Origin of the sequence: Chromobacterium sp. (assembly GCF_041912965.1) — a bacterium.
In the GTDB taxonomy this organism is placed as follows: Bacteria; Pseudomonadota; Gammaproteobacteria; order Burkholderiales; family Chromobacteriaceae; genus Chromobacterium; species Chromobacterium aquaticum.
The window spans coordinates 110,300-193,134 of sequence record NZ_JAYSGF010000002.1 but is presented as its reverse complement, the minus strand read 5'-3'; the positions used below and the strand labels follow the sequence as shown (position 1 = coordinate 193,134).

The following is an 82,835-nucleotide window of genomic DNA, read 5'->3' as shown; positions in this document are numbered from 1 at the left end:
GGGCGTCCGGCGCGTGGCGCAACCGCGATACCTGCGCGCGGCTGTGCTACCGGCAGGCGGGGTTCAGCAATATGGCGCTGGCGCGCCAGGCCTTGGTGGGCGCGCCGGAGCCGGGGAGCTGGGTGTCGAGCAAGGGCGCGCGGCGTTGAAAACCGGCGGCTAGCCTTCCGCCAGCGCCGCCATCACCTTGGCCGACAAGGCCTGCGGCTGGGCGGTGACGCGCAGCAGGTGGCGCACCGCCGGGTGCGGCGGCCGGTGCACGGCGATGCCGTCGGACAGCAGTTGCCGGTGGATGGCCTCGCTGCTGGCGGCGTCGCGGTAGGCGATGCAGACGAAGTTGGTGTGCGAGGGCATCACCACCAGGTCGCGCGCGCGCAGCGCGTCGGCCAGCTTGTCGCGCAGGTGGATGGTGGCGGCGATCAACTGCCGCGAGTAGTCCGGATCGTCCATCACCGTCTGCGCCGCCAGCTGGGCGAAGCTGGACAGCGCGAATTGCGGGCGGATCTGGTCCGCCTTGGCGACGATGTCCGGCGGCGCGATGGCGTAGCCCACGCGCAGGCCGGCCAGCGCATAGGCCTTGGACAGCGTGCGCAGCCTCAGGGTGTTGGGCAGCGCGCCGCGCGGCGGCGCGTCTTGCGCGTCCACGCAGAAATCGACATAGGCCTCGTCCAGGATCAGCAGGGTGGTGGAGGGCAGCATTTCGCGCAGCGACAGCAGCTCGTCCGCGCCCCAGTAATGACCGGTGGGATTGTCCGGATTGGCCAGGTAGAGCACGGCGGCGCGTTCGGCGCGCGCCACTTCGGCCAGGCGCGGCAGATCGGTTTGTAGCCGGTCGCCCTGCTGCTGATAGGGCACTTCCAGGATGCGCGCGCCCACGCCTTCGGCGAAGTAGCGGAAGGTGGGGTAGGTGCCGGCGGTGCAGACCACGGCGTCGCCGACATTACAGGACAGGCGCAGCGCCAGCAGGATCAGGCTGTCGGCGCCGGTGTCGAACAGCACTTGGCCGGCGTCCACGCCATTGTGGGCCGCCGCGCGCTGGCGCAGGCCGTGGGCGTAGGGGTCGGGATAGAGCCTGGCCAGTTCGGCCATCGCTTCGCCAAACTGCGCCGCCAGCGGCGAGGCCGGTTTGGCCATGCTTTCGTTGGAGCCGATGCGCGCGCCGATGCGATGCCCCAATGCCGCTTCCAGTTTGGCGATGCCGGGGAAGGGATTGATGATGGTGTGGTGTTCCAGGTGGCGGGCGAAGTGGGGCATCGGTAACTCCTTGTCTGCTATAGGTGCGGCCGGCGCGGTATTCGCCGGTTCAGCCGCTGTGACTCCAAACGAGTGTAAAGGATTCAAACGCCGCGCAGAAAACCGCGCGGGAATAAGGTTATGCTTAAAGCATTTTCTGTGCCAGCCTTGCTTGCAAGGCCGGCCAGAGCCGCTTGGGGCGGGTTCAATAGCTTATCGCCGGCGCTTAGCGAGCGGCGGAGGCGGCCTGCTTGCCGGCGGCCGGCGCCGACGCGTCCGATTTGACCGGCGCTTGGACCGCGGGTTTGGCCGCCGGCGCGGCGGCGGGCTTGGGCAGATAGAGCGGGCCTTTGAAGCCGCAGGCGGTCAGGAGCAGGGTCAGGCTTGCACAAGCCAGCAGGGTGCGCATACGGATGGATTCCAATGTGGCAAAATCTCGATACTAGCAAAGCCGGCACGCATCGTGTGACTCCGGCGCGTCGAGCCCACCCCTAAATTTAGGAATAGCGCAATGAACGAATCCGAATTCCTGCAACAGACCGACGCCATTTTCGCGTGCATCGAAACCGCGATCGACGATAACGATCTCGATGTGGACTACCTGATTTCGGGCAATGTACTGGACCTCGAGTTCAGCGACGGCGCCAAGATCATCATCAACCGTCATACCGCCAATCAGGAGTTGTGGATCGCGGCCAAGAGCGGCGGCTACCATTTCGCCTTCCAGAACGGCCAGTGGATCGCCGCGCGCGACGGCGCCGAATTCTTCGCCACGCTCAGCGCCGCCATTGCCGCCGCCTGCGGTGAAACCATAGGCTTTGGCGAGTGAGCCATCTGGTCTGGCTGGGCTTGGGCGGGCTGGCGGTGTCGGCCTTCACCTCGGCCACCATCCTGCCGGGCAATTCCGAACTGGCGCTGTCCGCCTTTCTGTACAAATGGCCGGAGTGGTTGTGGCCGGCCTTGCTGGTGGCCACGGTGGCCAATACCGCCGGCAGCATCACCAGCTTGTGGCTGGGGCGGCTGGCGCCGCGCAAGGAGTTGCCGCCGCGGCTGGCCGGCTGGTTTCAGCGTTTCGGCCCGGCGGTGCTGGTCTTGTCCTGGCTGCCGGTGATAGGCGACGCCATTCCCTTGGCCGCCGGCTGGCTGCGTCTGCCGTGGTGGTCCAGCATTCTGTGGCTGACGCTGGGCAAGGCGGCGCGTTATCTGGCCTTGGCCTGGGGCGTGTTGCTGCTGTCGAGTTGAGCCGGTAATAACAACGGAAATGAAAAAGGACATGCGCGAGCATGTCCTTTTTTGGTGAGCGGAGCGGAATCAGCAGCCCTGTTTCAGCGCCAGTTCCAGGCTCTTGTTGTAATGCTGGGCCGCTTGCTCTTCCTTGCCGGTGGCTTCGAACAGCCGCGCCAGCTCGGCGTGGGCGCACAGCGTCGGCGAGATCGAGGCGCTGGCTTCCAGATAGCTTTGCGCCTTGCCCCACAGTTGCTGGCATAGCGCCAGCCGGCCCAGCGCCATCAGCAGCCAGTGGTCGCGCGGGCGTTTCTTCAGCCAGTTTTCCGCGGTTTTCAGCAGTTCCAGGCGCTTGTCCTCGCTCAGGTGCTCGGCCAGCTTGCCCAGCTCGCGCGACAGTTCCGGGGTGTCGTGGTCGTCGTTGGCCAGCGCGCCGGCCAGCAGGGTGGCGGCGTAGTCGTAGTCTTGCAGCACGATCAGCCGCGCCACCACTTGGTCCACCAGCTGCGGGTTGCTGCGCTCGGCTTCCGGGATACGGCGCAGCCAGTCGCGGATTTCCTGGCCGCCCAGCAGGGTGACCAGTTGTTGCTGGTAGGCGGCCAGACGGTAGCGGCGCGCCTGTTCCGGCTCCAGCGCGTCGGCCTTGAGCAGTTTTTCGGTCAGCGCCAGCACTGCTTCCGGCTGTTTCTGCAGCAGGCGCACTTTCAGTTCCAGCCGCAGCGCGTTGGTCAGATTGGGCGACAGCGCGCGCACGCGTTCGATGGCGGCCAGCGCGCCCAGCGGGTCCTTGGCTTCCAGTTTCAGCTCGGCGTCCAGCATGTGGCGCGCCAGTTGCAGCCGCGGCGGCATCGCTTCCAGCTGCGCCAGGTAGCCGTCGCGCTTTTCCAGGTCGCCGGCGGCGCCGGCGGAGCGGGCGGCGATCAAGAGCGCCAGCGCCTTGTTTTCCAGCGAGTATTCATTGTCCAGCGATTTGCTGGCTTCGCGCTCGGCTTTCTGGAAGCGGCCCTCGAAGTAGGAGATGCCGGCTTCGCGCAGCGCATGGCGTGCGGCCTTGAGCTTTTTCTGGCGCTGGAAGCGGCGCACTTCCTCGGGCAGGTTGGCGGCCACCGCCACCATGCGCAGCACCAGGTGCACCACGAAGATCAGCACGATCACCGACACGATCAGCAGATTGAACGACACTTCCATCCGGTACGGCGGCAGGAACAGGATGGCGTAGCCGGTGTTGACGGTGGCGGCCAGGCCGACCAGCACCGCGAGGGCAAACAGCCCGGTAATCCACAAGGCGAATTTCACGGTTTATTCTCCTGCCGCGCCTTGGGCGTCGCGCACGGCCTTCAGGCTGGCGTTCATGTCCGGCAGGGTCACGTCCAGCGGCGCGCTTTCCAGCTCGCCCAGCGTGCCCAGCCATTGGGTGACCGGCGGCGCGTCGCGGTCGAAGTAGCGCTGCACATAGCTGCGCGCGGCGACGATGTCGGCGCTGAAGGTCTTGCCGTCGCGCTGGATCAGCGCCAGGCGCGCGTCCAGCAGGCGCATCTTCAGGTTTTCACGCAGGAAGAAGGCTTGCTCCGGCGACAGCAGCAGCGCTTCCGGCTTGTCCATGCGGCGGATGTGGATCAGTTCGCCCAGGCTCTTGCTGACATCGGCCAGCAGCCGTTCCCACAGCGGCGCGCTGGCCGGCGTGGCGGCCTTGGTCTGCGTTTTCTGGTCGGCCAGGCGGTGAGCGTCCACCGCCAGCGGCAGGCTGTCGGCGGACAGCATCAGCCGGTCCAGCTTGACGGTGAGGCCCACGCTGTCCAGATAGGGCAGGGCCTTGAGTTTTTCCAGATCGGTGGCCACCGATTTTTTCACCGCGATCAGCTGCGGGCGGTCGAATTTGGCCAGGCGCGCGTCCACCATTTCCAGCGCGGACACGGCGGCCGGCACATTGCCGGCCAATTGCAGTTGCTGGCTGGCGATGGCCAGGGTGTGCTCGACCTCGGACAGCAGCCAGTCGGTGCGGTTCTTGGTCAGTTCCTGGTACATGCCGTTCAGCGTCGCGTACTGGCCGGCGGATTCGTTGACGCGGGCTTCCATCAGCGCCAGGCGGCCTTCGGTGGCGCGGTTGGCGCTGATGGCCTGTTCGGTCATCGCGCGCAGTTCCTTGGCGGACCCGCTGCCTTCGGCCAGCCGGCGCGCCAGTTCCTGGCGGGCGGCGGTCAGCTCTTGCTGCGAGCTGTAGTACTGCCAGCCGGACACGCCCAGCGCGGCAATGGCGATCAACAAGGCCGGACTCAGCGACTTCTTGGACTCGGGTTTGGCGGTTTCGGTGATCTGGGATTCGCTCATGGGTGACGACAGAACCATTCTTTAAGGCCGGCGACCAGCGCGCTGTCTTCGGCCCGGGTTGTCATGATGCGTGTCGCGCCTTGCGCGGCGAGGCGGTCGGCCACGCGCGCATGCGGCACGCAATATAGCAGGCATTGTAACGTCCTGATTCGACTGGAGCCAGCGAGACGGAACAATTGCTCTACGATTTCGCCGGATGTGACGATGATGGCGTCCGGCGGCGCGCGGTCGAAAGCCGGCCAATCCGGCGCGCCGTCGCGCCTGAGGTAGATCTCGGCGAAGTCCACCGCCGCGCCGCGCGCGGTCAGTTGTTGGGCCAGCAGCGGTCTGCCGCCGACGCCGCGCACGATCAGCACGCGCTGGCCACGCATATCGGCCAGTTCCGGCAGCGCCAGCAGCGCTTCGCTGTCGCTGCCCTCGGCGGGGTGCAGCACCGTCCGGCCGCTGAGCGCGGCCAGTTTGGTGGCGCTGGCGCGGCCGACGCAGATCAGCCGCTTGGCGGCGAGGTCCAGCGCTTGCAGCGCCGGCCAGGCCTGGTCTATGGCGCTGGGGCTGACGAAGACCAGGCAATCCGCCGCCGCCGCCTGTTGCGGCAGCGCCGCCAGCGCGTCCGGCCGCGTTTCGATCTCCATCAGCGGCAGATGGCCGGCGTCGAAGCCGGCGGCGGCGAGCAGGCGCAGCAACTCGGCGCTTTGCGCCAGCGGGCGGGCGACCAGGACGCGCGGCATCGCGGTCTCAGCGCGGGTCGGCCAGCACCGCTTCGATCAGCGGGCCGGCGCCGTCGTCCAGCAGCTTCTTGGCCACGGCGCGGCCCAGCGCGTCGGCGTAGTCGGCCGGAGCGCTGGCGCTGGCGGTCAGCATCACCGAGCCGTCCGGGCTGGCGACGAAGCCGCCCAGCGCCAGCGTGCCCTCGTTCAGGGTGGCGAAGGCGCCCAGCGGCACTTGGCAGCTGCCGCCCAGTTCGCGCGCCAGCGCGCGCTCGGCGCTGACACAGGCGTGGGTGGCGGCGTGGTTCAGCGGCGCGAGCAGCTGCATCAGGTCGGCGCGGTCGGCGCGGATCTCGATGCCCAGCGCGCCCTGACCGGCGGCCGGCAGGCTTTCCGACGGCGGCAGTTCCTTGCGGATGCGATCGGCGAGGCCCAGGCGCTTGAGGCCGGCGGCGGCCAGGATGATGGCGTCGTATTCGCCGTCGTCCAGCTTGCGCAGCCGGGTTTGCACATTGCCGCGCAGCGGCTTGACCACCAGCCGCGGATAGCGGGCGCGGATCTGCGATTCGCGGCGCAGGCTGGAGGTGCCCACCACCGCGCCGTCCGGCAGTTCCGACAGGTCGGCGTAGCGGGCGGACACCAGCGCGTCGCGCGGGTCTTCGCGTTCGCAGATCGCCGCCAGCGCGAAGCCTTCCGGCAGCACCATCGGCACGTCCTTGATCGAATGCACCGCCAGATCGGCGCGGCCTTCGGCCAGCGCCACTTCCAGCTCTTTGACGAACAGGCCTTTGCCGCCGATCTTGGACAGGGTTTTGTCCAGGATCTGGTCGCCCTGGGTGGTCATGCCCAGGATGTCCACGCTGAGGTGGGGATAGAGCGCTTGCAGCCGGGCCTGGATGTGTTCGGCCTGCCACATGGCCAGCCGGCTTTCGCGGCTGGCGATGACGATTTTGTCCATGAAAACCGGTTTCCGATCGGGCTATGTGCTTGGATGGCGGGCATTCTAGCATGCCGGCCCGGCGCGCAGCGCCGCCGTATCGTCCAGGCGGCGGCGTAAAGCTTGATGTTGCGCAATGCGCAGTCAGGTCAATATCTAACTGGTTAAATGACAGTAGTGTTGCCACTACAGCGGCAAGCCTGCTTATGATGTTTTGCATGCGAAACGAATCGTCTGAAGCCAGCGACCGCGCTGACTTGAGCCGATTCAAAACTAGGAGCGGCCACGGCCGCTCGTCATCATCAAGGGATACCGAATGAGCGATTTAGACAAGGACTTGCCGCTGCGCGCCGATCTGGCGCGCCTGGACCGCGCGCTGGCCGAGGTGTTGAGCGAACAGGCCGGCCCCGAGGTCTACGCCGAGGTGCGCGCCATCGCCGGCCGCAGCGCCGAGGAACGCAGCCAGCCCTTGGCGGCTGAGTTGAGCCCGGCGGCGGCGATGGCGCTGGTGCGCGCCTGCGGCCTGTACGCCCAGCTGTTCAATATCGCCGAGGATCTGCACCATGTGCGCCGCCGCCGCGCCCACCGCCAGGCCGGCTCCGCGCCGCAGCAGGGCAGCCTGTCGCGCGCGCTGGGCAAGCTGAAGGCGGACGGCGTCAGCATCGCCATGCTGGCCGACACCCTGCGCGACGCCTATGTCGGCGCCATCCTCACCGCCCACCCCACCGAGGTGCAGCGCCAGAGCGTGCTGGACGGCCACCGCGCGGTGCGCCGTTTCCTGGGCAAGCTGGCGGCGGCGGATCTGACGCCGGAAGAGGAGGAGGAACTGGAGGCCAAGCTCAAGCGCGTGATCGTCGCGCTGTGGCAGACCTCGGAAATCCGCCACTTCAAGCTGGCGGTCAAGGACGAGATCGAAAACGGCGTCGCCTATCATCCGCTGACCTTCTTCCAGGCCTTGCCGGCGCTGTACCAACGTCTGGACCGGCAGATCGAGGCCACCTGGGGCCAGACGACGCCGCTGCCGTCCTTCATCCGCGTCGGCAGCTGGATAGGCGGCGACCGCGACGGCAACCCCAATGTCGACGCCGTGGTGTTGCGCCACGCGGTGACGCGCCAGGCGCAAGTGGCGTTCGAGCATTATCTGTACGAGCTGGCGGCGCTGTACCGCGAGCTGTCGCTGTCGCAGCGCCTGGTCGGCGTCAGCCCGGCGCTGGCCAAGTTGGCGGCGCTGACGCCGGACCAGGAGGAGAGCCGCCGCGAGGAGCCGTACCGGCGCGCGCTGGCGGCGATGGAGGCGCGGGTGCTGGCCACCGGCCTGCAACTGGGCGTGAGCCTGAGCGGGCGCTGGCCGGCGGGCCGGCCCTATGCCGACCAGGCTGAATTCCAGGCCGATCTCGCGGTGCTGGACGCCTCGCTGCGCGAGCACGGCAGCGCGACGCTGGCCGACGGCCGGCTGGCGGAATTGATCCGCGCGGTGGATGTGTTCGGCTTCTTCCTGATGCCGCTGGACCTGCGCCAGTTCGCCGGCAGCCACGAGGCGGTGGTGGGCGAGCTGTTCGCCCGCGCCGGGCTGGAGGAGTTCGCGGCGCTGGACGAGGCGGCGCGCAGCCGGGTGCTGCTGCGCGAGCTGGCCACGCCGCGGCTGCTGTATTCGCCCTATCTGGACTACAGCGCCGAAACCGAGAAGGAGCTGGCGATCTTCCGCGAGGCGGCCTTGATCCAGCGTCAGTTCGGCGCCGACGCCATCGGCCAGAGCATCATCTCCAATTGCGCCCAGGTCAGCGACATCCTGGCGCTGGCGCTGCTGCTGAAGGAGGCCGGCATGATCCGGCTGGTGGACGGACAGCCGCGCGCCAGCGTCAATCTGGTGCCGTTGTTCGAAACCATTTCCGATCTGGAGCGCAGCGCCCAGGTGATGACGGCGCTGTTCGCGCTGCCGTGGTACCAGCAGTTGCTGGATAGCCGCGGTCGCATGCAGGAAGTGATGCTGGGCTATTCCGACAGCAATAAGGACGGCGGTTATCTGACCAGCCAATGGCAGCTTTACCAGGCGGAAAAGCGGCTGGTGCGCTGTTTCGCCGACGGCCGGGTCAAGCTGCGGCTGTTCCACGGCCGCGGCGGCTCGGTGGGTCGCGGCGGCGGTCCGTCGTTCGAGGCCATCATGGCGCAGCCGGCCGGCAGCGTGGCCGGCCGCATCCGCATCACCGAGCAGGGCGAGGTGATCGCGTCCAAGTATTCGGACCCGGCCATCGGCGGCCGCAACCTGGAGGCCCTGGTGGCGGCGACGCTGGAGGCCAGCCTCAGTGGCTGCGCCAGCTGCGAGACCGACGAGACCGTGTTCGACGAGTTGTCGGACGCCGCCTTCCGCGCCTATCGCGAACTGGTGGAAGCGCCGGGCTTCATGCAGTACTTCCTGGAGGCGACGCCGATCAACGCCATCGCCAAGCTCAATATCGGCAGCCGGCCGGCCTCGCGCAAGAGCCTGGCCTCGATCAAGGATTTACGCGCCATTCCCTGGGTGTTCTCCTGGTCGCAATCACGGGTGATGCTGCCCGGCTGGTTCGGCGTCGGCTCGGCGGTGCGCGCCTTCATCGAGCGCCACGGCGAAGCCGGCCGCGCGCGCCTGCAAAGCCTGTATCGCAGCTCGCCGTTCTTCCAGGTGGTGTTGTCCAATATGGAACAGGTGCTGGCCAAGGCGGATCTGGGCATCGCCCGCCGCTTCGCCGGCCTGGTGGAGGACCGCGCGCTGGCCGAGGCGCTGTTCGGCCGCATCCAGGCCGAGTGGCAGGCGACGCTGGACGCTTTCTACGCCATCACCGGCCAGAGCGCGCTGTTGGAGAAGAACCCGACGCTGCACCGCAGCCTGGAAACGCGGCTGCCGTATCTGGACGCGCTGGGCCTGTTGCAGGCCGAGTTGCTGAGCCGGCTGCGCCGTCAGCCGGACGACGCCGAGGCCTTGTACGCTATCCATCTGACCATCAACGGCACTTCGGCCGGCTTGCGCAACAGCGGCTGAGGCCAGGCGCGGCGGCGGCACAGGCCCGTCGCCGCGCAGCGTGCCGTTCTAGTTTTCCTCGCCCAACAACAGCCGTTGCAGGGCGTCCAGCGCCGGCTGGCGCAGTCCGCGGCGGCGGATCAGCGTGGTCTGGGCTTGGCCCAGGTCCGCCGGTAGCGGATGGGTGGACACCTGGGCCGCCATCAGCGGCATGCTGTCGAGCAGGCTTTGCGGCAGCAGCGCCAGCCCCATGCCGCTGGCGACGCAGCTGAGCATGGCGTGGTAGGAACCCAGCTCCACCAGGCGGCGCGGCTGCACGCCCTGGCGCTGCATCCAGGCTTCCAGCCGCTGGCGGTAGGCGCAGCCGTGGCCGAAGGTCAGCAGCGTGGTCTCGCCCAATAGGCGCAGCGACAGCTCGCGCTGGCCGGCGGCGGCCACCAGCACGATGGTTTCCTCGAACACCAGCGCCTCGTCCAGGCGTTCGTCGCCGGCCGGGCCGCTGATCAGCGCCGCGTCCAGCCGGCCTTCCAGCACCGCGCGCCGCAAGTCGTTGGACACGCCGGCTTGCAGCTCCAGCTGCACCGCCGGGTAGCGGCGGTGGTAGCCGGCCAGCACCGGCGCCAGCCGCGAGGCGGCGGTGCTTTCCATCGCGCCCAGTCGCAAGCTGCCGGCCGGCTCCGCGCTGGCCACCGCCTGGCGCGCTTCCTCGGCCAGGCTCAGCAGCCGCTCGGCGTAGTCGCCCAGCCGGCGGCCGGCCTCGGTGGGGATCAGCTTCTTGCCTTCGCGCAGGAACAGCGGCACGCCCAGTTTGTCTTCCAGCTGCCGCAGCCGGGTAGTGACATTGGATTGCACCCGGTGCAGCCGGGCGGCGGCGCGCGTCACGCCGTCTTCCTGCAGCACGGCCTGGAATATGCGCAGTTCGTCCAATTCCATCGTTCTCTCCAAGAGATTATCTGAATCATAATAATTCATTTTTTGGAATGACGCGCGCGGGCTAGCATGCAAGCATTCCCATTCCCGGAGCGTGAACATGTCCACCCTTTCCCTGCGCCAGGGCTATCTGGCCGCCTTCGGCGCCGTCGCCATCTGGACCGGCTTCAACCTGGTGTCGCGCCTCGCCGCCAAGAGCGCGCTGGCCGGCACCGACATGCTGGCGCTGCGCGTCGGCGTCGCCGCGCTGATCCTGCTGCTGTGCGGCGGCCTGCCGCGCGGCGCCTTGCGCGATGCCCGGCTGTGGCTGCTGACCCTGCTGGGCGGCCTGGGCGTCAGCCTGTTCGCCTACAGCGGCTTCAAATACGCGCCGGCGGCGCATGGCGGCCTGCTATTGCCGGGCATGCAGCCCTTTCTGGTGGCCTTGTTCGCCTGGCTGTTGGCCGGGGAGCGCTTGCAGCGCCACAAACTGCCCGGTTACGCCTTGATAGGCGCCGGACTGGCCTTGAGCGCGCTGCCCCTGTTCAGCGGCGCCGGCGGCGATAGCTGGAAGGGCGATCTGCTGCTATTGCTGGCTTCGGTGAGCTGGGCGGCTTTCGGCGTGCTGGCGCGGCGCTGGGCCTATCCGGCCTGGCCGCTGACGCGGGCGATCACCATCATGGCGGCGCTGATTTATCTGCCGATCTATCTGCTGTGGCTGCCCAAGCATCTGGCGGCGGCGTCCTGGCCGACGCTGCTGTTCCAGGCCGCCTATCAGGGCGGCGCGGCGGCCATCGTGGCGATGGTGCTGTATCTGCGCGCGATCGCGGTGTTGGGCGCGGTGCGGGTGGGGATGTTGTTCGCCCTGATTCCGGTCTTGGCCGGCTTGCTGGCGGTGCCCTTGCTGCACGAGGCGCTGACCGGCTATCTGGCCGCCGGCCTGGCGTGCGTCAGCCTGGGCGCGTGGCTGGCGGCGCGCCAGCCGGCCGCCGTTGCGGCGGCGGTGCCGGCGGCGTGCGGCGCGCGCTGAGAACCTGTTCAAAGTCTGCTGCGCTTCGTGAAGCCTTGCACGGTGAGTACAAGCTCAAAATGCTCATGTACCACTTGTACATTCCGCTTTTTCGCTCGTTTTCGCCTTGTCTCGCCCTTGCTCGCGAGACTTTGAACAGGCTCTGAGAACCTGTTCAAGGTCTCGCTGAAGCGCAGCAGGCATGGAACAGCTTCTGCGATCCAGTCAGGGCGCGGGGATTTCCAGCACTTGCCAGCCCTCTTTGCGGGCTTGCAGGAAGTTCATCACCGAATCCACGGTCACGGTCTGGATGCGGTCGGCGTAGCGCATCTCGTTGGGGTGGTCGTCGAAGGCGACATTGGCCTTGAACATGCGGCCGCCCAGCCGCGTCAGCGGCCCCAGCTTGAGTTCCGACGGCGCGTAGCCGTTGAGCTTCAGCCACATCTGCGCCTGTTCGCGGTTGGCGATGCGCGCTTCCCGACTGGCCGAGGCCGCCAGCGTTTCCAGCACCCAGGTGTTGGAGTTTTCGTAGCGGGTGGCGAAGGGGTAGGCCAGCAGGCTGTATTGCGGGGTGTGCAGTTCGCGCAGCCGCGGCGGCGCCTGCAGCCGTTCGCGCAGGCGCGCGGCCAGCGCCGGCGGCGGCAGCAGCGCCACCGACTCGAAGGAATACATATCGTCGAGGAAGAAATTGCCCAGGCCCTCGTACCACAGGTCGGAGCTGGCGCTGCCGCAGTCGTTGAGCAGGTGGGCGACGCGCCAGCGGCCTTCCAGCTGGCGGTAGGCGATGCCGACATGGGTGTAGCGCAGCTTGAAGCGCGACAGGTCCTGGCCGACGCGGCCTATCACCGCGACGTCGCCGCCGCTGGCGTCCAGCTTTTGCCGCAGTTGTTCGGCGGCGGCCATCGCCTTGCCGAAGGTGGCCGGGGTGATGGTTTGTTCCTCGCAGCTGCGGCCGGCCTGGGCGGCTTGCGGCAGCAGCAGGCAGAGCGCCAGGCCAAGGCCGGCGAGGCGGGCGGGCAGAGCGTCAGGACGGGACACGGTTATGCTCCAGCAGGGCCTCGCCCAGCTTGTTGGGGATGAAGGCCAGCACTTTGCCGGAGGTGACCAGCATGGTGCCGCTGGCCACCGCGGTGACTTGCACCGAGGCGCCGACCGCGGCGCCGGTGGCTTTCAGCGCCTTGCCGGACAATTCCACCACCAGCTTGGCGCCGCCTTGCACCGCGTCCAGCGACATCTTGACGGTGTCGCCGGCGCCCTGGGCCAGGCCGGTGATCACATAGGCACTGCCGGTGACCGCCAGCACCGGGGCCAGCAGCGACTCGCCCTTGCCCTGGGCGCTGCCGGCCACGCTGATCGCCGGCGCGGCGACGATGGACAGGGTGCCGACGGAGATTTTCTCGGAGGCGGTGTCGGTCTGGGACAGGCCGGCCCAGGCGGGCAGCGCGGACAGCAGCAGGCTGGACAGCAGGAGGACTTTGAGCATGGATAATCCGGAATCAGGGAAATGACGCCAGCTTGCCCATTTTATGACGAAAGGGCAATGCTCAGCCTTGGCGCAATAGTGCCAACAGCGCCGCGCCGTCCAGCCGCGCGCTGAGATCGCCGCCGTCCAGCAGGCTGTCGGCCAGCTCGCGCTTGCTGGCGTGCAGCGCCACGATCTTTTCTTCTATGGTGTGTTGGGCCACCAGCCGGTATACCGTCACCGGCCGCTGCTGGCCCATGCGGTAGGCGCGGTCGCTGGCCTGGTCTTCCACCGCCGGGTTCCACCACGGGTCGAGGTGGATCACGTAGTCGGCGGCGGTCAGATTGAGGCCGGTGCCGCCGGCTTTCAGGCTGATCAGGAACACCTCGCCGTCGCCGGCCTGGAAGGCGTCCATGCGCGCCTTGCGTTGCGCGCCGGGCACCGCGCCGTCCAGATACTGGTAGCGTATGCCTTGCTGGTCCAGCCAGCGGCGGACGATGGCGAGGTGGTCGACGAACTGGCTGAACACCAGCGCCTTGTGGCCGTTGTCCAGCAGTTCCAGCATCAGTTCGCGGAACAGCGTCTGCTTGGCGGAGGGCAATGCGCTGTCCGGCTGGGTCAGCGTCGGGTGGCAGCAGAAGCGGCGCAGCCGGGTCAGTTCGGCCAGCACTTGCATCGCGCCGCCCTCGGCCTCGCCCGGCTGGCCCAGCTTGTCCAGCGCCTGCTGGCGCATCGCCTCGTAGACTTCCATTTCCGCCTCGCTCAGCGGGATGGCGCGGGTGATGTCGGTGCGCGGCGGCAGTTCGGTCAGCACCTGTTGCTTTGTGCGGCGCAGCAGATAGGGGCGGATCAGCGCTTTCAGCGCGTCGCGGGCGTCCTCGTCGCCGTCGGCGATGGGCTGGGCGAAGCGCTGCTGGAATTTGTCTTCGTTGCCCAGCAGGCCGGGCGCGACGAAGCGGAACAGGCTCCACAATTCGCCCAGATGGTTTTCCACCGGGGTGCCGCTGGCGGCCAGGCGGAAATCGGCGTAGAGCGCGTGGGCGGCCTGGGCGCGCTGGCTGGCGGCGTTCTTGATCGCCTGCGCTTCGTCCAGCACCACGCTGGCCCAGCGCACCTCGGCGAAGGCGTCGGCGTCGCGTTGCAGCAGGCCGTAGCTGGCCACCACCAGATCGCCGGGGCCGGCGCTGTCCAGCCGGCGTTGTTGCTGGTAGGGCCGCAGCCGCAGACTGGGCGCGAAGCGGGCGGCCTCGGCCAGCCAGTTCAGCGCCACCGAGGTGGGCGCCACCACCAGCTGCGGGCCGAGCGCGGCGCGGCTGAGCAAGAGCGCCAGCGTCTGCACGGTTTTGCCCAGGCCCATATCGTCGGCCAGGCAGGCGCCGGCGCCCCAGTGGGCCAGCCGCGCCAGCCAGTTGTAGCCTTGCTGCTGGTAAGGCCGCAGCGTGGCGCGCAGGGTGTCCGGCACCACGGGTTCGAAGCTTTGCAGCGATTGCAGCCGCCGCCATTGTTCATTCCAGCCGGCGTCGCCGTCGAAGGCGCCGGCCTCGGCCGCCAGTTCGCCCAGCCGCGGCGCGGCCAGCGGGCTCAGGCGCAGGCCGCCGGGCGCGGCGTGGTCGGCCAGCAGCGTCAGTTGGCGCAGGCGGGCGGCGAGGGAGTCGGACAGCGCCAGCCAATCGCCGTCGGACAGGCGCAGATAGCGGCCGGATTGGCCGGCCAGCGCTTCCAGCAAATGACGTAGCGCCAGGATGTTGCCATCGTCCAGCCCCAGTTCGCCGTCCACTTCCAGCCAGCCGCCCTTGCGCTTGGCGCTCAGTTTCAGCTGCGGCAGGCCGACGCCGGCGCGGATGCGCTGGCGCTGGCCGGACGGCCATTCGCATTGCAGGATGTCCGCGTCCAGCGTCTGCAGTTCGGCCAGCAGGTCCAAGGCCGCCTGCTGGCCGTCCACCACCCATTCGTCGCCGTCGCGGCGCGCGGCGGCCAGCGTCGGGCAGGCGGCGTGGACCTGGCGCTGACGGGCGCGTTCGGCGGCGAGGTCGCGCTTGAGCTGCAGCGCGACGCCGTCCACGCTCACCACCAGGCCGGGCGCGCCGCGACCGGGCGCGTACAGCGCGCTGGCCGGGTGCGGGCGCACTTTCAGCTGCAGCCGCAAGCCGGCCTCGTCCAGCCGCAGCAGCGCGCGCAAGGTGACGTCGGCCGGCTGGCTGGGCAGGCTGTCGTCGAAGCTGGCGCTGACATCGTGCAAGGGCAGTTCCGGCGCGATGTCGCGGATGGCGTCCAGCACTTTCTTGCGGGCGTGCCAGGGCAGGCTCAGGCTGTGGCCGAGCAGGGCTGCGATCTGGCGCACTTCCTCGTCCAGCCGGTAGACCGCGAGCCGGTCCGGCGCCAGCTTGCGCCACAGCACGCCGGCGCAGGCGGCGATGCCGGGAGGGCTTAGCCGCAGGGAGATCTGTTCGCCCTGGCGCTCCAGTTCCAGCGCCACTTGGCCGGCTTCCACCCGCAGCGGCTGTTCCGGCGCGTCGGCCCAGCACAGCGCCGGGTGGCCGACCAGCAGCGGCAGCGCGGCTAGCGCGTCCAGCGCCGCGTGGCCGTCGGCGGCGATATCGGCCTGCAAGGCGGCTAGCGCGCGCAGGATCAGCCGGTCCTGGCCGCTGAGCCAGTCCAGTTGCTCTTGTTCCGCCAGCAGCCTGGCCAGCGGCAGGCGCCGGCCGCGGCCATGGCCGTCGGGACCTCGCGTTTGCGCGAAGGCTTGCAGTTCGACGCCGGAGGCTTCGACGCGCAGCCGCCAGGCCAGGCGGGTGACAGGGATGTGCATGCGGGAAGGTGCCGCCGCGTGGAAGCGGCGGCGTTCAGGCTTAGACGCGGCTCAGCGCGCGGGCGGCGGCGGCCAGGGTCTGCTCGATGAGGTCGTCGCTGTGGGCGCTGGAGACGAAGCCGGCTTCGTAGGCGGATGGCGCCAGGTAGACGCCCTCGTCCAGCATCGCGTGGAAGAAGCGCTTGAAGCGTTCGATGTCGCAGCGGGTGGCTTCGGCGTAGGACTTGGGCGCGTGCTCGCTGAAGTAGAAGCCGAACATGCCGCCCACGCTGTCGCTGCTCATGGTCACGCCGGCCGCGCGCGCGGCGTCGGCCAGGCCCTGGGCCAGGCGCGCGGTGCGGCGGCCCAGCTCTGCGTGGAAGCCCGGCTGCTGGATCAGCTTGAGGGTGGCGAGGCCGGCGGCCACCGACAGCGGATTGCCGGACAGGGTGCCGGCCTGGTAGACGTTGCCCAGCGGCGCGATGCAGGCCATGATGTCGGCGCGGCCGCCAAAGGCCGCCAGCGGCATGCCGCCGCCCACCACCTTGCCCAGCGTGGTCAGGTCCGGCTTGATGCCGTGCAGGCCCTGGGCGCAGTTCAGCGCCACGCGGAAGCCGGTCATCACTTCGTCGTAGATCAGCACCGCGCCGTGTTGCTCGGTCAGGCTGCGCAGCGCCTGGACGAACTCGGCCGAGGGCTGGATCAAGTTCATATTGCCGGCGATCGGTTCCAGGATCACGCAGGCGATCTGGTCGCCGATTTCGCGGAAGGTCTTGTCCAGCTGTTCGACGTCGTTGTACTGCAGCACCAGGGTGTGCTTGGTGCAGTCGGCCGGCACGCCGCCGGAGGACGGGTTGCCGAAGGTGAGCAGGCCGGAGCCGGCCTTGACCAGCAGGCTGTCGGAGTGGCCGTGGTAGCAGCCTTCGAATTTGACGATGAGGTCGCGGCCGGTGAAACCGCGCGCCAGGCGGATCGCCGACATGGTGGCCTCGGTGCCGGAGGAGACCAGGCGCACTTGCTCGACCGAGGGCAGCAGCTTGCGGATTTCCTCGGCGATCAGCACTTCGCCCTCGGTGGGCGCGCCGAAGGACAGGCCGCCAACGGCCGCTTCCTGCACCGCGCGCACCACGTCCGGGTGGGCATGGCCGACGATGGCCGGGCCCCAGGAGCCTACGTAGTCCAGATACTGTTTGTCGTCGGCGTCCCAGAAGTAGGCGCCTTCGGCGCGCTTGACGAAGCGCGGCGTGCCGCCGACCTGGCCGAAGGCGCGCACCGGCGAGTTGACGCCGCCGGGGATGGATTTCTTGCCACGTTCAAACAGTTCCAGATTGCGGGACATGTGCGTTTCCTTGTCGGGCGGCCGCGGCCGCGGGTGTGTTCGGATTGGGCGCGGGGGCTGGACCCGCCATTGGCCGCTATTTTAACCGAGGCTGGCGTGGGTGGGCTATGAGTGATATATGCTTTTGACCATGTCATTTTCGATAGAGAACGCGTCATGAAAAAAGCCGTATTTTTCTTATTGGATGAGTACGCCGAGTGGGAAAGCGCTTTTCTGGCCAGCCGGCTGGCGATGAGCAAGCAGTGGTCGGTGGCCACGGCCTCCTTGGAGCGGGGCGCGTGCAAATCCATGGGCGGTTTTACAACGGTTGTTGACTACTCTCTGATGGATATTCCCGGCGATACCGCGCTGTTGGTTTTAGTCGGCGGCAACGGCTGGGGCCTGGAGAGCCCTGAGTTGAGGGATAGGGTTGCCGCTTGCTTGGCAACAGGGGTTGTCGTGGCGGCAATCTGCGGGGCGGTGGATTTTTTGGCGCGGAATGGCTTGTTGAATGATTATCGCCACACCGGCAATGCCCAGCATTTGTGGGCGGAATATCCGGAATATCGCCATCACGCGGGCTTTATCGCAGCGCAAACGGTGCGGGATAGAAACCTGATCACGGCGAATGGAACCGCGGCCATGGAGTTTTCGGAAAGCGTATTAAAATCTGTGCACGCGGGTGATGCGGCGGGAATAGAGATGGAGCATAGGCTATTCAGAATGGGCTACCATGATTACGTCCTGCAATATGGCAACCCATTCGCATAGCCTTGATCCGAACCCTTGCTAATCTATGGCGTCAGGCCGGCAAGACTACCAGCGGCTATAAGGGTTCTTGGATAGATAGGCGTTGGTGTAGCGGCCGTCCTCGGTGACTTCCGCGCCTATCCATTCCGGCTTGTCGAAGGGGGTGCTTTCATCCGGCAGTTCGATTTCTGCCAAGACCAGGCCGGCGTTTTCGCCGAAGAATTCGTCGACTTCCCAGATGAAGCCTCCATGCTCGATGCGGTGGCGCAGCTTGTCCACCACCATCGGGCACATCGCTCCCATGATGGTTTGCGCGTCGGCCAGCGGCACCGGGTATTCGAACTCGTGGCGGCTGACGCTGCTGATATTGCTTTTCAGCGTCAGCCAGGCTTGGTCGCCGACCACGCGCACGCGCACGGTGCGCTCCTTTTCCACCGATAGATAACCCTGGCGGTATTGCACGCCGGGGGCCAGGCCGCGCCAGGCGTCGCCGATGACGACGAAGCGGCGTTCGATTTCCACTGCCATTTCTTGCTCCTGAGAGCCTGTTCAATGCCGACACGTGGCGGCGATTGAACCGGTTCTAATGGGCGATCTGTTCGCCCTTGGGTTTGCCGCAGGCTTCCGCGCGCGGCGAAATCTGCAGATACAGCGATAAGCTGCTGTGTTGGGACACCACGCCGCTGGCTTGGCCGTAAGGCGTGGCGCGCTGCGGCCAGCTGCCCACCAGTTCCGGCTGCGCGCCGATCAGGGTCTGGGCGCTGATCATGCGCTTGCCATCCTGGTCGCTCCAGCTGGCGCTGGCGCTCAGCAGCGGCTTGGCCTGGGCGCGCACCGCGGCGACGTTGCCGCCGATGCTGAGCAGGGCGTCGCCCACTTCGCGCTGGCCGGAGAAGGCGCCCTTGGCGTCCACGCACATCGGCAGCCGCAGCAGCTCCGCGCCGTCGCGGCGCAGCGTGGCCACCACTTCCGGCGGCAGCGCCGGCTTGGGCGGCAGCGGGGTGGCGGCCCAGGCGGGCAGACAGCCCAGCCACAATGCAATCCATTTGCGCATGCGATCCATCTCCTCAGAACGGTTTGACCACCACCAGAATCACCACCGCCAGCAATACCAGCACCGGCAGTTCGTTGAACACGCGGAACCAGGTATGGCTGCGGCGGTTGGTTTTGGCGGCGAAGTCGCGGTAGAGCTTGCCGCAGCAGCCGTGGTAGCCGACCAAGAGCAGCACCAGGGTCAGCTTGGCGTGCAGCCAGCCGCCGCCGATGCCGAAGCCCAGCCACAGACCAAGACCGGTGGCCAGCGCCAGCGCGGCCAGCGGGGTCATGAAGCGGTAGAGCTTGCGCGCCATCAGCAGCAGGCGCTGGTATTCGGCGTCCTGTTCCGCCAGCGCCAGGTTCACGTAGAGGCGCGGCAGGTAGAACAGCCCGGCGAACCAGGACACCACGAAGAAGATGTGGAAGGCTTTCAGGTAAAGGTAGCTCACGATGTCCTTGTCGTTGCGGAGGGTCTGTCCATGGGTGTCGGCGCCGCGCGGCACCGGGCCTGGCCGGCGGTGTTCACGCCGACGCCTCGTAGCGTTGCCTGAGCGCCTTGGGCAGCTTGGCCAGCACCAGGCGCCGCGCGTCGGCGAGGCCGACGTGCAGCTGTTCCAGGCTCAGCGCCTCCAGCGACGACACTTCTATCCAGCGCGCCCGCGCCAGATACGGCGCCGGCCGCACGCCGGGCAGGCCGCTGAGGACGAGAAAATCGTCGGCGGCCACCTTGTACATCACCGTGTCGTCGTGGAACAGCGCGAACATCTTGCTTTCCAGGCTGAGCACGCGCCGGGTTTCCCACTTGATGTCGAACTGGGCGCCCGGCAAGGCGCGGGCCTGGGCAAGCAGCGCGTCCACGTCCTCTTTGCTCAAGCCCATGCTCAGCCTTTCTTCGCCGCCTGGTACAGCGGCATCACTTGCGGGATGCGCTGCTGCAGGTCGCGGATGCGGGTGGGGCCGGATGGATGGGTGGACAGGAATTCCACGCCGCCGCCATTGCCGGCCGCCTGCATCTTGTTCCACACATTGACCGCGGCGTTGGGGTCGTAGCCGGCGCGCGCCATCAGTTCCAGGCCCATGATGTCGGCCTCGGATTCCATGGTGCGGCTATTGGGCTTGGACAGCGCCACATCGGTGACCATGGCGGCCATGTCCATCTGGTTCTGCTTGAGACCGGCCACCGCGCCCACCAGCGACAGGCCGACTTGCTGGGCGTAAGCCTGGCTCATGCCCTCGCGCGAGTGTTCGCGCAGCGCGTGCGAGATTTCATGGCCGATGACGGCGGCCAGTTCGGCGTCGCTCAGCTTGAGCTTGGTGATCAGGCCGGAGTAGACCATGATCTTGCCGCCGGCCATCGCATAGGCATTGGGTTCGTCATTGCGCATCACATTGACTTCCCAGCGCCATTTGGCGGCGTCGGGACGGAATACCGGCGCCTGGGCGATCAGGCGCTGGGATATCCGGCGCACCCGCGCCGTCATCGCCGCGTCGGTATTGAGCTGGCCGCCGGCGCGCGCCTTGCCCAGCTGCTGGGCATAGGATTTGGCCGACATCTGCTCCACTTCCTGGCTGGACAGCAGCATGGTCTGACCGCGGCTGACGCCGACGGCGCCGCCCTGGGTGGTGTTGACCTGGGCACAGCCGGCCAGGGTGGTTGCGGCCAGCAGGGCGGCCAGGGTGTGACTCCAGAAACTTTTCATTGCGGTATGGCCTCGTGGCCGCTTGTCGGCGGCGCGGCGGAGCATCCCGGCGGGCGTTGGCGCCGGCTCAGATTTCCACCATTTCGAAATCGTCCTTGCGCGCGTCGCAATCGGGGCAAGTCCAGTTGGGGGGGATGTCTTCCCACTTGGTGCCCGGCGGGATACCATCTTCCGGACGGCCGGCTTCCTCATCGTAGATAAAGCCGCAGATCAGACACATCCAAGTACGCATCGCATCACCTTGTGATCGAGTAAAACAGTTATTCTAAGAGTGGCCCGCGACACTGACAATGCGCGCGCCGCGATGGCGCGCGGCCAGACGCCGGCCGCTCCGACCTTATACAGAACGAAGAGGTTTCAGTCTTGACCATTCAGCCCACTCCTCCCGTGGTCCTTACCCTGGCGGGCTCGGATCCCTCCGGCGGCGCAGGCATTCAGGCCGACATTCTGACGCTGGCCAGCCTGGGATGCCATCCTTTGTCGGTGATTACCGCGATCACGGTGCAGGATACCGTCGGCATCAATGACTTTATGGTGCTGGACGCGGATTGGGTCAATGACCAGGCGCGTTTTCTGATGGAAGACATTCCGGTCACCGCGTTCAAGATAGGCATGCTGGGCAGCGTGGAGAATGTGGCGGTGGTGGCGCAGCTGATCGCCGATTATCCCGATATCCCGGTGGTGTTGGACCCGGTGCTGGCCAGCGGCGGCGGGCATGAGCTGGCCGACGAGGATTTGATCGCGGCGATGCGCGACATGCTGATTCCGCAGGTGTCCATCCTGACGCCCAATAGCATAGAAGCGCGGCGCATCGCCAGCAACGATGCCGACGAGGACGAGGACCTGACGCTGGAGCAATGCGCGCAGCGCATCCTGGCGCTGGGCTGCCCGCATCTGCTGATCACCGGCACCCATGAAAACACCAAGGAAGTGGTCAACCAGCTGTACGGCCCTGGCGGCCTGGTGCGCTCCGACGCCTGGGAGCGCTTGCCCGGTAGTTATCACGGCTCCGGCTGCACGCTGGCCTCGGCGATCGCCGGCATGCTGGCCACCGGCCTGTTGCTGCCGGAGGCGGTGCGCGAGGCGCAGGAGTACACCTATCAATCCCTGATCAACGGTTTCCGTCCCGGCATGGGCCAGTTCCTGCCCGACCGCATGTTCTGGGCGCGCGGCGATGAGGACGAAGACGATGCCGCCCAGGCTTGAGGGCTTGTACGCGGTCACGCCGGACACCGTGGACAGCGTGAGCTTGCTGAGCCAGGTGGCGGCGGTGGCGCCGCACATCGACATTTTGCAATACCGCAACAAGAGCGAGGACGCGGCGCTGCGGCTGGAACAGGCGCGGGCGCTGGCCGATCTGTGCCGGCGTCATGGCGTGCTCTTCATCGTCAACGACGATGTGGAGCTGGCGGCGCAGGCGGGCGCCGATGGCGTGCACTTGGGGCGCGATGACGCGGCGCTGAGCGCGGCGCGGCGGCGGCTGGGCGCGGCGGCGGTGATTGGCGCTTCTTGTTACGACAGCCTGGAGCGGGCGCGGCGCGCGGTGGCAGCCGGCGCCAGCTATATCGCCTTCGGCGCGGTGTTTCCATCCGCCACCAAGCCGCAAGCGGCGCAGGCGCCGCTGAGCCTGTTCGCCGCCGCGCGGGCGCTGGGCGCGCCCATGGTGGCGATAGGCGGCATAGACGCCGGCAATGCCGGCCAGGTGTTGCGGGCGGGGGCGGATGCGCTGGCGGTGATCGGCGGCCTGTTCGCCCGGCCCGATCCCGCCGCCGCCGCGCGCGAGCTGGCCGAGGCTTGCCGCCGGGCCGGCCGCTGAAAACAAAACCGCCGCGCTGGGCGCGGCGGTTGGCGGAGGGAAGGCTCAGCCTGGCGCTGGGCGCGAACTGCCGGCTATCAAGGCCCTGCTCACTTCCCCTGGCTTGATGATGCCGTGTTCCACGCTGTAGGCCAGCAGCTCCAGCAGATAGTCGTGGCGGAAAATCAAGGACCCTTCCCATTCACTGCCCTGTTCGCCCTGGATGGCGGGCAGGGTGATGATCACGCGCTCGCCGTCTATCGTGTCCAGCGCGAACGCTTCCACGTTTCTGGCGATGCCGGATAAGGATCTGGCGGAAGGCTTGCCATAATTCAAGGCGCGTATGCTCATTGCTGACTCCTGTCGCATCGTGGTTTCTCTTTGGCCCGCGTTGATCTTGAAATGGCCCCGCGCTTGCCGCGGACGCCGGCTTGGCGCCGTTGGCCGCTGCGCGGAGGCCTGATACCTCGTCGCGTTTTCTGACCGCGCCAATCTGTTGTCGGCGTCGGTGTTGGGTGCAGCTGAAGTTTTGATTTAGACCCGCTAACAAAACCCCTGATCCTGCGTTGCGCCTCCTTGTCGTGCTACGGGTACTGCCTGCGTCGGCGCGCCTTGGCTCAGGTTCTCAGCGAGGTGTTGTTAGCGGCTCTTAGTCGCTGTCGGGCGCCGCGCGTGCATGGCGGCATGTCGGCGGGGGATGGCAGTCCGTCCGCGCGGCAGGCTGTCCCGCGCGGGCGTTGCCCGCGCAGCCTACCGCTTCAGGCTCAGAGCATAGTCTTTTTATGCTTTTTGAGTAACTCCAGGAAAATGGAGAATCGCCGGGAAGGCGTCATAGCTGCTTGGAACCGATCAGGCGGCTGAACAGCGAGGCCGGCATTTTGCGATGCATGCCGGCGGCGATCAGCGCGTCGCAGAGCTCGGCGCGGCGTTGCGACGGCAGGCCCAACTTTTCACAGATATAGTTCTTGCTCTTGATGATGGAGTCCGCCACCCGGGTTTTGGGCTTGGGCCGGTATTTATTCATGAAATCGGCGATTTGCTTGAAATCCCAATTCAATAGCAGCAGGAAACTCACTTCCTGTTCGTATTCGGTCAGTTCCACGTCTTGCAGTTTGAATTTGCCGTGCACCTGTTCAATGCTGCAGCCGGAGCCGAACTCCAGAATGTAATTGGGCATCAGGCTGATGAAGTTGGCGACTTCGATTTCATGGGCGTAATAGACGGTGCCGAGGATGGCGCGCGTAGGTTCGTGCCGGAGCAGATGCTTGGAAAACACCCGTGCCTTGAGACCGTCGCCGTATTCATGCACGTTGAGGATGGATGCCTTGGCGTTGGGGTCGCCGCCGCGCATCAGCGCCAGGTCTTCCTGCACATAGCAATCGGCGAACTGGGCGGTGCCTTCGCAGGGCATTTCCTTGTCCAGGCGGTCGATGACATCGGCGCCGCGCGCGAGCGCCACGATCCTGGCGTAGGCGTCGCTGGCCACCAGATGGCGCGAGTTGACGTCCTTGGCGCCGACTATCATGTCGGTTTGACCGGAGAGCTGGAAGATGGACTCGCGGAACTTCGACACAAATTCGCTTTGCTCCTCGGAGAAATGTTCGGGGGATACGAGTTGGTAGTCCATAGGTGCCGCCAGAGGGTAGTGGTTTGTCATGTCGGTGCTGGGCACTTATAGGTTTTTTGTTCCGATAATGTCAATGCGAAGGGCTGTTTGGAATTGATTAACTGTACTAAAGGATGGAGCCGGCAAAATGGGCGAGGGATTGGCGACTTAGCCGATAGGCTATAGGCTTCGCATCTTTTTGTTTATTTGGCGCGCGAATTTTTTCGCTCGATAGTACTGTTTAATTTAGGAATGTAATGAACGTAATTGATTGGAAATCGGAGCTGGACCAAGGTATATACGACGGCAGTGTCGGCATCAAGATTGTTAAATTGGCCGGCGACGCCGGTTTTAGCACTTATTTGACCGAAATCGCGCCCGGCGTGGCGATCAACGGTCATTACCATTGTCATGGCGACGAGCACTACCACATCGTCAGCGGCAGCGGTGAGATGAGACTGGTGGATGTGGCCACCGGCGCGGCGCGCGAGCACGCGGTGGCGGAGCAGTGTTCCTTCGTGGTGCCGGCCAACACCCAGCACCAGCTCAGCAATACCGGCGCCGCGCCGCTGGTGTTGATGTTCAGCTGTCCGGCCAGCCATCTGGCGGACGACCGCCATTTTCTGTAGCGGCCGGCGCGTCGAAACGGAACAGTTCGGCCGGGGTGTCGTGGGTGATTTGCCGGCGGCGCCCGGCGTCCGGCAGCCACTGCTCCAATAGTTCCAGCGTGCGAGCGTAGCGGATGGAGCCGAATTGGGTGTGCGGCCAATCGCTGCCCCACAGCATGCGCTCCGGGCCCAGCGCGCCGTCGAGCAGCGGCAGCGCGGCGCGGGCGATGTCCTCGCCGCGGCCGGCCAGGCCGTTGCGGTAGGCGGCGGAGATCTTGACCCAGATGCGGCCGCTGGCGGCGCCGGCGTCCAGCAAGTAGCGGAAGCCGGGGTCGTCGACGCCCAGCGCCGGGTGGGGGCGGCCGAAGTGGTCGATGACCACCTTGACTCCGGCGTCCAGCAGCGGCGGCAGCAGCAAGGGCCAATCCTGCGCCGGACGGTGCACTTCCACCTGCCAGCCCAGCCTGGTGGCGCGCGCCAGGCAGCGGCGCCACGCGCGCGACCTCAGGTCCGGCAACGGTCGGCCGAACAGATTCAGCCGCAGGCCGACCACGCCGGCGGCGTCCATGTCGCGCATCGTCGCCAGCGGACAGTCCGGCGCGATCACCGCGATGCCGCGCAGGCGGCCGGCGCCGCGGCGCAGGCCTTGCAGCAGATAGCCGTTGTCACAGCCCAGGAAGCTGGGCTGCACCAGCACGCCGCCACGAATGCCGAATTGGTCCAGTTGCGACAGATAGGCCGGCAGCGTGGCGTCGCGGTAGGGCTTGTAGCGCAGCGGGGCGGTGCCGACCAGCCGGCGCAGGAAGATGTGGGCGTGCCCGTCTATCATCGGCCGGGCATCAGCCGCAGGCCTGACAGGCGGTCGCGCCGCGATCCAGCGCCGCGTCGATGTCGGCGGCGTCCAGCACCTGGTGCTTGATGCTGTGGGTGAGCAGGGCCAGCAGATAGTCGCGCCGGAAAATCGGCGAGCCTTCCCATTCGCTGCCCTGCGTGCCCAGGATGATGGGCGAGGTGATGATGACCCGTTCGCCTTCTATGGTGTCCAGCGCGAACTCTTCGTCGCTGATGCGGTTGGCGATGTCGTTTAGTGGCATAGATGTCTCACAATGACGGTGAAAGTGCGCGACGCTCGGCTCAGGCCGACGCTTGGGCGTCGCGGGCGCGCGGCTCGCGCGAATCGACGGGCTCGTCTTGCAGCGGTTTGCCCTTGGTTTCCGGCAGGCAGAACACCGCCAGCGCCACGATGGAGTAGGCCAGCGCCGCGCTGACGCCGATGGAGGCGCCCAGCGTCCAGCCGTCGCTCAGATAGCCGACCAGCAGCGGGAAGCCGGCGGACAGGATGCGACCGAAGTTGTAGCAGAAGCCCACGCCCGCGCCGCGCATGCCGCTGGGGTAGAGTTCATTGAACAGCGCGCCCAGGCTGGACGGAATGCCGGCGGAGAAAAAACCCAGCGGGAAGCCCAGGACCAGCATCAGTTGATTGCTCAGCGGCGCGAACACATAGATCAGCACCGTGGCTACGCAGCAGATCGAGAACAACAGCAGGTTGAGGCGGCGGCCGATGCGGTCGAGCAGATAGGCACTGGCCATGCAGCCGCACCAGAAGGCGACGATGATCACCGCCAGGTAGCCGCTGGTGCCGAGGATGGACAGGTGGCGCTCGGTCTTGAGGAACATCGGCAGCCAGGTCATCAGCGCGGCGTAGCCGCCGTGCGCGCCGACGCCGATCAGGGAGCCGATCAAGGTCATGCGCAGCACGCTGGGCTTGAAGATGTCCAGCAGCGGCACCGCGGGCGCCGCCTGGCGCTCGCGGCGCGGCGGCTCGGGGATGTGGCGGCGGATATAGATGATGAAGAAGGCCGGCAGGATGCCGATGGCGAACATCACGCGCCAGGCGATTTCCGCCGGAAACAGCAGGAAGATCGCCGAATACAGCAGCACCGACGCGCCCCAGCCCACCGCCCAGGCGCTTTGCACCGAGGCCATCGCCTTGCCGCGGTGTTCCGGCCGGATGATTTCCGCCATCAGCACCGCGCCGGCCGCCCATTCGCCGCCGAAGCCGAAGCCCTGCAAGGCCTTGAGCACCAGCAATTGCTCATAGCTCTGGGCGAAACCGGACAGCAGGGTGAACAGCGAGAACCAGATGATGGTGATCTGCAGCGCCAGCACCCGGCCGATGCGGTCCGACACCGCGCCCATGATCCAGCCGCCCAGCGCCGAGGCAACCAGGGTGACGCTGCCTATCAGGCCGGCCTCGGCCTTGCTCAGGCTGAAGGCGGCGATCAGCGCAGGGATCGCCAGGCTGAACATCTGCACGTCCAGCGCGTCCAGCGCCCAGCCGCCGAAACAGCCCCAGAAGGTCTTGCGCTCGCCCTGCGATACCTGCTTATACCAATGCAACATGGTGCTGCCCTTTATGGTTTTTGCTTGTTGTCGATGCGCGGCGCGCGCCACTGCCATGGCGCGCGCGGCGTGGAATCAGCGGATGTCCGCCTGGTAACGGAATTTGTCGGCGCGGCCGCGCACGCTGCGCCATTCCAGCGGGCTGCCGTCATAGGCCTTGGCCAGGCGTTCCAGCACGATGGCCGGGGTGCCGGGCGTCAGTTGCAGCAGTTCGGCGTACGGCGCGGCGATGGCTTCGGCGGTCAACGATTCACGCGCCGAGGCCACCACTTGGTGACAGCAATCCTCGTACAGCGGATAGAGCAGGTCGCCGAAGCTGGGCAGCGGAATGGCCAGCAGCGCCTGGAAGCGCGTCGCCGGTAGCCAGATCGATTCCGCCAGCAGCGGTTCGCGGTCCAGGTAGCGCAGCCGGGTCAGGTGGATGGCCTGGCCGCCGGACGGCAACTGCAGGCTGTCGGCGATGGCGGGCGGCGGCGTCAGCTGTTCGCGGTGCAGAATCCTGGCTTCGGGGATGCGGTATTTGCCATCGGCGTCGTGGAAGCGGAAAAAGCGCAGCAGCGAGGACTGGAAATTGGCCGGCTTGATGAAGGTGCCCTTGCCCTGACGGCGTTCCACCATCTCGTCGGCCACCAATTGGTCCACCGCCTTGCGGATGGTGCCGATGGAGGTGTGGAAGCGCCCGACCAGCTCGGCCTCGGTGGGAATCGCCTCGCCGGGTTTCCAGACTCGGTTGGCGATGTCGCGCGCCAGCGCGTCGCGGACTTGCTGGTACAGGGGCAGACGCAGATCCGCCTGACGCATGTCAGTCATATGGTCATATATATGAATTAAAGCAATGGGCGCAACGATGACAAATAAGTGTGCAATGAACAAGAGCTAAAACGTTTTATCAGGGTAAATCTGTCCTAAAGGACTGTGTTTTTGGCATGGAAGCAACGCCTTGGCTTGCGAGGCCGTCGGGCGGGCATGGAGATGGAGAGGCGGAGGAAGCGCCGTACCTGGAAAGGCGGCTGGTAGAGGACGTGGCTCTGGAGATCGGCCTGAACGCGTGGCACGGCGCGTTCCCGGCCGTGGGCCAGCCATGTCTTTACGGCATGGCTGGCCGGCGAAGCAGGATCGTGAGCGAGTGGCAGACTTTTAGAAGCTGTTCAAAATCTCGCGAGCAAGAGCGAGACAGGGCGAAAACCGCTTCGAAATGCTCATGTACCACCTGTACATTCCGCTTTCTCAACGGTTTTCAACGCCGTATCGCCGAAGCACAGCAGACTATGAACAGGTTCTTAGAGGGCTGCGGCGAGACGCGAGCCTTGATCTATCGCCCGCTTGGCGTCCAGCTCCGCCGCCACGTCGGCGCCGCCGATCAGATGCACCGGCTTGCCGGCGGCCTGCAACGGCGCTTGCAGCTCGCGCAGCGGGTCCTGGCCGGCGCAGATGATCACATTGTCCACCGGCAGCAGTTGGGTTTCGCCCTTCACCGTGATGTGCAGGCCGGCGTCGTCTATCTTGTCGTAGCTGACGCCGGACAGCATGCGCACCTGTTTCATCTGCAGGCTGGCGCGATGGATCCAGCCGGTGGTCTTGCCCAGGCCTTCGCCCACTTTGCTGGTCTTGCGCTGCAGCAGGTAAACCTCGCGCGGGCTGGGATGCGGCCGCGGGCCTTGCGGACTGAGGCCGCCCGGATGCTCCACCGTCATGTCCACGCCCCATTCGCGCATGAAGGCGGCGGTGTCCAGCGAGCTGGACTTGCCTTCGTGGGTCAGGAATTCCGCGGTGTCGAAGCCGATGCCGCCGGCGCCGATGATGGCGACGCGCTTGCCCACCGGTTTGCCGTGCTTGAGCACGTCCAGGTAGTTGAGCACCTTGGGATGATCGACGCCGGGAATCTGCGGGGTGCGCGGCGCGATGCCGGTGGCCAGCACCACTTCGTCGAAGCCGGCCAGGTCCGCCGCCGCCACGCGGGTGTTCAGCTTCAGTTCCACCCCGCTCAGTTCCAGCTTGCGCTTGAAATAGCGCAGGGTTTCGTAGAACTCTTCCTTGCCGGGGATGCGCTTGGCCACATTGAACTGGCCGCCGATTTCCGCCGCGGCGTCGAACAGCGTCACCTGATGGCCGCGTTCCGCCGCCACCGTGGCGCAGGCCAGGCCGGCCGGGCCGGCGCCGACGATGGCCAGCTTCTTGGCCTGGGCGGCTTGTCCGTAGTTCAGTTCGGTTTCGCGGCAGGCGCGCGGGTTGACCAGGCAGCTGGTCAGCTTGCCCTGGAAGATGTGGTCCAGACAGGCCTGGTTGCAGCCGATACAGGTGTTGATCTCGTCGCCGCGGCCGGCGGCGGCCTTGTTGACGAAGTCTGGATCGGCCAGGAAGGGGCGCGCCATCGACACCATGTCGGCGCAGCCGTCGGCCAGAATCTCCTCGGCCACTTCCGGAGTGTTGATGCGGTTGGTGGTGATCAGCGGAATCTTCACCTTGCCCATCAGCTTCTTGGTGACCCAGGCGAAGCCGCCGCGCGGCACCATGGTGGCGATGGTGGGCACCCGCGCCTCGTGCCAGCCTATGCCGGTGTTGATCAGGGTGGCGCCGGCTTTTTCGATCTCGCCGGCCAGATGGGCCACCTCGTCCCAGGAGCTGCCGTCCTGCACCAGGTCCAGCATGGACAGCCGGTAAATGATGATGAAGTCACTGCCCACCGCGGCGCGCACCGCTTTCACGGTTTCGATGGCGAAGCGGATGCGGTTTTCGAAGCTGCCGCCCCAATCGTCGTCGCGCTTATTGGTGGCGCGGGCGATGAATTGATTGATCAGATAACCTTCCGAGCCCATCACTTCCACGCCGTCGTAGCCGGCCTGCTGTGCCAGCCGCGCGCAGCGGGCGAAGTCGGCGATGGTTTGCCACACATCGGCATCGGACAGCTCGCGCGGTTTGTAGAAGTTGATCGGCGCGATCAGCGGCGAGGCGGACACGCATTTTTCCTGGAAGCTGTAGCGGCCGGAGTGCAGGATTTGCAAGGCGATCTTGCCGCCGGCGGCATGCACCGCGTCGGTGACCAGCTTGTGGTGCGGCACCTCGGCCTCGTCGGCCAGCATGGAGGCGCCCTCGGCGACACAGCCTTCCGGGTTGGGGCCCACGCCGCCGGTGACGATCAGACCCACGCCGCCGCGGGCGCGCTCCGCGTAAAAGGCCGCCATTTTCTCGAAGCCTTGCGGCGCTTCTTCCAGGCCGGTATGCATCGAGCCCATCAGCACGCGGTTCTTCAGCGTGGTGAAGCCCAGGTCCAGCGGGGCCAGCAGGTGCGGGTATGCCGTCATGTTTTCGTCCTCGTGTTGGTTTCTCGCGTAGCTCATTGTGGTCGCGGCGCGCATGCGGCGCCAGCGCGGCGGGCAAGTGTTTGATTGACTTGGTTTGCCTGTGTTGGCGTTGAAGATACTTACTGGTAAGTAAGGTGTCAATCGGCCTTGTGATCCAGCCAGCCGCTGACGATGACGGATATGAAAAAAGCCACCGCGAAGGGTGGCTTTGGTTTCCAGGCCCGGGGGGCTTAGAAGTTGTATTTCAGCGAGTAGATGACGGCGTTCTCGTTGCCGGCCACGCCCAGCTTGTTGACGGCGTAGCGGTATTGCAGACCAGCGGTCATGGACTTGATCGGGGTCCACCACAGGCCGATGGCGCCGTTCTGGCCGGTGCGGCGCTGAGTCGTGCCGGTCGGGCTGGCCAGGGTGGTGTATTCCTTGGCGCGGTCGAACTCGGTTTCGTGCCACTGGGTCACCGAGAACGGCTGACCGAAGGCGGTGAAGTCGAAACCGGCGACATAACCGGCCATATAGCCGTTCATATTGGCGCCGACGCCTTGGGATTTCAGTTCCTGATGCACGCCCAGGAAGGGCTTGAACCAGACTTTGCCGAAGCTCAGGTCGGTGCCCAGGCCCAGCACGCGGTTCTGGTCAAAGAAATCGTTGCCGCGGGTGTCGTAAACGTGGGTGTACAGCTTGACCGGCACGCCGCCCACTTCCGCCAGGTTGAAACGCGCAACTACTTTGGTGGTGTAACGACGATCGCCCGCCGGGATGTCCTTGTCGTTGCGGTTCCAGTTCTCCAGGTCGAAGAAGCCGTAAACATCGCCCCAGGAACGGCCGATGCCGCCTTCGGCTTCCAGGTACTGGAAGTTGCGCTTGGCGGCGAACGGGCCGGCTTGCGTGCGATCCAGGGTGCTCGGCGACCAGTTCAGCTGGTTGAAGCTGACATTGCCGAAGGAGTAATCACCGGCTTGCGCCACGGTACAGCCGCCCACCAGAGCCAGGGCCAACAGCAGATTGCGAGTTTTCATTGTTTCACCAGATTATTGTGCGTGTAGCGTGTAGTGCGCGCGGACAGACCTGTCGGCGCGGGCGCAGACTAGCTCAGAAATATTCGTTTGCAAAGTATTTACAATCGGCCTGTCGCATTTTTGTCATTTTATGTAAATGCGATGTATTTTGAGCTGTAGATATTTGGTGTGAAACATTAAATGTTGCGGAACTACAACTTTTTGCTACAAAAATGCGCGTCCGGCCAGCCATAACGCCGCAAATCCACCTTGCCGGTCGCGCTCAATTCCACGCCGTCTTCTTCCAGCAGCAGACGCTGCCAGTCGGCCTGCTCGCTGCCCGGGCGCGAGATGCGGCCGCCAGCGCCCAGCACCCGAAACCAGGGCACGCTGACGCCGTCCGGCAAATGGCTGAGCAGGCGGCCGACGTGGCGGGAATGGCGCGGATAGCCGGCCTGTTCCGCCAAGGCGCCGTAGGTGGTGACCCGGCCGGGCGGCAGCGCCAGCAATAGCGCGATCACCTTGCGTTCGAATTCGGGCGGCATCGCGGCTCAGCGGTAGCGCGGGTTGGCGACGTAGGGATTGCTGCGTTTTTCCTCGCCTATGGTGGTCAAGGGGCCGTGGCCCGGCACCACCGTGGTGTCGTCCGGCAGCAGGAACAGCTTTTGCTGGATCGCGTCTATCAGCTGCTGGTGATTGCCCATGGGGAAATCGGTGCGGCCGATCGAGCCCTGGAACAGCACGTCGCCGGCGATCAGCAGCCGCGCGCCGGCGCTGTGGAACACCACATGGCCCGGGGTATGGCCGGGGCAGTGAATCACGTTCAGCGTTTCCTCGCCCACGCTGACGCTGTCGCCTTCCTCCAGCCAACGATCCGGCGTCAGCGCCTCGCTACGCGGAAAGCCGAACATATGGCCTTGTTGCGGCAACTGGTCCAGCCAGAAGCTTTCCGCGCGCTGCGGGCCTTCAATCTTGACGCCCAGTTGCTCCGCCAGCCGCGCGGCGCCGCCGGCGTGGTCGATATGGCCGTGGGTCAGCAGCAGTTTTTCCACCGTCAGGTTCTGGCGGGACACCCAATCGGCGATGCGTTCGATGTCGCCGCCGGCGTCCACCACCGCGGCGCGGCGGGTGGCGTCGCACCACAGGATGGAACAGTTCTGGGCAAACGGCGTGACCGGGATCACGTGGAAATGCAGGGACATGGCGCGCTCGATTCAATGGGGATGGCCGGATTGTGGCATGAGTCGGCGCCGATGAGGAGAGGCCGGCCCGGAGCTTAGAACCTGTTTACGATCTGCTGCGCGTCGGCGGAATAGTTAGACAAGGGCGTTGAAACCCGCTTCGAAATGCTCATGTACCACGAGTACATTCCGCTTTCTTAGCGGTTTTCGCCTTGTCTCGCTCTTGCTCGCGAGACTTTGAACAGGCTCTTACAGCTTGAACTTGCCGATCAGCGTATCCAGCTCCTCGCCCAGGCGCGCCAGCAAGGTGGTGGCCTGCTGCGCCTGGCTGATGGATTCGTCGGTTTGCAACAGCATGCCGTGGATGTTTTCGATGTGGCGGGCGATTTCCTGGCTGGCGCTGGATTGCTCCGAGGTGGAAGCGGCGATGTCGCCCACCGATTCCACCACCTGCTGCGCATGGCCGCTGATCTGCTGGATGGACTGCGCGGAGTCCTCGGCCAGCTTCACGCCCTGGTCCACCTGGCGCAAAGCGCCGTCCATGCTGTCGGCCGCCTTGCTGGTGTCCTGCTGCATGGTCTGGATCACGCCGGAGATTTCCAGCGTGGCCTGGGCGGTGCGTTCGGCCAGCTTGCGCACTTCGTCCGCCACCACCGCGAAGCCGCGGCCCATCTCGCCGGCGCGCGCCGCTTCTATCGCCGCGTTCAAGGCCAAGAGATTGGTCTGGTCGGCGATGTCACGGATCACCGACACGATGCCGCTGATCTGGGTAGAGCGCTGCTGCATGCCGCCCAGCACCTCGGCCAGTTCGCGCACCGTCTGCGAAATGCGGCCGATCTCGCGCACGGTGGCGTCGACATTGGCCGAGGCCTGGCTGGACAGCGTGTCCGCCTCGCGCGCGCGCTGTTCCGCCACCCGCGCCGATTCCGCGATATGACTGACGCTGACCGACAACTGTTCCACGCTGGCGGCGGTGGCGTTGGCGGCCTCGGACTGGCGCGCCGAACTGCCGCGGATCTGATCCACGTCGCCGGACAGCTGGCGCACCGAACCCAGCACGTCGCCGGCGTGGCGGCGCACGTCCAGCATCATCGCGCGCAGCGAGCCGGTGAAGGTGTTGAAGGCGCCGGCGGCCAGGCCGATCTCGTCGCGGCTTGAGATGGGCAGCGCCCGGGTCAGATCACCGCTGCCCGAGGCCAGCTCGCTCATCGCCGACTGCAGGCGGCCCAGCGGACGCAGCAGGCGGCTGAGCGTGGCGCCCAGCAGCAGCAGGATCAAGGCCAGGATGCCCAGGCTGATCAAGGCCGATTGCCAACTGGCGGCGCGTACCGGCGCGAACGCCTCGCTCAGCGGAATGGAAATGCGCACCGCCCATGGCATGCCGGCCTCGCCCACGGTGACGGGCATGATGAAGTGACGGAAGCCGTCGTCGCTATCGTATTCCGCCGGCTGGCCGTTCTTGATCGCCGCCTTGGCCGCAGCCGGCAGAGTGGCGTCGGCCTTGCCGTTCAGCGCCGGGTCGCGGCCGGCCAATTGCATGCCGCTATTGGAATACAAGCTCATGAAGCCGCGCTGGTAGGGCTGGACCTTGGCGGCCAGCTCCTGCAGATGGCCCAGCGCGATATCGCAGCCGGCCACGCCCAGCGCCTTGCCGTTGACCAGCAGCGGAAAGGAAATGGTGCCCATCAGGATCTTGATGTCGGGATCGACATAGGGTTCGGTCAGCATAGGCTTGCCGGTCTTGCGCGGCTCGGTGTAGTAGGCGCTGTCGTCGACGCCTTCGGCGCCCCACACCACGTCGACCTTGCCGCTCTTGCGATACCAATACACCCCGCTGCGGCCGGTCTTGTCGTTGTGCTCCTTGCCGGCCAGCTCCGCGTCGCGGCCGTCCAGCGCATTGGGCTCCCAGATCGCCCAATAGCCGACCGCGTCCGGATTATTGGGCAACTGGCCCTTGACGATGTCGGACAGTAAGGCGCGGGCGTTGGGCGGAAGATTGTTCTTCACCGCCACCGCGGATTCCGCCACCACCTGGGCCGAATCGTAGGTCTTGCCCAGCAGCCGCTGCACCTGGCCGGCCTCGCTTTCCGCCAGCAACTTGGCATTGTCCAGCACCGCTTGCTCGGCGTTCTGATAACCGGCATAGATATTGACGCCGGCCAGCACGCAAAAACCGATCAGGATCAACAGGCCGGAACCGGCCAGAATCTTGCCCTTGATGGTGGTGATCATGGTTTTCCCCATCGCTTCATGTATGTTCTTCCCCGGTGGCGCCATCGGGAGCGGACGCCGGCTGCCGGGCCGATTATTATGGTTCTGGCCCGCCGGCGGCGCTGATCTCCGATGACATCCGCCATTTGTATTAAATAGCTTAAAAAGGGTAAAGGGAAATTTTGCAAACGATGGGAGGCGTCCTCAAGGACAAGGAGATGTCGATGCAAGAGCAGACCCGTCCGCAGGAGGCGGACGGCAAGGCGGACGCGGCGCGGCGGATGGTCCTGGCGCGGCTGGCGCGCGTGGAGGCGGAGCACGGCGTGCGCATTCTTTACGCGGCCGAAGGCGGCAGCCGCAGCTGGGGTTATGCGGCGCCGGACAGCGATTACGATGTGCGTTTCGTCTATCTGCACCCGGCGCCATGGTACGAGTTTGGCGGCCAGCGCGATGTGATCGAGCTGCCGTTGGCCGACGGCCTGGACATCAGCGGCTGGGAACTGCGCAAGGCCTTGCGGCTGACCCTGGGCGGCAACGCCGCGCTGCTGGAATGGCTGGCCTCGCCGCAGGTCTACCGCCAGCATGCGGCGGCCTGCGAGCTATTGCGTGGCCTGACGGCGGCTCATTTCGCCGGCGAGGCGGCCTACTGGCATTATCTGGCGGTGGCGCGCAAGAATTACCGCGGCCGCAAGCTGGAGCAACAACTGCGGCTGAAAAAATACCTGTACGTGCTGCGGCCCTTGTTGGCGGCGCAATGGGTGAAGGCGCGGCGCAGCCCGCCGCCGTTGGCGCTGGAGGAACTGGCAGCTCAGACTCTGGGCGACGCCGGTCTGCGCGCGGAGCTGGCCGGCCTGCTGGCCTTGAAGGCCGCCGGCGGCGCGCCGGAGTACGGCCCGGCCACGCCCGGGCTGCAGGATTACATCGATAATGCGATGCAGGCCTACGAAGCGGCGGCGCGACCACGCCGCCACAGCGACTGGACGCGGGCGGACGCCTTGCTGGAGCAAGTGCGTTTGGCTTGCGGCGCTTGAATCGGCGGCAAAGACCGTGAGGTGGTGGGCCGTGTCTGACGGCGCCACCCTCCCGACAAAAGGGAGGGGGCGCGTAGCGATACCGGCGCTGGCCCGTCAGCGATTGCGCAGGCGGATGCGGCGGAAGTGCGCCTCCAGACTGATCCGCTGGCCTAGCGCCAGATAGAGCTGATGTTGGCTATCGACATGGCGGTAGACCCGGACCCGGTCCGCGCCCAACAGCATCATGATTTCCAGATAGTTGAAGAAGCCCATCCACTGGCCGCGTCCGTCGCGGTCATCAAAGTCGATGTCGCGCGCGACGCGACTGAGCAAGCCCTTGCCAACGTATTCGCGGTTGTCCTTCAGCCATTGCAATAGGTGGGCCGCGCATTCGCGGCCATAGGCGCTATCGGCGGGATAGTCCTTGCTGGGCGCGGGCATGTGCCAGTAATGCGCATAGGTGCGGCCGGGGCAAAGGCGGACAAAGGGGAGCAGGGCTTCTTGGCGTGCCAGCGAGTTCAGTTTGTAGCGGCGGCGCGGGGGAAAGGTTTGAGCGTGATGCATGGTGTTTCTCCTGCTGTGACACAAGATAAACCACCTGCCGGGGAAGGCTGAGGTATTGGGCAGGCGCGTGGCAGGATTGGCGTACCGAGCTATGAAACCGGCGAGTGCATAGCACTCTCCCACCACACGCCTGCCAAGTTGGCAGAGCCATGGGTGTACTGCTTGCATAATTTCATAGCAACGGGACGCCAATCCCGTGTGCCGCATGTGGGCGGCAACGTGAGGATTGTTGCCGACCGGGTGCGGAGGGTCAAGGCATGGAGGCAAGGCTTGCGCCACATGCGGCGGTGTCCGCGAAATTGTCCTTGTAATTCAACTGTTTCCCTAACCGGCTTTAAAAGCCCCACGACGGGCGATGCGGCATCATGTCGCTATGACCCGAATATCCGACATCTCCTCCTTGCACTGGCAGCCGGCCTTGCAGGCCCGCGATCAGGCATCCCCCGCTGACATCGTCGAGAACCTCGACGACATCCATCAGGCCATGCGCATCATCCTGGGCACGCCCAAGGGCAGCGATCCGCTGCGGCCGGAGTTTGGCAGCGATTTGTTCCGTTACCTGGACTACCCGGTGGACCGCGCCCGGCCGCACGTGGTGCGCGAGGCGGTGGAGGCGATCAGCCATCCGCTATACGGCGAGCCGCGGGTGACCGTGGCGCGGGTGCTCTACAGCGTGGGCGGCAACGGCGACGCCAGGCTCACCGTGCAGTGGCGGCTGGCCGACGGCGTGATCCGTGAAACCGAGCTGCGGCTATGAGCGGCGCCGTGGCGAAGGCGGGCGGGGTGGCGCCCAATATCCTGGCCAATGACCCGCGCTTCGGCCATCTGGCACAGCTCACTACCCGGCTGGGCGACGCCGATCTGAGCACGCTGCTGGTTTATCTGGTGGACCAGGTGGACGCCGGCTGGCTGCCGGCGCTGGCGGAGCAGTTCCATGTCGCCGGCGACGAGGGCTGGCGCCTGAGCCAGGGCGCGCGCCAGCAACGCGAGCTGATCAAGCAGTCCATCCATCTGCATCGCAGCAAGGGCACGCGCTGGTCCTTGCAGCAGGTGTTGGCCACGCTGGCCTTGTCCGGCCAGATCAGCGAATGGTTCGAATACGCCGGCAAGCCCTATCACTTCAAGATCCACATCGACCTGGCCGCGCGCGGCATAGCCGCCGCCACGCTGACGGCGCTGGAGGCGATGATCAACGAATACAAGAACGCCCGTTCGGTGCTGGAGCTGCTGGCGCTGGTATTGAGCAACCGCAGCGCCGTGCCGGTGCTGGCGCTGGCCACCCAGGGCGGCGAATTGGCCACGGTCTACCCGTTCCAGCTCGAATCGTTGCAACAGCGCGCCAGCTTGAACGCGGCGCTGGCGCACGCCAGCGTCGAGATGGTCACGCTTTATCCCGCAGCATGAGATCCCTAGAACCCTTCCCAGGAGCAATCGATGGCCAATGAGTTTTTCACGCTTCTCACCGCCAGCGGCAAGGCCAAGCTGGCGGCGGCGCAAGCCAACGGCGCGCCGCTGCAGATCAGTCAGATGGCGGTGGGCGACGGCGACAACGGCGGGTATTACACGCCCAGCGAGAGCCAGACCGCGCTCAAGCATGAAACCTGGCGCGGCGCGCTCAACCACTTGGCGGTGGACCCGAATAATCCCAACTGGGTGGTGGCGGAAGCGGTGCTGCCGGATACGGTGGGCGGCTTTTACATCCGCGAGGTGGGCTTGTTCGATAGCCGCGGCGATCTGATCGCCATCGGCAAATTTCCGGAGAGCTACAAGCCGCTGCTGGCGGCCGGCGCCAATAAGCAGCTCTATGTGCGCATGATTCTGGAGGTGTCCAATACCGCGGCGGTAACGCTGCTGGTGGATCCCAGCGTGGTGCTGGCCACGCGCTCCGCAGTGGAGCAGCGCATCGCCGAGGAGTTGGCGAAGCGGGATGCCAAGCCGCGCGACTTCCATCCTCTACAAGGCTTTCCGACGCAAGCTTATCGTCGCAATGTGCTGATCAACGGCGGTTTTGACGTCTGGCAGCGCGGCGCCAGTCAGACTGTCGGCGGTTATGGCTCGGTGGACCGTTGGCTTCTGGATTTGGGTGGCGGCCCGCTTGGCGGCGCGACTTTGTCGCGAATGGCGGCCAGTATCGCCGAGACCGAAACCTTGGGGGCGACGACGAGCTTCATGCGTCTGACGCTGAGCAAGCCGCCGGCCAGCAAGGTCAACGAGTACTGCCAGGTATGCCAGCCGGTGGAAAACCTGCGGCGTTTCACCGGCAAGCGGATGACGCTGAGCTTCTGGGCCAAGGCGGATCAGCCGCGCAAGATGGTGGCCTATGTTGAACAGTGGCTGAAACGACCGCCAGCCGCATCCGACAAGATCAGAGCGCTGGAGGCGGTTCCAGTGGAGCTGACCAGCCGCTGGCAACGCTTTGTCTTCTCTTTCTCCTCGCCCAGCCTACAGGGGCGCGAACCGGGGAACGAGGCTTCTCTGGCTGTTTTTCTTGGGGTGTCGTACAGCGATGCCTACCCAGCCTTGAATGCGATTACCGGCGCGCAAACCGGCACTTTCGATATTGCTCAGGTGCAGTTGGAGGAGAGCCCAGTGGCGACGCCGTTTGAGTATCGCAGCTTTGGCGAAGAACTGACTTTGTGTCAGCGGTATTTTGAGAAAAGCTATCCGCTAAATGACTTCCCCGCTAAAAACTATGGAGCCGATTCCGCTTTCGCACCGGCTATCTTCAGCAAGATGTTTCATTTGAATGTCGGCACTTCTGGTGATAAGCAAATTAATATGACCATTCCGTTTATGGTAGAGAAACGGATTGAGCCGGCTATTGTGATTTATGACGGTTTGGGTGCGGTTGATAGAATGGCTACGAGTAATGGAAATGGCGTGATTCCCGCAGCTAAGAGCAGTTCTACCAAGTTTGTAAATATGATTCCCCCTACTGGCTCAAGTATTACTTGGGTTGCATGTCACTGGGTGGCGGATGCTGAGATTTAATGAATCTATAGGGGGAGTGAAGGTGAATGCCATGTATCGTTTAACCAAGCAGCCGGATGGAGTGATTCGAGTTGTCGATGGGGCGTATATCCCTAAAGGGCACCGCTGGTGGGATGAATATGAACTCTGGTTGCAGCAAGGTAATCAACCGGAGCCGCAGTTTGTGCTAGGGGAGTTACAAGAACAACTACTGCGAGATATCGATATCGCCACTGATGTCGCGCGCAATGAGGCTTTGGGCAGCGAGCTGCGCCTGGCCGAATACCAACGCGCCGCCGCCGAGGCGCAGGCGTTCAAGGATGCCGGCTACAAGGGCGAGGCACCGCCGATGGTGCGCTCCTGGGCCGAGGCCAAGGGCTGGGACGGCCAGCGGGCGGCGGACAGCATCCTGGCCAAGGCTGCGGCCTGCGAGCAGGCGTTGTACACCATCCGCGACGCGCGTCTGAAGGGCAAGGAAGCCGTGCGCCAGGCCGCGGACGAGGCGGCGGCGCGCGCGGCGGCCGACGAGGCGCTGTCCCGGCTGCAGCAACTGGCCGCCGGCGATTTCGCCGCCGCCGCGCCGGAGGCCGAAGCCGGCCGCGCCGGCAATTTGTTCAAGTTCTTTTCCAAACGGCTTTAAAAGCCGGCGGGCGGCGTGATGGCGGATCATGTCGCCATCACCCCTCCACGGCGTCCCGCGCCGGCCGCGCCCGGCCGCGGCGCTCCATTCAAGGATGTGTTCTCATGACCCCAGATTTGCCCAAGTTCATCGACGACGATCCGCATACCGTCACCGCAGAGCTGATCGACGCCTATCAGAAAATGAGCGGCAAGACGCTCTATCCCGGCCAGGTGGAACGCTTGCTGATCGACCTGATCGCCTACCGCGAAAGCGTGGCCCGCGCCGCCTTCAACGACGCCGGCCGCCAGAACCTGGTGGCCTTCGCCCGCGCGCCGATGCTGGATTACCTGGGCGAACTGGTCGGCGTCAGCCGGCTGCCGGCCCAGCACGCGCGCTGCACGGTGCGCATCGCTTTCACCCAGCCCTTGACGCTGGCGCAGCTGATTCCGGCGCAGACCCTGGTGGCCGGCGGCGGCGTGCAGTTCCAGTCCTTGGCCAGTCAGATCGCGCCGGCCGGCAGCAGCAGCATCGAGGTGCCGGTCAGCGCGGTGGAAGCGGGCGCCGCCGGCAACGGCTTTGTGCCGGGCCAGATCAACACCCTGGTGGATGAGCTGGAGGTGGACGCCAGCGTGGTCAATATCGACACCAGCGCCGGCGGCGCCGACGCCGAGGACGACGAGCGCCTGCGCGCGCGCATCCGGTTGGCGCCGGAGTCGTTCAGCGTGGCCGGCAGCGCCGCCTCCTATCGCCACCATGCGCTGCGCGCGCATCAGGACATCGCCGATGTGACGGTGATCAGCGCCAGCCTGCAGCAGCAGAACGGCGAATTGCAAAGCGCCAACCAGGTGCCGCCAGGCGTGGTGCGGCTATACCCGCTGACCAAGACCGGCATGCCGCCGGACAGCCTGCTCAGCGTGGTGGCGGCCGCCTGCAGCGCCGACCGGGTGCGGCCGCTGACCGATCTGGTGGAGGTGCTGGCGCCGGAGGATTACGGCTACCAGGTGCGCGCGCGGCTGACGCCGTATCGCGACGTCGATCCCAAGACGGTGCAGCAGCAGGCGCAGGCCGCCGTCGGCGCTTTCGTGCAGGCGCAGGCGGAGCGGCTGGGCCGCGATATCGTGCCGTCGCAGCTGATCGCCACGCTGTCGGTGCCCGGCGTCTACCAAGTGGTTTTGATGGAGCCGGGCGCCACCCGGGTGGTGCCGCCGCAGGGCTGGTCGCACTGTACTGGCATCCAGCTGGAGATGACCGGAGGCCAGGATGGCTGACATCACGCCCAATCTGCTGGCGCGCGACGCGCGTTTCGGTCCGCTGGCCAAGCTCAGCGAACGGCTGGGCGACATCGATCCCGGCGGCCTGCTGGTCTACCTGGTGGATACGGTCAAGCCGGACTTGCTGCCGCTGCTGGCCGAACAGTTCCACATCGACGGCGACGAAGGCTGGTTGCTGACCCAGACCGAGCAACAGCGCCGCGACCTGATCAAGCAGAGCATAGAGCTGCACCGCCACAAGGGCACGCCCTGGGCGCTGCGCGAAGTGTTCCGCATCCTCGGCGTGACGGTGGAACTGGAGGAATGGTGGCAGCGCCGGCCGCCGGCCGCGCCCTACACCTTCGAATTGACCGCCTGGGCCAATGACAATCTGCTGCCCGGCCAGGCCTTGCTCAACCCTGATCTCTACCGCCGGCTGCGGCGCATGGTGGAGCTGGCCAAGCCGGCGCGCAGCACTTACCGCTTCAAGTTGGGCGCGCGTTTCAACGGCCGTCTGGGCCTGGCCTCGGCCGCTCAGGCGCGCGCGCTGATCCGCCGCAGCGCAGAAGCGGCGCCGATGCGGCTGGAGCCGCAGCAGCCGTTGGCCCTTTCATCCGCCGCGCAAATCTATAGCGTGGTCCACGTCACCATGGAGGCATCGTTGTGAGCACCCCTTTAGCACCTCTTATCACCGCCGCCGGCCTGGCCGCGATCTGGCGCGCCAGCAATGACGGCGTGTCCGCGCAGATCACCCACATCGCCTTGGGCGACGGCGCTTACGCGCCGGCACAGGGCCAGACCGCCTTGCGCAGCGAACAGGCGCGCTACCCCATCGCCGGCGGCGAACGGCTGGGCAATACCCAGATCCATCTGACCGCCATCGCCGACGACGCCAAGGCGTTTTGGGTGCGCGAGATCGGCTTCATCCTGGCGGACGGCACCTTGCTGGCGGTCTGGTCCGACCCGAAGGCGGCGCTGGCCTACAAGGCGGCGGATGTGCAATTGCTGCTGGCCTATGACCTGGCCTTGAACGCGCTGCCGCCGGACAGCGTCACCATCCAGTCCAGCGGCGCCGGCCTCAATCTGAGCCTGGCCAGCGAACTGGCGGAACTGGCTGCGGCCCAGATCGGCGAAGCCAACCGCGGCCTGGGGCGCGACGAGCGCATCCGCGCGCAGGACGGGCGCTTGCAGGCGCTGGAGCCGCAAGTGGCCGCCTTGCAAAACCGCAGCCAGGCGCTGGAACAGGAACATGCCGCCGATAAACGCTCCGGCCTGGAGCTGGCTACTGCCAATGCGGCGGCCATCGTCAATATGCAGCATTTGTTCGTCAAACAACGTCTGGGCGCATGAGCGCCGGGGCTGCGTCGCAGCCCCACTCCCCCTGGCCAATGTGGCCATCCCCGCAGTGATCCCTGTTTTTCCCGCGCCGCTTCCGGCACTTCCCCATTGCTATGTGTTTCCGTTTCCAGGCTGAGGTCTGGGGACGCGTTGTCTTGGATGGTCGTCAAGGCCATGTATCGCGGTAGAACTTTTAGGAGAGCGTGATGAGTTTGGAGAGCAATATCGCCGAGTTGGTGAAATCGGCCAATGGTTTGACCGATGCCGTTCATGGAAAGATCGGTGAAATCGATCAGAAAGTCGGTCAGAAAATCACCGAGTTGAATAATTGGAGAACCGGTCATTGGAATGAGCATCCGGCCATCGCCGTGAATTTCAATGCCCGGATGACGGCAGTGGGGGGCGAGGGTGATAAGAAACTGCCGCTAGCTTTGGGTGTACATGCTGGTGGGGATTTTTGGGGCAAGTTCGATGCGGCATTGATTCCTGTGACGCCGGGAGAAGAGCCGGCATCCCGCCCGCCCATCGTTCGCGAGTTATTGCAGTATATGAAGAGCGATGATCGGCACTTTTCTGCCAATTTCAATATCCTGCACTTGACGGTGAAGAAAGTCAGTGAGGGCTTCGGTCCCTATGTTTTTTTTGTTCCCTATCAACACGTCAAGATGGGCGCTTTTACCAGTGTGGCGCTGTATCACAAGGTGATTGGTCAAGGAGACTGGAACTGGATGGATAACAGTAAAAAAGGAGTTTGGAATCAGGTTACCCATCATTTTCTATCAGCTCACGCTGGGGCTTATACCCATGTCGATATTGCTTTATCCAATGCTCAAGTAGGTGATCAGCTGTATCTGGCATTGCCGCAAATTATTCCAGGGGTATGGAATCCAGAGCTTCGCCTGCCGCAACTATACAATATTTTTGACCCTGTTATTGATGTGATTGGTAATAGCACGATCAGTGGCCTCGGCGGCGTATTTGCCAATATCAATAACAGCAATCGTTAAATCAGGGGGTTGATATGAGTACTGAAATGAAACCTTATTCCGATATGCAGGATGATATTGGCTTGATCGTGACGGATAAAGGACTAGAACGGCCTGCGGTGGTATGGGCGCGTGATGCTTGCGCCGCCTATATCCATCGTTATTACCCTGTGCATGTGCAGTTGAATGTGCTGCGGACCGGCTCGGAAGATGAACGCAAGAAGATGAGTGTCTTCATCGATGCCTGCCGGGTCTGGAGCAATCAAAAATCTGCTACGAGCGCTGAGTTGGAAAAAATCAAGCCGTGATATTGAGCCGGCGTGCCGCGCATGGCATGCCGGGTGGAGCAAATGGCTTGGCTAAGTCTGAATGAACCGCGCTTCCGTATCATGGAGCGCGGTTTTCGCCTTTTTTGCTAAAGCGGCTTAAAAGCCGTGGTTTTCCGTAAGTGACACAATGTCTTCATGTCAGCGCTGAAGCTGTTCACGCCGGAAGGGCGGTGGACGAACACATGGTTGAATTTAATTCAATCCACTCTGTGATGAACCATTGGAGAGCATGATGAGCTTGGAAAGCAATATCGCGGAACTGGTAAAAGCGTCGAATGCGCTGACCGGTACGGTGAACGGCAAGATCGCCGACATCGACCGGCGCGTTGATGTCAAGGTTCAGCAAATGGAAGATTGGCGAAATGGTGCGCGGCAAGAGTTTGCAAGTATTGCAACTCAGACGATTGCAGTGGGAGGGGCGGCAGATCACTGGTATCCAGTTGTAATCAGTCTGCCAAGCCGCAAGGCAATGGATATATTTATCGCGCGCTATACTCATGAAGATAGTGATAAATACGAAAAATTTAATGGGGCGATGTTTCTACACCTGTGTGGCGTCAATGGTGAGTGGGGCGGCGTTCCTCCTCTATTGTATCCTCAGGCATACTCTTATAAGGCTGGGTTATTCGAAAAATTGCCTCCTGTTGCTGATTTCGGAATTACGGCGTTTGGCATGAAGGCTGTTGTCTGGCTGTTGGGAGCGCGTCATTATAATGTGACGACTTCCGTGCCTGCGATCATTGAAGTGTTTAGCCAAGAGATAGGGAATGTCGTGTATGACCATCCTAGTCCCCAATATGTAATAAAGTTGGATGCTCTCCAAGGAGTGTCTGGGGCTATGGTCGTTAACGGTTATCTGCGAGGCGCGTGAAAATGGAACAGAATCAATTGGATCAAGTTGTAATTCAGCATATTGAACAGGGCTTATTGATGGATTTGCGTATGCGGCGCACTACGCTGTTGCGTGAGAGTGATTGGACGCAAATGCAGGATGCGGCACTGAGCTCTGAGCAAAAGGCTGCATGGCAAGCATATCGTCAAAAGTTGAGAGATCTGCCAGGAGCCATTACAGATATCCAGCGTGTTACTTGGCCGGCGCGGCCGGCCTGAGCTTAGCGAGACAGATAGGTAACAAAAAACCCCGCCAAGGCGGGGTTTGTCGTTTGCTGCCGCGAATCAGGACTTGGCCGGCGTTTCCCAGCCGCCGCCCAACGCCTTGTACAGGCCCACCACCGCGTTCAGATGATCCAGCCGCGCGCTGACCAGGCCCAACTCGGCCTGGAAGCTGTTGCGTTGCGCGTCCAGCACGTCCAGATAGCTGGCGTAACCGTTGTCGTAGCGCAGGTTCGCCAGGCGCAGCGACTTGTTCAAGGCCTGGAACTGCGTGGTCTGCGCCGCCTGGATGTCGCGCGCCGCGCCGTAGCCGGACAAGGCGTCCAGCGCGTCCTTGAACGCGCTCTGCACCGTCTTCTGGTACTGCGCCAAGGCTTGCTTCTGCCGCGCGTTGGCTGCGTCGACGGCGTAGCCGGTCTGGCCGAAGTTGAACACCGGCGCCGCCAGATTGCCGACAAAGCTCCAGGTCCGCGTCGGGCCGGTGAACAGGGTGTCCAGCGACAGGCTTTGCGAGCCTAGCGCCCCGCTCAGGCTGATGCTGGGGAAGTAGGCCGCGCGCGCCACGCCGATGCGGGCGTTGGCCGCGATCAGCTGCTGCTCGCTGGCGGCGATGTCCGGCCGCCGCTCCAGCAGGCTGGAGGACAGACCGGCCGGCACTTCCGGCGGGGCCGACAGCGCGTCCAGGCTTTGGCCGCGCTGGATGCCGCCGGCCACCAGCTGCTTGGGCGAGTGGCCGAGCAGCACGCCCAGCGCGCTTTCGGTCTGCTCCAGCGCGCTGGCGATCTGCGGCAACGTGGCGCGGGCGGAAGCCGCTTCGGCCTCGGCCTGCTGCTGGTCCAGTTCCGAGATCAGGCCGCCCTTGAAGCGCTTGGTCTGCAGTTTCAGCGATTCCTCGCGGCTTTGCAGCGTGCGCTTGGCGATGTCCAGCTGAGCGTCGTAGGCGCGCAGCTGGAAATAGGTCTGCGCGGTTTGCGCGGCGATCGCCAGTTTGGAGCTGTCGCGGGCGAAGCGGCTGGCGGCGAAGTCGGCGCGCGCCGCCTCGTTACCGCGGCGCAGCTTGCCCCACAGGTCCAGTTCCCAGGACGCGGTGAGGTTGGCATTGCGTACGTCGCTGACCAGCGGCGCGCCCGGCGTGGTTGTGGTGGCCGAAGTGCGGCCGCGCTGGTAGCCGGCATTGGCGTTCAGCGCCGGCAGCAGCTGGGCCCGGGCGATGCCGGCCTGGGCCGCGGCCTCGTCGACGCGGGCGGCGGCGGCGGCCAGGTCCTGGTTGTGTTCCAGCGCTTCGGCGATCAACCGGTCCAGCACCGGATCGTTGAACTGCTTCCACCAGTCCATGGCGATGGCCGGGTTCTGGGCCTGGGCGCTGTCCGGCAGCTCCAGCTTGGGGCGGCTGTAGTCGGGGCCGACCGCGCAAGCGGTCAGCGCCAGCGCCACCAATGAGGGAATCAGGGCGCGTTTAAGCATCGGCCTTGTCTCCTGCCTCGGCCGTAGGCTGAGGCTGTTTCGGTTTGCTGAACTTCATGATGAGCATGAAGAACATCGGGATGAAGAAGGTGGCGATGAAGGTGGCGGCCAACATGCCGCCCACCACGCCGGTGCCGATCGAGTGGCGGCTGGCGGAGCCGGCGCCGCTGGAGATCGCCAGCGGCATACAACCCAGCACGAAGGCCAGCGAAGTCATCACGATAGGACGGAAACGCAGCTTGGCGGCGGCGATGGCGGCTTCGACCACGCTCAGTCCTTCTTCTTCCATTTGCTGGACGGCGAACTCCACGATCAGGATCGCGTTCTTGGCCGACAAGCCGATCAGGGTGACCAAGGCCACCTGGAAGTAGACGTCGTTGGCGAGACCGCGCAGCCAGTTGGCCATCAGCGCGCCGAACATGGCGAAAGGCACCGCCATCAGCACGCTGATAGGCAGGCTCCAGCGCTCGTACTGCGCCGCCAGGATCAGGAACACCATGATCATGCCGAAGCCGAACACCACGGCGGAAGAGCCGCTGGTGGATTTCTCCTGGAAGGCGGAACCGGTCCACGCCAGCGTATAGCCGTCCGGCAAGGTTTCCTTGGCCACGGCTTCCAGCACGTTCAGCGCCTCGCCGGAACTGAAGCCTGGGGCGGGGCCGCCCACCAGCTTGGCCGCCGGGAAGATGTTGAAACGCTCCAGGCTTTCCGGGCCGGTGGTGTGCTTGATGGTTACCAGCGCCGTCAGCGGGATCATATTGCCGTCCTGCGAACGCACATAGATGTTGCGCAGGTCTTCAACCCGGGTGCGGAAGTCCGCCTCCGATTGCAGCTGCACGCGGAAGGTGCGGCCGAACTTGTTGAAGTCGTTGACGTAGAGCGCGCCGAAGGTGCTCTGCATGGTGTCGAACACGGTGTTGACCGGCACGCCCAGGGATTTGGCCTTGGCGCGGTCCAGCTTGACGTAGATCTGCGGCACGCTGGCGGAGAAGGTGGTTTGCACCCCCTTCAGTTCCGGACGCTTGGCGGCGGCGGCCACCAGTTTCTTGGTGACTTCGCCCAGTTCCACCGAGCTTGCGCCACCGCGGCTTTGCACATAGGCCTCGAAACCGCCGGTATTGGACATGCCGGAGATCGGCGGCGGGTTGAAGGCCAGCACGATGCCGTCGGTAATGCCCATCATGCCCTTGGCGAAGGTATCTCCCACCACCGCCTGTGACGACAGATTGGGCGCCTTGCGCTCATCCCACGGCTTCAGGGTGATGAAGGACACGCCGGCATTGGTCTTGTTGCCGCCAGTCAGAATGTCGAAGCCGGCGAAGCTCATCACGTCCTTGACCGCCGGGTTCTTGCTGGTCATCGCGTCCAGCTTGGTCATGGTGGCCGAGGTGCGCTGCATCGACGCGCCATCCGGCAGGAAGGCGGCGGCGATGATGTAGCCCTGGTCCTCGTCCGGCGCCAGGCTGGACGGGATCATGCGGAACAGGCCAACGCAGATGGCGATCAGGCCGGCGAACAGCAGGATGCCCACCGCGCTGCGCTTGATCAGGAACACCACGCCGCGGGAATAGCCCTGGGTCAGGCGATCGAACCAGTTGTTGAACCAGACGAAGAAGCGGGCCGGGTGTTGATGGCCTTCCTTCAACAGCAGCGCGCACAGCGCCGGGGTCAGGGTCAGGGCCACCAGGCCGGAAATCGACACCGACACCGCGATGGTGATGGCGAACTGCTTGTACATCTGGCCGGCGATGCCGCCGAGGAAGGCGACCGGGATGAACACCGAGCACAGCACCAGCACGATGGCGACCAGCGCGCCGGATACCTCGTCCATCGCCTTGAAGCTGGCTTGCAGTGGCGATAGTTTTTCCTGCGTCATCAGGCGTTCGACGTTTTCCAGCACCACGATGGCGTCGTCCACCACGATGCCGATGGCCAGCACCAAGCCGAACAGCGTCAGGGTGTTGATGGTGAAGCCGAAGGCGTACATGCCGGCGAAGGTGCCGATGATGGAGACGGGCACCGCCAGGCAGGGAATCAGGGTCGCGCGCCAGTTCTGCAGGAACAGGAACACCACCAGGAATACCAGCACCATGGCCTCGCCCAGCGTGGAATACACTTCCTTGATCGACACTTCCACGAACTTGGTGGTGTCGTAGGGGATCGCGTAGTTCAGGCCTTTGGGGAAGCTTACCGCCAGCTTCTGCATCGTCTGTTCCACGGCTTGCGCGGTGGCCAGCTGGTTGGCGCCCGGGGCCAGGAAGATGCCGATCGGGATGGTCGGGCGGCCGTTGTGCGTGCCGGTGAAGTCATAGGACAAGGCGCCCAGTTCCACGCGCGCCACATCCTTCAAGCGCACGGCGGAGCCGTCCGGGTTGGAGCGCAGGATGATGTTCTCGAACTCTTCCGGCTCGGACAGGCGGCCCTGGGTGGTCACGGTATAGGTGAAGTCCTGCTTGCCCTTGACCGGTTCCGCGCCCACCTTGCCGGCGGCGAACTGCGCGTTCTGCTCGCGGATGGCTGCGGCCACGTCGCTGGGCGTCAGCTTGAGCTGGGCCAGACGATCCGGTTTCAGCCACACGCGCATCGAGTAGTCCTGGCCGGCGAAGTTGATCACGTCGCCCACGCCCGGCACCCGCTTCAGTTCGTCCACCACGTTCAGCAGCGCGTAGTTGCTGATGAACAGGGTGTCGTAGGTCTTGTCCGGCGAGAACAGAGAAATCACCTGCAGGAAGGCCGAGGATTTCTTGGTCACGTTCACGCCCTGCCGGCGCACTTCTTCCGGCAGCTGCGACAACACCGACTGCACGCGGTTGTTGACGTTGATGGTGGCCTGGTCGGCGTCGGTGCCGATCTTGAAGGTCACGCTCAGCGACAGCTTGCCGCTGGAGGAACTGGTGGACTGGACGTAAAGCATGTCGTCCACGCCGTTGATCGCCTGTTCCAGCGGCGAGGCGACGGTATTGGCGATCACCTCGGCGGACGCGCCCGGATAGCTCGCGCTCACCGAGATCATCGGCGGCACGATTTCCGGGTATTGCTCGATGGGCAATGCCTTGAGGGCGGCCAGGCCCGCCAGTGTGATCACGATGGAGATCACGCTGGCGAAAATGGGCCGCCTGATGAAAAAGGCGGAAAACATGAATGGTTACCCCTTTGCCTTATTGTTTGGGCGCAGCTGCGGGCGCGCTGGCGTCGGCCTTGAACGGATGCGGTTTCACGTCCGCGCCCGGGCGCAGTTTGATGATGTTGTCCACCACCACCTTGTCGCCGGCTTTCAGGCCGCTTTCCACCAGCACGTCCAGGCCCACATCCTGGGACACGGTGATGGGACGCGGCTGCACCTTGTTGTCGGCGCCGACGACCCATACCATCTTGCCCTGCTGCGAGGTCAGCACCGCGCGCTGCGGCACGGCGATGGCGTTGCTGCGCTTGGCGCCTTGCAGGATCACGCGCACGAACTGGCCGGGCAGGATGCTGCCGTCCGGGTTGGCGAAGGTGGCGCGCGAACGGATGGTGCCGGTGCCGGCGTCCACCAGGCTGTCGGTGAAGTTGAGCCGGCCGCTCTTGTCGTAGGACGAGCCATCGGTCAGCTTCAACTGCACATTGAAGTGGCCGTTGGCGGCCAGTTTCAACTGGCCGGAGTCCTGCATCTTGCGCAGATTCATCATGTCGCTGTCGGACATGCTGAAGTTGACGTAGATCGGATCCAGCTGCGACACCTTGGTCAGCAGGCTGCCGTCGGCGGTGGTGGACACCAGGCTGCCCTCGGAACGGGTTTCCTGGCTGGTCATGCCGGAAATCGGCGCGGTGACGCGGGCGTAGCCGAGGTTGATCTTGGCCTGCTGCACCTGAGCCTGGGCTGCGGCGACCGAGGCCTTGGCGGCTTCAAACGCGGCCAGGCTGTCGTCGCGGTCCTTCTGGCTGACCGCGTTTTCGCGGAACAGCGGAGTGATGCGGTCGTAGTCCTGCTTGGTGCGCGACAACTGGGCCTGCTGCACTTGCAGATTGCCCTGGGCCTGGTCCAGCGTGGCTTTCAGCGGTTCCGGATCGATCTGGAACAGCAGGTCGCCCTGTTTCACCGGCTTGCCCTCGGTATAGGCGCGCTTGAGCAGAATGCCGCCCACACGGGCGCGCACTTCCACTTCACGCGAACCGGCGGCCTGGCCGACGAATTCGAAGGATACCGGCACATCGCTGGGCGCGATGTCGATCACGCCAACCGGCATCGGAGGCATGGCGCCGGCGTGTTGGTCGGGTTTCTTGCCGCAGGCCATCAGGCTGGCGGCCAGCGCGGTCAGCAACAGCCAGTGCCCGCCTTTCTGGGCGAAGGTGTTTCCTTGCATCTTCATGGGATGTCCTCAGGAATGTGGATGTGGGATAGGAATTGTTATAAATAAAATGTACTGCAATTTTTCTTTGATAGTGGAATTCGATCATGAGTGAGTCGCGATATTTTACATACATGCGTGTACGTATGTAAAATACTCGCAGCGACGCATTGTGATATGGTGCGGGCTTCCGACAGACCCTTTTAACAGCGATACGTTCAACATGGCACGCAAAACCAGGGAAGAAGCCGAACAAACGCGGTACTTGCTGCTGGATACGGCGGAGCAGCTTTTTAGCGAGAAGGGTGTCTCCAAAACGACACTGGCGGACATCGCCAGCGCCGCGGGACTGACGCGCGGCGCGGTGTACTGGCATTTCCAGAACAAGCTGGACTTGTACCGGGCGATGCTGGATAGGATGGGCGGGCAGTTTGATGACATCAGCGAGCAATTGTTGAAAACGGCACACTCTAGTCCGGCACTGGCCTTGTGGAACCACAGCCACAGGCTGCTGACCATGATAGGGGAAAACCAACAAGTCCGTCGTATTTTACTCATTCTGTTTATGCGGAGCGAGCATGTCGGCGAACTGGCTCCCATCCACGACGAGTGTGTTGCGCATATGCAGGAAACCCGCGAGCACCTGAGCACGGTGGTGCAGATGGCGGTGAGCGCCGGGCAGACCCTGCCGTATGTGCAGCCGGACACCGTGGCCGAAGTGCTGCAATCCATGCACCACGGCCTGATCAACCGCTGGCTGGCGGATGGCAGCCAGACCAATCTGGGCGAGAATGCCACACAACTGTTGCAATATGTCTACCGTGGAATTTTCTTGCCGGAAGTGATGGAGCAACTCTCCCCTCAAGCCTAGTGTCCGTTGGCGCTCGTTTTCTCGCTCGGCGCAGCGGTAAAACAAATATCAACAGACCCTTTCCAGCGCTATAATTGACCTTTTTTGTCAAACCATTAGCGCCGTTGGCGGCTTGAGCCGCGCGGCGTTGTCGGTGTTACCCCTCTCATGCCCCAGGCTATTGAAATTCAGGCGGTAAGCAAGCGCTATGGCCAGCTACAGGCGCTGGACCAAGTCAGCTTCACCGTCGCCCCCGGCGAATTCTTCGCCCTGCTCGGCCCCAACGGGGCCGGCAAGACCACGCTGATTTCCGCGATGGCCGGCTTGTCGCGGCCGGACAGCGGCGGCATCCGCATCATGGGCCACGACGTGGTCGGCGATTTCCGCGCCGCGCGCAAGGCGCTGGGCGTGGTGCCGCAGGAGCTGGTGTTCGATCCCTTCCTGTCGGTGCGGGAGACGCTGCGCTTTCAGTCCGGCTACTTCGGCCTGGCGCGCAACGATGACTGGATCGACGAGCTGCTGTTCAAGCTGGGCCTGGCCGACAAGGCGCACAGCAATATGCGCGCGCTGTCCGGCGGCATGAAGCGCCGGGTGATGGTGGCGCAGGCGCTGGTGCACCGCCCGCCGGTCATCGTGCTGGATGAACCCACCGCCGGTGTCGACGTGGAACTGCGCCAGAGCTTGTGGGTGTTCGTGCAGGAGCTGAACCGCGCCGGCCACACCATCGTGCTGACCACGCATTACCTGGAAGAGGCCGAGGCCTTGTGTTCGCGCATCGCGATGCTGAAAAAGGGTCGGCTGTTGGCGCTGGAGAGCAAGGACAAGCTGCTGGCGCACAGCGCGCGCCGCGAAGTGGCGCTGTTGCTGTCCGGCGAGCTGCCGGCGGCGCTGCAAACAATGAAACTACGCGACGAAGACCGGCGCGTGGTGCTGCAGCTGGAGCATCTGGGCCAGTTGGAAGCCGTGCTGGCCGCGTTGCGCGAAGCCGCGGTGGAAGTGCGCGAGCTCAATGTGGTGGAGACGGACTTGGAAAGCGTGTTCGTCAAGATGATGAATGGAGGGTCGCAGCCATGACCGGCTTCATGACCCTGTTCAAGAAAGAACTGGTGCGCTTCTGGAAAGTGGCGTTCCAAACCGTGGCCGCGCCGGTGCTGACCGCGCTGATGTACCAGCTGATCTTCGCCCATGTGCTGTCGCGCCATGTCGAGGCCTACCCGGGCATCAGCTACACCGCCTTCCTGATTCCAGGCCTGGCGATGATGTCGATGGCGCAGAACGCCTTCGCCAACAGCTCCAGCAGTCTGATTCAGTCCAAGATTACCGGCAACATCGTGTTCCTGCTGCTGCCGCCGCTGACCGCGCTGGAGTTCTTCGGCGCCTATCTGCTGGCCGCCATCGTGCGCGGCCTGGCCGTCGGCGCCGGCGTGCTGCTGATCACCGGCTGGTTCGGCCTGCCGCTGCCGGCTCAGCCGCTGTGGGCGCTGACCTTCGCCGTGCTCGGCTGCGGCGTGCTGGGCGCGCTGGGCATCCTGGCCGGCATCTGGGCGGAAAAATTCGACCAGCTGGCCGCTTTCCAGAACTTTCTGATCATGCCGCTGACTTTCCTGTCAGGCGTGTTCTATTCGATCAACAGCCTGCCGCCGTTCTGGTACGCCGCATCGCATCTGAATCCGGTGTTCTACATGATAGACGGCTTCCGCTACGGCTTCTTCGGCCAGGCCGATGTCAGCCCCTGGCTGTCGGCCGGCGTGGTGGGCGGCAGCTTCGCCGTGCTGGCGGGCCTGACGCTCTGGCTGATCAAATCTGGCTACAAACTGCGCCACTGAGCGCATCCACGGGATTTCTCATGATTACTCCGCAACAAGTCAAACAGTATATCGAGGCCGGCCTGGCCTGTACCCATCTGGAAGTGGAGGGCGACGGCCACCACTTCTACGCCACCATCGTGTCGGCGGCTTTCGAGGGCAAGCGCCTGATCGACCGCCACCGCCTGGTCAAGGAAGTGATCGCCACCCGCCTGGCCAGCAATGAAATTCACGCTCTGTCCATCGTCAAGGCCGCTACGCCCGACGAATGGCAAAAACTGCAAGGCTGATCCGTCATGGATAAATTGAAAATCATCGGCAACGGTCCGCTCAACGGCGAGATCCGCGTTTCCGGCGCCAAGAACGCCGCCCTGCCCATTCTGTGCGCCAGCCTGTTGACCGGCGACACCATGCGCTTCACCAATGTGCCGATGTTGCGCGATATCGCCACCACTCAGAAGCTGCTGCAAGGCATGGGCGTGCGGGTGATGACCGACAATGTGCACGAAATGGAAATCACCGCCGGCCACCTGGACAGCCTGGTGGCGCCGTACGATCTGGTGAAGACCATGCGCGCGTCCATCCTGGTGCTGGGCCCGACGCTGGCGCGCTTCGGCGAGGCCACGGTGTCCCTGCCGGGCGGCTGCGCCATCGGCAGCCGGCCGGTGGATCAGCACATCAAGGGCCTGGTGGCGATGGGTGCCGAGGTCAGCATCGAGCATGGCTATGTCAAGGCCAAGGCCCGCCGTCTGCGCGGCGCGCGCATCATCATGGACATGGTGACCGTGGGCGGCACCGAGAATTTGCTGATGGCGGCGACGCTGGCCGAGGGCACCACCATCCTGGAAAACGCCGCGCGCGAGCCGGAAGTGACCGATCTGGCCAACTGCCTGGTGGCGATGGGCGCCAAGATCAGCGGCATCGGCACCGACCGCCTGGTGATCGAGGGCGTGGAGCGTTTGCATGGCGCCGATTACGCGGTGATGCCGGATCGTATCGAGGCCGGCACCTTCCTGGTGGCCGGCGCGATGACGCGCGGCCACATCGTGCTGCGCAACGCCGCGCCCAAGAGCATGGAAGCGGTGCTGGACAAGCTGGCTGAAACCGGCGCGGTGGTGGAGTGCGGCGACGACTGGATCTCGTTGGACATGAAGCGCCGTCCGCAGGCGGTGAACTTCCGCACCTTGCCTTACCCGGCTTTCCCCACCGACATGCAGGCCCAGCTGATGACGCTGAACTGCGTGGCCGAGGGCGCCGGCGTGGTGACTGAAACCATTTTCGAAAACCGCTTCATGCATGTGCCGGAATTGAACCGCATGGGCGCCAATATCGAGGTGGAAGGCAATACCGCCATCGTCAAGGGCGTGGAGAAGCTGTCCGGTGCCACGGTGATGGCCACCGATCTGCGCGCGTCGGCCAGCCTGGTGATCGCCGGCCTGGTGGCCGAGGGCGAGACCATCGTCGACCGTATCTACCATCTGGATCGCGGCTACGAGTACATCGAGAAGAAGCTGGGCGCGGTAGGTGCGCTGATCGAGCGCATCAGTTAAGCGCAAGCTTTGCACCGGTAATGAAAAACGCCACGGCTCAGGCCGTGGCGTTTTGTTTTGGCGCGCGGGATTTACGCTTTCTTGACGAACTCGGACTTCAGGCTCATCGCGCCGATGCCGTCGATCTTGCAATCGATGTCGTGATCGCCGTCGACCAGGCGGATATTCTTCACCTTGGTGCCCACTTTCACCACCAGGGAGGAGCCTTTGACTTTCAGGTCCTTGATCACGGTGACGCTGTCGCCGTCTTGCAGCACATTGCCGTTGGCGTCCTTGATCACGCGGGCTTCTTCCGCCGGCGCGGCTTGCTCGCTCCATTCGTGCGCGCACTCCGGGCAGATATACATCGCGCCATCCTGGTAGGTGTATTCGGATTTGCATTGCGGACAGGCTGGCAGATTGCTCATGGCGTTTCCTGTTTGAGAGGTAGATAGAAGAACGCTGCCGGCCTGTTGAGGCGCCGGCAGCGGAGAGAGCGGATTTACTGCGCGGCGGAGGCCGCGGTCTTGGCGACGGGGGCCGCTGCGACCGGCGCCGAGCTGTCCATCTTGCCGCCTGGGGAATCAAGCAGGTCGTCGAGGTTGAAACCGTCCGCCGGCTGGGTCGGATTAGGTAGGCCCAGCTGCTGCGCGCGCAACTGCATATAGGCGTCGCGGGTATAGCTGTACGGATCCAGTGCCGCGGTGCTGAGCATCGCTTCCACGCCCAGGTAGCGGGCGCGGGTGTTCACGCCGTACAGGCCGTAGAAGCCCACCGCTTGCCAGGTGGTGTCGTAGAACATCTTTTCCGGGCCGGGGCCGGCCAGCGAGGCGGTCAGGCCGGCGCCGTCGCGCACGGTGGAGGGGCCGAAGAAGGGCAGCACCAGATAGTTGCTGTCATGCCAGCCCCAGGCGGCGAAGGTGTCGCCCAGCGTGGTCTTGTTGTTCTTCAGCCCGGCCTGGCTGGCGATGTCGATCAGGCCGAACAGGCCGAAGCCGGTGTTCATCGCCACCCGCATCACATCGTTCAGCGCTTTTTCCGGCTCGGCGCGCAAGGCGTTGGACAGCGCGCTGTAGACATCCTTGAGGTTGTCGAAGAAATTGCCGACGCCGGTGCGCACCGGTGATGGTGTGATGGCCTTGTAGCCCTCGGCCACCGGCTTGATCACGTAGCGGTCGGCGGTGTCGTTGACCTGGTACATCGCCCGGTTGTAGGGCTCGAAGCGGTCATAAGGCACGCTGGGATTGCTGGCGCAGCCGGCCAGGGTCAGCGCCAGCGTCAAGCCGGCCAGCGCGGGTTTCAGGGGCGACATAAGTCCTCTCCGCATATCAATCCGCCGCCGTGGCGGACAGCAGCTCCGCCAGCGAGTACAGGTCCAGCAGGGCGCTGAGCCCGCTCGGCCAGTTTTCCAGAGCCAGCGCGTGGCCGGCCGCATCGGCGGCGCGGCGCGCGCCTAGCAACAGGGCCAGCGCGGCGGAGTCGGCGCTGGCGATGCCGGATAAATCCAGCCGCAGCGGCGCTTCACCGGCCAGCTTGGCCAGCGGCGCGGCGAGCGCGCCGCAGCTGTCCATATTCAGTTGGCCGCTGAGACGAGCGCGGCCAGGCGCGGTGTGTTCCAGCATCAGCCGTTGCCCTTGGCCGCCGGTGCGGCGGCTACCGGCGCCGCGTTTTTGTTCTGCAGCAGCTTGATCAGGCCGTCCACGCCGTTCTTGCGCACTTCCTCATTGAAGGAGTTGCGGTAGACGGTGACCAGGCTGGCGCCTTCCACGCTGACGTTATAGATTTTCCAGCCTTGCGCGCCCTTGTTCAGGGTGTAGTCCACCGCCACCGGGCTGGCGTTGCCCGGCAGCGTCACCGCGGTTTTCACCGTGGCGTCGCGGTCGCCGTTGCTCATCACCGGATTGGGCTTGACGTCGACCTGGGCGGTCTTGAAGCGGGTCATGGTGGCGGAATAGGTGCGCACCAGCAGGGTCTGGAACTGCTGGGTCAGTTGGGTGCGCTGCTCGGCGCTGGCCTGGCGCCAGCCCAGGCCCACGGCCAGCGCGGTCATGCGCTGGAAGTCGAACATCGGCACCGCCAGGGTTTCCGCCTGCTGGCGGATCTGCTTGGTGTTCTTGCCGTTGTCCTGCTTCAACACATCCAGAATCTGGCGGGAGGCGTCCTTGATCACATCAGTGGGGGCGTCGCCGGCGGCATGGGCCACGGCGGACAGGCCGAACAGCAAACAGCAGAGTGCGAGTAGTTTTTTCATCGTTTTTCCAATCGGTAAGGCTGGCGGGGCGGGGTAGCGCCCGGAGCCAGCCGGTTTTCCAGTGGCGGGATGCCCCGTCAGCGCGCCTTATTTGTCGGCGCTTTTTTCGGTGAAGCCGGTCATGAATTTGCCGATCAATTGTTCCAGCACCATGGCCGAGGAGGTGATGGTGATGGTGCCGCCCGGGGCCAGATTGGTTTCCGAGCCGCCTTGCAGCATGCCGATATATTGTTCGCCCAGCAGGCCGGCGGTCAGAATCGACGCGCTGGCGTCGTCGCTGAGCTGATAGGCTTTATCTATGTTCAGAGTCACGCGGGCGCGATAAGTTTTCGGGTTGAGCCGGATGTCGGCCACGCGTCCGATCACCACGCCGGCCTCCTTGACCGGCGCCTTCACCTTCAGGCCGCCGACGTTGTCGAAGTCGGCATACAGCACGTAAGTCTGATTGGCGCTTTGCGGCACCAGGTTGGCGACCTTGAGCGACAGAAAGGTGACGGCGGCGATGCCCAGCGCCACAAAGATGCCTACCCACAAATCAATAGTAGAGCGTTTCATTCGGGTTTTTCCTAGAACATGAAGGCGGTCAGGATGAAATCCAGCGCCAGAATGACCAATGCGGAGGTGACCACGGTCCGGGTGGTGGCGGCGGAAATGCCGCTGGCCGTCGGGGTGGCGTCAAAGCCTTCGAACACGGCGATCAGGGTGACGGCGACGCCGAAGCACAGGCTCTTGATCAGGCCGTTGACCACGTCGAAGTGCAGGTCGACGTTGGCTTGCATCTGCGACCAGAAGGTGCCGACGTCCAGGCCTATCATCACCACGCCGACCAGATAGCCGCCGAAGATGCCGACCACGTTGAACAGCGCGGCCAGGATGGGCATGGAGATCACGCCGGCCCAGAAGCGCGGCGCCACCACGCGGGCGATGGGGTCTACCGCCATCACGCTCATCGCGTCCAGTTGCTCCGTGGTCTTCATCAGGCCGATTTCGGCGGTCATCGCGCTGCCGGCGCGGCTGGCGAATAGAAGCGCGGCCAGCACCGGGCCCAGCTCGCGCAACAGCGCCAGCGCCACCACCGCGCCCAGCGCGTCGGCGGAGCCGAACTTGGCCAGGGTGCTATAGCCTTGCAGGCCCAGCACCATGCCGACGAAGAGGCCGGACACCAGGATGATGATCAGCGACATCACGCCGGCGAAGTAGATCTCGCGTATGGTCAGCTGCGGCCGCAGCAGGCTCTGCGCGCTGCCGCGCAGGATGGCGACCAGGAAGCGGCAGGCGAAGCCCAGCCGCCAGACCGCGTTGATGGTGAGATGGCCGAGCTTGCGCAGCGGCGCGGTGATCAGATCAAGCATGGCTGTCTCCGCTGAGTCCCAGATCCGCGGCGAGCGAGCGCTCCGCCGGGTAGGCGTAGTGCACCGGGCCGTCGGCTTCGCCCCAGATGAACTGGTGCACCCAGGGCGAATCCGAATTGCGCACCTGATCCGGCGTGCCTTGGGCGACGATTTCGCCGCCGGCGACGAAGAGCACGTGGTCGACGATTTCCAGCGATTTGTGCACATCGTGGGTAACCATCACCGCGGTGGTGCCCAGCGCGTTGTTGAGTTTCTTGATCAGGTGGGCGATCACGCCCAGCGAGATCGGGTCCAGGCCGGTGAACGGTTCGTCGTACAGCATCAGCTGCGGGTCCAGCGCGATGGCGCGCGCCAGCGCCACGCGGCGCGCCATGCCGCCGGAGAGCTCGGCCGGCATCAGCTGCTGGGTGCCGCGCAGACCGACGGCTTCCAGTTTCATGGTCACCAGGTCGCGGACCATGCTGTCCGGCAGCTTGGTGTGCTCGCGGATGGGGAAGGCGACGTTGTCGAACACCGACAGATCGGTGAACAGCGCGCCGAACTGGAACAGCATGCCCATGCGGCGGCGGTGCTGATAAAGCTCGGCGGCGCTCATCTTGGCGATGTTCTTGCCGTCGACCAGCACTTCGCCGGATTGCGGGCGGTTCTGGCCGGAGATCAGGCGCAGCAGCGTGGTCTTGCCACTGCCGCTGCCGCCCATGACGGCGACCAGCTTGCCGCGCGGAATGGCGAGGCTGAGATTTTTCAGAATGGGCCGCTCGCCATAGGCGAAGCTGACGTTTCTGAACTCGATGAAATTGTCAGAAGACACAAAGTTTCCAGATTGCGTGCAAGAAGCCGCGGACGGCTTCGGTTGAAACGGCGGACCCGGAGCGGTGCGATGCGGTCCGTTCAGGCAAAGCGGTTGTTGGCAGCGCTTGATTATCAGGCCGCTTGAGCCGGATGAGGCGCTGTTGGAAAGCGGCCGCTTTTTTTGCCGATTCTTTTCGAACTGGAGATTTTATAGATTTGTCGTGAAGTAGCCAAATTTCAGAGGTGGAAGCGATGCAAATATGCTGCATTGCAATGAGACCGGCGGGCCCGCCGGTCTGCGGCAGAGGCGGACAGTTTCGGGAAAAACTGTCCGCTAGCGCCGGCAGGGCGGCGCCAGGCTCGCGTTTAGACGCCGCGCAGCAACTCGTTGATGCTGGTCTTGCTACGAGTCTGAGCGTCCACTTTCTTTACGATCACCGCGCAGTACAGGCTGTGGCTGCCGTCCTTGCTGGGCAGGTTGCCGGACACCACCACCGAACCCGGCGGCACGCGGCCGTAGCTGACCTCGCCGGTTTCGCGGTCGTAGATCTTGGTGGATTGGCCGATGTAGACGCCCATGGAGATCACCGAGCCTTCGCCGACGATCACGCCTTCGACGATTTCCGAACGCGCGCCGATGAAGCAGTTGTCCTCGATGATGGTGGGGTTGGCCTGCAACGGCTCCAGCACGCCGCCGATGCCGACGCCGCCGGACAGGTGCACGTTCTTGCCGATCTGGGCGCAGGAGCCGACGGTGGCCCAGGTGTCCACCATCGCGCCTTCGTCGACATAGGCGCCGATGTTGACGTAGGACGGCATCAGCACGGTGTTCTTGGCGATGAAGCTGCCCTTGCGCGCCACCGCGCCCGGCACCACGCGGAAACCGGCCTCCTGGAAGCGGGCCGGGTTCCAGTCGGCGAACTTGGTGTCGACCTTGTCGAAGTAGCGGTTGACGCCGTCGTCGGAGAGTTCATTGTCGCGGATGCGGAAGGACAGCAGCACCGCCTTCTTCACCCACTGGTTCACCACCCAGTCGGCGCCCTGTTTCTCCGCCACGCGCAGGCGGCCGGCGTCCAGCTCGGCGATCACCTGGCCGATGGCGGACTTCAGTTCGGCGGAAACGGTGGCGGGCGTGATCTCGGCGCGCTTCTCAAACGCTTCTTCGATCAGGGTCTGGATCGGATGCATGGTATTCAGTCCTTTGGCAATGTGGATGGAAGTCGTCATTCAATTCGCTTTCAAGCGGCCGCGCCGGAGGCGGGCCGTGTGGATTCAGGAGGTCTGGCGTTCGACGAAGGCGACAATGCGCTCGACGCCGGCCACGCATTCTTCCAGCGTGGCCACCAGCGCGACGCGGACATAAGCGGCGCCGGGGTTGACGCCGTGGGCGTCGCGCGCCAGATAACTGCCGGGCAGCACGGTGACGTGTTCTTCGGCGAACAGCGCCTTGGCGAAGTCTACATCATTCCCGTTCGGCACCTTGGCCCACAGGTAGAAGCCGGCATCCGGGCGCCGCACTTCCAGGCCCATCGCCAGCCGCGGCGTGACCGCGTCGAACTTGGCGATGTATTGCGCCCGGTTGGACTCGACATGATCCTCGTCGTTCCAGGCCGCCACGCTGGCCGCCTGCACCGTCAGGCTCATCGCGCTGCCGTGGTAGGTGCGGTAGAGCAGGAATTTGGCCAAGAGCGCGGCGTCGCCGGCGACAAAGCCGGAACGCATGCCCGGCACATTGGAGCGCTTGGACAGGCTGGTGAACATCACCAGCCGCTCAAAGCCGCGGCCCAGCTTGCGCGCCGCCTCCAGCCCGCCCAGCGGCGGCCGACCGAAGTGGATTTCGGAATAGCACTCGTCGCTGGCGATGACGAAGCCATAGCGGTCGGACAGCTGGAACAATGTTTCCCAATCGGCCAGCGACATCACCGCGCCGGTGGGATTGCCGGGGCTGCACACGATCACCAATTGGGTGCGCTGCCACACCGCTTCAGGTACCTGGCTCCAGTCCGGCTGGAAGCGCTGTTCCGCCAGACAGTTGACATAATAGGGTTCCGCCCCGGCCAACAGTGCCGCGCCTTCGTAAATCTGGTAAAAAGGATTCGGGGATATCACGATAGGCGTTTGAGCGCCGCTGGCGTCTATCACCGTCTGCACAAAAGCAAACAAGGCTTCACGGCTGCCATTGACCGGCAGTATCTCGCTTTGCGCATCCAGATCCAGATCATAGCGTCGCCGCATCCATGCGGCGCAGGCCTGGCGCAGCGCCTCGCTGCCCAGTGTGGCCGGGTATTGCGACAAGCCGGCCAGATTGGCTATCAGCGCCTGCTCCACCAGTTCCGGTGTCGGGTGCTTGGGTTCGCCTATCGACAGATTGATGTGCGGCTTGTCCGCCGGCGGCGTCACGCCAGCGAGCAGCGCGCGCAGGCGCTGGAAGGGATAGGGCTGCAATTGGGCCAGGCGGGGGTTCACGGTGTCTCCAAAACGAGCGCAAACAAACAGAATATCTTAAGAACAAGCGATGACACCTGTAAAACAAAAATTTCTCGCCATCTGCGGCATTCTCACCACCGCGTTGGTATGGGGGCTGATGTGGTATCCGTTCCGCAGCCTGAATCAGGGCGGCGTCAGCGTGGCGACCACCTCGCTGGTGGTCTATCTGGTGGCCATCGCGCTGGGGCTGATCACCTTCTTCGATGTCTACCGCCGCCAGTTCCGCTGGCAGCCGGTGCTGCTGTTGCTGGCCGCGGTGTTTGGCTGGTGCAACTACAGCTATACCTGGGCGGTGTCCGAGGGTCAGGTGGTGCGGGTGCTGCTGCTGTTCTACCTGTCGCCGCTGTGGACGGTGTTCCTGTCGCGGCTGATCCTGAAGGAGCGTTTGACCGGCAGTGGCTGGCTGGTGGTGGCGCTGTCGTTGCTCGGCAGCTTCATCTTCATCTACCGCCCAGGCTTGTTCGACGGAGAACTGCCGCTTAGCCACCGTTATGAGTGGCTGGCCTTGTCCGGCGGCATGGCTTTTGCACTGGGCAATGTGCTCAGCCGCAACGCCAGGGGCATTCCGGTGCCGGTCAAATCGGCGTCGATCTGGTTCGGCGTGGCGTCCATAGGAGCGATCAAGCTGGCGTTGGCCGGACAATTGGGCGGCATTCTGGAGATTCCGCCGCAAAGCTGGCTGGTGCTGGGCATTCTGGGCGTGACCCTGTTGTGCACCAGCGTGATATCGCAGCACGGCGTGTCCATTCTGCCGGCGACGCAGACGATGACGTTGATGCTGATGGAGTTGTTGTTCGCGGCGGCGTCGGCCTATCTGTTGGCCGGAGAGGCGATGACGTCGCGTGAATGGCTGGGCGGCGCGCTGATCGCCAGCGCCAGTCTGTTGTCGGGACGCATGAGCGGCAAGCCGGCGACGGCGCAATTGAAACAGGAGGCGGCATGATTACGATACGGGCGATGAAGGACGGCGATTTCGAACGCTTTTGGCCGGTGTTCCAAGCGGTGGTGGCGGCCAGGGAAACCTATGCCTTCGATCCGGAGCTGACACGGGAACAGGCTCGCGAGCTGTGGCTGCGGCTGCCGCTGCACACCCTGGTGGCGGAGGAGGACGGCGTGCTGCTGGGCTCGTATTTTCTCAAGCCCAATGCCGCCGGCCCGGGCGGCCATGTCTGCAATTGCGGCTATATGGTGGCCGAAGCGGCGCGCGGCAAGGGCGTGGCGCGGCTGATGTGCGAGCATTCGCAGCGCTTGGCGCTGGACAGCGGTTTCCTGGCGATGCAGTTCAACTCGGTGGTGGCCAGCAACGAGGTGGCTGTGGCCTTGTGGCGCAAGCTGGGCTACGAGCAGGTGGGACGGCTGCCGCGCGCTTACCGCCACGCGCGGCTGGGCTTGGTGGACTGCCTGGTGATGTACAAGTGGCTGGGGCCGGAGCCGGCCGACATGCCGGAGCCGGCGCCGTTGATCGGCCGCAAGAATATCGAGGCGGTGGTGTCGCGGCGCCGGGGCGCGTGAACCGCCTGCTCCTCAATAGTGCGGCGGAATCTCGTCGCGCAGGCTGAGGCCGGACGCGGCGTCGTCCGGCTGAGCCTGGCGGAATTGCTGGTAGAGCAGGCGCATTTGCTGCTGCAGCAATTCCATCTCTTTCTGCTGGCGCGCCACGGTGGCGTTCAGCGTGTCCAATAATTCGTCCTGGAAGGCGAGTTTCACTTCCATTTCGGCCAGGCGGGCATCGATTTGATCATCCATGCCGGCCATTCTACAACACCATCGCCGCAATCCAGCCGGCCGCCAGCACCGGCAAGTTGTAGTGCAGGAAGGTGGGCAGCACGGTGTCGCGGATATGGTCGTGCTGGCCGTCCACATTCAGGCCCGAGGTCGGACCCAGCGTGGAGTCCGAGGCCGGCGAGCCGGCGTCGCCCAGCGCGCCGGCGGTGCCGATGATGGCGACGGTGGCCAGCGGCGAGAAGCCCAGGTGCATGCACAGCGGCACGTAGATAGCGGTCAGGATGGGCACGGTGGAAAAGGACGAACCTATGCCCAAGGTCACCACCAGGCCCACCAGCAGCATGGCGAAGGCGGCCACGCCCTGATTGCCGGCGAACAGGCCGGCGCTGGCGCTGACCAGCGCGCCCACCTGGCCGGTGGCTTTCAGCACCTCGGCGAAGCCCTGGGCGGTGATCATGGTGAAGCCTATCATCGCCATCATCTTCATGCCCTCGTTGAACAAGCCGTCCGCATCCTTCCATTTCACCACGCCGACGGCGAGGAACAGCAGGAAGCCCGCCAGCGCGCCCATGATCATGGAGTCGGTATACAGCTGCACCGCGAAGGCCAGCGCGATCGCCAGTAGCGCGGTCGTCAGCGATTTGCGGCTGACCCGGGCATGGGTGCGTTCCACGTTTTCTATCTTGCCCAGCGCGTAGTGGCGCGGCTTGCGGTAGCTGACCAGCACCGCCCACAGCAGGCCGGCCACCATGCCCAGCGCCGGTATCGCCATCGCGTGCATCACATTGAGGCCGCGCACGTCCATGCCGGATTTGGCGATATTACCCAGCAGGATCTGTTTCAGGAAAATATCGCCGAAGCCGACCGGAAACACCATATAGGGCGTGACCAGGCCGAAGGTGATCACGCAGGCGACCAGGCGGCGGTCCAGATGCAGCCGCGCCATCACATAGAGCAGCGGCGGCACCAGCAGCGGAATGAAGGCGATATGGATGGGCACCAGGTTCTGGCTGGCGATGCTGACCACGGCCAGCAGCAGGATCAGCGCCCATTTCAGCCTGCCCTGGGCGCCGCCGCGTTCCAGCCGCTTGATCGCCAGGTCCGCCATCGCGTGCGGTAGGCCGGATTTGGCGATAGCCAGCGCGAAGGCGCCGAGCAAGGCGTAGGACAGAGCCACCGCGGCGCCACCGGTGATACCGTTGTTGAACGCCTCCAGCGTGCGGGACAGGGACAGGCCGCCGCTTAGGCCGCCAACCAGGGCGCCGATCAACAGGCTGATGACGACGTGGGTGCGCAATAGCGCCAGCCCGAGCATGACCAGGACGGCCAGAAGAACTGCGTTCATTTGTATATACAGATCAAAGGGTTGGGCGAGTGTGCCGAGGGCGCGCAGCCTATCGGGTTTCGGTTTGGCTGTCGATGGTTTTGAGTTTTAGCTCGCCTCGGCGCTTTCCTTTGTCTGGCAATGGAAATGAGCCGATTTTTCTTTTCATTTCAGTGTTTTATGTGGAATCAGGCCTGGCCTGGCCGCGATTGGGCGCGGCGCGGGATTTATATATTTGTTAGAAATAAAAAACTAATTTTATATATCTTTACTTGCGTAATGAGTCCGGCATAGAGTGGCTGCATGCCAAGGCGGCGAGTGGTGCCGCGCGAGAGGAGGTGGCTGATGAATGCCCTGCTGATAGGTGCGGACAGCCTGGGAAACATTCCGGCGGTTCTGCAAAGCTACAACATCCGGATTGCCCGCCACATCTGCGGGCGCAATGTCGCGCACCAGCGTAAGGCGCCGCTGCCGGGCAAGCCGGATCTGCTGATTCTGCTCACCGATTTCCTGGGACACAATGTGATGCGCAATTACCGCGACAGCGCCAATGCGCAAGGCATTCCCGTGGTGGCCTGCCGCCGTTCCGCCACCGCGGTGGAACTGCGCCTGCAACACGAGGGCTGGAGGAAGCTGTCATGATTTTTTCAGGCAATGAAAACTGGTTGAACGGCTTGGCGCGCGTCGAAGGCTCGGCGCTGCCGCAGGACGATGACACGGTGGCGGTGGAGTGGGTCCGGCTGGCGCCGCAGAGCTTGCCGCCGGCGGCGGCGCAGGCCTCGCCGCCGGCTTGATCCGTCCGCGCGGTGTCTACTCGCGGTGGTAGGGGTGGTTGTTGAGGATGGAATAGGCGCGATAGATCTGTTCGGCCAGCATCACCCGCACCATGCCATGCGGCAGCGTCATCGCCGACAGCTGCAGCAGCACGTCGGCGCGCTGCTTCAATTCCGCCGCCAGGCCGTCGGCGCCGCCGATGATGAAGACCACGTCATCTCCGCCGGCCATCCATTCCTTCAGGCCTTCGGCCAGGCGCACCGAAGTCCAGTTCTTGCCGCGTTCGTCCATCACCACCAGTCGCGCGCGCGGCGGGATGGCGGCGAGCAGCCGCTCGTGCTCGGCGGCAATGCCTTTTTCGGCGGTGACGCCGCCGCCGCGCTTCTCCGGCTTGATTTCCTTCAGTTCCAGCGTGATGTCGCGGCCGAAGCGCTTGGCGTAATCGCTGTAGGCTTCGTCCACCCAGCGCGGCATCTTGGTGCCGACGGCGAGAATGGTGATTTTCATGAGTGTCAGGGCCAGTAAAAACACAAACGGGGACCAGAGTCCCCGTTGATTGCGGCTAGCGCTTGGTCTTGAGTCAGACCGCGGACCACGGGCGGCCGCCCGGCGGCAGGAAGCTGGGCTTCTGGCCGCCCCACAGCGCTTCGATGTCGTAGTAGTCGCGCACCGCCGGCAGCATCACGTGCACCACCACGTCGCCGGCGTCCACCAGCACCCATTCGCCGCTCTCGTGGCCTTCGCTGCCGACGATGTCGACGCCGGCTTCCTTCAGCTTGACGTGCACGCTGTTGGCCAGCGCCTTGACTTGGCGGTTGGAGTCGCCGGTGGCGACGATCATGCGTTGGAACAACTGGGTCAGATTGCTGGTGTCCAGTTCAACGATGTCCTTGCCCTTGACGTCTTCCAGGGCCTCGATCGCCAGCTTGGCAATATCTTGCACTTCCATAATGTCCTTTTCCTGTGCGGCTGTCCGCGCCGACCGTGGCCGACGGCGAAGCTGTCGCGGAATGGCGGGCGGGGCCGGCGCGTGCGGCGCGTCCGGCAGGCCTGCCGTATTGCTTGCGTGAATGGTTGCCGGCCGCCTTGGGCGGCCTGGCGGAAAATGGCCGGACACGGCGGCTATATTGTCCGGTATAGCCGGTGTTGGCGGATATAGGCCAGCACCGCGGGGGGCAGCACGTCATCCACCGCGTCGCCGCGCGCCAGGCGCAGGCGGATGTCGGTGGCCGCGATGTCTACCGGCGGCAAGGCCAAGGGGCGGATTGTACCGGATGCGGTTCGATTTGAAAAATCATAGACTTGCCGGGCGCGCCACAAGGGCTGTATCGGCGCCGGCAACGCCGCCGGGTCGAAGCCGGGGCGCAGCGCCACGGCCAGGTTGGCGAAATGCAACAGTTCGTCCCAGCGCTTCCAGGTGTGCAGCGTGGCCAGCGAGTCGCCGCCGATCAGAAACCACAGTTCGGCATCGGGGCCCGACTCGGCGCGCAGCTCCGCCAGGGTGTCTATGGTGTAGGCGGCGCCGGGGCGGTGCACTTCGCGAGCGTCCACCGCCAGTCGCGGGTAATCGTCCACCGCCAGCTCGGCCATGGCGAGGCGCTGCGCCGGCGTGGCGTGCGGGCCATGGCTGCGGTGATAGGGCCGGCCGGCCGGGACCAGCCTGACCTCGTCCAGCGCCAGTTCCGCGGCGAAGGCCTCGGCCATGCGCAGATGGGCGTTGTGGATGGGGTCGAAGGTGCCGCCGAACAGGCCCAGCCGCACCGGCTTACTCCTGCGCGTCGTCGTTCAGGTAGCCGTCGACGATGACTTCCAGCCGGCCGGTGGACGGGTGGATCACCATGCCGTGCACCGGCACGTCCTTGGGCATCAGCGGATGGTTGCGGATGGTGTGCACGGTGTGGCGCACGCTGTCGGACACGTTGTCGAAGCCCTTCAGCCAGCCGTCCAGGTCGATGCCGGCCGCGCGCAGCGTGGCGATGGTGTCTTCCGACACGCCGCGTTCCATCGCATGGTCCAGCACGCGCTGCGGATCGACCGCGCGCATGCCGCAGTCGCGGTGGGCGACCACGCAGATTTCGTCGGCGCGCAATTCGTACACCGCCATGATCAGGCTGCGCATCACCGAGCCCCAGGGGTGGGTGATCAGCGCGCCGGCGTTCTTGATCAGCTTGGCGTCGCCGTTCTTCAGGCCCATGGCCTTGGGCAGCAGTTCCACCAGGCGCGCGTCCATACAGGCCAGCACGGCCAGGCCTTTGCCTGGAAACTTGTCGGTCTTGAATTGCTCGTATTCGCGGTTTTCCACGAAGTGGCGATTGTGTTCAAGCAGAGCGCTTAATCTATCCATGATGGCAATCTCCTACAGAGAGTCGGTTCATGAGCGTTCTGGCGCGGTACAAAATGATCATGGACAGACTCTGACGATTGGTTTGGTCGTTTAGAGAAAATACTCGGTTGCGGGCGCATCCTACCACTGTTGTTCCGGCCGGTCTTGTATTTTCGCAAGCGTGGAATTGCCCTGCTTATGGCAGGGAATTGCAATGAACGTCAGACAATGGCGGCGAATGGGCGCTGGCTTGCCGCATCGAGCGGGCTACGTTCACCAACGCGACAGATGGTCCTCGGTCACGCCCAGCAAATCGCGCACCAAGTGAACGGCGCCGCTGTCCGGGTCGCGGATCTGGCCGTTGAAGCGGCCGATGGGCTGTACATAGCGGCTGGCGGCGATCAGCAGGTTCTTGTCCTCGCGGCGCGCGCCTTCCGGGGTGAAGTCCAGTTCCAGCAGGCCGTTGTCGCTCTGCATGCGCCAGCCTTGCAAAGGGTCCTCCGGCTGGTAGTCGAAGCTGACCGGTCCCAGCCGGATCAGCTTGCCATGCAACCAGGCGGCGTTCTCGGTGTCGCCCATATAGCCTTGTTGCAGATTGAAGCCCAGTTCCAGCGCGTGCGCGCTGGCCCAGCGCCAGCGGGTTTCCCGCGCCAGCAGGCCGTTGGAATAGTCCAGCGCCGCCACCGCGCCGTCCAGCGAGTAGCGCTGGTCCTGGCAATCGGCGAAGCCGCTGATCCTGAGCCCGCCGCTCTTGTGAGTGGAGTGGGCCAGCCAGTTGGCCGGCGCGATCACCGCCAGCACCGGCGGCATCTCCGTCAATTGAATGTGCGCGGCCACTTTCAGCTGCGGCGCGTCCACCGCCAGTTCCAGGCGCTCGCCGTTGCGGCGGAAACTCAGCCGGCAGCGGCCGGCGTGGAAGGAGGCGTCGCCGAAGGCGCGGTCTTCCACCTGGGTGGACAGGCCGGGTAGGCCGTTGGCGCTGACGGCGGCGATGACCTCGCCGCGCTTGCGATCGAACAGGTAGGCGAAGGCGGTGCCGGTCCAGCCCACATCGACGATGGCGACGCCGATGAAGAAGGCCGGATGGGCGATGGCCGCGTACTGCCAGCGCTTGTGGTGCAGTTTGCGCGTCAGGCGCTGGTAGGGAGTGGCTTTCAGCGCGCGCCAGTCCAGCCGGTCGATGATGCCCTGATACATGCCGAAAGCGGGAATGCCGCGTTCGTGCACCAGTTGTCTGGGAGCGGAGGGGAGGGCGGGCGATGCAGCGGCGCTGACGGGCCGGGCTGGAGCCGCAGCTTGAAATAGGTTCATGGCCTTGAGTCTACAACAGTTTTTCCGGTGGGGAGGGTGACTGATAGGCCATGTGGCGGCATGGAAACACTGTGGCGCGACGGTAACAGTTAGTTGATTTACATTATATTATAAAACATAATGTTGGCAGCGCCGCAGTCGCGGCGGGGGAATGAATATGGATTTGAATCTGCTGCGCGCCAATGCCGGCCGCGCCGCCTTGCTGCTGAAGGGCCTGGCCAACGAGGACCGGCTGCTGCTGCTGTGCCAGCTGGTGGATGGGGAAAAATCGGTGTCGGAACTGGAGCGCCTGACCGGCATTCACCAGCCGACGCTGTCCCAGCAATTGGGCGTGCTGCGCAATGAGGGCCTGGTGACAACGCGGCGCGATGGCAAGTGGGTGTATTACAGCGTGGCCAGCCAGGACGCGCTGGCCTTGCTGAACGCCTTGCACGCCTTGTTCTGCGCGGACGCTTCGGTGGGAGAGGCGCAATGATCTTGGACTGGCAGGCGTTCACGCCGTGGCAAGCCCTGTTGGGCGGCGCGCTGATCGGCTTGGCGGCGGCGTGGCTGGCCTTGTTGCATGGCCGCGTCGCCGGCATCAGCGGAATGGTGTCCGGCCTGCTGGAGCGGCGGACGGATTGGCGCGCCCGATTGGCCTTTGTGCTGGGCTTGATGGCGGCGCCGGGCTTGTGGTTGCTCGCGGTTGGCGGCTTGCCGGTCAGCCTGGTCGAGGCCGGCGGCGGCCGCTTGCTGCTTGCCGGCATCTTGGTGGGCGTCGGCACGCGTCTGGCGTCCGGTTGCACCAGCGGCCATGGCGTTTGCGGCTTGGCGCGGCTGTCGCCGCGTTCGCTGGCGGCGACGATGGCCTTCATGTGCGCCGGCTTCGTCACGGTGGCCATGTTTAGGCATTGGGGGGCGTGAAGATGGCCGCGGAGTGGAAGCGCTTATCGTCGATGGCGGGCGCCGGCCTGTTGTTCGGCCTGGGCCTGTTGTTGTCCGGCATGGCCAATCCGGCCAAGGTGCTGGCTTTTCTGGATCTGGGCGGCGCTTGGGACCCCAGCCTGGCGCTGGTGATGGTCGGCGCTATCGCCGCGGCCTGGCCGGCCTTCCGTCTGGCCGAGCGCCGCCCGCGCGGGCTCTTGGGCGAGCCGGCGCAGTGGCCGGCCAAGACGCCGCTGACGCGACGGCTGATAGGCGGCAGCCTGCTGTTCGGCATCGGCTGGGGCCTGGCCGGCATCTGCCCTGGGCCGGCCTTGCTGCTGGGGGGCATGCTGTCGCCCCAAGGCGGCTTGTTCCTGTTGGCGATGGCGGCCGGCATGGGGCTGGCCGGGCGCCTTGGAACAGCGCGGGTGAAGCGCTGCTTACCGGCCTGGCTGAGCGGCTATCGGCGTGAATACTTGGCCGGCGATCTGAGCGCCGGCCTGGTGGTGACCTTGTTGCTGGCGCCGCAGGGTCTGGCTTACGCCTTGGTGGCCGGACTGCCGGCCGAGGCCGGTTTGTACGCCAGCATCGCCCCCTTGCTGATCTACGCGCTGGCGGGGCGCAGCCACGCGCAGTCGGTGGGGCCGATGGCGATGACCTCCTTATTGGTGGCGGCGACGCTGGCGCGGCTGGCCGAGCCGGGCTCCGGCGATTATCTGGCGCTGGCCATCGGCCTGGCGCTGATGTCGGGTCTGATGCTGGCGGTGCTGGGCCTGTTGCGCTTGGGTTTCATCGCCGATCTGCTGTCCGAGCCGGTGCTGGCTGCCTTCACCTCGGCGTCGGCCTTGCTGATCGTGCTGTCGCAATTGGGGCCCTTGCTGGGCGTGTCGTCCGGCGGCGCTGCGCTGCCGCAACTGCTGTCCGGCCTGTGGCGGGCTGTCGATGACATCAACCGTGTCGCGCTGCCGTTCGGCGTATCGGCGCTGGTGTTATTGCTGTTGGCGCGCTGGCGCGGGGACGCCTGTTTGCGCCGCTGCGGCCTGACGGCTGCGGCGCGGCAGCTGTGGTTGCGGCTGGCGCCCTTGCTGGCGGTGCTGCTGGGCATGGCGCTGGTGGCCGGCCTGGATCTGAGCGCGGCGCTGCCGGTGGTGGGCGCGGTGCCGTCGGGTTTGCCGGCGCCGATCTGGCCGGCTCTGAGCCTGGCGCAGTGGTCGCAATTGGCCTTGCCGGCTTTTTTCATTGCCTTGGTCAATTATGTGCAGAGCCTGGCGGTGGTGCAGACGCTGGCGCAGCGGCGCGGCGAGGAGGTGGACCCGGACCGGGAGCTGTTGGCGCTGGGCCTGTGCAATATCGGCGCCGGCTTGTCCGGCGGTTTCCCGGTCACCGGCGGGCTGACCCGTTCTCTGGTCAATGCCGAGGCCGGCGCCCAGACTCAGCTGGCCTCGGTGATCGCCGCGCTGGGCCTGCTGCTGCTGGCCGGCTTTGCCGCCGCCTGGCTGGCCTTGCTGCCCTTGCCGGTGTTGGCGGCGATGATCATCGCCTCGGTGGCGGGCATGATACGTTTCGACAGCCTGCGCCTGGCCTGGCGCACTGACCGCGCCGACGCGGCGGCGTTCGCGCTGACCTTCGCGCTGGTGTTGTGGCTGGGGGTGGATTCCGGCATCGTCGCCGGCGTGCTGACCTCGCTGGCCGCCATGTTGTGGCGCAGCAGCCGGCCGCATATCGCTGAACTGGGGCGGCTGCCGGGCAGCCATCACTTCCGCAACCGCTTGCGCTTCGCGGTGGAGCATCTGCCCGGCGCGCTGTTTCTGCGGGTGGACGAAAGCCTGTTTTTCGGCAACGCCCGCCAGGTGCGCGGCGAGGTGCTGGCGCGGCTGGCCGCGCGGCCGGATGCGTCCAGATTGCTGCTGATCATGAGCGCGGTCAACCGTATCGATACCAGCGCCTTGCTGATGTTGGCGCGTCTGGACGCGGAACTGGCGGCGCGCGGCGTGACGCTGCATCTGGCCGAAATCAAGGGGCCGGTGGCGCAGCGGATGGAGGGCGGCGGCTTGCTGGCCGGTTTCAGCGGCCGCGTGCACTTGAGCACGCAGGCGGCGTGGGAGGCGCTGGCCGCCTAGAGCCTGTTTACGATCCGCTGCACTGTGCCAGACGCCGCACGGTGAGTGCCCCATCGAAATGCTCAGATGCCATGTACGCATTCCGCTTTCTCTGCGGTTGTCGCCTTGCCTCGCACTTGCGCGCGAGATTCTACACCGGCCCTTGCCTCAATACTCTTTGACAGTTGATATTGCGCCGCCTCATGCAACTTGTGGGCGAACCTGGCTATCATAGCCGGATGAGCAAACAGACCCTGCTGGCCGGCGTGCTGGCGCTGACCCTGCTGCACCCTCCCGTCTCTTATGCCGATCTGCCCGACCTGGGCGAGGTGTCCGACGCCTCGCTGACGCTGGCGGACGAGAACCGCATCGGCCGCCAGGCCTGGCGCGCGATGCTGGAGGCCGGCGACATCGTCGACGATCAGGAAATCAACGACTACCTCAACGATATCGGCGGCCGGCTGTCCAGCGGCGTCAAGCTGCCCGGCGTCGGCTTCACCTATTTCTGCGTCAACGACAGCGGCATCAACGCCTTCGCCATGCCCGGCGGCTATATCGGCATCAATATCGGGCTGCTGCTGGCGACCCAGAGCGAGGGCGAGCTCGCCTCGGTGCTGGGGCATGAAACTGCCCACGTCGCCCAGCGCCACATCGCGCGGATGAAGGCGGCCAGCAGCGCCACCAGTCCCTTGCTGTTGCTGGGCACCATCATCGCCGCCGCGCTGGCGGCCAAGGCCGGCAGCGGCCAGGGCGCGATGGGGGTGGTGTCCGCCGGCATGGGCTTGTCGATTTCCAATCAATTGGCGTTTTCACGCGATTTCGAGCGCGAGGCCGACCGTGTCGGCATGCAGTATATGAGTCAGGCTGGTTTCGATGTGCGCAGCATGCCGGCCTTCTTTCAGCGGCTGCAGCAGAACGAACGCTACAGCGACAACGCGGCGCTGGCCTTTCTGCGCACCCACCCGGTGACGCTGGAGCGCATCAGCGAGGCCGAGAACCGGGCGCTGGATTATCCGGTGAAGATGCGCGCCGACAGCAGCGACTATCTATTGGTGCGCGAGAAGCTGCGCGCCACGGTGATGACGCCGGAGGAGGGCCTGCGTTATTACGAAGCCGCGCTCGATCGCGGTCTGTATCTGAACGAGGGCGCGCAGTGGTATGGCCTGGCCCAGGTCAAGCTGCGCCAGCGTGATATCGCCGGCGCGCGTCAGGCCTTGGCCAAGGCGCGGAGCAAGCTGCCGGATCATCCCATGCTGCGAGGCCTGGAGGTGGCGATAGAGCGCGAGCGCAAGGACTGGCCCGCCGCCCGCGGCGCGGTGCGCGCCGGCCTCGTCCGTTTTCCGCAGAGCCAGTCGCTGCAGTTGCTGGACATCGATATCGCCATCGCCAGCGGCGACAATCAGGGCGCGCTGAGCCTGATCAAGAGCCGCTTGAGCCAGCGGCCGGATGACCCGGCGCTATACCGGCGCCAGGCCGGGCTGTACGTGGACCGCGACCCGTTGCGTTATCACGCGGCCCTGGGCAATGCCTTCTATTATGAACAGCGCTACTCGCCGGCGATGGAGCAGTTCCAACTGGCCAGCAAGGCCAAGGGCGACGACTTCTACCTGCGCTCTTCGATCGAAGCGCGCATCCGCGAGTTGGACCGGCTGGTGCGGGAAGAGAAGAAGAAGTAGGCGCGCAACTGAAACAAATGTTTCAATTTGCGACAGCAAATCGCAAAAAAACAACATGGTGCGGCGCAATAATCGATGTTTTCCACCCGGAAACAAGCGTTAGTACGCTTGACCTATTCCTTTGTGAAAGCGGGTGGACGTACACTTGCTCAAGATACGACGCTCTTTTCGAAAATGAACATTTTTATTTGCGATTGCGTTCGTTTATAATCTGAAGCTAATAAATAGGTTCGAATTCGAGCCGATTGAAATAACGCGGGGCCGCGCAGTGCTACATACGGCCCCCGATCCACCTTGCTGTGAGGACCAGAGATGGCTGCAACTTTCCCTGACGATATCGATCCGTTGGAAACCCAGGAATGGACTGAAGCGCTGGAGTCGGTGCTGGACGCCGAAGGCCCGGAGCGCGCGCATTACCTGCTGGAACAACTGGTTGAGCGCACCCGCCGCCGCGGCGCCCATCTGCCGTTTGACGCCACCACCGCATACCAGAACAGCATTCCGCTCGGCAAAGAAATGAAGTCGCCGGGCAACCACGAGCTGGAGCATCGCATCCGCTCGATCAACCGCTGGAACGCCGCCGCTTTGGTGCTGCGCGCCGGCAAGAAGGACCTGGAACTGGGCGGCCACATCGCCTCCTTCCAGTCCTCCGCCACCCTGTACGACGTCGGCTTCAACCACTTCTGGCGCGCCCAGAACGATGAGCAAGACGGCGATCTGATCTACTTCCAGGGCCATATTTCCCCGGGCGTGTACGCGCGCGCCTTCATGGAAGGTCGCCTCTCCACCGAACAGCTGGACAGCTTCCGCCAGGAAGTGGACGGCAACGGCCTGTCCTCCTATCCGCACCCGTGGCTGATGAAGGACTTCTGGCAGTTCCCGACCGTGTCTATGGGCCTGGGCCCCTTGATGGCCATCTATCAGGCCCGCTTCCTCAAGTACCTGGAAAGCCGCGGTCTGGCCAAGACCCACGGCCGCAAGGTGTGGTGCTTCTGCGGCGACGGCGAGATGGACGAGCCGGAATCGCTGGGCGCGATCGCCATGGCCGCCCGTGAAGGCCTGGACAACCTGATCTTCGTGATCAACTGCAACCTGCAGCGTCTGGACGGCCCGGTGCGCGGCAACGGCAAGATCATTCAGGAACTGGAAGGCGATTTCCGCGGTTCCGGTTGGAATGTGCTGAAAGTGATCTGGGGCTCGCGTTGGGACCCGCTGCTGGCGATGGACAGCAAGGGCCTGCTGAGAAAGCGCATGGACGAATGCGTGGACGGCGATTACCAGACCTTCAAATCCAAGGACGGCGCTTACGTTCGCGAACACTTCTTCGGCAAATACCCGGAGCTGCGCGAAATGGTCGCCAATATGTCCGACGACGAGATCTGGGCGCTGAACCGCGGCGGCCATGACCCGCACAAGGTGTACGCCGCCTACCACGAGGCGTCCAACAACGCCAACGGCCGTCCGACCGTGATCCTGGCCAAGACAATCAAGGGTTACGGCATGGGCGCTTCCGGCGAAGCCAAGAACATCGCGCACCAGGCCAAGAAGATGGATCTGGATTCGCTGCGCAACTTCCGCGACCGTTTCGGCATTCCGGTTTCCGATGAAGACCTGGCTAACGTGCCGTACTACCTGCCGGCCGAAGACAGCCCGGAAATGAAGTATATGCGCGAGCGCCGCGCGGCGCTGGGCGGCTACCTGCCGGCGCGCAAGCCGGTGACCAATGCGCTGCAAGTGCCGGCACTGTCCGTGTTCGACGCGCAGCTGCAAGCGTCGGGCGACCGCGAGTTCTCCACCACGATGGCCTTCGTCCGCATGCTGGGCACCATCATGAAGGACAAGAACATCGGCCAGCGCGTGGTGCCCATCGTGCCGGACGAGTCCCGCACCTTCGGCATGGAAGGCATGTTCCGCCAGTACGGCATCTGGTCCACCCAGGGTCAGAACTACGTGCCGCAAGACCATGACCAGCTGATGTTCTACAAGGAATCCAAGGACGGTCAGATTCTGCAGGAAGGCATCAACGAGCCGGGCGCGATGGCCGACTGGATCGCCGCGGCGACCAGCTACGCCAACAGCAGCCAGCAGATGATTCCGTTCTACATCTACTACTCGATGTTCGGCTTCCAGCGCATCGGCGACCTGGCCTGGGCCGCCGGCGACATGCGCGCCCGCGGCTTCCTGCTGGGCGGCACCGCCGGCCGCACCACGCTGAACGGCGAAGGCCTGCAGCACGAAGACGGCCACAGCCACATCCAGGCCGGCCTGATCCCGAACTGCATCAGCTACGACCCGACCTTCGCCTACGAACTGGCGGTGATCGTGCAAGACGGCCTGCGCCGCATGTACGCCGAGCAGGAAGACGTCTTCTACTACCTGACCCTGATGAACGAGAACTACGTTCACCCGGCGATGCCGGCGGGCGCGGAAGAGGGCATCCTGAAGGGCATGTACCTGCTGCAGGACGGCGGCGACGCCAAGGTGAAAGTGCAGCTGATGGGCTCCGGCACCATTCTGCGCGAAGTGATGGCCGCGGCCGATCTGCTGAAGAACGATTTCGGCGTGGCCGCCGACATCTGGAGCGTGACCTCCTTCAACCAGCTGCGTCGCGACGGCATGGAAGCCGAGCGCCACAATCTGCTGCACCCGACCGCCGAGGCGCGCGCCTGCTACGTCGAACAGCAGCTGGCCGGCCGTCAGGGCCCGGTGGTGGCCGCTACCGACTACATCCGCAACTACGCCGACCAGATCCGCGAATACGTTCCGGGCCGTTACGTGGTGCTGGGCACCGACGGCTTCGGCCGCTCCGACAGCCGCGCCAACCTGCGTTCCTTCTTCGAGGTGGACCGCTACCACGTGGCGCTGGCTGCTCTGTCCGCGCTGGCGCGCGACGGCAAGATCGAAGCGTCCAAGGTGGCCGAGGCGATCGCCAAGTACGGCATCAAGACCGACAAGCTGCCTAGCTGGAAAGTGTAATCGCAAAGCGGAAGCCCCGGTTCAGACCGGGGTCTTCCGCCTTTGCATGGCAAGCGAATCTGTAGCGGATATCCGGCGGCAAACCCCAGCAGGGGCTTCCGCCTTACGAATGGAAAGCTCATGAGCAATCTGATCGAATTGAAAGTGCCCGACATCGGCGGTCACAGCAATGTAGACATCATCGAAGTATTCATCGCCCCGGGCCAGACCGTGTCCGTGGACGACTCCCTGATCACGCTGGAAACCGACAAGGCCACCATGGAAGTGCCGGCGGAAACCGCGGGCGTGATCAAGGAAGTCAAAGCCGTCGTCGGCGGCAAGATCTCCGAAGGCGACGTGATCGCCATCCTGGAAGTGGGCGCCGCCGCGTCCGCGCCGGCCCCGGCCGCCACCGCTGCGGCGCCCGCAGCCGCCCCGGCCGCGGCTCCGGCTCCGGTTGCCGCCGCTCCCGCCGCCGCGCCTGCCGCGCCGGCGGCTTCCGGCCGCAGCGAAATCCGCGTGCCGGACATCGGCGGCCACAACGGCGTCGATGTGATCGAAGTCACCGTCAAGGTCGGCGATGAGATCGCCGTCGACGACAGCCTGATCACGCTGGAAACCGACAAGGCCACCATGGAAGTGCCGGCCTCCGCCGCCGGCCGCGTGGTGGAAGTCAAAGTGAAAGTGGGCGACAAGGTCAGCGAAGGCGATCTGATCGTGGTGGTGGAAGGCGCTGCCGCCGCCGCCGCCGCCGCCGCACCGGCAGCCGTGGCTGCTGCCGCACCTGCTGTTGCAGCCGCACCTGCCCCGGTGGCCGCCGCAGCCGCGCCGGCTCCGGTCGCTGCCGCCGCCGCCATCGACGAAGTCTCCTTCTCCAAGGTCCACGCCGGTCCGTCGGTGCGCCGTCTGGCGCGCGAACTGGGCGTGGACCTGGGCAAGGTCAAGGGCAATGGCCGCAAGGGCCGCATCACCGACGCCGACGTCAAAGCCTTCGTCAAGGGCGTGATGCAGAACCCGGTGGCGCTGGCTCCGGCCGCCGCGGCCTCCTCCGGCGGCGGTCTGGATCTGCTGCCGTGGCCGAAAGTCGATTTCGCCAAGTTCGGAGCTATCGAAACCAAGCCGCTGTCCCGCATCCAGAAGATTTCCGGCGCCAATCTGTCGCGCAACTGGGTGATGATCCCGCACGTCACGTTCAACGACGAGTGCGACATCACCGAGCTGGAAGACTTCCGCAAGACCGTGGGCAAGGAATGGGAAAAGTCCGGCCTGAAGATCAGCCCGCTGGCCTTCATCATCAAGGCCGCCGCCGAAGCGCTGAAAGCCTTCCCGAACTTCAACAGTTCGCTGGATGGCGATAACCTGGTGCTGAAGGAGTACTACCACATCGGTTTCGCCGCCGACACGCCTAACGGCCTGGTAGTGCCGGTGATCAAGGACGCCGACAAGAAGGGCCTGCGCCAGATCGCGCAGGAACTGACCGATCTGTCCAAGCTGGCGCGCGAAGGCAAGCTCAAGCCCACCGACATGCAGGGCGCGACCTTCACCATTTCCAGTCTGGGCGGCATTGGCGGCACCAGCTTCACGCCCATCGTCAACGCGCCGGAAGTGGCCATCCTCGGCGTCTGCAAATCGCAGATCAAGCCGGTGTGGAACGGCAAGGAATTCGCGCCGCGCCTGATGTGCCCGCTGTCGCTGTCCTTCGATCACCGCGTGATTGATGGCGCCGCCGCCGCGCGCTTCACCGTGCATTTGGGCAAGCTGCTGACTGACGTACGCCGTCTGATCCTGTAACGGCGGGGCGTTCCGCCCTTCTGTCGCAGGATGTAGGGGAAACGCCCGCGCGGCGGGCTTTCTCGCTACAGAATCAGCCCAGACTCGAGGCGGCCGGCTCCGCGCCGGCCGCTCAACATTGCGGATGGAAAACCATGAGCAATCTGATCGAATTGAAAGTCCCGGACATCGGCGGCCACGGCAACGTGGACGTGATCGAAGTCTTCGTCAAGCCGGGCGATGTGATCGCAAAAGAAGCCAGCCTGATCACGCTGGAAACCGACAAGGCCACGATGGAAGTGCCGGCGGAAGCCGCCGGCACCGTCAAGGAAGTGCGCGTCGCCGTGGGCAGCAAAGTGTCCGAAGGCGATCTGATCGTGGTGATTGAAGCCGCCGGCGCCGCCGCGGCTCCGGCTGAAGTGAAGCCGGTGGAAACCACCGGCGTCGCGTCCGCCACCACCCAGGCCGGTTTCGCGCCGCAAGCCGCTCCGGTCGCCGCCAGCCATGGCGGCGGCGCCGACATCGAGTGCGATGTGATGGTGCTGGGCGGCGGCCCCGGCGGTTATTCCGCCGCCTTCCGCGCGGCCGACCTGGGCCTGAAAGTGGTCATCGTCGAGCGTTACGCCACCCTGGGCGGCGTGTGCCTGAACGTGGGCTGCATCCCGTCCAAGGCGCTGCTGCACAATGCGGCGGTGATCGACGAAGTCAGCCACCTGGCCGCCAACGGCATCAAGTTCGGCAAGCCGGAAGTGGACATCGACATGCTGCGCGGCTACAAGGAAAAGGTCATCGCCAAGCTGACCGGCGGCCTGGGCGGCATGGCCAAGGCGCGCAAGGTGGACATCGTGCGCGGCAATGGTCATTTCATCGATCCGCACCATATCGAAGTCTCGCTGACCACCGGCAAGGGCCGTGAAGAGAGTGGCGAGAAGAAGATCATCAAATTCAAGAACGCCATCATCGCCGCCGGTTCCCGCGTGGTGAAGCTGCCGTTCATTCCGGACGATCCGCGCGTGGTGGATTCCACCGGCGCGCTGGAACTGAAGGGCGTGGCCAATCGCATGCTGATCATCGGCGGCGGCATCATCGGCCTGGAAATGGGCACCGTCTATTCCACGCTGGGCGCGCGCCTGGACGTGGTGGAAATGATGGACGGCCTGATGCAGGGCGCGGACCGCGACCTGGTCAAAGTGTGGCAGAAGTGGAACGCCCACCGTTTCGACAACATCATGCTCAACACCAAGACCGTGGCCGTGGAGCCCAAGGACGACGGCGTGTGGGTGACTTTCGAGGGCGATCAAGCGCCGAAAGAGCCGCAGCGCTACGACCTGGTGCTGTACGCCACCGGCCGCGCGCCGAACGGCAAGCTGCTGGGCGCCGAGAACGCCGGCATCGCGGTGACCGACCGCGGCTTCATCCCGGTGGACAAGCAGCAGCGCACCAATGTGCCGCACATCTTCGCCATCGGCGACATCGTCGGCCAGCCTATGCTGGCGCACAAGGGCGTGCATGAAGGCCATGTGGCGGCGGAGAACTGCGCCGGCCAGAAGTCCTACTTCGACGCGCGCGTGATCCCGGGCGTGGCCTACACCGATCCGGAAGTGGCTTGGGTCGGCGTCACCGAGGACGAAGCCAAGAAGCAGGGCCTGAAGATCGAGAAGGGCGTGTTCCCGTGGGCCGCCTCCGGCCGCGCGATCGCCAATGGCCGCGACGAGGGCTTCACCAAGCTGATCTTCGACGCCGAAAGCCACCAGATCATCGGCGGCGGCATCGTCGGCCCGCATGCGGGCGACATGATAGGCGAAGTCTGCCTGGCCATCGAAATGGGTTGCGACGCCACCGATATCGGCAAGACCATCCACCCGCACCCGACCATGGGCGAGTCCATCGGCATGGCGGCGGAAGTGGCGCACGGCACTTGCACCGACTTGCCGCCGCAGCGCAAGAAGTAAGCGCGGCAGGGCAGGAAATAGGGCAGGCCTCCGGGTCTGCCCTTTTTTATGCGCATCGTTTTAAATGATGGGCGGCAAAACTATTAGCTATCCCGCTGGTCTCACCGCCTTGCGCCTGATGGCGCGCGTGGGTGGTCGGCTATGAGAAAAATGGATGGCTGCCGCTTGCGGATATGAATTATAATTGAATGTAAATTAAGCTTTTGGTTTAAGAACGCCCGGATTGGGCTGTGCGATTTTGAAGCCGCCCAGCCGCTTCTCGCCAGCCGCCGCAAGTTTCGTTACCATGGCCTCGACACCAAACGAATCGGACCATGCCAAGCTCCCGCCTGCTTATTTCATTGATCTTATTGCTGATGGCGACGTCCGCCTGGGCCAAGCTCGACTACAGCGTGCGCATAGACGCGCCTTCCGGCCTGTCCGGCTTGTTGCAAGACAATCTGGAATTGGTCACCAGCCGTCTGGAAGAAGAAATGGACGAGACGCTGTTGACCGAATTGCTGCGCAGCACGCCGGAGGACGCGCGCAAGCTGCTGGAGACCGAGGGCTATTTCGACGCGCGCGTCAATGTGCGCGAAGAGAGCGCCCGGCGCTACGTGGTCGAGGTCAAGCCCGGCGAGCCGGCCTTGATCGAGGATGTCACCATCCGCCTGAACGGGCCTATCCGCGCCGAGGGCGATTTCCAGCAGCGCTACGCGGCGGTGCTGGAGGCCTGGTCGCTGCCCATGGGCGCGCCTTATCGCCAGTCCGATTGGGATAGCAGCAAGCGCGCGGTGATGCGCTTGATCACCGCCGATCGCTTCCCCAAGGCGCATATCAGCAAAAGCCAGGCCGCCATTGATCCGGCCACTCGCCGCGCGACGCTGGAGGTGGAGATCGACAGCGGCCCGCTGGTCCGTTTCGGCGACATCCACGTCAAGGGCATGAAGCGCTATCCGGAGAAAATCGCCACCGGGCTGGCCGATTTCTCCGCTGGCTCGCCTTATCAGTTGAAGAAAATTTTCGACTACCAGTCGGCGCTGGAGCAGGCGCCGCACTTCTCCAATGTGGTGGTCAGCGCCGACCTGGCGCAGATCGATCCGGACACCCAGCAGGTGCCGGTGGAGGTGGACGTCACCGAAATGCCGCGCCAGAAGCTGGAACTGGGTCTGATCTACGATTCCGGCGACGGCCCCGGCGTGCGCGTAGGCTACGACCACTACAATATCTTCCGCCGCGGCTATACCGGTTCGCTGGTGACCAGCTGGAAGAAAAACCAGCAATCGCTGTCGCTGGGCCTGGGTTTTCCGCGCCAGTCCGACGGCTATTCCCATTCCATCACCAGCGCCTTCAAGACCGACGACATCCAGGGCCTGAAAACCCGCAGCAGCGATGTCGGCGGCTGGCGCACCCGTACTCGCGGCAATATCGAGGCGCGCCTGGGCCTGCAATACCTGCTGGAAAGCGAGGAGGCCGGCGGCGTGTCGAATAAGGACACCCGCGCCTTGCAGCTGGTCTACGGCTGGACCCAGCGCGCGGTGGACGACCTGATGCGGCCGCGCTCCGGCGTTTTGCTGGACTTCCAGCTTTCCGGCACCGTCGGCAGCGCCTTGTCCTCCACTTCCTATGTGCGCGGCTATGCCCGCACCGTCGGCTACTGGTCTCCCTTCCCCAAGTACGGCACCTTCGTCGGCCGGCTGGAACTGGGCCAGGTATGGGCCAGCGATCAGGACGCGGTGCCGTCCTCCATCCTGTTCCGCGCCGGCGGCGCCAACAGCGTGCGCGGCTACGATTACCAAAGCCTGGGCCTGGCCGGCCCCAATGGCTCGGTGCTGGGCGGCCGCGTGGTGGCCACCGGCAGCCTGGAATATCAAATCCCGATCAAGCCGGACTGGTATCTGGCGCTGTTCACCGACGCCGGCAACGCCAGCCAGAGCTGGAAGGGCTTCCAGGTGGAGCGCGCCAACGGCGTCGGCCTGCGCTGGATGAGCCCGGTGGCGCCGCTGTCCTTCGACTTCGCCAAGGCCGAGCGCGACGGCAAGATACGCTGGAACCTCAGCCTGGGCCTGGCCTTCTGATTCGAATGCATTCATGAGCGCAACCGACACTCCCCAAACTCCCGACACCGCGCCGCCGCCGCCGGCCGCGCCCAAGCGTCGCCGCTGGCGCTGGCTGCTGTGGCTGCCCCTGTTGTTGATCGCGCTGTTGCTGGCCGCCAGCGCCTGGCTGACCGCCAGCCGCGCCGGCTTCGCCTGGCTGATGCAGTCCTTGGGCGGCCTTAGCGGCAACGCCGTCAGCGTCAAGCAGGCCGAAGGCACGCTGTGGGACGGCTTCAAGCTGAGCGATGTGCGCGTGCGCAGCGCCGGCAGCGATGTCGACATCGAATCCGTGCAACTGGACTGGAGCCCAAGCGCGCTGTGGCAGCGCCAGCTGTGGCTGCGGCAGTTGGCGGTGGGCCACGTCAAGGTGGCGGTCAAGCCGACGCCGGCCACGCCGTCCGGCGGC

At 64.9% G+C, this 82,835-nt stretch carries 86 protein-coding genes (1 of these 86 cut by a window edge); 38 read left to right on the top strand and 48 right to left on the bottom strand.

Annotated features, from left to right (window positions below):
• Positions 1 to 159: 159 nt before the first annotated feature.
• Positions 160 to 1,254 (bottom strand): histidinol-phosphate transaminase, encoded by a 1,095-nt coding sequence (locus ACE3QM_RS02050; protein ID WP_048409020.1) that lies wholly within the window; start codon positions 1,252 to 1,254, stop codon positions 160 to 162.
• Positions 1,255 to 1,459: 205 nt separating this feature from the next.
• Positions 1,460 to 1,642 (bottom strand): lipoprotein, encoded by a 183-nt coding sequence (locus tag ACE3QM_RS02045; RefSeq protein WP_231462140.1) that lies wholly within the window; start codon positions 1,640 to 1,642, stop codon positions 1,460 to 1,462.
• Between the two features lie 102 nt (positions 1,643 to 1,744).
• Here ACE3QM_RS02045 and cyaY point away from each other — a divergent pair, with 102 nt between their 5' ends.
• Entirely contained in the window at positions 1,745 to 2,062 is a 318-nt protein-coding gene (gene cyaY, locus ACE3QM_RS02040) for an iron donor protein CyaY (RefSeq protein ID WP_048409018.1), read from the top strand.
• Positions 2,063 to 2,067: 5 nt separating this feature from the next.
• Positions 2,068 to 2,475: a VTT domain-containing protein gene (locus tag ACE3QM_RS02035; RefSeq protein WP_269325994.1), complete on the top strand. Its 408-nt coding sequence runs from the start codon at positions 2,068 to 2,070 to the stop codon at positions 2,473 to 2,475.
• 69 nt (positions 2,476 to 2,544) lie between these two features.
• Here the strand turns inward: ACE3QM_RS02035 and ACE3QM_RS02030 are convergent, their stop codons facing one another.
• The 4 genes from ACE3QM_RS02030 to hemC are packed head-to-tail and all read right to left on the bottom strand — an operon-like array spanning position 2,545 to position 6,450.
• Positions 2,545 to 3,753, bottom strand: a complete 1,209-nt coding sequence (locus ACE3QM_RS02030; RefSeq protein ID WP_231462143.1) for a heme biosynthesis protein HemY — start codon at positions 3,751 to 3,753, stop codon at positions 2,545 to 2,547.
• 3 nt (positions 3,754 to 3,756) lie between these two features.
• Positions 3,757 to 4,785: a uroporphyrinogen-III C-methyltransferase gene (locus tag ACE3QM_RS02025; protein ID WP_048409015.1), complete on the bottom strand. Its 1,029-nt coding sequence runs from the start codon at positions 4,783 to 4,785 to the stop codon at positions 3,757 to 3,759.
• A complete protein-coding gene (locus ACE3QM_RS02020) occupies positions 4,782 to 5,513 on the bottom strand; it encodes a uroporphyrinogen-III synthase (RefSeq protein WP_374419832.1) in 732 nt (243 codons plus the stop codon). Before ACE3QM_RS02020 ends, ACE3QM_RS02025 begins: the two co-directional genes overlap by 4 nt.
• A gap of 7 nt (positions 5,514 to 5,520) precedes the next feature.
• Positions 5,521 to 6,450 carry a hydroxymethylbilane synthase gene (gene hemC, locus ACE3QM_RS02015; RefSeq protein ID WP_374419830.1) on the bottom strand — a complete coding sequence of 310 codons (930 nt, stop codon included), beginning with the start codon at positions 6,448 to 6,450 and terminating at the stop codon, positions 5,521 to 5,523.
• A gap of 295 nt (positions 6,451 to 6,745) precedes the next feature.
• Between hemC and ppc the strand changes: the two genes are divergently transcribed.
• On the top strand, positions 6,746 to 9,445 hold the full coding sequence (gene ppc, locus ACE3QM_RS02010) for a phosphoenolpyruvate carboxylase (RefSeq protein WP_374419828.1): 2,700 nt from the start codon (positions 6,746 to 6,748) through the stop codon (positions 9,443 to 9,445).
• Positions 9,446 to 9,493: 48 nt separating this feature from the next.
• Here ppc and ACE3QM_RS02005 read toward each other — a convergent pair whose 3' ends face one another.
• A complete protein-coding gene (locus ACE3QM_RS02005) occupies positions 9,494 to 10,357 on the bottom strand; it encodes a LysR family transcriptional regulator (protein WP_374419826.1) in 864 nt (287 codons plus the stop codon).
• 97 nt (positions 10,358 to 10,454) lie between these two features.
• Here ACE3QM_RS02005 and ACE3QM_RS02000 point away from each other — a divergent pair, with 97 nt between their 5' ends.
• Positions 10,455 to 11,363, top strand: a complete 909-nt coding sequence (locus ACE3QM_RS02000; RefSeq protein WP_374419824.1) for a DMT family transporter — start codon at positions 10,455 to 10,457, stop codon at positions 11,361 to 11,363.
• Positions 11,364 to 11,567: 204 nt separating this feature from the next.
• Here ACE3QM_RS02000 and ACE3QM_RS01995 read toward each other — a convergent pair whose 3' ends face one another.
• The 4 genes from ACE3QM_RS01995 to hemL all read right to left on the bottom strand — a co-directional run bounded on the left by ACE3QM_RS01995 (position 11,568) and on the right by hemL (position 16,931).
• A complete protein-coding gene (locus tag ACE3QM_RS01995) occupies positions 11,568 to 12,380 on the bottom strand; it encodes a DUF2145 domain-containing protein (protein ID WP_374419822.1) in 813 nt (270 codons plus the stop codon).
• On the bottom strand, positions 12,367 to 12,825 hold the full coding sequence (locus tag ACE3QM_RS01990) for a hypothetical protein (RefSeq protein ID WP_374419820.1): 459 nt from the start codon (positions 12,823 to 12,825) through the stop codon (positions 12,367 to 12,369). The genes ACE3QM_RS01995 and ACE3QM_RS01990 overlap by 14 nt, the downstream gene beginning before the upstream one ends.
• A 61-nt stretch (positions 12,826 to 12,886) precedes the next feature.
• Positions 12,887 to 15,613: a DEAD/DEAH box helicase gene (locus ACE3QM_RS01985; RefSeq protein ID WP_374419818.1), complete on the bottom strand. Its 2,727-nt coding sequence runs from the start codon at positions 15,611 to 15,613 to the stop codon at positions 12,887 to 12,889.
• A 40-nt stretch (positions 15,614 to 15,653) separates the two neighbouring features.
• A complete protein-coding gene (gene hemL, locus ACE3QM_RS01980) occupies positions 15,654 to 16,931 on the bottom strand; it encodes a glutamate-1-semialdehyde 2,1-aminomutase (protein WP_231460732.1) in 1,278 nt (425 codons plus the stop codon).
• A gap of 156 nt (positions 16,932 to 17,087) precedes the next feature.
• Here hemL and ACE3QM_RS01975 point away from each other — a divergent pair, with 156 nt between their 5' ends.
• Positions 17,088 to 17,681 (top strand): DJ-1/PfpI family protein, encoded by a 594-nt coding sequence (locus ACE3QM_RS01975; protein WP_048409007.1) that lies wholly within the window; start codon positions 17,088 to 17,090, stop codon positions 17,679 to 17,681.
• Positions 17,682 to 17,726: 45 nt separating this feature from the next.
• Here ACE3QM_RS01975 and ACE3QM_RS01970 read toward each other — a convergent pair whose 3' ends face one another.
• From ACE3QM_RS01970 to ACE3QM_RS01945, 6 genes are all read right to left on the bottom strand, one after another.
• Positions 17,727 to 18,188: a CYTH domain-containing protein gene (locus ACE3QM_RS01970; RefSeq protein ID WP_374419816.1), complete on the bottom strand. Its 462-nt coding sequence runs from the start codon at positions 18,186 to 18,188 to the stop codon at positions 17,727 to 17,729.
• A gap of 55 nt (positions 18,189 to 18,243) precedes the next feature.
• On the bottom strand, positions 18,244 to 18,714 hold the full coding sequence (locus tag ACE3QM_RS01965; RefSeq protein WP_374419814.1) for a hypothetical protein: 471 nt from the start codon (positions 18,712 to 18,714) through the stop codon (positions 18,244 to 18,246).
• 13 nt (positions 18,715 to 18,727) lie between these two features.
• Positions 18,728 to 19,144: a CopD family protein gene (locus ACE3QM_RS01960; protein WP_107802058.1), complete on the bottom strand. Its 417-nt coding sequence runs from the start codon at positions 19,142 to 19,144 to the stop codon at positions 18,728 to 18,730.
• Between the two features lie 73 nt (positions 19,145 to 19,217).
• Positions 19,218 to 19,574 (bottom strand): MmcQ/YjbR family DNA-binding protein, encoded by a 357-nt coding sequence (locus ACE3QM_RS01955; protein ID WP_231460734.1) that lies wholly within the window; start codon positions 19,572 to 19,574, stop codon positions 19,218 to 19,220.
• A gap of 2 nt (positions 19,575 to 19,576) precedes the next feature.
• Complete coding sequence (locus ACE3QM_RS01950) at positions 19,577 to 20,395, bottom strand: M48 family metallopeptidase (protein ID WP_048409028.1); 819 nt, start codon at positions 20,393 to 20,395, stop codon at positions 19,577 to 19,579.
• A gap of 67 nt (positions 20,396 to 20,462) precedes the next feature.
• Positions 20,463 to 20,627: a rubredoxin gene (locus ACE3QM_RS01945; RefSeq protein WP_039756174.1), complete on the bottom strand. Its 165-nt coding sequence runs from the start codon at positions 20,625 to 20,627 to the stop codon at positions 20,463 to 20,465.
• Between the two features lie 131 nt (positions 20,628 to 20,758).
• Here ACE3QM_RS01945 and ACE3QM_RS01940 point away from each other — a divergent pair, with 131 nt between their 5' ends.
• Together ACE3QM_RS01940 and thiE are read left to right on the top strand one after the other, a co-directional pair.
• Entirely contained in the window at positions 20,759 to 21,601 is an 843-nt protein-coding gene (locus ACE3QM_RS01940) for a hydroxymethylpyrimidine/phosphomethylpyrimidine kinase (protein WP_374419811.1), read from the top strand.
• Positions 21,585 to 22,211, top strand: coding sequence for a thiamine phosphate synthase (thiE, locus tag ACE3QM_RS01935; protein ID WP_374419809.1), 627 nt, complete (start codon positions 21,585 to 21,587; stop codon positions 22,209 to 22,211). The genes ACE3QM_RS01940 and thiE overlap by 17 nt, the downstream gene beginning before the upstream one ends.
• Positions 22,212 to 22,256: 45 nt before the next feature.
• Here the strand turns inward: thiE and ACE3QM_RS01930 are convergent, their stop codons facing one another.
• Together ACE3QM_RS01930 and ACE3QM_RS01925 are read right to left on the bottom strand one after the other, a co-directional pair.
• Positions 22,257 to 22,541, bottom strand: a complete 285-nt coding sequence (locus tag ACE3QM_RS01930) for a hypothetical protein (RefSeq protein WP_048409001.1) — start codon at positions 22,539 to 22,541, stop codon at positions 22,257 to 22,259.
• Positions 22,542 to 23,019: 478 nt separating this feature from the next.
• A complete protein-coding gene (locus ACE3QM_RS01925) occupies positions 23,020 to 23,817 on the bottom strand; it encodes a hypothetical protein (protein WP_374419806.1) in 798 nt (265 codons plus the stop codon).
• A 236-nt stretch (positions 23,818 to 24,053) separates the two neighbouring features.
• On the opposite strand from ACE3QM_RS01925, the gene ACE3QM_RS01920 reads away from it, so the two are divergent.
• Positions 24,054 to 24,425: a cupin domain-containing protein gene (locus ACE3QM_RS01920; RefSeq protein WP_231460738.1), complete on the top strand. Its 372-nt coding sequence runs from the start codon at positions 24,054 to 24,056 to the stop codon at positions 24,423 to 24,425.
• On the opposite strand, the gene ACE3QM_RS01915 is transcribed toward ACE3QM_RS01920, so the two are convergent.
• The 9 genes from ACE3QM_RS01915 to ACE3QM_RS01875 form a co-directional block, all read right to left on the bottom strand.
• Positions 24,379 to 25,233, bottom strand: coding sequence for an amidohydrolase (locus tag ACE3QM_RS01915; protein ID WP_374419804.1), 855 nt, complete (start codon positions 25,231 to 25,233; stop codon positions 24,379 to 24,381). The genes ACE3QM_RS01920 and ACE3QM_RS01915 overlap by 47 nt on opposite strands.
• Before the next feature lie 10 nt (positions 25,234 to 25,243).
• On the bottom strand, positions 25,244 to 25,498 hold the full coding sequence (locus ACE3QM_RS01910) for a hypothetical protein (RefSeq protein WP_048408997.1): 255 nt from the start codon (positions 25,496 to 25,498) through the stop codon (positions 25,244 to 25,246).
• Between the two features lie 40 nt (positions 25,499 to 25,538).
• Complete coding sequence (locus ACE3QM_RS01905) at positions 25,539 to 26,807, bottom strand: MFS transporter (protein WP_048408996.1); 1,269 nt, start codon at positions 26,805 to 26,807, stop codon at positions 25,539 to 25,541.
• Between the two features lie 75 nt (positions 26,808 to 26,882).
• Positions 26,883 to 27,617 (bottom strand): GntR family transcriptional regulator, encoded by a 735-nt coding sequence (locus ACE3QM_RS01900; protein ID WP_197081406.1) that lies wholly within the window; start codon positions 27,615 to 27,617, stop codon positions 26,883 to 26,885.
• 470 nt (positions 27,618 to 28,087) lie between these two features.
• Positions 28,088 to 30,109: an NADPH-dependent 2,4-dienoyl-CoA reductase gene (locus ACE3QM_RS01895; protein WP_048409026.1), complete on the bottom strand. Its 2,022-nt coding sequence runs from the start codon at positions 30,107 to 30,109 to the stop codon at positions 28,088 to 28,090.
• A 230-nt stretch (positions 30,110 to 30,339) separates the two neighbouring features.
• Positions 30,340 to 31,125: an outer membrane protein OmpK gene (locus tag ACE3QM_RS01890; RefSeq protein WP_374419800.1), complete on the bottom strand. Its 786-nt coding sequence runs from the start codon at positions 31,123 to 31,125 to the stop codon at positions 30,340 to 30,342.
• A gap of 191 nt (positions 31,126 to 31,316) precedes the next feature.
• Positions 31,317 to 31,649: an MGMT family protein gene (locus tag ACE3QM_RS01885; protein ID WP_374419798.1), complete on the bottom strand. Its 333-nt coding sequence runs from the start codon at positions 31,647 to 31,649 to the stop codon at positions 31,317 to 31,319.
• A 6-nt stretch (positions 31,650 to 31,655) separates the two neighbouring features.
• Complete coding sequence (locus tag ACE3QM_RS01880) at positions 31,656 to 32,306, bottom strand: MBL fold metallo-hydrolase (RefSeq protein WP_374419797.1); 651 nt, start codon at positions 32,304 to 32,306, stop codon at positions 31,656 to 31,658.
• A 228-nt stretch (positions 32,307 to 32,534) separates the two neighbouring features.
• Positions 32,535 to 34,517: a methyl-accepting chemotaxis protein gene (locus tag ACE3QM_RS01875; protein ID WP_374419795.1), complete on the bottom strand. Its 1,983-nt coding sequence runs from the start codon at positions 34,515 to 34,517 to the stop codon at positions 32,535 to 32,537.
• 203 nt (positions 34,518 to 34,720) lie between these two features.
• On the opposite strand from ACE3QM_RS01875, the gene ACE3QM_RS01870 reads away from it, so the two are divergent.
• Positions 34,721 to 35,527, top strand: coding sequence for a nucleotidyltransferase domain-containing protein (locus tag ACE3QM_RS01870; protein WP_374419793.1), 807 nt, complete (start codon positions 34,721 to 34,723; stop codon positions 35,525 to 35,527).
• A 96-nt stretch (positions 35,528 to 35,623) separates the two neighbouring features.
• Here ACE3QM_RS01870 and ACE3QM_RS01865 read toward each other — a convergent pair whose 3' ends face one another.
• Positions 35,624 to 36,073, bottom strand: a complete 450-nt coding sequence (locus tag ACE3QM_RS01865; protein WP_231460742.1) for a hypothetical protein — start codon at positions 36,071 to 36,073, stop codon at positions 35,624 to 35,626.
• A 373-nt stretch (positions 36,074 to 36,446) separates the two neighbouring features.
• On the opposite strand from ACE3QM_RS01865, the gene ACE3QM_RS01860 reads away from it, so the two are divergent.
• From ACE3QM_RS01860 to ACE3QM_RS01810, 11 genes are all read left to right on the top strand, one after another.
• Positions 36,447 to 36,830, top strand: a complete 384-nt coding sequence (locus tag ACE3QM_RS01860; RefSeq protein ID WP_231460743.1) for a GPW/gp25 family protein — start codon at positions 36,447 to 36,449, stop codon at positions 36,828 to 36,830.
• A gap of 8 nt (positions 36,831 to 36,838) precedes the next feature.
• Positions 36,839 to 37,477, top strand: a complete 639-nt coding sequence (locus tag ACE3QM_RS01855) for a phage tail protein I (protein WP_374419790.1) — start codon at positions 36,839 to 36,841, stop codon at positions 37,475 to 37,477.
• 30 nt (positions 37,478 to 37,507) lie between these two features.
• Positions 37,508 to 39,064, top strand: coding sequence for a phage tail protein (locus ACE3QM_RS01850; RefSeq protein WP_374419788.1), 1,557 nt, complete (start codon positions 37,508 to 37,510; stop codon positions 39,062 to 39,064).
• 31 nt (positions 39,065 to 39,095) lie between these two features.
• Positions 39,096 to 39,683, top strand: coding sequence for a hypothetical protein (locus ACE3QM_RS01845; RefSeq protein ID WP_374419786.1), 588 nt, complete (start codon positions 39,096 to 39,098; stop codon positions 39,681 to 39,683).
• Between the two features lie 104 nt (positions 39,684 to 39,787).
• Complete coding sequence (locus tag ACE3QM_RS01840; RefSeq protein ID WP_374419785.1) at positions 39,788 to 40,933, top strand: baseplate J/gp47 family protein; 1,146 nt, start codon at positions 39,788 to 39,790, stop codon at positions 40,931 to 40,933.
• Positions 40,926 to 41,582: a phage tail protein I gene (locus tag ACE3QM_RS01835; RefSeq protein ID WP_053074283.1), complete on the top strand. Its 657-nt coding sequence runs from the start codon at positions 40,926 to 40,928 to the stop codon at positions 41,580 to 41,582. The genes ACE3QM_RS01840 and ACE3QM_RS01835 overlap by 8 nt, the downstream gene beginning before the upstream one ends.
• The gene (locus ACE3QM_RS01830) at positions 41,579 to 42,265 is read left to right on the top strand and encodes a phage tail protein (protein WP_374419783.1); all 687 of its coding nucleotides are present in this window, start codon (positions 41,579 to 41,581) and stop codon (positions 42,263 to 42,265) included. The genes ACE3QM_RS01835 and ACE3QM_RS01830 overlap by 4 nt, the downstream gene beginning before the upstream one ends.
• 194 nt (positions 42,266 to 42,459) lie before the next feature.
• Entirely contained in the window at positions 42,460 to 43,260 is an 801-nt protein-coding gene (locus ACE3QM_RS01825) for a hypothetical protein (protein WP_231460748.1), read from the top strand.
• A gap of 26 nt (positions 43,261 to 43,286) precedes the next feature.
• The gene (locus ACE3QM_RS01820; protein ID WP_374419781.1) at positions 43,287 to 43,547 is read left to right on the top strand and encodes a hypothetical protein; all 261 of its coding nucleotides are present in this window, start codon (positions 43,287 to 43,289) and stop codon (positions 43,545 to 43,547) included.
• A gap of 253 nt (positions 43,548 to 43,800) precedes the next feature.
• A complete protein-coding gene (locus tag ACE3QM_RS01815) occupies positions 43,801 to 44,439 on the top strand; it encodes a hypothetical protein (protein WP_374419780.1) in 639 nt (212 codons plus the stop codon).
• A gap of 2 nt (positions 44,440 to 44,441) precedes the next feature.
• Positions 44,442 to 44,678: a phage tail assembly chaperone gene (locus tag ACE3QM_RS01810; protein WP_231460751.1), complete on the top strand. Its 237-nt coding sequence runs from the start codon at positions 44,442 to 44,444 to the stop codon at positions 44,676 to 44,678.
• A 66-nt stretch (positions 44,679 to 44,744) separates the two neighbouring features.
• Here the strand turns inward: ACE3QM_RS01810 and ACE3QM_RS01805 are convergent, their stop codons facing one another.
• From ACE3QM_RS01805 to ACE3QM_RS01795, 3 genes are read right to left on the bottom strand one after another with little or no spacing between them, the layout of a single operon-like run.
• Entirely contained in the window at positions 44,745 to 46,145 is a 1,401-nt protein-coding gene (locus tag ACE3QM_RS01805; RefSeq protein WP_374419778.1) for an efflux transporter outer membrane subunit, read from the bottom strand.
• Positions 46,138 to 49,284 carry an efflux RND transporter permease subunit gene (locus tag ACE3QM_RS01800; RefSeq protein ID WP_231460752.1) on the bottom strand — a complete coding sequence of 1,049 codons (3,147 nt, stop codon included), beginning with the start codon at positions 49,282 to 49,284 and terminating at the stop codon, positions 46,138 to 46,140. The genes ACE3QM_RS01805 and ACE3QM_RS01800 overlap by 8 nt, the downstream gene beginning before the upstream one ends.
• Positions 49,285 to 49,303: 19 nt before the next feature.
• Entirely contained in the window at positions 49,304 to 50,494 is a 1,191-nt protein-coding gene (locus ACE3QM_RS01795; RefSeq protein WP_231460753.1) for an efflux RND transporter periplasmic adaptor subunit, read from the bottom strand.
• 202 nt (positions 50,495 to 50,696) lie between these two features.
• On the opposite strand from ACE3QM_RS01795, the gene ACE3QM_RS01790 reads away from it, so the two are divergent.
• The 5 genes from ACE3QM_RS01790 (at position 50,697) to murA (ending at position 54,678) form a co-directional block, all read left to right on the top strand.
• Positions 50,697 to 51,344: a TetR family transcriptional regulator gene (locus tag ACE3QM_RS01790; protein ID WP_231460754.1), complete on the top strand. Its 648-nt coding sequence runs from the start codon at positions 50,697 to 50,699 to the stop codon at positions 51,342 to 51,344.
• A gap of 147 nt (positions 51,345 to 51,491) precedes the next feature.
• A complete protein-coding gene (locus ACE3QM_RS01785; protein WP_374419775.1) occupies positions 51,492 to 52,397 on the top strand; it encodes an ABC transporter ATP-binding protein in 906 nt (301 codons plus the stop codon).
• Positions 52,394 to 53,149 (top strand): ABC transporter permease, encoded by a 756-nt coding sequence (locus ACE3QM_RS01780; RefSeq protein ID WP_048407932.1) that lies wholly within the window; start codon positions 52,394 to 52,396, stop codon positions 53,147 to 53,149. The genes ACE3QM_RS01785 and ACE3QM_RS01780 overlap by 4 nt, the downstream gene beginning before the upstream one ends.
• A gap of 20 nt (positions 53,150 to 53,169) precedes the next feature.
• Positions 53,170 to 53,418: a BolA family protein gene (locus ACE3QM_RS01775; protein ID WP_048407933.1), complete on the top strand. Its 249-nt coding sequence runs from the start codon at positions 53,170 to 53,172 to the stop codon at positions 53,416 to 53,418.
• A gap of 6 nt (positions 53,419 to 53,424) precedes the next feature.
• Positions 53,425 to 54,678, top strand: a complete 1,254-nt coding sequence (gene murA, locus ACE3QM_RS01770; RefSeq protein ID WP_231460756.1) for a UDP-N-acetylglucosamine 1-carboxyvinyltransferase — start codon at positions 53,425 to 53,427, stop codon at positions 54,676 to 54,678.
• Positions 54,679 to 54,749: 71 nt separating this feature from the next.
• Here murA and ACE3QM_RS01765 read toward each other — a convergent pair whose 3' ends face one another.
• From ACE3QM_RS01765 to dapC, 9 genes are all read right to left on the bottom strand, one after another.
• Complete coding sequence (locus ACE3QM_RS01765; protein ID WP_374419772.1) at positions 54,750 to 55,085, bottom strand: zinc ribbon domain-containing protein YjdM; 336 nt, start codon at positions 55,083 to 55,085, stop codon at positions 54,750 to 54,752.
• Positions 55,086 to 55,159: 74 nt separating this feature from the next.
• Positions 55,160 to 55,969 carry a VacJ family lipoprotein gene (locus tag ACE3QM_RS01760; protein ID WP_231460757.1) on the bottom strand — a complete coding sequence of 270 codons (810 nt, stop codon included), beginning with the start codon at positions 55,967 to 55,969 and terminating at the stop codon, positions 55,160 to 55,162.
• A gap of 16 nt (positions 55,970 to 55,985) precedes the next feature.
• Positions 55,986 to 56,279, bottom strand: coding sequence for an STAS domain-containing protein (locus ACE3QM_RS01755; protein WP_374419770.1), 294 nt, complete (start codon positions 56,277 to 56,279; stop codon positions 55,986 to 55,988).
• Positions 56,279 to 56,908 (bottom strand): phospholipid-binding protein MlaC, encoded by a 630-nt coding sequence (locus tag ACE3QM_RS01750; RefSeq protein ID WP_048407937.1) that lies wholly within the window; start codon positions 56,906 to 56,908, stop codon positions 56,279 to 56,281. Before ACE3QM_RS01750 ends, ACE3QM_RS01755 begins: the two co-directional genes overlap by 1 nt.
• A gap of 87 nt (positions 56,909 to 56,995) precedes the next feature.
• Entirely contained in the window at positions 56,996 to 57,463 is a 468-nt protein-coding gene (gene mlaD, locus ACE3QM_RS01745; RefSeq protein WP_048407938.1) for an outer membrane lipid asymmetry maintenance protein MlaD, read from the bottom strand.
• A gap of 11 nt (positions 57,464 to 57,474) precedes the next feature.
• The gene (mlaE, locus tag ACE3QM_RS01740) at positions 57,475 to 58,260 is read right to left on the bottom strand and encodes a lipid asymmetry maintenance ABC transporter permease subunit MlaE (RefSeq protein ID WP_048407939.1); all 786 of its coding nucleotides are present in this window, start codon (positions 58,258 to 58,260) and stop codon (positions 57,475 to 57,477) included.
• Positions 58,253 to 59,071, bottom strand: a complete 819-nt coding sequence (locus ACE3QM_RS01735) for an ABC transporter ATP-binding protein (RefSeq protein WP_048407940.1) — start codon at positions 59,069 to 59,071, stop codon at positions 58,253 to 58,255. Before ACE3QM_RS01735 ends, mlaE begins: the two co-directional genes overlap by 8 nt.
• A gap of 347 nt (positions 59,072 to 59,418) precedes the next feature.
• Positions 59,419 to 60,240 carry a 2,3,4,5-tetrahydropyridine-2,6-dicarboxylate N-succinyltransferase gene (gene dapD, locus ACE3QM_RS01730; RefSeq protein WP_374419844.1) on the bottom strand — a complete coding sequence of 274 codons (822 nt, stop codon included), beginning with the start codon at positions 60,238 to 60,240 and terminating at the stop codon, positions 59,419 to 59,421.
• A gap of 84 nt (positions 60,241 to 60,324) precedes the next feature.
• Positions 60,325 to 61,518, bottom strand: coding sequence for a succinyldiaminopimelate transaminase (dapC, locus tag ACE3QM_RS01725; protein WP_231460760.1), 1,194 nt, complete (start codon positions 61,516 to 61,518; stop codon positions 60,325 to 60,327).
• A gap of 49 nt (positions 61,519 to 61,567) precedes the next feature.
• Here dapC and ACE3QM_RS01720 point away from each other — a divergent pair, with 49 nt between their 5' ends.
• Both ACE3QM_RS01720 and ACE3QM_RS01715 read left to right on the top strand, forming a co-directional pair.
• Entirely contained in the window at positions 61,568 to 62,482 is a 915-nt protein-coding gene (locus ACE3QM_RS01720; protein WP_374419765.1) for a DMT family transporter, read from the top strand.
• Complete coding sequence (locus ACE3QM_RS01715; protein ID WP_374419763.1) at positions 62,479 to 63,051, top strand: N-acetyltransferase family protein; 573 nt, start codon at positions 62,479 to 62,481, stop codon at positions 63,049 to 63,051. The genes ACE3QM_RS01720 and ACE3QM_RS01715 overlap by 4 nt, the downstream gene beginning before the upstream one ends.
• Positions 63,052 to 63,063: 12 nt before the next feature.
• On the opposite strand, the gene ACE3QM_RS01710 is transcribed toward ACE3QM_RS01715, so the two are convergent.
• The gene (locus tag ACE3QM_RS01710; protein WP_048408029.1) at positions 63,064 to 63,285 is read right to left on the bottom strand and encodes a SlyX family protein; all 222 of its coding nucleotides are present in this window, start codon (positions 63,283 to 63,285) and stop codon (positions 63,064 to 63,066) included.
• Between the two features lie 10 nt (positions 63,286 to 63,295).
• On the bottom strand, positions 63,296 to 64,609 hold the full coding sequence (locus ACE3QM_RS01705) for a Na+/H+ antiporter family protein (RefSeq protein ID WP_048407944.1): 1,314 nt from the start codon (positions 64,607 to 64,609) through the stop codon (positions 63,296 to 63,298).
• A gap of 324 nt (positions 64,610 to 64,933) precedes the next feature.
• Between ACE3QM_RS01705 and ACE3QM_RS01700 the strand changes: the two genes are divergently transcribed.
• Positions 64,934 to 65,230, top strand: coding sequence for a DUF2325 domain-containing protein (locus ACE3QM_RS01700; protein WP_374419761.1), 297 nt, complete (start codon positions 64,934 to 64,936; stop codon positions 65,228 to 65,230).
• The gene (locus tag ACE3QM_RS01695) at positions 65,227 to 65,382 is read left to right on the top strand and encodes a hypothetical protein (protein WP_156183693.1); all 156 of its coding nucleotides are present in this window, start codon (positions 65,227 to 65,229) and stop codon (positions 65,380 to 65,382) included. The genes ACE3QM_RS01700 and ACE3QM_RS01695 overlap by 4 nt, the downstream gene beginning before the upstream one ends.
• A 16-nt stretch (positions 65,383 to 65,398) precedes the next feature.
• On the opposite strand, the gene rlmH is transcribed toward ACE3QM_RS01695, so the two are convergent.
• From rlmH to ACE3QM_RS01670, 5 genes are all read right to left on the bottom strand, one after another.
• The gene (gene rlmH, locus ACE3QM_RS01690) at positions 65,399 to 65,869 is read right to left on the bottom strand and encodes a 23S rRNA (pseudouridine(1915)-N(3))-methyltransferase RlmH (RefSeq protein WP_374419759.1); all 471 of its coding nucleotides are present in this window, start codon (positions 65,867 to 65,869) and stop codon (positions 65,399 to 65,401) included.
• Between the two features lie 73 nt (positions 65,870 to 65,942).
• Complete coding sequence (rsfS, locus tag ACE3QM_RS01685; RefSeq protein WP_048407947.1) at positions 65,943 to 66,311, bottom strand: ribosome silencing factor; 369 nt, start codon at positions 66,309 to 66,311, stop codon at positions 65,943 to 65,945.
• Positions 66,312 to 66,484: 173 nt separating this feature from the next.
• Complete coding sequence (gene nadD / locus ACE3QM_RS01680) at positions 66,485 to 67,123, bottom strand: nicotinate-nucleotide adenylyltransferase (RefSeq protein ID WP_374419757.1); 639 nt, start codon at positions 67,121 to 67,123, stop codon at positions 66,485 to 66,487.
• A 4-nt stretch (positions 67,124 to 67,127) separates the two neighbouring features.
• On the bottom strand, positions 67,128 to 67,706 hold the full coding sequence (locus ACE3QM_RS01675; RefSeq protein ID WP_048407949.1) for a carbonic anhydrase: 579 nt from the start codon (positions 67,704 to 67,706) through the stop codon (positions 67,128 to 67,130).
• A gap of 252 nt (positions 67,707 to 67,958) precedes the next feature.
• Positions 67,959 to 68,912, bottom strand: coding sequence for a DUF2804 domain-containing protein (locus tag ACE3QM_RS01670; protein WP_231460764.1), 954 nt, complete (start codon positions 68,910 to 68,912; stop codon positions 67,959 to 67,961).
• 241 nt (positions 68,913 to 69,153) lie between these two features.
• On the opposite strand from ACE3QM_RS01670, the gene ACE3QM_RS01665 reads away from it, so the two are divergent.
• From ACE3QM_RS01665 to ACE3QM_RS01625, 9 genes are all read left to right on the top strand, one after another.
• Positions 69,154 to 69,471: a metalloregulator ArsR/SmtB family transcription factor gene (locus tag ACE3QM_RS01665; RefSeq protein ID WP_231460765.1), complete on the top strand. Its 318-nt coding sequence runs from the start codon at positions 69,154 to 69,156 to the stop codon at positions 69,469 to 69,471.
• Positions 69,468 to 69,899 (top strand): YeeE/YedE family protein, encoded by a 432-nt coding sequence (locus ACE3QM_RS01660; RefSeq protein WP_374419753.1) that lies wholly within the window; start codon positions 69,468 to 69,470, stop codon positions 69,897 to 69,899. Before ACE3QM_RS01665 ends, ACE3QM_RS01660 begins: the two co-directional genes overlap by 4 nt.
• Positions 69,900 to 69,901: 2 nt before the next feature.
• Positions 69,902 to 72,019 carry a DUF6691 family protein gene (locus ACE3QM_RS01655; protein WP_374419841.1) on the top strand — a complete coding sequence of 706 codons (2,118 nt, stop codon included), beginning with the start codon at positions 69,902 to 69,904 and terminating at the stop codon, positions 72,017 to 72,019.
• A gap of 218 nt (positions 72,020 to 72,237) precedes the next feature.
• A complete protein-coding gene (locus tag ACE3QM_RS01650; RefSeq protein WP_374419751.1) occupies positions 72,238 to 73,674 on the top strand; it encodes a M48 family metalloprotease in 1,437 nt (478 codons plus the stop codon).
• A gap of 312 nt (positions 73,675 to 73,986) precedes the next feature.
• The gene (aceE, locus tag ACE3QM_RS01645) at positions 73,987 to 76,650 is read left to right on the top strand and encodes a pyruvate dehydrogenase (acetyl-transferring), homodimeric type (RefSeq protein WP_374419749.1); all 2,664 of its coding nucleotides are present in this window, start codon (positions 73,987 to 73,989) and stop codon (positions 76,648 to 76,650) included.
• 120 nt (positions 76,651 to 76,770) lie between these two features.
• Positions 76,771 to 78,420, top strand: coding sequence for a dihydrolipoyllysine-residue acetyltransferase (gene aceF / locus ACE3QM_RS01640; protein WP_374419747.1), 1,650 nt, complete (start codon positions 76,771 to 76,773; stop codon positions 78,418 to 78,420).
• Between the two features lie 134 nt (positions 78,421 to 78,554).
• Entirely contained in the window at positions 78,555 to 80,351 is a 1,797-nt protein-coding gene (gene lpdA / locus ACE3QM_RS01635; RefSeq protein ID WP_048407956.1) for a dihydrolipoyl dehydrogenase, read from the top strand.
• A gap of 314 nt (positions 80,352 to 80,665) precedes the next feature.
• Entirely contained in the window at positions 80,666 to 82,408 is a 1,743-nt protein-coding gene (locus ACE3QM_RS01630; protein ID WP_374419744.1) for an autotransporter assembly complex family protein, read from the top strand.
• A 13-nt stretch (positions 82,409 to 82,421) separates the two neighbouring features.
• Positions 82,422 to 82,835, top strand: the 5' portion of a protein-coding gene (locus ACE3QM_RS01625) for a translocation/assembly module TamB domain-containing protein (RefSeq protein ID WP_374419742.1). Its footprint extends 3,399 nt past the window's final position; only the first 414 of its 3,813 coding nucleotides appear in the window; its start codon is at positions 82,422 to 82,424; the stop codon falls past the right edge of the window.

Excerpts from the sequence above, each read along its gene's own strand:
- ACE3QM_RS02050 (WP_048409020.1), bottom strand. The coding sequence starts at position 1,254 with ATGCCCCACTTCGCCCGCCACCTGGAACACCACACCATCATCAATCCC.
- ACE3QM_RS02045 (WP_231462140.1), bottom strand. The coding sequence starts at position 1,642 with ATGCGCACCCTGCTGGCTTGTGCAAGCCTGACCCTGCTCCTGACCGCC.
- cyaY (WP_048409018.1), top strand. The coding sequence starts at position 1,745 with ATGAACGAATCCGAATTCCTGCAACAGACCGACGCCATTTTCGCGTGC.
- ACE3QM_RS02025 (WP_048409015.1), bottom strand. The coding sequence starts at position 4,785 with ATGAGCGAATCCCAGATCACCGAAACCGCCAAACCCGAGTCCAAGAAG.
- ACE3QM_RS02020 (WP_374419832.1), bottom strand. The coding sequence starts at position 5,513 with ATGCCGCGCGTCCTGGTCGCCCGCCCGCTGGCGCAAAGCGCCGAGTTG.
- hemC (WP_374419830.1), bottom strand. The coding sequence starts at position 6,450 with ATGGACAAAATCGTCATCGCCAGCCGCGAAAGCCGGCTGGCCATGTGG.
- ppc (WP_374419828.1), top strand. The coding sequence starts at position 6,746 with ATGAGCGATTTAGACAAGGACTTGCCGCTGCGCGCCGATCTGGCGCGC.
- ACE3QM_RS02005 (WP_374419826.1), bottom strand. The coding sequence starts at position 10,357 with ATGGAATTGGACGAACTGCGCATATTCCAGGCCGTGCTGCAGGAAGAC.
- ACE3QM_RS02000 (WP_374419824.1), top strand. The coding sequence starts at position 10,455 with ATGTCCACCCTTTCCCTGCGCCAGGGCTATCTGGCCGCCTTCGGCGCC.
- ACE3QM_RS01990 (WP_374419820.1), bottom strand. The coding sequence starts at position 12,825 with ATGCTCAAAGTCCTCCTGCTGTCCAGCCTGCTGCTGTCCGCGCTGCCC.
- ACE3QM_RS01985 (WP_374419818.1), bottom strand. The coding sequence starts at position 15,613 with ATGCACATCCCTGTCACCCGCCTGGCCTGGCGGCTGCGCGTCGAAGCC.
- hemL (WP_231460732.1), bottom strand. The coding sequence starts at position 16,931 with ATGTCCCGCAATCTGGAACTGTTTGAACGTGGCAAGAAATCCATCCCC.
- ACE3QM_RS01975 (WP_048409007.1), top strand. The coding sequence starts at position 17,088 with ATGAAAAAAGCCGTATTTTTCTTATTGGATGAGTACGCCGAGTGGGAA.
- ACE3QM_RS01970 (WP_374419816.1), bottom strand. The coding sequence starts at position 18,188 with ATGGCAGTGGAAATCGAACGCCGCTTCGTCGTCATCGGCGACGCCTGG.
- ACE3QM_RS01965 (WP_374419814.1), bottom strand. The coding sequence starts at position 18,714 with ATGCGCAAATGGATTGCATTGTGGCTGGGCTGTCTGCCCGCCTGGGCC.
- ACE3QM_RS01955 (WP_231460734.1), bottom strand. The coding sequence starts at position 19,574 with ATGGGCTTGAGCAAAGAGGACGTGGACGCGCTGCTTGCCCAGGCCCGC.
- ACE3QM_RS01950 (WP_048409028.1), bottom strand. The coding sequence starts at position 20,395 with ATGAAAAGTTTCTGGAGTCACACCCTGGCCGCCCTGCTGGCCGCAACC.
- ACE3QM_RS01945 (WP_039756174.1), bottom strand. The coding sequence starts at position 20,627 with ATGCGTACTTGGATGTGTCTGATCTGCGGCTTTATCTACGATGAGGAA.
- thiE (WP_374419809.1), top strand. The coding sequence starts at position 21,585 with ATGCCGCCCAGGCTTGAGGGCTTGTACGCGGTCACGCCGGACACCGTG.
- ACE3QM_RS01930 (WP_048409001.1), bottom strand. The coding sequence starts at position 22,541 with ATGAGCATACGCGCCTTGAATTATGGCAAGCCTTCCGCCAGATCCTTA.
- ACE3QM_RS01925 (WP_374419806.1), bottom strand. The coding sequence starts at position 23,817 with ATGGACTACCAACTCGTATCCCCCGAACATTTCTCCGAGGAGCAAAGC.
- ACE3QM_RS01920 (WP_231460738.1), top strand. The coding sequence starts at position 24,054 with ATGAACGTAATTGATTGGAAATCGGAGCTGGACCAAGGTATATACGAC.
- ACE3QM_RS01915 (WP_374419804.1), bottom strand. The coding sequence starts at position 25,233 with ATGATAGACGGGCACGCCCACATCTTCCTGCGCCGGCTGGTCGGCACC.
- ACE3QM_RS01910 (WP_048408997.1), bottom strand. The coding sequence starts at position 25,498 with ATGCCACTAAACGACATCGCCAACCGCATCAGCGACGAAGAGTTCGCG.
- ACE3QM_RS01905 (WP_048408996.1), bottom strand. The coding sequence starts at position 26,807 with ATGTTGCATTGGTATAAGCAGGTATCGCAGGGCGAGCGCAAGACCTTC.
- ACE3QM_RS01900 (WP_197081406.1), bottom strand. The coding sequence starts at position 27,617 with ATGACTGACATGCGTCAGGCGGATCTGCGTCTGCCCCTGTACCAGCAA.
- ACE3QM_RS01895 (WP_048409026.1), bottom strand. The coding sequence starts at position 30,109 with ATGACGGCATACCCGCACCTGCTGGCCCCGCTGGACCTGGGCTTCACC.
- ACE3QM_RS01890 (WP_374419800.1), bottom strand. The coding sequence starts at position 31,125 with ATGAAAACTCGCAATCTGCTGTTGGCCCTGGCTCTGGTGGGCGGCTGT.
- ACE3QM_RS01885 (WP_374419798.1), bottom strand. The coding sequence starts at position 31,649 with ATGCCGCCCGAATTCGAACGCAAGGTGATCGCGCTATTGCTGGCGCTG.
- ACE3QM_RS01880 (WP_374419797.1), bottom strand. The coding sequence starts at position 32,306 with ATGTCCCTGCATTTCCACGTGATCCCGGTCACGCCGTTTGCCCAGAAC.
- ACE3QM_RS01875 (WP_374419795.1), bottom strand. The coding sequence starts at position 34,517 with ATGATCACCACCATCAAGGGCAAGATTCTGGCCGGTTCCGGCCTGTTG.
- ACE3QM_RS01870 (WP_374419793.1), top strand. The coding sequence starts at position 34,721 with ATGCAAGAGCAGACCCGTCCGCAGGAGGCGGACGGCAAGGCGGACGCG.
- ACE3QM_RS01865 (WP_231460742.1), bottom strand. The coding sequence starts at position 36,073 with ATGCATCACGCTCAAACCTTTCCCCCGCGCCGCCGCTACAAACTGAAC.
- ACE3QM_RS01860 (WP_231460743.1), top strand. The coding sequence starts at position 36,447 with ATGACCCGAATATCCGACATCTCCTCCTTGCACTGGCAGCCGGCCTTG.
- ACE3QM_RS01850 (WP_374419788.1), top strand. The coding sequence starts at position 37,508 with ATGGCCAATGAGTTTTTCACGCTTCTCACCGCCAGCGGCAAGGCCAAG.
- ACE3QM_RS01845 (WP_374419786.1), top strand. The coding sequence starts at position 39,096 with ATGTATCGTTTAACCAAGCAGCCGGATGGAGTGATTCGAGTTGTCGAT.
- ACE3QM_RS01840 (WP_374419785.1), top strand. The coding sequence starts at position 39,788 with ATGACCCCAGATTTGCCCAAGTTCATCGACGACGATCCGCATACCGTC.
- ACE3QM_RS01835 (WP_053074283.1), top strand. The coding sequence starts at position 40,926 with ATGGCTGACATCACGCCCAATCTGCTGGCGCGCGACGCGCGTTTCGGT.
- ACE3QM_RS01825 (WP_231460748.1), top strand. The coding sequence starts at position 42,460 with ATGAGTTTGGAGAGCAATATCGCCGAGTTGGTGAAATCGGCCAATGGT.
- ACE3QM_RS01820 (WP_374419781.1), top strand. The coding sequence starts at position 43,287 with ATGAAACCTTATTCCGATATGCAGGATGATATTGGCTTGATCGTGACG.
- ACE3QM_RS01815 (WP_374419780.1), top strand. The coding sequence starts at position 43,801 with ATGAGCTTGGAAAGCAATATCGCGGAACTGGTAAAAGCGTCGAATGCG.
- ACE3QM_RS01810 (WP_231460751.1), top strand. The coding sequence starts at position 44,442 with ATGGAACAGAATCAATTGGATCAAGTTGTAATTCAGCATATTGAACAG.
- ACE3QM_RS01805 (WP_374419778.1), bottom strand. The coding sequence starts at position 46,145 with ATGCTTAAACGCGCCCTGATTCCCTCATTGGTGGCGCTGGCGCTGACC.
- ACE3QM_RS01800 (WP_231460752.1), bottom strand. The coding sequence starts at position 49,284 with ATGTTTTCCGCCTTTTTCATCAGGCGGCCCATTTTCGCCAGCGTGATC.
- ACE3QM_RS01795 (WP_231460753.1), bottom strand. The coding sequence starts at position 50,494 with ATGAAGATGCAAGGAAACACCTTCGCCCAGAAAGGCGGGCACTGGCTG.
- ACE3QM_RS01790 (WP_231460754.1), top strand. The coding sequence starts at position 50,697 with ATGGCACGCAAAACCAGGGAAGAAGCCGAACAAACGCGGTACTTGCTG.
- ACE3QM_RS01785 (WP_374419775.1), top strand. The coding sequence starts at position 51,492 with ATGCCCCAGGCTATTGAAATTCAGGCGGTAAGCAAGCGCTATGGCCAG.
- ACE3QM_RS01780 (WP_048407932.1), top strand. The coding sequence starts at position 52,394 with ATGACCGGCTTCATGACCCTGTTCAAGAAAGAACTGGTGCGCTTCTGG.
- ACE3QM_RS01775 (WP_048407933.1), top strand. The coding sequence starts at position 53,170 with ATGATTACTCCGCAACAAGTCAAACAGTATATCGAGGCCGGCCTGGCC.
- murA (WP_231460756.1), top strand. The coding sequence starts at position 53,425 with ATGGATAAATTGAAAATCATCGGCAACGGTCCGCTCAACGGCGAGATC.
- ACE3QM_RS01765 (WP_374419772.1), bottom strand. The coding sequence starts at position 55,085 with ATGAGCAATCTGCCAGCCTGTCCGCAATGCAAATCCGAATACACCTAC.
- ACE3QM_RS01760 (WP_231460757.1), bottom strand. The coding sequence starts at position 55,969 with ATGTCGCCCCTGAAACCCGCGCTGGCCGGCTTGACGCTGGCGCTGACC.
- ACE3QM_RS01755 (WP_374419770.1), bottom strand. The coding sequence starts at position 56,279 with ATGCTGGAACACACCGCGCCTGGCCGCGCTCGTCTCAGCGGCCAACTG.
- ACE3QM_RS01750 (WP_048407937.1), bottom strand. The coding sequence starts at position 56,908 with ATGAAAAAACTACTCGCACTCTGCTGTTTGCTGTTCGGCCTGTCCGCC.
- mlaD (WP_048407938.1), bottom strand. The coding sequence starts at position 57,463 with ATGAAACGCTCTACTATTGATTTGTGGGTAGGCATCTTTGTGGCGCTG.
- mlaE (WP_048407939.1), bottom strand. The coding sequence starts at position 58,260 with ATGCTTGATCTGATCACCGCGCCGCTGCGCAAGCTCGGCCATCTCACC.
- dapD (WP_374419844.1), bottom strand. The coding sequence starts at position 60,240 with ATGCATCCGATCCAGACCCTGATCGAAGAAGCGTTTGAGAAGCGCGCC.
- ACE3QM_RS01720 (WP_374419765.1), top strand. The coding sequence starts at position 61,568 with ATGACACCTGTAAAACAAAAATTTCTCGCCATCTGCGGCATTCTCACC.
- ACE3QM_RS01715 (WP_374419763.1), top strand. The coding sequence starts at position 62,479 with ATGATTACGATACGGGCGATGAAGGACGGCGATTTCGAACGCTTTTGG.
- ACE3QM_RS01710 (WP_048408029.1), bottom strand. The coding sequence starts at position 63,285 with ATGGATGATCAAATCGATGCCCGCCTGGCCGAAATGGAAGTGAAACTC.
- ACE3QM_RS01705 (WP_048407944.1), bottom strand. The coding sequence starts at position 64,609 with ATGAACGCAGTTCTTCTGGCCGTCCTGGTCATGCTCGGGCTGGCGCTA.
- ACE3QM_RS01700 (WP_374419761.1), top strand. The coding sequence starts at position 64,934 with ATGAATGCCCTGCTGATAGGTGCGGACAGCCTGGGAAACATTCCGGCG.
- ACE3QM_RS01695 (WP_156183693.1), top strand. The coding sequence starts at position 65,227 with ATGATTTTTTCAGGCAATGAAAACTGGTTGAACGGCTTGGCGCGCGTC.
- rlmH (WP_374419759.1), bottom strand. The coding sequence starts at position 65,869 with ATGAAAATCACCATTCTCGCCGTCGGCACCAAGATGCCGCGCTGGGTG.
- rsfS (WP_048407947.1), bottom strand. The coding sequence starts at position 66,311 with ATGGAAGTGCAAGATATTGCCAAGCTGGCGATCGAGGCCCTGGAAGAC.
- ACE3QM_RS01675 (WP_048407949.1), bottom strand. The coding sequence starts at position 67,706 with ATGGATAGATTAAGCGCTCTGCTTGAACACAATCGCCACTTCGTGGAA.
- ACE3QM_RS01665 (WP_231460765.1), top strand. The coding sequence starts at position 69,154 with ATGGATTTGAATCTGCTGCGCGCCAATGCCGGCCGCGCCGCCTTGCTG.
- ACE3QM_RS01660 (WP_374419753.1), top strand. The coding sequence starts at position 69,468 with ATGATCTTGGACTGGCAGGCGTTCACGCCGTGGCAAGCCCTGTTGGGC.
- ACE3QM_RS01655 (WP_374419841.1), top strand. The coding sequence starts at position 69,902 with ATGGCCGCGGAGTGGAAGCGCTTATCGTCGATGGCGGGCGCCGGCCTG.
- ACE3QM_RS01650 (WP_374419751.1), top strand. The coding sequence starts at position 72,238 with ATGAGCAAACAGACCCTGCTGGCCGGCGTGCTGGCGCTGACCCTGCTG.
- aceE (WP_374419749.1), top strand. The coding sequence starts at position 73,987 with ATGGCTGCAACTTTCCCTGACGATATCGATCCGTTGGAAACCCAGGAA.
- aceF (WP_374419747.1), top strand. The coding sequence starts at position 76,771 with ATGAGCAATCTGATCGAATTGAAAGTGCCCGACATCGGCGGTCACAGC.
- lpdA (WP_048407956.1), top strand. The coding sequence starts at position 78,555 with ATGAGCAATCTGATCGAATTGAAAGTCCCGGACATCGGCGGCCACGGC.
- ACE3QM_RS01630 (WP_374419744.1), top strand. The coding sequence starts at position 80,666 with ATGCCAAGCTCCCGCCTGCTTATTTCATTGATCTTATTGCTGATGGCG.